The organism is Streptomyces sp. NPDC093089, from assembly GCF_044754405.1.
Lineage (GTDB): Bacteria > Actinomycetota > Actinomycetes > Streptomycetales > Streptomycetaceae > Streptomyces.
The window spans coordinates 56,445-142,359 of the sequence record NZ_JBIVPA010000014.1 but is presented as its reverse complement, the minus strand read 5'-3'; the positions used below and the strand labels follow the sequence as shown (position 1 = coordinate 142,359).

Genomic DNA, 85,915 nt, shown 5'->3' with positions numbered 1-85,915 from the left:
CACCTCCCCCCGCTCCTCCTCGCCGACATCGCCCGCCGCGCCACCGACGTCTGGCTCCCCCCCCCCCCCCCCGCGGGCCGCGCCCCCCCGCCCCCCCCCCCCCCCCCCCCCCCCCCCCCCCCCCCCCCCCCCCGGGGGCCCCCCCCCCCCCCCGCCCCCCCCACCCCCCCCCCCCCCCCGCCCGGGCAGTCGGGCAGTCGGGCAGTCGGGGTCAGCCGAGCCGGACCCGGATCTTCTGGGGGGCGCCGGCGGCGCCGGTGAGGTCGCCGAAGGAGAGCCGCAGGGTGGCGCCCGTCGTGGCGGCGGTGACGGTGGCGGGCTTGGACAGTACGGCCGAGACGCGCTTGGCCCAGACGACCGTGAGGGAGGTCGCCCGGCGGGCCGGGTCGGAGACGACGACGGTCGCGGTGCCGTCGCGGTGCTCGCGGACGAGGACGGACGCGGGGGCGTCGGCGGTGAGGGGTCCCACGGTGCCGGCCGCCCAGAAGTTGACGGCGGTGAGGCCGAGCCGGGGGACGCGGACGCCCTGCTGGGAACCGGAGTTGGCGAGGATCCGGAGGGCGCCCTTGTCGGCGGCCCGCCGCGCGGTGGCGGCGGCGCTCGCGCCGGGCATCAGGACGTACGCGTAGCCGGCGTCGGCGGGGTCGGTGCCGTGGTCGGTGAAGAGGGTGAGGTAGCGGCGGGTGAGCGGTGCGGTGGGGCCGCCGGTGTTGATGTCCCGCCAGGAACCGGTGCGTTCCTCGCGTACGGCGCTCAGGGTCAGCCCCTGGGGGAAGACGTAGCCGGCGTGGCCCGCGACGTGCGCCCAGCCGGCGTCGTCGAAGGTCCGCCGCCAGCCCTGGGCGTCCGGCTGGACCCGTCCGTCGACGGTGAGCGCCGGCGTGCCCGTCGTGCCGAGGGCGCGGTTGTCGACGGTGGTCTCCACGGGGTGGCCGTCGGCGGAGGTGATGCCGGCGCCGAGGCAGACGACGGAGTCGTCCAGCCAGAACCACGACTTCCTCGCGTTCATCGTGGAGGAGAGTCCCACGAGGTGCTGCCCGGTGGCGCCGAACTCGCCGTCGGTGGTGCCGCCGACCCAGGCGGCGTTCGGCATGGGCTGGCCCCAGTTGCCGCCCTCGCCGTCGGCGAGCGGCTTGCGGGAGGCCGTGATGCCGGGCAGGCGGTACGGGTCGACGGTCGGCCAGTACGCGTCCGAGTACTGCTCCAGGCCGAAGTCGTCGCCCCACCAGGAGAGCCAGCCGGCACCGGTGTGGTAGCCGCGGGCGTGCTCGCCGTTGCCGAACTCGTAGTGCGCGATGCGCTTCGACGCCATGGAGACCGAGGCGCACCAGTCGCGGCGGCGGTGCGTGGCCCGGTCCATGTGGTGGAAGAGCCGGTGCTGGACCGGTTCGGGCGCGGGCGTGACCGAGGTGTCGTCGAGCACCGACTGGAGCAGGGCGGCGCGGACCAGGCTCAGCTTCGGGTTTCCCAGCGGCGGGGCGAAGTAGTCGCGCTGCATCCACCCCTTGACCATCGCGCGCCACCGGGCGTTCTCCGCCTCGCTCGCGCCCTGTCCGACGAGCACGATGGTCGCGAGCAGCGCGTGCGCCCTGGTGTGTTCGGAGGTCCCGGCCCTGCTGATGCCGCGCGAGGACACGTTGTCCATGATCAGGCCGTTGTGCACGAACGGCGCGATGGCGTTCTCGACGGTGTCGAGGAACAGCTGCGCGTCCGGCGAGTCCACCGGCCACCGGGACGTGCGCAGCAGCGCCATGAGGCGCCCGACGCCGTCGTGCAGGACGGAGCCGTAGCCGCCGATGTACGGGACGTTCCGGTGCTGGACGAAGGACCCGTCGGCGTAGAAGCCGTCGCCGCCCGTCACGTACGGGAAGACGGGGTTCAGCGCGGCGACGGCCCGCGCGAGGCGGTCGGCGTCCTCCCCCACGATGGAGCGCAGGATCACGCTGCGGCACAGGTCCACGCGGTTGGCCCCGGTGGACGTGCCGGTGTACGAGTCGAAGACCGAGTCGGGCACGAAGTGGTCGACGGCCCGGCAGTACGCCGCGATCCGCTCCGCCGTCAGGTGCTCGTGGACCAGCACGCACGTGTCCATCAGCGCCTGCGGTCCCCCGATCTGCCAGTTCCACCAGTTCCCGTACCGCGTCGTCGTCTCGTTGTAGACCTGCGCGTGTACGTGCTCCAGCCCCGCCAGCACGGCCTCCAGCGCGGCCGGGTCCCCCGTGAGGCCGGTGCCGGGCTGCGCCCACGCCTGCGCGAGCGTGCCGAGCCGGTTCAGGCTCTCGTTCATCATCGCGGAGAACGCGTACGACTCCGCGTCCGTGTCCGGCTCGGGGTCCCGCCACACGGCGTCCGGCCACAGCGACCCCTCGGCCGGCGCCATCGCGGCCAGATGCCCCCGCGCCGTCCTGCCGAGCTCGGCCAGCAGCGACTTGAACGGCTCGGCCGTGGGGCTGAACCCCGTACCGAGGACGAGCCCCCGCCACGTGGCGCGCAACGCGGCGAACTCCTGCGCGTCCGCCTCCACCGCCACGGCCGGCGCGGCGCCGACCCCGACGAGTCCGAGCGTCAGCGCGGTGCCTCCGCTTGCCTGAAGGAACGTACGGCGGCGCAGGGAAGAGCCCATGAGAGACCAGCCTTTACGGGAGGAAGTCGGGGGACGAATGCCTGCCCCGCAGCCTCCGCAAGCGCTTTCTATCCGTCAAGGGACGACGTCGAATCGGGCAGTTTTCGGTCAACGGGAGGGCGGGGCCGCAGGATCCGGAAGACCCTCGCGACCCCGCCCGAACCTCCCACGACACAGGACCTGCCCCGGTCCCGTTGCGGCCGCGCCCTCCGCCACGGCCGCAACGGGACCGGGACGGAGACAGGCGGCGGGAACCGGGCAGGCAACGGGACCCGGACGGAGGCGGGCGGCCCGGCCCTACTTCAGGTGCCGGTCGAAGAACCGGGCCCCGTCCTCCACCTCGAACCACGGGGTGCCGACATGGCCGCCCAGGTTGGCGTGGAGCGTCTTCTCCTCGGTCGCGAAGGCGTCGAACAGGTCCAGCGCACGCTGCCGCGGGTTCCCTTCGTCGTCCCACTGGAGCAGGAACAGCAGGGGGACGGTGAGCCGCCGGGCCTCCTCGCGCTGGGCGCGGGGCACGAATCCCCCGGCGAAGAAGCCGACGGCCGCGATGCGCGGTTCGAGCACCGCGAGGCGGATGCCGAGGGCGGTCCACCCCGAGTACCCGACCGGGCCCCCGATCCCGGGCAGCTCCAGGAGGGCGTCCAGAGCGGTCCGCCATTCCGGCACCGCGCGCTCGACGAGGGGGCCGACCAGGGACTCGAAGATCTCGTCGACCGGCTCACCGGCCCGCACCGCCCGGCGGAGGTCGGCGCGGACCCGCTCGTCGGCGGCGGAGCGGGGCCGGTCGCCGCACCCCACGGCATCGATCGTGGCCACCGCGTAGCCGGCCGCCGCGGTGTGCCGGGCGCGGGCGATCAGCCGGGGGTCGCTCTTGGGCAGGCCGTTGTTGTGGGCCATGAGGACCAGCGGGACAAATACGGCGAACGCGGCGCCCACAGGGTGCCGGGGATCTCGCCGAGGGTGAATGCGCGTTCGAGAACGCCGTCGTCGAGGCGCTGCTCGGACGTGAAGCGAAGGGTCGTGGTCGTGCCTTTCGGGAGAGCTGCGGTACGGCGCTCCCGGACGACCTATCGCCCGACCGTGACCCCGGAGGGGAGCACCCATGTCGATCCTGCGTTCACGGGTACCACCTCCTCGTTCTCTCGCACGGCCTCCGGCAACGTAGCAACGCCCCCGCATGCCGGCCAAAGGGTTCTCCGCGCGGCGGGTCCGCCAGCAAGCTCCACCTGAGCACGGACGGCCGCTGCCGACCGCTGTCCCTGATCGTCACGCCGGGCCGGCAAAGGCTCCCGCGCCGGACGGCCGACCGGCTTCGGTGAAGAGCGGTACAAGAAACGCAACACCGTCGAACGGGCCGTCGACAGGCCCAAGCACGCCAGAGCCGTCGCCACCGGACACGACAAACGTGGCTACGTCTACCTCGGCACCGCAACCGCCGCGGCGCTGGCCATCTGGCTCAGGACGTGAACCACCGCAAGACCAGACAGTAGAGTGACCTGCCGAGATCGCCACTTCGAAAGAAGAGCCGTGCCCCGCAAGACGGCGGCTGCTCTCCGTCTGGACGCTGCCTTCCGGTCCCGTCTTCGGGACTACCGGCGCCGGTCCTCACAGTTCTCACCCCACACGTGTCGCCAGGCAGCCCGGTTCGAGGCCGAACGCGGCCTTCCCGCCCGGGCGCTCGAACACGCCGTCCATTGCTGGCGGGGCTTCGCGCGCCGTCCGGGACGGCCGCTCCACCTGCCCGGGCGCCGGCCGCGTGCTGATGCGCACGGATGATGGTGGAGTCGACCGAGACCGTCCCAGTCGATCTCACCCGCCGCGTAGAAACAGGTGTGTCCCGGCCGACATCGATGAGCCTCGGGGCCATGGCTGTCACCGGCTCGCGCAGCAGCAGGCGACCCGTACCGGTGTGGCCGCGACCGCCGTCCGCCACCTCGGAGCGGTCCACGACTTCGCGTCTCTGAACGCTCTACGCGACAGTCCGCCCACCGAGGCCGCCATCCGCCAAGGCGGTGCCTTCCTCAAAGGCGCTCTCACCAAAGGACGGTGAGAGCGGGGGAGGCGGACCCGCCGCGCGAGCGGCCCGGACCCTCGCCTCCCGCCCACCTCCACCGGCCGGACAAGTCCTAGCGCGTCTCCGGGGCGTGTGGCGTCGGGGTGGCGCCGCAGGAGGCGCGGATCATCAGCCGCGGTAGCCATTCGACGGCGGAGTGGGCGGCGTCGGGGTCTTCGAGGCGGCGGACGAGGAGGCGGACGGCCGCTTCGCCGACCGCGAAGGTGGCGGGGCTGACGGAGGTCAGGGGGATGTCGGCGAGGGCGGCGACCTCGTCGTTGTGGCAGACGAGGGCGAAGTCGCGTGGGACGCGGACCCCGTGGGCCGTGAGCCACTGGAGGAGGTTGAGGGCGTCGATGTCCGTGTGGACGAGCCCGGCGCGCACCTCGCCCGAGGTGATGAGCCGGAGGAGGTGCTCCCTGGCGACGATGTCGTCGGGGTGCCCCCAGGGCACGGTCGGGGCCGGCGAGAGGTCGTCGTCGGGCAGCCCGAGGGCCCGGACCGCGGAGAGGTAGCCGGTGCGCACCGCGGGGCGGGTGTGGGTGTGCCGGGCCAGCAGGGCGACCCTGCCGTGGCCCAGCCGCGCCAGGTGCCGGACGGCCAGGGCCGCCCCGCCGGCGTGGTCCGACACCACGCGGTCGAGGTGGGAGCCGGGCACGCCGAGGGGGATGCGGCGCTCGACGAGGACGGCGGGCACGGCGGGCTCCGCGAAGCGGGCGGCCTCCTCGGCGGTGGGGCCGCCGACGGACCAGCTGGGGGCGAGGAGGAGGCCGTCGACGCCGGCGTCGAGCAGGGTGGCGACGTGCTGGAGGTCGCGGTCGGCCGCGTAGTCGGTGATGCCGACCAGCAGCCGTGCCCCGACGTCGGCCGCGGCCTGGCGGGCGCCCTGGACGACCGCGCGGAAGTAGTAGTCGGACACGGGCACGACCATGCCGAGCACGAGTCCGCTGGGCGCCGGGGGTGCGCTCCGGCGTGCGAGGCGCGCGTCGCGGGCGTTGAGCGGTGCGGTCGGCCACGTGACGGTGCCGTGCAGGCGCCGCACCCGTCCGACGTCGGCCAGGGCGGCCACGTCCCGCCGGGCGGTCTCCACGGACACGCCCAGAACCGCGGCGAGTTCGCCGACCCGCACGCTCTCGCGCTCCCGCACCACCCGCAGGATCCGGCGGTGCCGCTGCTCCACGCTCTCTCGCATCGGTGCCGTCCCTCGCTCCGGTCGGGTTTCGCGGGCGCAGCGTAGCCCACGGAGTGAGGGGAACTGACCGGAAACTGACCGGGAAACGGCTGTGCGGGGGCTGCTGGTCCCCTGCCGCCGACCCCGCCCGGTGGCGCTGCCCGCCCCTCCTTCCCGGCCGCCGTACGGGGGCGGAGCCGTACGGGAGCGAAGCCGTACGGCGTCAGCCGCCGGTGGCGCCCCTGGCGAGCTGGTGGAGGCGGAGGGCGAGGTGGGTCTCCAGGGCGCGGGCGGGGGTGTTCCAGTCGGGGCCGAGGAGTTGGGCGACGCGGTCGAGGCGCTGGACGACGGTGTTGACGTGGACGTGGAGGGCTTCCTTGGCGCGGGAGAGGCTGCCGCCCTGCTCGTGGTAGGCGCGGAGGGTCCGGACCAGTTCGGTGCCGCGCTCGGCGTCGTAGGCGAGGACGGGGCCGAGGACGCGCTCGACGTACGAGCCGACGTCGGACCGGTCGCCGAGGAGGACGCCGATGAAGCCCAGCTCGGCGATGTCGGCGCCCTCTCCGCTGCGGTCGAGGGCGTGCAGGGCCGTCAGGCAGCGCAGCGCCTCGGCGTGGAGGGCGGCGAGGTGCTCCGGTCCGTGTCCGGGGCCGGCGGCGCCGACGGTGACGGGCGTGCCGAGGGTACGGGCGAGGTCGGCCGCGAGGGTGCGGGCGAGGGGCCCGGGGCGGTCCCCGGGGACGAGGAGGACGGCGTGCCCGTGCCGGGTGCCCGCGAGACCGCCGAGGGCCCGGGCCTTGCGGGCGGTCTCGTCGGAGAGCCGGGCGCGCAGGGCGGGCTCGCAGTCGAGGGCGGCGACGGAGTGGGGCCGGGCGAGGTCGACGCCGAGGCGCCGGGCGCGCAGGGCGAGGCTTCCGCCGTCCCGGCGCGGCGACGCAGCGGGGTCGACGAGGAGGTCGTCGAGGAGTTCGCCGCGCACCCGGTCCTCAGTCTCGGCGACCGACCGGCGCATCAGGAGCAGCAGCGCGGTGACCAGCGCGGCACGTTCGAAGAGGCGCCGGTCGGCCTCGGAGAGGTCGGCCCGCCCGGTCAGCACGATGCTGCCGAGGGCCTCGGTTCCGGCCAGGACGGCGCACGTCCACACGGAGTCCGCGTGGACGGCCCTGCCGTCGGTGTGCGAGACGGCCAGGCTTTCGGCGGAGGGGGTGACGGGTCCGGTGCCGGACCGGGACAGTTCGCTGCCGTCGGTGTCGTGGACGGCCACCCCGCCCCCGAGCAGCGCCCCGATCTCGGCGGCCACGTCGTCGATGCCCGCGCCCCTCAGGACCAGTTTGGTGAGGCGGTCGTGGGCGTCGGAGGCCCGGTGCAGTGCCTCGCTGTGCGCGTGGGCGGTGGCGTTCGCGGCTTCGAGCCGGGTGAGGGTGGAGCGGGTCTCGTCCAGGAGCCGGGCGCTGTCGATGGCGACGGCGGCGTGGTCGGCGAGCGAGCCGAGGAGCGCGATGGCGTCGGGCGTGAACTCGCGGGGCGCCCGGTCCGCCGCGAACAGCACCCCGATGATCTCCTGGCCCACGCGCAGCGGTACGCCCAGGATCCCGCCCAGCCCTTCCTCCGCCACCCCGTCGTCGATCGCGCCGGTGTGCCGGAAGCGCCGGTCGGTGCGGTAGTCCGTACTGGCATAGGGGCGGGCGGTCTGCGCGACGAGCCCGCCCAGACCCTCCCCCATGCCCAGCCTGAGCTGCTGGAAGGCCGCGGAGACCGAACCGTCGGTGACCCGCATGAACGTGTCCTGCGCGACCGGGTCGTTGAGCGTCAGGTAGGCGACGTCGGTGCCGAGCAGCGTCCTCGCCCGCCGGACGATGGCGCGGAGCACGGCGTCGAGGTCCCGCAGCCCCGCCAGGTCGCCCGCCGTGTCGAAGAGTGCCACCAGCTCCGCCTCCCTGCGGCGGTACTGGTCGAGCACGCGCCGCACGCCCAGGGCGACCTCGGTGGTCTCCTCGATCCAGGCGGCCTCCGCCGTACCGGCCCCTCCCGCCCGCGACCGGGCCGGCTGGGCGGCGAGCTGCTCAGCGGGGGCTCCCGCGGCCAGCAGGTCCAGCAGGCTCCGCGCGGCGGCCGCCGCGGGCGCCACCACCTCGGGCCGGCCCTGGCCCGCCGCTCCAGCCGCTCCGACCGGTCCGACCGATCCGGCCGATCCGGCCGATCCGGCCGCGTCACGCTCCGGCGCCCGGGCCCCGCTGCTCACCGCCGCCGCCCCGGCCCCGCCGCTCGCCGGCACGCGGCCCTCGCCGGGCGTCGGCGTCCCGGCGTCGGCTCGACGGTCGGCGGTCATGAGGCCTCCTCGCGGGCCGTGTACGGGGTGGGGTGCGGCGGTGCCGGGCGGGTCAGGGGGGACCCGCCCGGGACGCCCCGGGCCTGCTCCGGCAGGGCCTAGGCGCGGTCGCTCGCGGGGACGGGGGCGGAGGGCGCCTGGGCCTGCTGCTCGTCCCGGGTGCGGCTGAGGTCGCGGCCGAGGGTCTCCCTGGTGACGGCCACGGTGATGGTGGTGATCACGGCGGCGGCGCAGAGGTAGACGCTGATGGGCGTGGAGCTGCCGTAGTCCTTGAGGAGCTCGACGGCGATGATCGGGGCGAGGGCGCCGGCGATGATCGAGGCGAGCTGCGAGCCCATGGAGGCGCCGGAGTAGCGGACCTTGGTGTCGAACATCTCGGAGATGAACGCGGCCTGCGGTCCGTACATCGCGCCGTGGAGCAGCAGGCCGGCGGTGACGGCCAGGGCGATGACCACGAAGGACTTGGAGTCGACGAGGCCGAAGAAGACGAACGCCCAGATCGCCATGCCCGCGGAACCGATGAGGGTGACCGGGCGGCGGCCGATGCGGTCGGACAGCGCGCCCCACAGGGGGATGGTGACGAAGTGGACGGCCGAGCCGATCAGGACGGCGTTCAGGGCGGTGCTCTTCGGCAGTCCCAGGTGGGTGGTGACGTACACGAGGAGGAACGAGGTCAGGATGTAGTACGAGATGTTCTCGCCGAAGCGGGTGCCGATCGCGGAGAGGACCTCGCGCCAGCTGCGCCGGAACACCTCGACGACCGGGGCCTCCTCCTTGACGCCCGCCGCTGCGGCGGCCTCGGCCTTGGCCTGGGCTTCCAGGAACACCGGGGACTCGGAGACCGAGACGCGGATCCACAGGCCGATCATGACGAGCAGGCCGGAGAGCAGGAACGGGATGCGCCAGCCCCAGGACTGGAAGGCGGCGTCCGACTGCACGGCGGCGAGCAGCGCGAGGACGCCGGTGGCGAGCAGGTTGCCGCCGGGGGCGCCGGCCTGCGGCCACGAGGCCCAGAAACCGCGGTGCTTGTCGCCGCCGTGCTCGGAGACGATCAGGACCGCCCCGCCCCACTCGCCGCCCAGCGCGAAGCCCTGGACCAGGCGCAGCACCGTCAGCAGGATCGGCGCCCAGACGCCGATCGCGTCGTACGTGGGCAGCAGGCCCATCGCGAAGGTCGCGCCGCCCATCATGAGCAGGCTGAGCACCAGGAGCTTCTTGCGGCCGATCTTGTCTCCGTAGTGGCCGAAGACGATGCCGCCGAGCGGGCGGGCGGCGAACCCGATCGCGTAGGTGATGAACGCGATCAGCGTCCCCACCAGCGGGTCGGCGGTGGGGAAGAACAGCGTGTTGAACACCAGGGCGGCGGCCGAGCCGTACAGGAAGAAGTCGTACCACTCGATGGTGGTGCCGATCAGGCTCGCGCCGACGATGCGGCCGATGCCGCCTCTCGGCGTGGTGGTGTCAGACATGGGTTCACCGGGTTTTCACAAGGGGGGACGGGACGGGATGGTACGGGTGGTACGCGCAGGGGCCGCAGGTCGGCCGGGGTGCTCGGCCGGAGGGTGGGCCGGGGTGCTCGGCCGGAGGGCGGGCCGGGGCTCTCGGCCCACAGGTGGGCCGGGGTTGTCAGCCCGCGGGCCGGCCGGGGTTCTCAGCCGGCGGTCCAGCCGCCGTCGAGGGGCAGGGACGCGCCGGTGAGGTAGCCGGAGTGGGGGCCGCAGAGCCACAGGACGGCGGCGGCCACCTCCTCGGACTCCAGGAGGCGCTTGACGGGAGAGCGGGCCAGCAGGACGTCGGTCAGGACGTCGCCCTCGCTGATGCCGTGGGCGGCGGCCTGGTCCCGGACCTGGCCCTCGACGAGCGGGGTGCGGACGTAGCCGGGGTTGACGCAGTTGCTGGTCACGCCGTGGGGCGCGCCTTCGATCGCGGCGACCTTGCTGAGCCCCTCCAGGGCGTGCTTGGCGGCTACGTAGGCGGACTTGTAGGCGCTGGCCCGGAGTCCGTGGACGCTGGAGACGTTGACGATCCGGCCCCAGCCGCGGGCGTACATGTGCGGCAGGACCCGGCGCATCAGCAGGAACGGTGCGGTGACCATCACCTTCTGGATGAGCTCGAAGCGCTCCGGGGGGAACTCCGTGAGGGGGGCCACGTGCTGGAGGCCGGCGTTGTTGACGAGGATGTCGACCTCGGCCGGGAGGAGGTCGACGGATCCCGCGTCCGCGAGGTCGGCCACGTGCGCCTTCCCGCCGGCGATCTCCGCGACGGCCTTGGCCGCGGCGGCGTCCCGGTCCACCACGTGGACGACGGCCCCCGCCTGTGCCAGGGCGAGCACGCAGGCCCTGCCGATGCCGCTTCCACCGCCGGTCACCAGAGCCGTACGCCCGCTCAGGTCCACCGCCGCGCTGGGTGGCGGCAGAGGAGCCGGGGCGAGAAATGTGTTCGTCATGGCCGGAAACATTAGGGAGCGTCTCGATGCCGTCCCATGTGAGCATCCCCCATAAAACAGTGTCTGGCAGTGGCGCCTGACGCCATAGATTCCGTGGGGTCGGGAGTCACCCTGCCCTCGGACCCCGCAGCAGGCACCAGGTGCCGGTTCCGGCCCCGGACACCGCCCCCACCCAGGTGGTTACCGCTACCTGCACAGGGGTTGATGTGTGGATGACAGACATGGTCCGCCCTTCTGCCGCCTGCCTAGGCTCGCAGCCGTTCGGTAGTACCGGCACCGGCTCTGACCTGCGAGGTCGACCCGGCTCGCCCGAGGGAAGGGGACCGTATGGGTCTGGACAAGACAGTCGCGAGCGCAGCGGAGGCGGTGGCCGACATACCCGACGGCGCCTCCCTCGCGGTGGGGGGCTTCGGGCTGTGCGGGATACCGGGCACGCTGATCGACGCGCTGTGGCAGCGCGAGGTGAACGACCTCGACATCGTGTCCAACAACTGCGGCGTCGACGACTGGGGCCTCGGGCTGCTCCTCGCCGCCGGCCGGATCTCGCGCATGACGAGCTCGTACGTGGGGGAGAACAAGGAGTTCGCCCGGCAGTACCTGAGCGGCGAGCTCGAGGTCGAACTCGTGCCCCAGGGGACGCTGGCGGAGCGGCTGCGGGCCGGCGGAACCGGCATCCCCGCCTTCTACACCCCCGCCGGAACCGGCACCCAGGTCGGCGAGGGGGGGCTGCCCTGGCGTCACGCCGCCGACGGCTCGGTCGCCGTCGCCTCGCCCGCCAAGGAGACCCGCGACTTCGGCGGCCGTCCGCACGTGCTCGAACACGGCATCACCACCGACTTCGCCCTGGTCCGCGCGACCATCGGCGACCGGCACGGGAACCTCGTCTTCCGGTCGTCCGCACGCAACTTCAACCCGCTCGCCGCCATGGCGGGCCGGATCACCGTCGCCGAGGTGGACCACCTCGTCGAGCCGGGCGAACTCGACCCCGACGAGGTCCATCTGCCCGGGATCTTCGTCCAGCGCGTGGTCCGGGTGTCCCCCGGCGATCCCGCGGCCGAGCGGCGCATCGAGCGTCGTACCGTTCGACAGGAAGGCGGTGCCTGACATGGCGCTCACCCGCGAGCAGATGGCGGCCCGCGCCGCCCGGGAACTGACCGACGGCACCTACGTCAACCTCGGCATCGGCCTGCCCACGCTCATCCCGAACCACCTGCCGCCCGGCGTCGAGGTGGTCCTGCAGTCGGAGAACGGCATCCTGGGCGTCGGCCCGTACCCGACCGAGGACGAGCTGGACGCCGACCTGATCAACGCCGGCAAGGAGACCGTCACCACCCTGCCCGGCGCCTCGTTCTTCGACTCCGCCCTGTCCTTCGGCATGATCCGGGGCGGCCACGTCGACGCCGCCGTGCTCGGGGCCATGCAGGTCTCCTCCTCGGGCGACCTCGCCAACTGGATGATCCCCGGCCGGATGGTCAAGGGCATGGGCGGGGCGATGGACCTCGTCCACGGCGCCGGCCGGGTCATCGTCCTCATGGAGCACACCGCGAAGGACGGCAGCCCCAAGCTCGTGGACGCCTGCGACCTGCCGCTCACCGGGCGGTCCGTCGTCGACCGCGTCATCACCGACCTCGCCGTCGTCGACGTCACCGCGAACGGCTTCGCCCTCGTCGAACTCGCCCCCGGCGTCACCCTCGACGAGGTCCGGGCCGCCACGGCCGCCGACCTGACGGTCCCGGCCGGCATCGGGTCCTGAGGAGGCCCCTCCGCCCCGGGCCGTCGGCGGCGGGTTCCGCGGGAGGCCCCTCGCCTCGGACCGTCGGCATCCGGTTCCGAGGGAGGCCCTCACCCCGGGCCGTCGGCGGCGAGTCCCGAGGAAGCCCCCGCCTCAGACCGTCGGCGGCGGCGCGGCCTGGAGGGACGGGGCGGCCTCGGCGGCCTCGTACGAGGAGGCGAAGGTGAAGGCGCGGGGGGACGGACCGTTCTCGCGCAGGTCCGCCAGCCGCTCCATCGCCTCGCCGACGGTCGGGAGGTGACCCGCGGGCACCCACCACAGCACCAGGTGCGCCTCGACGTGCCGCGCGAACCACTCCCTGCGCCGCCGCATCACCTCCAGGTGCCCGCTGCGGTAGGCGAAGTCCCACAGCGCCTCCTGGGTCTCCCACACCGAGAGGTTGACGATGACGTCCTCCCCCGCCGGGCGCAGGCCGGTGGCGTCGGCCGCCCCGTCCTCCACGAGCCGCCACACGAAGCCCGGCGCGCCGTCGGCGGCGGCGTTCACCGGATCGAGCATCTCCACGAACGGCGCCACGCGCGGGTCGTCGAGCGGATGGCGGAGCGTGGCGACGTTGAGCTGGGCGAGGTGGGCGGCGTGCTCGGATGCGGTCATGGCCTCATCCCAGCACGGCCCGCTTTTCTATGTCAATCTTCATTGTTTTTAGAAGTCTCGACCACCACGCAGCACTCCCCGGGCCGCGCGTCCATCCGCGCCCGGAGCGGGCCCCCTTCCCCGATCAGCCCTTCGAGCAGCGCGAGATTCATGCCGCAGACCAGCGGCGGGAAGCGCTCGGCGACCGTGTGGAAAGGGCAGTTGCGCATCCGGACGACACGAGCGACCGGACCGGCCGCCCCACCCTCGCCATCACCATCGCCGTCGTCGCCGCCACCGCCATCCTCGACATGCGGCTCGTACCCCCGCCGGGTCAGCATCTCCACGGCCTCGTCCAGGTCCCCGCAGACCGGCGCCGAGCCCCGCAGGGCCTCGCCCCTGCGCCGCGCGGCCGCGCAGAGCCCGGCGTCGAGACCGGCCTCCTCGGCGGCCTCGGCGAGCAGCTCGGCGGCCGTGCGGTAGTCACGCGCGGGCAGCGACACCGACCGCTCGACCCGCGCCCGCGTGTACACCTTGGCGGGACGCCCCGCCCCCGGCCCCGAACGGCCCGTCAGCCGACGGCTGCCGCTCTCCAGGAGGCCGGCCTCGGTCAGCTTCTCCAGATGGTGCGCGGCGAGCGTCCGCGCCACCCCGGCGGCCTCGGCCGCCTCGTTGCGCCCGACCTCACGACCCTGCGCGGCCACGTACTCGTACAGTCGGCGCCGCACCGGATCCTGCAGCACCGCGATCACATCGATGTCCTCCACGCGACCATTCTAGGAACAACGTGGATTGGAGATAGAAAGCCCGCGACACCCCGTCCGCCCCCTCCCCCTCCACCCCTACCGCACGCCCTCCTCCGCGCCGCCGCCCAGCGCGGCGGCCAGGCGGGCCTGGCTCAGCCGGTTGTACGGGCTGTCCGGGCGCAGTCCGGTCCGCTCGCTGATCAGGACGCGGGCCAGGTCGTGCCGACCGGCCCGCAGGGACGACTCCAGGAGGGTCTTCTGGACTGCGTCACGCTGGGCGTGGCTGCCGCCGAACTCGTGGAAGCGTCGGCGGAGGGGCCAGAGCAGGTCCACCGCGGTCCCGTGGTCGCCGTGCGCGTGCGCGACCAGGGCCCGGCAGACGGGGAGGCCGATCTCCGCCGTCATCGCGTCGTTGGTGACGTCGCCCGCCCCGGTCCGCTCCAGCCACCGCTGCCGGTCGGCGATGAGGCGCTCGGCCTCGGCGGGGCGGCCGGCCCCGACGTAGGACATGACGGCGTGCACGTCGTTGAAGGCGTAGAACGGCGGGTCGGCCCGTGTGGTCCACGAGTCGGCGAGCGCCTCCCAGCGCGGGGCCTGGTCGAGGCCCGCCAGGTGGAACCGCCACAGCAGGGCGGCCGCGTCCAGGAGTTCCATGGCGAGGCCGGCGGACGACTCGTTGTGGAGGTTCGCGTCGTAGACGCGCAGCGCGGTGTCGGTGTCGCCGGCCTCCAGGGCGAACAGCGCGTAGTGCCACCAGGTGTGCACGGCGAGGAAGTTGCCGCCCGACCAGTCCCCGGCACGGGCTTCGAGATAGGCGGCGCCTTCGGCGTACCGGCCCCGCATCTCGTGGGTGTGCGCGACGGCGTGGACGGCCCAGACGTCGTGGGGGTGGCGGGCGACGGCGGCCGCGCCGACCTCCTCGGCGCGGTCGTAGTGCCCGCACTCCTCCAGGCCGAAGGCGTACATGCCGAGCAGCGGCCCCCGGTGCGGGTCGTCCGCGTCCCACGCGGACAGCGCGCCGCCGACACGGTCGCGCAGGCGCACCGCGTCACCGGTGAGGAAGTCGAGCTGGTGCCCGACGAACAGGGCGAGCGCGTCGCGCGGGTACGCCAGGGTCAGGCGCTCCAGGGTTCCGCTCGCCCCCCGCAGGTCGCCGGCGAGCAGGCTCTCGGCGGCCGCCGTGTGCAGGCGCTCGCGCGGCGGCAGGGCCGTGCGGTCGAGGCCCGCGGCGTACGCGGCGAACCGGCCCCGTGCGACGGCGGCGTCGGCCGGCTCCGTTCCCAGCACCCCCAGGTAGGCCGCGAACGCCTGCCCCACGGGCGACACCGGGTCCGCCGCCAGCAGGTCCCCGACGGCCGTCACCACCTCCGGCCTGAAGAACAGCAGCGCCTCCACCGCCCGGTCCAGATGTGCCGCCCCCTCCTCCGTACCCTCGTACAGGAAGTGGCCGTACCGGTCGGTCGCCATCCCAGATCACCTCACGCGACGCCTCGGGAACGCACGAACGACGCCCCGGCCGGGGCGCCAGCCCCATGAAGCCACCTCCGGACCACCGCGCACAGGCCCCGAACAGGTGACACCCGAACACACCCGGGGCGCACCCGGTGCACGCCCGGGGGCACGCGTCCGGCCGGCCCACGATCACGGGGGCGCGACGCCCGTGTCGCCGTGGAGGCGGAACGCGTCCGGCGGCGGGTCCTCGTCGGGAGGGCCGCCGCCCCCGCCGCGCAAAGCGCTGTCCATGTGCGGCGGGGGCGGCGACCCGGCATGCGGCCGCGGTCAGGCGGTGGGTGGTGCTCCCGGCGTGGCGGCGCGGAGGTCGGCGAGCAGTTCGGCCTGGCCGGCGAGCACGCCCGACAGGATCGTCCTGGCCACGGCGAGCAGCTCGGCCACCTGGGGAGTGGTCAGGGAGTAGTAGACACCCGATCCCTCGCGGCGCGCGACGACCAGGTTCGACCTGCGGAGCACCGCGAGCTGCTGCGACAGGTGCGCGGGCTCGACCCCGACCTCGGCGAGCATCTCCGAGACGGCGTGCTCCCGCTCGCTCAGGAGCTCCAGGACGCGGATGCGCACCGGATGTCCCAGGGTCTTGAAGAACTCGGCCTTCAGTTGGTAGAGCGGCGTGCTCACTGCCCCCACCGCCGATCCGAGCAGCCGGCCGCCGTCCCGCCGCACGGCCGCCTGCGCGCCCGCCCTGTCCCTCGCGTCCATCCGGAGTACTTCACCATGGACACCATCTTCGCCCCTCCGGGTCGGCCTCATGGCGTGCGGGTTCTCCGGGGCGGTTCCACGCGTGCGGGTGCGCGGGAGGGGGAGGGCAGGATCCCGGTGCCCCGGAGATGGGCGCGGGCTCCGGCGATGGCCTCGGGGGTGGTCGGGTAATCCCGTCCGCCGGTCCGGAGGAGGTCGAGCGCGCCGACGGAGGCGAGGGCCCGGCGCTGGTCGGGGCGGATGCCGGAGGTCATGACGACGATCCCGCGCCGGTTCAGCCTCTCGACGGCGTCCTTGAGGACCAGGGCGCCGGTGGCGTCGACGGTGGTGACGCGGGACATGCGCAGGATCACGACCCGGACGTCCGCGACCTCGGACAGTTCGAGCAGGAAGCGGTGGGCGGCGGCGAAGAACAGGGGGCCGTCGACGCGGTACGCGACGATGTGCTCGGCGAGCAGGGCGTGCTCCTCCTCGCCGTGCTCCCCCGGCAGTTCGGCCCGCAGGTCGACCTCGTCGAGCCGGGCCTGCCGCGCCACGGCCCGCAGCGCGAGGCCGCCGGCGACGACCAGGCCGATGATCACCGCGTACACGAGGTCGAGGACGAGCGTGGCGACGGCGGTGAGGACGAGGACGACGGCGTCGGAGCGGGTCGCCTTGGCCATGGCCCGCAGTGAGCCGACCTCGACCATGCGGATCGCGGTGGCGAGCAGGACGCCGGCGAGCGCGGCGAGCGGGATCATCGAGACCAGCGGGGCCGCCGCGAAGACGATCACGGCGAGGACCGCGGCGTGGGTGAGGGCGGCGAGCCGCGAGGAGGCGCCGGTGCGGACGTTCACCGCCGTACGGGCGATGGCCGCCGTGGCGGGGACGCCGCCGAAGAGCGGCGCGGCCAGGTTCGCGATGCCCTGTCCGAACAGTTCGCGGTCGGGGTCGTGCCGCTGTCCGACGGTCATGCCGTCGGCGACGGTGGCGGACAGCAGGGACTCCAGGGCGGCGAGGGCGGCGACCGCGAGGGCGGGCGCGAGCAGGGAACCCAGGGCGGAGGGGTCGAGGAAGTCGAGCGAGGGGGCGGGCAGCCCGGCCGGCAGGTCGCCGATGGGGGCCGCGTCGAGGTGGAACACCTGGGCGGCCGCGGTCGCGGCGGCGACGGCCACGACCGAGAAGGGGACGGTGGGCCACCGGCGGGCGCCGAGGAGCATGGCGCACGCCACGCCCGCGGCGAGGGCCGCCGCCGTCCAGTGGGGTGTCCCGGCGAACGCCTCCACCGCGCGCCAGGCGACCGCGAGGACGCGTTCGCCCTCGGGCTCGGGGACGCCGAGGGCGTTCGGCACCTGCTGGAGGAAGATCACGCACGCGATGCCGAGGGTGAAGCCTTCGACGACGGGAGCGGGGATGTACCGCATGGCGCGGCCGGCCCGGGCCAGCGCGAGCGCGATGAGCACGAGTCCGGCCATCAGCCCGACGGTGAGCACGCCGCCGGGGCCGTACCGCGCCACGATCGGGACGAGGACGACGGTCATCGCGCCGGTCGGCCCGGAGACCTGGAGGTTGGAGCCGCCGAAGAGCGCGGCGAGGGCGCCGGCGACCACGGCCGTCGCGAGGCCGGCCTCGGCGCCGAGGCCGGAGGAGACTCCGAAGCCGAGCGCGAGCGGCAGCGCCACGACGGCCACGGTCAGGCCCGCCAGGAGGTCGCGGCGGGGCGCGCGGGCCATGGCGGCGAAGTCGGCGCGGGCGGGGAGCAGGGGGCGCACCCGGTGCCGGGCGGCCGTCAGGGCGTCGCTCAACGGGTTCATCGGGCCGCGCCCTCGGTTTCCCGGAGTTCGTCGAGGAGCTCGTTCCGGCCGGCGAGCATCTCGGTGAGGATGCGCCGTGCGGCCTGCAGGAGGTCGGCGACGTCGCCGCCGGCGAGCCGGTAGACGACGGTGGCGCCGTCGCGTGACGAGGCGACGATGCCGGACCGCCGGAGCACCGCGAGCTGCTGGGAGAGGGCCGGCGGCTCGACCTCGATGGCGGCGAGCAGGTCGCGTACGGCCACGGGGCCGTCCTGCAGCAGTTCGAGCACGCGGATGCGCACCGGGTGCCCGAGCATCCGGAAGAAGTCGGCCTTGGCCTGGCAGAGCGGTACCGGCACGGTCTCGGATCCTCCTCCCGCCCCGGCCGTCGGGGCTTCGCTCGGTGCCGCGCCCGCGGCTACCTACGGGCGCGGCACACCTCACGATGTAGTGAATTGCTAAATTATGCAACTCGTAAAGCCGCGAGGCCGCGGGCGACCCGGGGGCCGCTCAGGCCTTCTTGACCACGCTGGACTTGAGCTGCATGGGCCCGAAGCCGTCGACCTTGCAGTCGATGTCGTGGCCGTCGACGCCGTCCACGAGCCGGATGTTGCGGACCTTGGTCCCGGCCTTGATGCCGGTCGGGCTGCCCTTGACCTTGAGCGTCTTGACGACGGTCACCGTGTCGCCGTCCGCGAGGACGTTGCCCACCGCGTCCTTGATCACCTTCTCGCCGCCGGTACCGGCGCCGTCGGCCACCCCCGCCGCCAGGGACCACTCGTGGCCGCATTCGGGGCAGACGAGCAGCGCGCCCATCTCGTAGGTGTAGGCGCCGGAGCACTCGGGGCAGGGAGGGAGGTTCTCGTTCACGCGGCGAGTCTAGAGCGAAACCATCAATTGCGAAACTTGGCAACTAGTCGTACGGGCCGCCGGGGGCGACGCCCGGGACCACCAGGCCCGACTCGTACGCGACGATGACGAGTTGGGCCCGGTCCCGCACCGTGAGCTTGCCCATGATCCGGCTGACATGGGTCTTCGCCGTGAGCGGCGACAGCCCCAGGGCCTCCGCGATCTCCGTGTTGCTCAGCCCCCGCGCCACCAGCGCGAGCACCTGGCGCTCGCGGTCCGACAGCCCTTCCGGCCCGCCCGTCACGGGAGGGTCGGGCAGCGCCAGTGCCCGCGCGATCAGCCGGGACGTCGGCCCCGGCGACAGGAGCGCCTCGCCCGCCGCCACCGTACGGATCGCGCCGAGGAGCTCGGCCGGCCTGATGTCCTTGACCACGAACCCCGAGGCACCGGCCCGCAGCGCCTCCACGACGTGCTCGTCCGTGTCGTACGTCGTCAGGACCAGCACCTTCACCCCGGCCAGGTCCTCGTCGGCGGCGATCAGCCGGGTGGCCCCGATCCCGTCGAGCTCCGGCATCCGGACGTCCATGACCACCACGTCCGCCCGCGCCGAACGGGCCAGCTCCACCGCCTCCTTGCCGTTGGCCGCCTGCCCCACGACCTCCATGTCGGGCGCCGACTCGACGAGCATCGCGAACGACGCCCGCACCAGCGACTGGTCGTCCGCCAGCAGCACCCGGATCACACCGCCACCTCCCCCACCGCGAGCGGCAGCGCCGCCGTGACCTCGAAACCCCCGCCGTCGCGCGGGCCCGCGCTCAGTGTGCCGCCCACGCTCCTGGCCCGCTCGCGCATTCCGACGATCCCGTACCCCGACCCACCGGATCCACCCGACGCACCCGGTCCCGCGGTTCCGCCGCCCCCGACGGCGCTCCCGACGCCGCTCACGACGACGTTCCCGTCGTGTCCGCCTCCCCCGTCGCCGCCACCGGCCGCCGCGCCGCTGTTGGTCACCCGTACGGTCAACACCTCCTCGGCCAGGCCGACATCGACCCGCACGCGGGCGTCCGGAGCTCCGTGCCGCACGGCGTTGGTCAGGGACTCCTGCACGATGCGGTACGCCGCCGCGCCCACCGCCGCCGGGACCTTCGCCCCACCCGTACGTACCGTCAGGTCGGCACCCGAAGGCCGTACGAGATCGGGCAGCGAGGCCAGGTCGGGCAGCGGGCCCTCGGGGGCGGCCCGTAGGACGTCCAGGGTCGTGCGCACTTCGGCACGGGCGTCCCGGCACGTCTCGGATATCCCCTCCAGCGCCCGGACGAGCGCCTCCCGGTCGAGCCGGTCGGGGTCGGCGACCAGGACGTGCGCCGCGACCGACGCCTGCACGCCGATGAGGGTGATCGAGTGCGCGAGGAGGTCGTGCAGGTCCCTCGCGATGCGCAGCCGCTCCTCGGCGGCCTTCCGCTCCCCCTCGCGCTCCGCCCGCTCCACCACGCCCGCCACCAGCTGCCGGTGGAGCCGGATGCTCGCGCCGAAGACGAGCATGGCGATCACCCAGCCGGAGACCCTCAGCAGCTCGACCATCTCGTGCGGGTTGACGACGAGTTGGATGGTGAGCGTGACGGACGTGACCGCCAGCCCCACGATCAGCGTGCGCTGCGGCCGACCGGTGGCCGCGACCGTGTACAGCGCGGTCATCGAGGCCGGTATCGGCGCCAGGTGCATGAAGTCGAGCGCGTGGTAGGGGGCCACGCAGGCCACCACCGCCAGCAGCACCACCAGCGGTGCCCTGTGCCGCCAGACGAGCGGGACGTGCGCGGCGAGCAGCAGCGCCCACCCCAGCACGTCCGGCCGCCGGCCGTCGTCGACGGTCAGCGCCAGGGCGATCGCGACGAGCGCGAAGCCCGCGGCGAGCGCCACGTCGCACCGCGTCCGGTACGGCGCCGCCCGCGGGTCGCGGATCAAGGCCGCTGCGAAGTCCATGGTGTTCATCCTCCCCGCGGGCAGGGGCCCCCGGTAGCCCCGGGAGCCCCCACCCGCCCCTGATCAGACCCGTACGGGCGTCGGCTCGGCCGCGGCCTCCGAACCGGGGTCCGCCCCGGTCCTCCTGGCCAGCGGACCCGGCCACCACACCTTCCGGCCGAGCAGCACGCTCGCGCTGGTGACGAGGTACGTGCGGACCAGGAAGGTGTCGAGCAGGACGCCGACCGCGATCACGAAGCCGAGCTCCGCGAGCTGCACCATCGGCATGCTGACCAGCACCGCGAACGTGGCGGCCAGGACGAGCCCCGCCGAGGCGATCACCCCGCCGGTGGTCCGCAGCGCGGTCAGGGCCGCCGCGCCCGGCTCCGTCCCCTTCAGGCACTCCTCGCGCATCCGGTGCATCAGGAAGATCCCGTAGTCGACGCCGAGGGCGACGAGGAAGACGAAGGAGAGCAGCCCGAGGCCGGGATCGGTGCCCCCGAACCCGAAGAGGGACTCGAAGACGAGGCCCCCGATGCCCAGGGCCGCGCCCCAGACCGCGACGACCGCGGCGACGAGCACCAGCGGAGCGACCAGGCTGCGCAGCAGCACGATCAGCACGATCGTCACGACGACGAGGACGAGCGGGACGACGATGTTCCGGTCCCCGGCGCTCGTGTCGGCCATGTCCAGCTGCTCGGCGCTCGGTCCGCCGACGTACACGCCGTCGCCCAGCGCGGACCGCAGTTCCTCGATGGTCGCGGTCTCGGCGGCGGACTGCGGCGGGTGCGCGGCGATGACGGAGATCTCCGTCCAGCCGCCGCCGCTCCGGCCGCGCTCGGCCTGTGCGACGCCGCCCGTCGCGCGCACGGTCTCCAGCGCGCCGGCCGCGCCCGCCGTCGGGGCGACGACGGTGATCGGCTGCGTCCCCAGCTCGGGATAGGCGGCGGCCAGCGTCTTCATCGCGGCCACCGCCTCCGGGGTGGTGCTGAAGGAGTCCTCCTGCTTCAGGGCGCCGGGCAGGTTCAGCGCGCCGAGCCCGAGGGCGGCCAGGGCGGCGGCGCCCGCGAGGAGGACGGCGAGCGGCCGTCGGCCCGCCGAGGAGCCCATCGCCGCGAACAGCGACCGCCGGGCGGCCTTCGGCTCGCTCCCGTACTCCGGGATCAGCGGCCAGAACACCCGCCGCCCGAGCACCACGAGCAGGGCGGGCAGCAGCGTCGTCATCGCGACCAGCGCGCACAGCACCCCGACCGCGGCCGTCGGCCCCATGCCCCGGCTGCTGTTCATGTCAGCGGCGAGCAGGCAGAGCATGCCGAGCGCGACGGTCCCCGAGGACGCGAGGACGGCGGGCCCGCAGCCGCGCAGCGCGGCGGCCATGGCGTCGTACGGGCGCGGCACGCGGCGCAGCTCCTCCCGGTAGCGCGAGACGAGCAGCAGCGCGTAGTCCGTGCCCGCGCCGAAGACCAGGATCGTCATGACGCCCGTGCTCTGGCCCGAGACGCTGATGTCGAACCCCTGGTGGAGGGCGTAGGTCACGGCCATCGACAGGAAGTCCGCGACGCCGGCGACGACCAGCGGCACGAGCCACAGGAACGGACTGCGGTAGATGACGATCAGCAGGATCGCGACGACCGCGACGGTCGTGTAGAGGAGCGGGCCGTCGAGCGACTCGTACACCTCGCTCGCGTCCGTGGCGAGCGCGCCGGGGCCGCCCACCTCGCCGCTCACCGTCTCCCGGACGTCGTGCACGAAGGCGTCCCTGGCCTCCTCGTCCGCACCGGGCTCGTTGCTGGACACGGCGTACATCACGGTGGTGCCGTCCGCTGAGGGCACGGGCCTCGGCGTCGACGTCAGCCGGTGCTCGGCGGCGACCTCCGCCACCTCCCGTGCGGCGGTGTCCCGCTCGGCGGCGGTCAGCCCGCCCTCCCGGTGGTAGACCAGCACGAGGTCGGTGGAGTCCCCTCCGGGCAACTGCTCGGTGATCCTGGCCACCTGCGTCGAGTCCGCGCTCGCCGGCAGGTAGTCCACGGCACGGTCGCGCTGTACGTCGCCGAGCTTCCCGGCGAGCGGCGCCGCCAGGGCGATCACCAGTACCCACAGCGCCAGCACCCCCCAGCCGACGATCCTCTTGCGGCCCCCCATCGCGGGCCTCCCTCCGTCGTTCTCCGTCGTGTCCGTCCCAGACTCCCGCCGCCGGGAGGGGGATTCGTCGCGCTGGAGACCGAGTCGGGGGCTACTCCCCGGGGCGTCCCGGGGCCGTGACTACTCCCGGGGGAGTACGGGGGCACCGGGGCCGTGACCGCTCCCTGGAGTACGGGGACCCCGGGAGCGGTCACGGCCCCTGGGGTACGGGGACCCCGGGAGCGGCTACGCGGCGCCGCCCGACGGCAGCAGGCGCTCGACGAACCAGACGAGGCCGACGACGCCAGACGACGAGGACGCGGTGCCGCGATTCTCCGCGCGTGATGTTCTCGACGGCGACGTACACGATGGACAGGGCGATGAGGGGCTCGGCGATCTCGGTGGGGACGTCGACCCACCCGAGCACGGCAAGCGCGAGCGTCACGCTGTGGGCCACGGTGAAGCCGGTGGCGAGGCGGAGGACGCGCGCCATCCTTCCCCGCAGAGCAGGAGGAGCACCAGGAAGAGCACGTGGTCGATGCCGCCCAGGATGTGTTCCAGGCCCAGGGACACGAAGCGGCCCGTCGACGACCAGGAGGCCTCGGAGCCGTCGGAGCGCGCGGCCGCCCGGCCCGGGGCGGCGTGACCGGCCCGCAGTTCGCGGTGGCCGGCGTCGAAGACGTCGCTGCCGCCGGATCCGCCGAGTTCGTAGTCGTCGCCCTCGCCTACGCCCAGCAGCACGACGACGGCACCAAGGACCTCTGGTCCGTCCCCGCCGACGGCACCGGCACCCCCGCCTCCTCCTCCGCAACGCCCACTCCCCCGCGGCGCTCGGCTGACCCGCCGGACCGGATCAGCGCGCCGGACCCCGCCGGCTCCTCCGCGACGCCCACTCCCGCGTGAGCCCGCCCGCGGCCGCGAGCAGACCGAGCAGGGCCGTCAGTGCCAGCAGGGCCGGTCCCGTATGGCTGTCGAGGGCGCGGGCCCGGACGGCGGTGGCCGGGATGCTGCCGGCCTGTGCGGCGAGGGAGAAGCGGGAGTCGTTGGAGTTGGCGCGGTGGTCGCCGAGGAGGAACAGCCGGCCCTCGGGCACCACCACGTCGTAGGCGGGGGCCGTGCCGGACGGATCGCCGTCCTTCACGTACGGCTCGGTCAGCGGCCGGCCGTTCACCGTGACCGGCCCGCCGGGGATCTGGCTGACGTGGTCGCCGCCGGTGCCGATCACCCGACGCAGCAGGGGCCTGCCGTCGGGTGCGCCCTCGGTGCCGTGGAGCACCACGTCGCCCCGCCTGACCTCGGACGCGTCGACGCGCTCGAAGAAGACGCGGTCGCCGCGCGGGTACGTCGGTTCCATGGCCTCGCCGCCGACGACGGCCGAGGTGTACCCGGTGGCGAGGAGCGCGACCGCGCACGCGGCCGCTGCCAGACCCGCCGCGGCCGTCAGCCGTCCGGCGAGCCGGCGCGGGCGGCGGTCGTTCATGACTCCGAGCCGATCGGGACGATCGGGTAGAAGTCCGGTGTCGGCATCAGGTGCGCGACGGAGAAGGGTTCGAACTCCGGGTCCGTCAGGACGCGGTGGACGAACTCGGAGGTGGACACGCCCACCTCCTGCCAGGGGTACGGGTTGCCCCGTGTGACGATCGGCCAGGTCGCCGGGTCCTCGTCCGCGGACGCCAGCCAGAAGTAGCTGCAGTCCATCTCCGCGAAGGCCCACGGGATCAGCCCCCGGCGGCCGGGCCGGTACATCCCGTACGGCGCGAGGACGGGATCGGGTCCTGCCTCGGGGCTGGTGTCGAGGTAGGAGTGCCAGATGTGGGGCAGGTCGAACTGGCCCGTGGCGTCGCTGCCGAGAATCCTGATGAATTTCGAGAGTTCACCCGTGCCGAATGTCTCGAAGAGCTTCTTGTAGTCCTCGGGCAGCGCCGTGCCGAGGTCTTCCTCCATGCGGTCCCAGGGGATTTCCAGCCGAAGCGGCTCCCAGTTGGTGGCCTCGGCGAGGCGCGCGACCCACATTCCTTCCACACTCCGATCGAAGAACTGAAGAATCTCAAGGTGCTGACGCCGCGAAGGAGGGGACCGGGGGGCGCGCCGGATGTCCGACACGCCCCCCGGAATCCCGTTACGGCGTGTTGTAGACGGGCACCGAGTCGCTGGCGCCGCTCGAACTGGTCCAGGATATGTCGATCCGGTCGGGCATCGGATCGGCGGCACTGGGACTGGGAGCGGCCCGCGCCGTCGAGCGGCATGCAGTACAGCTCGCTCTTCCTGCTGTCCTGGCAGCCGGAATCGTCGGGTCGATCGTGACCGGGTACCGCCGCTCCGGCGCGGCCGGCCACTTCGCGTCCGGGGTGACCGTCGGGTCGATGTCCTTCCACGACTTCCCCGCCCGGTAGCCGGACGGAACCGCCGGCACCTCGGCCTGGACCCGCCCGTCGGAGAGCATCCGGTAGCGGGCGTTCTCCGTGTGCTTTCCCGTCAGCTCGGCGACGCGCTTCGCTTTGCCCGCCGGCTTGCCCTTCGGTGATTTCTCGCGGCTCGGCAGCGTCGGAGTTCCGCCGGCGACCTGTTCCCCGGACTTGTCCTCCTCGTCGTACGAGAACCACCCCTTGAAGGCATCGAGGATGCCCGTTCCCTCCCCCTCGGAAACCCTGCGGCATAAGCGGCCTGTGGCAGCATGGTGCTCGCCAGCGCGGTCACCGCGAGGCAGGAGACGAATCTCCCCCTTCTCACTTTCACGCCCGTCCCTTTCGTCGACCCCGCTTCCCCGTACGGGCAAGCGCGGGCACGCCGACATGGCCGGACGGAGATTTCTCCGTTCCGACTCGGCGTTGCGACCGGGATTATCGGCCTCGGAATTGATGGCCTGTCAATCAAGGAGACAGTTCGGTCCGGCCACTTCCGCGGTTCTCGGGAGATCGACGGACCTGCCTGTTTTCCCGCCGCAATGCGGCTCCCGCGTTCAGGCGCCCGTACAAGGCTGCGGGCGCGTAGGCGTGATGCGGCACACGGACCCCGCCGGCGGGTGCGTACGGCGCGCAGAGCCACGGGTGGCGGGTCCGGTCCGGGCTTGGGATCATTTGCCTCGGAGGTCAGCTATGGCTCCTTGTGCGCACACGTCCCCGCCGGACGATCCTCCGGGCCCCGGGGAGGCCGAGGCCGCCGAACCGGCGACCGGCTCCGGGAAGATCCGCCGGTCGCTCCGGTTCACGCTCCCCGGCTGCTGGGGCGCCCTCCTCCTCGCCTGCCTCTCCTTCACGCCGTCGCTGCTGCCTCGCGGCGGGGTGCTCCAGGGGCTGATCGCCGGCATCAGCGGGGCGATCGGCTACGGGCTCGGCCTGGTCGCGGCCTACGTGTGGCGCGCGTTCGCCGACCGGGAGCCGCGCGAGGCCTCGTACGGGTCGTGGCGCGTCTTCGTCATCTGCGCGGTCGTGCTGTTCGGCCTGTCCTTCGGGTTCGGCCAGTACTGGCAGCACGAGATCCGCGAGCTCATGGGGGTCACCGACTACAACGTCGCCACCGCCGTCGCCTGCCCGTTCGTCGCCGCGCTCGTCTTCTGGCTCCTGCTGCTCGCGGGCCGGGGACTGCGACGCCTGTACCGGTGGCTCGCCCGGCTCCTCCGCCGCTGGATCGGGCCGCGCGCGGCCCGGGTGGTCGGCTGGGTCGTGGTGGCGGGCCTGACGTGGTCCGTGATCAGCGGCGTCCTGCTGGCGGGCATCGTGAACGCGGCCAACGAGGCGTTCTCGGTGCGTGACACGACGACGCCGGAAGGCGTGCAGCAGCCCACGTCCGCCCTGCGCTCCGGCGGGCCCGGTTCCCTGGTGCCGTGGGACACGCTGGGCTACCAGGGCCGGGCCTTCACCGGTAGCGGTCCGACGGCGCAGGACATCGGCGCCTTCACCCACCGCCCGGCGCAGGAGCCCGTCCGGGCCTACGCCGGACTCGAGACCGCCGACGACACGGAGGCACGCGCCGAACGGGCCGTCGCCGACCTGCGGCGGGCCGGCGGCTTCGAACGCGCGAACCTGCTCGTCATGACGACCACGGGAAGCGGCTGGGTCGACCCGGCCGCCGTGGACTCGTTCGAGTACCTCGGCAACGGCGACTCCGCCACGGTGGCCCTGCAGTACTCGTACCTGCCGTCGTGGCTCTCGTACCTGGTGGACCAGTCCAAGGCGCGCCAGGCCGGCCGCGAACTCTTCGACGCGGTCTACGACGTCTGGTCCAGGCTGCCCCAGGACCAGCGCCCGCGGCTGTTCGTCGCCGGCGAGAGCCTGGGGTCGTTCGGCGGCGAGGCGGCCTTCAGCGGCGAGTACGACCTGCGCAACCGCACCGCCGGCACCCTGTTCGCCGGCCCGCCCAACTTCAACACCCTGTTCCGCGAGTTCAGTGACCAACGCGAGGCGGGGAGTCCGGAGATCGAGCCCGTCTACCGGCAGGGTCGGACCGTGCGGTTCACCGACGACCCGACCGCCGGGACGATCCCTCCGGTGGGCGAGCCGTGGAACGGCACGCGGGTGCTGTACCTCATGCACCCGTCCGACCCGATCGTCTGGTGGAGCCCGAACCTGGCGCTCTCCGAGCCCGACTGGATCGGCGAGGCGCCCGGCAGCGACGTGCTCGAGGAGATGGTCTGGATCCCCTTCGTGACCTTCTGGCAGGTCACGGCTGACCTCCCGTTCTCCACGGGCGTGCCGGACGGCCACGGTCACACGTACAAGGCCGCGTACGTCGACGGCTGGAACGCCGTCATGCGGCCCTCGGGCTTCACGCCGCAGGACCTGGACCGGCTGCGGGACGTCATCCAGCCGCCGGGGCAATGACCCCCGCCCGCCTCGGGGAGCGCGCTCGGCGCAGCGGGAAGCCGGCGCGAGGAGCCGCACGCGTGGTCAGCACAGCGGGAAGCCGGCGCGAGGAGCCGTGCACGCGTGGTCAACCGCACGTCGTCAACCGCACGTCGCCGGCCGCGCGTCGCCGGCCGCGCGTCGCCGGCCACGCGTCGCTGGCCACGCGTCGTCAGCCACGCGTCGTCAGCGCAGCAGGAAGCCGGCGACGTAGCCGAACGCGTTGACCGCCCAGTGCAGTCCCATGGGTGCCAGCAGGCTGTCGCTGCGTCGTCGCAGTTCGCAGAAGAGGACCCCCGACGCCGCCGTGAACAGCACGGCGCCGAGGACCGCGAGCACGGAAGCGAACGGGGAGTCCCCCAGGACCGAGGTCAGCGCGGGCTTCGCCGCCGCCAGGTGCAGCGACGGCAGGACGTGCCACAGGCCGAACAGCACGCTCGACACGGTGGTCGCCCAGAAGGTCCCGCGGGCCCGGCGCACCAGTCCGTAGAGCACGCCGCGGAACGCGATCTCCTCCACGAGTACGGTGCCGACGGGGACCACCACGAGCACGCGCGCCGCCATCTCCCGCCCCGTCATCCCGTCGTACCGCCGGTCCTCGAACAGCGAGCGGGTGTCGGGCAGCAGGGCTCCCACGGCGTAGACCAGGGCGACGATGCCCATCAGGGCCAGCGCCCACCTCGCGCCGCGGCCGAGCGTCCGGCGTGCCAGGCCCGCGTCGTCCAGGGTGCCTCCCGCCCAGCGGAGCACGCCGAGCAGCAGGGCGCTGACCGCGACGGCCGCCGCCAGGCGGAGCGGGCCGGTCCAGCGGTGGAGCACCAGATTCGCGGCGACGAGGACGACGACGGTGAGGGCTACGGCGGGCCAGGTGCCGATCGGCCCGCGCCACCGGCCGCGCGCGCGTCCGCCGGGCACACCGCCGCCGGGCACACCGCCGTCGGGTACACCTCTGTCGGGCGCGCGGCCGTCAGGCGCGCGGCCGTCCGCGGTTCGGCGTCCTCGGCCCTCGGGCCGCTCGGCGTCGTCCGGATCGCGGTGGGCCACGCTAGGAGTGGTCGCGTTTCAGTGAATCCCTGATGCCTTCGGCTCGGTGCCGAACGCTCGTCATCTTCTGACGGATCTTGACCTTCATCTGATCCGTCTTGCCCTCGGCCTCTAGGCGCTCGTGGCCCGTGATCTTTCCGGTGATCTCCTTGAGCCTACCCTTGGCCTTGTCCATGGCGTCGTGCATGCCGTGGTCCATGCCCTGGTCCCTCCGTCACATGCGTGGTGTCCCTCCACGCTAAGTTCCAGCGGCCCGAGGTGCTCGTCGACACCGGGCCGGACGGCGGGTGCGGCCCGCACCCTTCCCCCCGCCCTCCGTCCTTCCGGCAGGGTCGTACGGGTGTAACGCGTCCGCCGAACGGAGGGTCTGCCGCGTGGATCGGGACTGCCGTCCTATTTTTTCTGGCGCCAGTCTGACCATGTGTTGAATCCGGGGCGCTCATGAGGGCAGTACGTGTGGGGGATCAGCGTCGTGGACGCCTCGGGCGCGGTGGAGCCGCGGCGCAGCAGCGTCCCGGGTCCGCCGAGTGAGCGCGGCCACGGGGGGGCCGCACCGGAGGCATCCGCCCGCGCGGGCGCCGGGGTGCTGACGGCGACGTGCGTCTCCGCCTTCGTCGTCAACGCCAACACCTCCGCAGTCAGCATCCTCCTGCCGGCCATCAGCGAGGACACCGGTGCCTCCCTGGCCACCCTGCAGTGGGCCGTGACCGGCTATTCGCTGGTCGGTGCGGCGGTGATCGTCACCTCGGGCGCCCTGGGCGACATCTTCGGACGCCGGCGCATCTTCCTCTGCGGCCTGCTCCTGGTTCGTGGCCTCGTGCGTGTTCATCGCACCGGGAGGCAGCGGCGCGACCGTGATCGTCGGCCGCGCGATCCAGGGCGCGGCGGGCTCGACGATCCTGGCCTGCGGGCTCAGCCTCCTGTCGGCCGGCGCCTCCGGCGACGCGCAGATGCGCTCGGTGTCCCTGTGGGGAGCGGCCTCCGCCGCCGGTGCCGCCGCCGGGCCGCTGCTCGGCGGCGTGCTGGTCGACATCACCGGCTGGCAGGGACTCTTCTGGATCGACGCGGGGATCGCGGCCCTGTGCGTGCCGCTGACCCTCCGCGCGGTGCCGGAGTCCCGCGACCCTTCGCGTCCCCGTTCCGTCGACCTGGCGGGCACGGCGCTCATCTCCGCCGTCCTCGTCCCGTTCGTCTTCGCGGTGACCGAGGGCGCGGGCTGGGGCTGGCTCAGCGCCCCGACCCTCGGGTGCTTCGCGATCTCGGCGGTGTCCGTTGTCGGTTTCGTCCTGGTGGAGAAGCGGGTGCGCACCCGCTGGTCGAGCTCGCGCTGCTCCGCAACAAGATCCTGGTCGGTTCCAGCGTCGCCATCCTGGTGGTGGCCGGCTGCATCAACGCGATCATGTACATCTGCAGCCTGTACTTCCAGAACGCCGACGGTCTGGGCATGAGCCCGCTGCAGGCGGGCGTGGCCACGCTGCCCGCGGCGGCCGGCATCGTCGTGACCGCCCCGCTGATCACCCGCTTCGTCGACCGGCTCGGAGCCCGTACGGTCATCGCGTCCGGCTTCGCCGTCGCGACCGCCGCCTTCGTCGTCTTCGCCTTCGTCGACTCGTCCTGGAAGTACGCCACCTTCGTCGTCCCGCTGGTCGTCCTCGCCGTCGGGCTCGGGCTCGCCCTCCTCGTCGGCCGCATCCGGCCGATCGGCCCGCCCACGGCCGTCCACTACGCCGCCGCGGCGGCCGCGAGCTCCCACACCGTTCCGACCCGGCCGACGAACGGCGGACCGAAAGGCGACCGGCACGGCGGCTGACGCCGGCCGAGCGGGGGCGTGGCCTAGAGTGCGGTGGTGCCGTCATACAGCATTGGGCAGGCAGCTCGGCTGCTCGGAGTGAGTTCGGAGACCGTTCGCCGGTGGGCGGACGGCGGCAGGCTCGCCATGGAGCGGGACGGGGCCGGCAAGCGGGTGATCGAGGGGACGGCGCTGGCCCGCTTCGCCCAGGAGCGGGGCGCGGGGCTCCACGCCGTTCCGGAGGACGAGGTGTCGACCTCCGTGCGGAACTCCTTCGTGGGGATCGTCACCGGGGTGAAGGTCGACGACGTGGCCGCGCAGGTGGAGGTCCAGTCGGGCCCGCACCGTCTGGTGTCGCTGGTGACGCGGGAGGCCGTGGAGGAGCTGGGGCTGGGCGTCGGGGTCACGGTGACCGCACGGGTGAAGTCGACGAACGTGCACATCGACCTGCCCTGACCGTTTCCGGCGAGCGGTCCGTCAGTGGCAGAGCAGTGCCGCGCGCAGGCCCGCCCTGTGGTCGAGGCGTGAGAGGTCGCGGCCGGTGAGGGTCTCGACGCGTTCGATGCGGTAGTGGACCGTGTTGACGTGGACGTGCAAGGCCTCGGCGGTTCTCGCCCACGAGCAGTCGTGCGCCAGGAAGACCTCCAGAGTGTCGAGGAGCATGGTGCCCGACCCCCGACCTGCGCCGAGGAGCGGTCCCAGGACCGTCTCGCGGTACGCGTTCCGTACGTCGGCGGGGATGCCGGCGATCAGCCTGCCCAGCCCGTCGAGGTCACCGAGGCCGGCGACGCCGGGGGACGCCGGCGCCGCGGCCCGTGCCGCAGGGAGTTCGGCCCGTGCGGCCCCGGTCCGGGCGACCGTGCGACCGCTGCGGGTCAGCAAGTGGCAGGCGGGCGTGCCGAGGTGGGCGAACGCCCGGGCGAGCAGGTCACCGGCAGGCGCGCCGCCCTCCAGCGCGCGGTCGAGGTCCAGGCAGACGTTCTCCGGCAACGCGAAGTGGTCCGCGGGCCGACGGCTGTGCTCACTCCACTGCCGGAGGTAGACGGCTTCGGTGATCGCCCGGAAGGTCGTGCGGGCCGACACGGCGATCAGGGCCACGCGGTGCGCGCGGCACGCCTCGGCCAGTTCTCGCGGCACCTCCCCGTGGGTCTCCTCCCCCGCGAACAACGCCCCCGCTCCCGCCTCGCTCAGGGCGGAGACGAAGCGTTCGGTCTTGCCCGGATCCCCGTCCCTGGTCCACCACACGAGTCCGCTGAGGACGATCTCCCGCGGCTGGAGGAAGCGCGCCGGATCCTCCAGGTCGGTCGCCGTCACACCGCCGATCTCCTGTCCGAGCAGCGCCTCGTCGCCCCAGACGAGGGCGAGATCCAGACGGTCGAGACGGAGGAGATGACCGACGTGCATGTGAGGCTCCTAGCACGGTCACGGGACGGGCCCGAGCTCACATTCACAAGGCGAATACGAGAAGAGACAACGTAGATACCAAAGCCAAGGCCCAGAACAGCTCTCGGTTGATCCTCCAGGACACGGCTCCGGCAGGTGGACGATTTCCGGCTTCCCGTCCAGTCGTTCCGCCGCCCTCCTCCGGCTTCACTGGCCTGAGGACACCGGTCGGAAGGCATGGGCAGGGATGGATCCGAGCACGATCGCGGACGTGCGGGACGCGCGGCGGAGCGGGTCTTGGCGGCCCGGGGACGCGTGGCTCGGCGGCGGCACGTACCTCTTCTCCGAGCCGCAGCCGCAGCTGCGCCGGCTGGTCGATCTGAGCCGGATGGGCTGGGAGCCCCTCAATGGATCACTACCTGGACAACGACGGCAAGCCCCTCGACCTGCCTGTCGACAAGATGACGGCCGACGGCGACGGCTTCAGGAAGCACGTCGACGGGCACGTCAGGACGTACCAGGAGGAATGGCGGGAGATGGCTCTCGCCGAGTTCAAGGCCAATGGCGGCAAACCGGTGTCGATCCCGGTGGAGACGCCCAGCATCAATGACTACAGCTTCACCAAGGAGAACGACCCGAACTGGTTCTACGCGGTCGGTTCCACGAGGGCGAACGTCACCGGCGTCGTCACGGTCGTCCCCGACGCCGACGGCAACCCCAAGGTCGGTCTCGACTATCAAGCCAACGCCTGGGACCGCTACAACTGGGACGAGGACAAGGGCGTGGACATCTTCGGTGCAATGGACCTTCCCGACGGCCAGATGGCACGACTGCACACGACGGGCCTCGCGCAGGAGTTCGACATGTCGGGAAGCAGCTCCGTCAAGCACTACGATCTCGGCTCTTCCACGCCGAACTCCGGTCCCCTGCCGGAACCCGATGAGCCGGGTCGCGAGGGAGGCCGTACGGACAACGGCCGGGAGACGCGCGAGGGACGGGCGGGTACGGGCAGGTGAGTGGTGTGGACAGCGTGCGGCCGGGTGGCGCGCGCCTGAGGCGTCGGCTGCTCGCCGCGGCCGCGGGGCTCGTCGGGGTCGTCGCCGTGGCCGTCGGCGCGTTCTACCTGCTGGCGGACAAGTGGCTGTCCGACTCGGTCGCGAAGGAGAAGGAGTGCTGCTGGGAGGCCGGAGCCACACCCGCGCGGATGAGTGGGCAGATCGGCCTGCGCGTCCCGGAGAACGCCGCGGACCGGCGGGCCGGATACAAGGTCGGCGAGCGGTACGACACGGGGTCGCTGAGCTTCACCCTGCCGACCAGCGAAGCGAAGGCGTACCTGGCCCCGCTGACGCCCCAGGGCGCCCGCATGACCCGCAACCTGGAGCCCGAACCGGCGGACTACCGTCCGGCGGCCGGATTCACGCACCTCGGGCTTCCGGAGCCCGAGACGCTCGTCGACGGAATGCTGACGGGCGGGTTCTGCCCCGACAACGTGGATTCGCCCGACGCCGAGCACCTCGCGTACTGCGTGAGGGTGTTCTCTCACGAGTACACGCCGGGCACGACCCGGATCCACCTCCGCTCGACCATCGAACCGGGGCTCACACCGCCTCGATGACGAGTTGCGGTCGGCGACCGAGCTGCTGCTGCCCAAGGATGAGCGGCAGGTCCGGCACTCGGGGACGGACGCACCATCCGAACCCGCGAACCCGCGCGGCTCGAGCAGCGCGGCTGCGTCGTCGACTCGTTCTGGTCCCGAACCAGCCACGCCATCGGGAGGGGTTGCGAAACCACCCCTCCCGCCGGCGCGCCGACAGTCGGAGGCACGGCCGGGCGCACCTCCTCCGAGCATCGACCAGAAGGAGGAAATCCCAGGTCAGCGCATCCTCCCCCGCGCCTTCAGGTGGGCCGCCGGCACCTCCGGGGCGTCCAGGCGGTCACCGTCGTAGCCCTTGACGTCGCCGAAGCGGGAGCCGGTCATCCAGTCCTCCCTCGCCTGGCGGATCTCGTCGTCGGTGCGGCCGACGAAGTTCCACCACATGACGAGTTCCTCTTCGAAGGGTTCGCCGCCGAGGAGCATGAGGCCGGCGTCGGAGACGGCGCGGAGGGGGAGGTCGGTGCGGCCGCAGCCGAGGTAGAGCATGGAGCCGGGGAGGAGGGGGACGCCGTCGACGTGGGCTTCGCCGGACATGGCGAGGACGGCGTACTCGAAGTCGGGGTCGAGGGGGAGGCGGGTGTCGGCGCCGGCGGTGAGGGCGAGGTCGGCGCCGACGAGCGGGGTGTACGTGGTGCCGGGGGAGGTGGCGCCGTCGAGGGTGCCGAGGATGACGGTGGCGGTGAGGCCGGGGGCGGTGACGTGGGGCAGCTCGGCGTGGTGCTGGAAGTGGGGCTCGACGTGGCGGTGGGCGTCGGGGAGGGCCACCCAGAGCTGGGCACCGTGGAGGAAGCGGGCGTGCGGGCGGGGGCTCTCCTCGGAGTGGGAGATCGCCCGGCCCGAGGTCATGAGGCCCAGCTCGCGGGGGCGGATGGTCTGGAGGCTGCCGGTGGAGTCGCGGTGCAGGACCTCGCCCTCGTGGAGCCAGCTGACGGTCTGCAGCCCCATGTGCGGGTGCGGCGGGACCTGCATGCCCGGCTCGTCGGCGATGTCGTCGGGGCCGTAGTGGTCGACGAAGGCCCAGGCGCCGACCATGCGCCGGCCCAGGTTGGGGAGGAGGCGGCGGACCTCGGTCGACTCGCCGAGCTGGACGCGGCGGGGGCTGAGCAGCTCCCGCACCGGCTCGGCGACGACGAAGCCGCGGCCGCCGCACACGGTGGGCGTGGCCTGACGATCGAGATTGCTCATGTCGCTCAACCTTTTCCTGTCCGGTTCCCGGGTGCCGGGGCGCTCCCGGGGAGGCGAGGCCGACCATGGTGGAATGTTCAACCACCTAGCCGTGTTGACCTGATCGACCACCCCACAGGGTGGCAGATCCGGGACTCTGGAAAGGGACAGCAAGTGAGCGACACGTACTACGAGTTCGGAACAGCCGGAGAGCGCTGGGACCGCGCCCAGCTGTTCTTCGAAGCGAAGGAGTACGGAACCGCCGTCCGCATCCTGCTCGGCCTGGTCGCCGAGCACCCGGAGCAGACGGCCCAGCGGCTCCTGCTCGCCCGGGCCTACTACCACTCCGCCCAGCTCTCCAAGGCCGAGACCGAGCTGCGGGCCGTCCTCGACCGCGACCCGGTCGAGCACTACGCCCGGCTGATGCTCGGCCGCACCCTGGAGCGCCAGGGGCGCACCGCCGAGGCAGCGCCGCACCTGCGGATGGCCGCCGCGATGTCGGGAGAGCTCCCCTCCTGACGTGAATCACATACCCCCGCACGGTATATTCCAGCCAGGAGGTCCTGGCTGTGGCTGCACACCGAGCTGAACGTGGCGGACGAGCAGGAGGTGCCCCGGGGCACCTCCTGCTCGTCGTCGTGCTCGCGCTCGGGGTGTTCCTGATGCACGCGGTCGGCCACCCGGCGGGCTCCGGCGACGGCACGGACACCGCGTCCGCGTCCGCCGCTTCCGCCTCCTCCCACGGGGCACCCGAGCACGCCGCGGGGGCCACCGCGCCGCACGGAGCCTCCGCCCCCCACAGCCTCCACGGCTCCGAGGGCTCCGAGGGCTCCGAGGGCTCCGAGGGGAGCGGCACGCGGCACGATCCCGGTACGGGGATGGACATGACCACCCTGTGCGTGGCCGTCCTCGGTGCCTGGCTGCTCGCCGGGCTCGTACGGGCCGCGCTCGGCCGCCGCCCCGAGTGGCTCGCCCTCCTGCTCGCGCGGCTCACACCCGCGCCGGCGCCGCACGCACCGCCGCGCAGACCCCCCGACCTCGCTCTCCTGTCCGTCCTGCGGATCTAGGCCGTCACGCCGCCGCGGGCGCTTCGCGCTGCCCGTGAACGTCTTCGGCCTGCCTTTTTCCGTCAGTACGACCAGCACACGAGGTGTCACCCCATGCGTTCCTTCACGAACCGCACCGCCAGGAAGTCCGCCCTCGTCGGCGCCGTCGCCGCGGCCGGGCTCCTGCTCTCCGCCTGCGGCACGGACGACCCGATGAGCGGAATGGACCACGGGAGCAAGACCGCCACCGCTCCCGCCGCCCCCTCCGCGCCCGCGTCCGCCACCGCCTCGGGGGCCGCCGCCGAGGCCGGCGCCCCCGGCGCCTTCAACGACGCGGACGTCATGTTCGCGCAGATGATGATCCCCCACCACGAGCAGGCCCTGGAGATGGCGAAGCTCGCCACCGGCCGGGCCGAGGACTCCGAGGTCAAGGAGCTGGTCGCCGCGGTCGAGCGGGCCCAGGACCCGGAGATCACGAAGATGAAGGGCTGGCTCAAGGGGTGGGGCAGGCCCGAGTCCGCCGGCCACGGCTCCGGGCACGGCATGCCCGGGATGATGTCGGAGCAGGACATGAAGGACCTGGCCGCCGCCAAGGGGAAGGCCTTCGACCGCAAGTTCGCCGAGCTGATGATCGCCCACCACGAGGGTGCCGTCGCCATGGCCGAGGACGAGCGGAAGAACGGCGGCAACGCCACCGCCAAGGCGCTCGCCGACGACGTCGTCCGGACCCAGTCCGCGGAGATCGCCGCGCTGCGGAAGATCCTCGACCGCCTCTGATCCCGTCCCCGTGGGCGAGCACGCACGCGTGCCACGGCGGTCCGTCCCGGAGGGGACGGACCGCCCCGCCGCCGTGCCCCGGCACCCACGCCTTCCCGCACCACGGCCCTCCCGCCCGCTCACACCCCCGCACCCGAGGCGAATGAACGATGCAGACGCACTCCTCCGGCCACCGCTCGGCCACCACGACCACCGCCGCCCTCACCGCCGCCGTCGCCCTGGCCCTGACCCTCACCGCCTGTACGTCGTCCCCCGGCCCGGCCGGCACCGGCGACGACTCCGCCGCCTCCCTCAGCCACATCCACGGCCTCGGGGCCCGCGGCGACACGCTCTACGTCGCCACCCACGAGGGGCTGCGCACGGCGGGCGCCGACGGTCGACCGGTACCGGTCGGCGACCGCCGGGACGACTTCATGGGGTTCACGGTCACCGCCTCGGGCACCTTCCTCGCCAGCGGGCACCCGGCCCCCGGCAGCGGCGGCCCCGCCGACCTCGGTCTCATCGCGTCGACGGACTCCGGCCGCTCCTGGCAGGAGAAGTCGCTCGGGGGCGAGGTCGACTTCCACTCCCTCGACTCCGCCCCCGACTCCACGGTCTACGGCTACGACAGCGCGAACGGGCTCCTGCGGGTCAGCCCGGACGGCGTGCGATGGGAGGAACGGGCCGCCCTGCGCGCCCACGACATCGCCGTCTCCCCCGCCACCCCGGGCACCGTCCTCGCCACCACCGAGACCGGCGTGGTGCGCAGCACGGACGGCGGCAGGACCTTCACGCCCGCCTCCGGGCAGGTGCTCGCGTACGTGTCGTGGGCCGCGCCCGACGCCCTCTTCGGCGTCGACCCGAGCGGTGTCCTGTTCCGCGGCGCGGACGGGGGCGGCTCCTGGACCCGCGTCGCCGCGGTGCCGGGTGGCGCTCCGCAGGCGCTCACCGCCGTGGACGCCCGCCGGCTGCTCGTCGCCACGCAGGACGGGGTGTACGAGTCGCGGGACGCGGGCGGTCGCTTCGAGCGGCGGATGGCGGTGACGTCCGGAGAGGGTGGCCACTGACCGCTGACCGCACCGGGACGGGACGGGACGGCGGCGGGGGCCGGTGCGGGGAGGCAGCGCAGCGCTCCCCGCACTCGACACGCCCCTCGGACGCGGCACGCCCCGCACCCGTCCTGATCCTCGCCCGCGGCGTGCTCCCCGCGCCCGTCACTCCGCCGGAGTCCGTACACCCGCGCCCGTCACTCCGCCGGAGTCCGTACACCCGCCCGCGCGAGCCCCGCGACGACCGCTCCGCCCACGACGACGGTCTCCGCCACGGTTCCGGGGATCTCGTCGGGGGCGATGCGGAGGATGTCGCGGGAGAGGACGACGAAGTCGGCGAGCTTGCCGACGGTCAGCGAACCGCGTTCGTGGTCGAGGAAGTTGGCGTACGCCGAGCCCATCGTGTAGCCCTCGACGGCGGTGGCGACGTCGAGGGTCTCGCCGGCCGTCCAGGCCGGTCCGCCGCCGGGCGGGCGTCGGGTGACGGCGGCGTGGATGCCGACCATGGGGTCCATCTCGGCGACGTTCCAGTCGCTGGAGAGGGCGAGGACGGCGCCGGCGGCGTGCAGGCTGCGGAGCGGCCAGGCCTTGTGCCAGCGGTCGGGGCCGACGTTCTCGGCCCAGTCCTGGCCGGGTCCGGCGATGTCCGGGGCGGCGTGCCGGGGCTGCATGCAGGCGACGACGCCGAGTTCGGCGAAGCGCGGGGTGTCGTCGGGGTCGAGGCACTCGACGTGGACGACCTGGTGGCGCGCGTCGCGCGGCCCGTTGACGGTGCGGGCCCGCTCGACGGCGTCGAGGACGGTACGGATGCCCCGGTCGCCGGTGGCGTGGACGAAGCACTGGAAGCCGCGGGCGTCGAGGCGGGTGAGCAGCTCGGCGAACTCCTCAGGGGGGTAGAAGGTGTCGCCCCGGTGGTGGGAGCAGCCCGCGTACGGCTCCAGGAGCGCGGCGGTGCGCGGTTCCACGACGTCGTCGATGTACAGCTTGAGCGGGCCGACCCGCAGCCTGTCGTCGGCGAACTCCCTTGCCGCTTGCTCGAATTCGTCGAGGTCCCGGTCGGTCGTGCCGCGCGGGTGGAAGAGTGCGGCGACGATCCGGGAGCGGAGCCTGCCCTCGGCCCGGGCGCGCTGGAAGAGGGCCAGGTCGTCGAGGGAGTTCTGGGGTTCGACGACGGTGGTGATCCCGTAGCCGATGGCGTCGTCCAGGCTCTTGGCGAGTCGGCCGTACTGACGGTCCGGGGAGGCCCAGGGGAGGCCGAGCTCACGGAGGGCGCGGTGACCGTCGCGGGAGAGGCCCTTGACGGCGAAGTCCTTGACGAATCCGGTGGGTTCGCCGGTTTCGGGGTCGGTGACGGCCCGGCCGAAGGGGAGGTCGGTGTGGTCGCGGTCGACGCCGAGCCGCTTCAGCGCCGCGGTGTTGAGCCAGGCGGTGTGGACGTCGTAGCTGAGGACGAGGGCGGGGGTGTCGCCGGTGGCCGGGTCGAGGTCGGCGGCGGTGGGCATGCGCCCGTCGGGGACGGCGGAGTAGTCGAAGGCCTCGGCCTCGATCCACTCGGCGTCGGGGTGGGCCGCGTGCCAGTCCCGGATGCGCGCGTGGACGGCGTCGAGGGTGCGGGCGCCGGCGAGTTGGACGCAGGCGTCGTCGGAGCCGAGCCGGACGTGGTTGTGGGCGTCGACGAATCCGGGCAGGACGAGCCGCCCGCGGGCATCGAGGACTTCGGTATCGGGGCCGGTCCAGGCGCCCGCCCCGGAGTCGGAGCCGATCCACACGATGCGGCCGTCGCGGACGGCGAGCGCCTGAGCTTCGGGGAGCGCCGGGTCGACGGTGTGGATGCGGGCCCCGACGAGGACGAGGTCGGCGGGGGTGGGGGTGGACGTGGGGGGCGCGCTGTTCATGCGGGGTGACTCCGTGACGTGCGTTGCGTGCGTACGGGGAAGGGGCGGGGGGTGCGGGAAGGCCTGGGGGGGTCGGGGAAGGCCTGGGGGTCGGGGAAGGCGCGGGGGTTCGGGAAAGGGTCGGGTTGCGGGCCTCAGGGCCGGATCGGTGTGACGTGGCCGCGGGCGAGGAGCACGTACACGAGGGCGGAGACGGCGGCGCCGAGCAGGGTGAGGTCCGCGCCGCCGAGGGGGGCGACGAGGGGGCCGGTCCAGAGCTCGGAGTCGCAGGTGAGGGCGGAGAACAGGAGGCCGGAGAGGAGGGCGGTGAGACCGGCCGGGTGCCAGCCCGCGCGGTACCAGTAGGCGCCGCCGGCGCCCGTGTGCAGGCCGGCGGAGTCGTAGGTGCAGCGGCGGAGCACCATGTCGGCGAGGAAGACCCCGCCCCAGGGGGCGAAGACGATGATCAGGAGGGAGAGGAAGGAGAGGAGCGAGGTGGTGAAGTCGGTGAGGAAGAGGGCGCCGAGGGAGCCTGCGGCGGTGACGGCGGCGCTGATGACGATGGCGCGGGCCCGGCTCCACGGGATGCCGAGGACCTGGAGGTTCAGGCTGGACGAGTAGAGGGTGATGATCGAGTTGGTGACGGAGCCGCCGAGGACCAGGGCGAGGAAGAGGGGCTGGAACCAGCCGGGGAGGAGGCTCTCGGTGCCGGCGACGGCGTCGGTCATGTCCGCCTGGGTGGCGGCGGCCACTCCGGCGACGCCGAGGGCGACGGAGGAGAGGAAGCCGCCCAGGGCTCCGCTCCAGGTGACGGCCTTGAGGGTGGTCGCGCGGGGCAGGTAGCGGGTGTAGTCGGCGGGCATGGGGAGGTACGAGAAGGGGCCCGCGAGCATGACGACGAAGGCGAGGCTCCAGCCGGAGGCGCCGGGCGCGGAGGCGGGTGCGGAGGTGTCGGCGCCGGGCAGGACGAGGACGAGCAGGACCGCGAAGCCGACGGCGAGGACGTACGCCATCCAGCGTTCGGCGAACTGGACGGTGGCGTGGCCCCAGAGGGCGACGGCGAAGGTCAGCGCGAGGGTGACGCCGAGGGCGAGGGCGCGGGAGGCGTGTCCGCCGTGCCGGCCGAGGTCGGCGAAGAAGGCTTCGAGGGCGAGGGTGCCCACGACGGTGTTGACGATGGTGTAGCCGATGCTGACGATCCAGTTGAGGAGCCCGGCGGGCCAGTTCCCCCGGGTGCCGAAGGCGGCCCGGGAGATCACGAGGGTCGCGGTGCCGGTGCGCACGCCGCTCAGGCCGGCCGCGCCGATGGCGAGGAAGGAGAGGCCGCCGATCACGACGACGGCGGTGGCCTGCCAGAAGGAGAGGCCGAAGGCGACGGCGAGGGCGCCGTTGATCACGTAGGTGAAGGTGAGGTTCGAGCCGAACCAGAGCCAGAAGACGTCCTTGGCTCCGCCGTGCCGTTCGGCGTCGGGGATGGGGTCGATGCCGTGTTCCTCGACCCGGAAGACCTCGTCGGTCGCCGTCCGGCCCGTGGTCACGGGCTCCGTCTCGTGTCCGAGCACACCGCGCTCCTGTCTTGAATGCCGTTCTAAGTCTTAGAACGGCATTCAAGATGTGCGATGAGTTCCGGCCGCGTCAAGACCTCCGGAGGTTGCGGTTAAGGTCGGTCTCGCGGACAGCGGACGCACAGGGACACGGAACGGCAGGACGGGGACGGCTGCGGTGGCAGGGGCGGCACGACGACGGGACGGACACGTCACCCAGGAGCGGATGCTCGAGGAGGCCATGACCGCGATCGCCGAGGACGGCCTCGCCTCGCTCACCATGTCCGCGCTGGCGGAGCGGCTCGGCACGAGCGGCGGCCACATCCTGTACTACTTCGGGAGCAAGAACCTGCTCCTGCTCGCCGCGCTCCGGTGGAGCGAGGCCGCGCTCGCCGAGGAGCGGCGCGCGCTCCTCGCCCGCCGGATCACGGCCGAGCGCAAGCTCGACCTCTTCCTGCGGCTCTACCTGCCGCGCGGCACCCGCGACCCGCGCTGGACGCTGTGGATCGAACTCTGGGCCCGCACCCCCGGCGACAGCGCGCTCCGCGAGGCCCAGGAGGAGCTCGACCGGGGCTGGCAGGAGGACCTGGAGGCCCTGCTGGCGGCGGGCGTCGCACGCCGTCGCTTCGCACCCCTGGACGCCACCGCCCGCGCCTCCGAACTCCTGGCCCTGCTGGACGGTTTGAGCACCCGCGTCGTCCTGGGGCAGGAGTCCCGGCGCGATCCGCGCCCCGCCCTGGAGACCGCGCGCTCGGCGGCGCGGCGGCTCGTCGCTCCGTACGCTTCCGAGGGCGGCGGACTCCCGACGCGGTAGGCCAAGTGCCGCAGAGACCAAGTGACACAGGAAGCAAGGTGACGCAGAGTCAGCCTTGTTACGGTCGCCGCGAAGTGACGAGAAGTCAGCCCCTGTAGGCCTCCAGGAGGCGCAGCCAGGCCTCGCTCAGGGTGGGGTAGGACGGGACGGCGTGCCAGAGGCGGGCGATGGGGACCTCGCCGGCGACGGCGACCGTCGCCGAGTGGAGCAGCTCCCCGATGCCGGGGCCCACGAAGGACGCGCCGAGGAGGACCTCCCGGTCGAGGTCGACGACGATCCGGGCCTGTCCCCGGTAGCCCTGGGCGTACAGGCCGGCCCCGGCGACCTGCCGCATGTCGACGTCGACGGCCCTGACCCGGTGGCCGGCGCGCTCGGCCTCGGCGAGACCGAGGCCGACGGCGGCCGCCTCGGGGTCGCTGAACACGACCTGCGGGACGGCCGCGTGGTCGGCGGTGGCGGCGTGCGCGCCCCAGCGGCCGGTGTCCAGGGCCGGGTCGCCCAGGGCGCGGGCGGCGATGGCGGCTCCGGCGATGCGCGCCTGGTACTTGCCCTGGTGGGTCATGAGCGCGCGGTGGTTGACGTCCCCGACGGCGTAGAGCCAGTCGCTGCCGGTGACCAGGAGGCTGTCGTCGACGTCGAGCCAGGACCCCGGGGTCAGACCGACCTTCTCCAGGCCGATGTCGTCGGTGCGCGGGGCGCGGCCGGTCGCGAACAGCACTTCGTCCCCCTCGACGTGGTCGCCGCCCTCCAGGACCACGGTGACCGGACCCGTGCCCCCGTCGCGTACCACCGCGGTGACGACGGCCCCGGTACGGACGTCCGCGCCGCGCGTCGTGAGGGCCGCGGCCACGTGCTCGCCGACGAACGGCTCCATGCGCGGCAGCAGGCCCCCGCCCCGTACGAGCAGGGTCACCTTCGCGCCGAGGGCCTGCCAGGCGGTGGCCATCTCCACGCCCACCACTCCCCCGCCGACCACGACGAGCCGCTCGGGCACGCGGTCGGAGCTGGTCGCCTCGCGGCTGGTCCAGGGGTGCGCCGCGGGCAGTCCGGGCAGGTCGGGGAGGACGGCGCGGGTGCCGGTGCAGACGGCGACCGCGTGCCGGGCGGTGAGCAGGTGGCGCTCGCCCTCCGGGCCCGCGACCTCCACCGTGCGCGGCCCGGTGAGCCGGCCGTGGCCGCGGAAGAGCCGGGCGCCGATGGAGTCGAGCCAGTCCACCTGGCCGTCGTCCTTCCAGTGGCCGACGACCGTGTCCCGGTGGGCGAACACCTCCATCGCGTCCAGCGGGCCGTAGACCGACTCGCGGAGTCCGGCGACCTTCCGGGCGTCGGAGCGGGCGAGCGCGGGGCGGAGCAGCGCCTTGCTGGGCATGCAGGCCCAGTACGAGCACTCGCCCCCGATCAGCTCGCTCTCGACGATCGCGGTGCTCAGGCCGGCCGCCCGCACCCGGTCGGCGACGTTCTCGCCGACCGGTCCCGCGCCCAGGACCACCACGTCGTACGCGTGCTCGGCATCCACCGCATCCACCGTTCGTGTCATGGGTCCCAGTCTGCTGGCAGCGGTCCGGAATAGCGCGGCTCGATACGCCGTTGTGCGGGGCGAGTCCCCAGGGGACCGTCAGGACACCGCCAGGAGACCACCGAAAGGCAGGAAGCATGAGCACCGTAGAGCTCACCAAGGACAACTTCGACGAGGTCGTCAGCGGCAACGACTTCGTCCTGATCGACTTCTGGGCTTCCTGGTGCGGTCCCTGCCGTCAGTTCGCCCCCGTCTTCGAGGCCGCCTCCGAGCGCCACGAGGACCTGGTCTTCGCGAAGGTGGACACCGAGGCGCAGCAGGAACTGGCCGCCGCCTTCGAGATCCGCTCGATCCCGACGCTGATGATCGTCCGCGACAACGTGGCCGTGTTCGCGCAGCCGGGTGCGCTGCCCGAGGCCGCCCTGGAGGACGTCATCGGCCAGGCGCGGAAGCTGGACATGGACGAGGTCCGGAAGTCCGTCGAGGCCGCGCAGCAGAAGTGACCCGCGGGGCGTGACGCGCGGGGAACCACCCCGGGCCGACCGGGTACGGGAGACCGCCTTCCCGTACCCGCCCCGCGCGAGAGGGGTACGGGAGGCCTTCCGTACCCCTCTCGCGTGAGAGGGGTACGGACCGCCCGCGTGAGAGGGGTACGGAGGGGAGCCCTTCCCTCCCCGAACCCGCCGACGCGAGAGGGGTACGGGAGAGCCTCCCGTACCCCTCTCGCGTGCGTCCGCGCCCGCCCGGTGCGGGCGGGGCGGGTTCAGCGCTCCAGTACCAGGGCGAGTCCCTGGCCGACGCCGATGCAGAGCGCGGCGAGGCCCGTGCCGGAGCCGGCGGCGGCGAGCTGGTGCGCCACCGAGCCGGCGAGGCGGGCGCCGGAGGCTCCCAGCGGGTGGCCGAGGGCGATGGCGCCGCCGCGCGGGTTCACGATCTCGGGGTCGAGTTCCGGCCATTCGGCGAGGCAGCCGAGGGCCTGGGCCGCGAAGGCCTCGTTGAGCTCGAAGGTGCGCAGGTCGGCGAAGGAGCGGCCGGACTTCTCCAGGGCCCGGCGGACCGCCGCGACCGGGCCGAGGCCGAAGAGCTGGGGTTCGATGCCGGTGACCGCGGACGTGCGGATGCGGGCGAGCGGCTCGCGGCCGGTTTCGCGCAGCCCCTCCTCGTCGACGAGGAGCAGGGCGGCGGCGCCGTCGTTGAGCGGCGAGGAGTTGCCCGGGGTGACGGTGCCGCCCTCGGTGCGGAAGGCGGGCTTGAGCTTGGCGAGCGCCTCCATGGAGGTGGCGTCGCGGATGCACTCGTCGCGGGCGAGGTCCACTCCCGGGTAGGGGACGACCTCGTCGTCGTACAGGCCCTTCGCCCAGGCCTCGGCCGCCTTGCGGTGGCTCGCGAGGGCGAAGGCGTCCTGCTGCTCGCGGGTGAGGCCGTGCCGGTCCGCGACGAGCTCGGCGCCCTCGCCGAGCGCGACCGTCCACTCGGCGGGCATCCTCGGGTTGGTCATGCGCCAGCCGAGGGTCGTCGAGTGGAGCTGCTGGTGACCGGCGGGGAAGGCCCGCTCGGGCTTCTGCAGGACCCAGGGCGCGCGGGACATCGACTCGACGCCGCCGGCGATGGCCACGGAGGCGTCGCCGAGCGCGATGGCGCGGGCTGCCTGGATCACGGCCTCCAGGCCGGAGCCGCAGAGGCGGTTGACGGTGACGCCGGGGACGGAGACGGGCAGTCCGGCGAGCAGGACGGCCATCCGCGCCACGTCCCGGTTGTCCTCGCCCGCGCCGTTGGCGTCGCCGAAGTACACGTCGTCGACGCGGGCCGGGTCGAGCGCGGGCGTGCGGTCGACGAGGGCCTTCACCACATGGGCGGCGAGGTCGTCGGGGCGCGCCTGGGCGAGGGCGCCGCCGAACTTCCCGATCGGGGTGCGGACGGCGTCGACGATGTAGACGTCGCGGATGCTCATCGGTTCTCTCCCACGTGACCTGCGTGCCTGCGTGACCTTCGGAACGACGCTGTTCGCCTGGTGAAGAAACCTTCGCCGGCGTGCGCGCGCAGAGTCTGCGTCGGTCGGCCCGCCCTGTCAACGGGCCGATTCGGGACGTCCGCGGTGGAGGGGCCGCACGTCAGCCGCGGTCGGCGAGGCGGACCAGCGCCGTCAGGCCGTAGTCGAGCTCGCGCCCGTCGACGAGGAGGGCCTCGACGGTGAGCGTCTCCGGGTCGATGTCGGCCCTGATGCCGTGCCCCTCGTAGATCGGGTAACCCGACTCGCCGCGCCGACCGGTGGCCTCGACGACGGCCGAGCGGACGGCGCTGTCCGTCACGGAGGCGCCGCCCCGGTCCTCCACGTGCTCGGCCACCAGCAGGATCTCGAAACGCTTCGGAACTGTGCTCATGCACCGACGCTAAGCGCTCGACGGGACTCCCGCCGGACGACACGGGACCGCACCACCGGACCGCACCGCACCGGACCTAACCGCACCGGACCGGACCGCACCGGATCCCCTGACCGCCGATCCACGCCGGACCGCCCGACGACACCGCGCCACCGGACGGATTCCCGCCGGTACGCACCGAGCGCCCCGTCCGGGCCCCGTCGTGGCGCGGGCGGGCGCGTCAGCTGGACTCGCGCCGGACGACCCGCGAGTCGAGCAGGGAGCGGGTGACGGGCTCCGCCTCGGGTTCGCGGACGGCCCGGTCGACGAGTTCGGCGAGTTCGCGGCCGAGGACCATGTCGATGCGGACGGTGCTGAGCCGCGGGCGGAGCAGGCGGCCGAGGAGCAGGTCGTCGGAGCCGATCACGGCGGTCTCGCCGGGTACGGAGATCCCCTCGTCCTGGAGCGCCCGCATCAGGAGCATCGCGTACTCGTCGTTGTACGCGAAGACGCCGTCGAGGCCCTCCTCCCGCCACCGCGCTGCGAGCGCCCGGGCCGACTCCTCGTCGTACCGCAGCGGGAGGGGTACGACGGTGGCGCCGGTGCCCTCGGCCGCGCGGCGGGCGCCTTCGAGGCGGGGTGCCGAGAACATGTCGAGGCCCGGTTCCTCCGGGATGACGACGCCGATGCGGCGGCGGCCGGTCTCCACCAGGTGGGCGGTGGCCACCTCGCCGACCCGGCTCTGCTCCATGACCAGGGCGTGGGTGCCCGCCACGCGCTGGGTGCCGAGGGTGATCACGGCCCGGGCGCCGGAGCGCTTGAGGATCTCGACGCCCTGCGCGGTGACCTCGGCCTCGCCGAGCGAGACCACGGCGACCGGCCGCAGCTCGGCCCAGGCGCGGGCGGCCTCCTCGGGCCGCATGCCGACGCTGCCGTACTGGACGACCGTGTAGTCGAGGCGCCGCAGGGCCCACTGGAAGTCGTTGAAGAACTGGCTGTACAGCGGTCCGACCGGGACGTGGGCGGTCGGCAGGAGCACCATCCGGCTGTGGCCGGCGCGGAGGCTGCGGGCGGCGGCGTGCGGCACGTACCCCAGTTCCTCGGCCGCCTCCCTGACCCGGCGGCGGGTGGGTTCGCTGATGCGGACGGCGGAGGTGTTGTTCAGGACGTACGAGACGGTGGCCCGGGAGACGCCCGCGAGGCGCGCGACGTCGGCGCTCGTCGGGACCGCGCGCCCGGCGGGGCGTTCGGGGGGCTGTTCGGTTGGCTGGCTCATCGCCTCGGCATCTTTCCAGAACAATCCGGCACAGGGTCTGGCGGATGGCCGGAATTGAATGCTACACAATGCTCACACGTGTCACTGACACGTGTAAACGATCTGTTCAATCCGCTCCTCGCCCCCTCGTCGGGCGATCTCCCCAGGAGGGCACCGTGGCCCTTTCCTCCCCCGGCACCGGCTCCGGCACCGCTGACCCCGGCCCCGCCGCCGACACGGCCGGCTCCCCCGCCGACCCCCGGCCGACGCGCGGCCTGCTGCCCCTGCTCCTCGCCGGGAACACCGCGATGTACGCCCTGTACATCGGCGTCCCCGGCATGCTGCTCGCGCTCCAGATCGAGGCCATCGACCCGGCGGACAAGGTGGCGAACTTCGGCCTCGTCTCCGGCATATCCGCGATCTTCGCCACCGTCTTCAACCCGGTCGCCGGCGCCCTCTCGGACCGCTCGGGACGGCGCAACCCGTGGATCCTGGCCGGCGGCCTGCTGGCCCTTCCGGTGATGCTGCTGCTCGGCAGCGTCCACACGATCCTGCTGGTCACCATCGCCTGGTGCCTGGGGCAGGCCGTCATGAACATCTACCAGGCGGCCATCACCTCCGTGGTGCCCGACCGGGTGCCCCTCGCCTCGCGGGGCAAGGCGTCCGCGGCCGTCGGCCTGGGCCTGCCCATCGGCTCGACGATCGGCGCCCTCGTCGGCGCCGCCTTCTCCGAGGACTACCGGACCGGCTACCTGGTCTTCGGCGCGATCGTCGCCGCCACCGCCGTGCTGTTCACGGCCTGCGCCCGCGAGGAGCGCATGCCCCCCAAGGCCGCGCTGCCGGTCAAGGAGCAGATCGCGGCCTTCGGCAGCGCGCTCAGGGACCACGACTTCCGCTGGGCGTTCATCGGCCGCGCCCTCCTGGTCCTCGGCTACTTCGCGGTGGCCGGATTCCAGCTGTACATCCTGAAGGACCACACCGACCTGCCCGCCGGGCTGTCGCCCGAGGAGGCGGTGGCGATCCTCATGCCGCTCAACTCGGTCGCCATGGTGGTGTCCACGGTGCTCGGCGGCTGGCTGTCGGACCGCTACGACCGGCGCAAGCTCTTCGTGGGCGCCTCCGCCGCGCTCGCCGCCGTGGCCCTGCTCATCCCGGCCGTCTCCACCAGCTGGACGGCGATGCTCGCCTTCTCCGTCGTCAACGGCCTGGGCTTCGGCTGCTACATGGCCGTCGACACCGCCCTGGTGACGATGGTGCTGCCGAAGGCCGAGGACGCGGCCCGCGACATGGGCGTCCTCAACGTCGCCAACGCGGGACCGCAGATCGTCGCCCCGTTCGTGGCCTCGCTCGTCGTCTCGCTCAGTGGCGGATACACGGCCCTCTTCCTGATCGCGGCCGTACTGTCGGTGCTCGGCGCGCTCGCCGTGCGCCCCATCCGCAGCGTGCGCTGACCCCGGTCGGCGCCCGCAGCACACCATCGGCACGAGGGAAGGGCGGCACCGTGCGCCTGCACACCACCACCTGGGGGTCCGGCGACCGGACCGCCCTGCTCGTCCACGGCCTCATGGCCGACCACCGCACCTGGCGGCGGGTCGGTCCGGCGCTCGCGGAGCGCGGCTACCGGGTGATCGCGGTGGACCTGCGGGGGCACGGGGCCAGCGGGCGGGCGTCCGACGTGGAGCGGTACCGGCCGGACGACTACGCCGACGACCTCGTCGAATCCCTGCCCGCCGGGGCGGAGTTGGCCGTGGGCCACTCGCTCGGGGCGCTCGCCCTGGCCCGTGCGGCGGAGCGGCTGAAGCCGTCCCGGGCCGTCTACTCCGACCCCGCCTGGCACCTGGGGGACGGGCCCTGCGGCTACCGGGCCGGCCTCTTCGTCCGGGGCAAGACGATGACCCGGGAGCAGATCAAGGGGTTCAACCCGCACTGGCCCGACGAGGACGTCGACGTCGAGATGGCGTCGGTACGGGCCTGGGACGAGCGGACGGCGTATGCGCTGGAGGAGTTCAGGGGCGCCGACATGTGGCCCGCCGGCGCCGCCGTCCCCTCCCTCGTCACGCTCGCCGACCCGAGCCTGCTGGTCCCGCCCGGCGCCGTCCGGATGCTGGCGGACCGCGGCTTCGTCCTCCGTACGGTGACCGGGGCCGGGCACACCGTCCACCGGGACGACTTCGACGGGTTCATGTCCGCGCTGGACGGGTGGATCTGACGTACCGTTCAGACATGGACGACGCGTCGATGGACTCCGCGATGGTGGGACTGCTCGGCCGGGTGACCGGCACCGTCGGCCCCGGTCTCGTCGGCGAGGTGATCGTCCGGATCCGGGGCGGGGCCGAGCACTTCCTCGCCTACCCGGCGACGCCGAAGGAGCGGATCGAGACCGGAACGGTCGTGATGGTCATGGAACATCTCCCTCCACGCACCGTCTATGTCACAGCCGCGTACGACAGTTGACCGAACCGTTGAGTGTGCGCCCGTCACGGGCGCACACTCCCTTCACCGGGTCCGCTCGGCTCCGGTGAAGGGGGATCCTGCCCATGGGCATCGGCATTCTGGCGGGCGTCGTCGGCGGCGCCATCGTCGTCGTGATCACCGTGTTCAAGATGATGTGGCGCGTCGCGGAACCCAACGAGGCTCTGATCATCTCCGGTTCCAACCACAAGAACGAAGGCCTGGGCGCGGGAATGGGGTTCCGCATCGTCACCGGCCGCGGCACCCTCGTACTGCCCGGCGTCCAGGCGGTGCGCAAGCTGTCGCTCGACCTCAACGAGACGCAGTTGTCCGTCGAGTGCGTCACGCACCAGGGCATTCCGCTCAAGGTCCGCGGCGTGGTCATCTTCAAGGTCGGTGACGACTTCGTGTCGATCGCCAACGCCGCCCGCCGCTTCCTCGACCAGCAGAAGCTCATGTCCGAACGGGTGCACATCGTCTTCGCCGGTCATCTCCGCGCCATCGTCGGCGGGTTGACCGTGGAGGACATGATCCGTGACCGGGAGAAGCTGACCGGGCAGGCCCGTTCGGCCTGTGGCACGGAGATGGAGAAGCTCGGTCTGATCGTCGACTCGCTGCAGATCCACGAGATCGAGGACCCGACCGGCTACATCAAGAACCTCGCCGCCCCGCACGCCGCCGCCGTCCAGCGGGACGCGCGGATCGCGCAGGCCGAGGCGAACCGGCGGGCCACCGAGGCGGAGCAGCAGGCCGCGGCCCGCATGTCCGAGGCGACCCGCGACAGCGAGATCCTCCAGGCGGGCTACCAGGCCGAGCGCGACCAGGCCTCGGCCCGGGCCCGGCAGGCAGGCCCGCTGGCCGAGGCCGCCTCCCGTCAGGAGGTCGTCGTCCAGGAGACCCGGGTCGCCGAGCTGGAGGGACACCGCAAGGAGCAGCAGCTCCAGGCGGAGGTCCGCAAGCCCGCCGACGCCATGGCCTACGAGACCCGGACGCTCGCCGCGGCCGAACGCGACGCCCGTATCTCCGCCGCCGAGGCCGAGGCGAAGGAGACCGAGCTCGCGAGCGCGGCGAAGGCCACGGCCACGCGTCTCACGGGTGAGGCCGAGGCGGCGGCCCAGCACGCCAAGGGCCTCGCGGTGGCCGAGGCCACGCGGGCGAAGGGTCTGGCCGAGGCCGAGGCGATCAAGGCGCGTGCGGCGGCTCTCGCGGAGAACCAGGAGGCCGTCGTCGCCCAGCAGCTCGCCGAGCAGTGGCCGGAGATCGTCTCCGCCGGTGCCTCCGCGTTCGGGAACGTCGACCAGATGGTGCTGCTCAACGGCGCCGACGGCATGGCGGACGTGTTCGCGAAGGCGCTCACGATGGGCGGCACCGGGCTCGGTCTGGCCCGGCAGCTGCTCGCGACGATGAACCCGGCGGGGACGGCCGGGACGGCCGTGCCGGCTCAGCCGGCCGCCCCGGCGGAGGAGGGCGTGCAGATCGCCATCGGCGACGCGGAGTGACCGCGCGCCACGCGGGGTGAGGGATCGGGGCCCGGCGCCTGCACGGCGCCGGGCCCCGGTCACGTACCCCGTCGGCTCCCCGCCTCGGTCCGCGTCAGTTGTGGCCGAACTTTCGTTCCTTGCGGTGGGACGCGTGCTCCACCAGCGGCATCGTGGTCTCCCGCTTCGGAGCCGCCGCGGTCTGCTCCTTCGCCGCCGCCTCGGTGCGGTGCTCGTGACCGCCGGTACGGGCGCCCCGGTTCGTCCGGGTCTGCTTCTTGCCCACGATCGTGCCTCCCGTGAGGGGTGTCGGACTCTGGTCCGTATCCCCTCAGCCTGGCACGGGGGTGGGAAAGCCGCATGTCAGGGCGTGCGACTCAGGTCAGGGCGTGCGACCGAGGACCCGGGTGAAGGCGGCGAGGGTCCTGGTGCCCGCGGAGCGGTCGAGGACGGCGAAGACGACCTCCTCGAAGTGGCCGGCGAAGCGTCCGCCGCCGGTGAGGAGGGCCTTGAAGGCGCCGGCGACCTCCGCCGGGTCGTTCATGAAGACGCCGCAGCCCCAGGCGCCGAGGACGAGCCGGCGGTAGCCGGCCGCGGCCGCCGTCTCCAGGACCCGCTCGGCGCGGGAGGCCAGGGCCGCGGGCAGCTCGTGGGCGCGGTCGGGGGTGGTGCGGCGGACGACGCCCGCGTTGGGCGCCGGCGAGGTGAGGAAGCCGACCGTGAAGGGGTCGGCGAGCAGGGCTCCGCGGTCGTCACGGAAGACGGGGACGCGCGGGGAGTGGATGACGCGGTCGGTGTAGAAGGCGTCCCGCTCGGCACGGTGGTGGGCGTAGTAGGCGGGGGCGCGGAGCAGGGTGGCGTGGAGGGCGGAGGACCGGCACAGGGCCTCTTCCTGAGCCTGGGCGCCGTTGAGGTAGCCGCCGCCGGGGTTGCGGGCCGAGGCGAAGTTGAGGACGGCCACGGGGCGGGAGGCGTCGGCCCGGGTCATCCTGCGGGCCGCCTCCAGGCTGCTCTCGCCGGTGACGTCGAGGGTGGGCGTGCGGTCGGTGTCGGGGGTGACGGCGACGGGGCCGGGGCCGTGGAGGCGGGTTCCCGACAGGGCCGCGGCCAGGTCTTCGGCGAGGGAGACGGTTCGTCCGTCCGGGGCCCGGTAGTGGCCCGCGGCCACGATCTCCTCGGTCTGCCGCGCGATCGCGCGCAGTCGTGCGCTCATGCCGTCAGGATGATCGTTTCGTCGGCCGTGGGGCAACGGGATTTCGTCGGCTGTGGGGCAACGGGATTTCGCCGGGTGCGGGACGGGGGCGGGCTCGGGCGGGGCGGGCCGGGGCGGAGGGAAGGGGTTTCTGACGAACAGGGGCACAGGGGGAGCACGCGGGGCCTTTGGGGCGCTCTTGCATGCCGGTCGGAGGTGGCTTTAGGTGGAAGCAACGACTTCCCGGGGCGTGTCCCCATGACCTGGAGGTGCACGGATGGACCCGAGCGGCATACCGCGCGGTGGGCCCCCTCTCACCGAGGGAGAGGCGGAGGACCTGCTGCGATGTATCTGCTTCAAGACCGGCCCGCCCCGCACGGTGGGGGCGGAGCTCGAGTGGCTGGTGCACGACCTGCGGGACCCGCGGACGCCCGTACGGCCGCCGAGGCTCGCGGCGGCGGTCGACGCCGTGCGGTCGTTGCCACTGGTGTCGCTCCTGACCTTCGAACCCGGTGGGCAGCTGGAGCTCAGCTCGCGCCCGGCCGGTTCCCTCATGGAATGCCTCGACTCCCTCGCGGCCGACCTGCGGGCGGTGCGGGGCGCGCTGGGGCCGCTCGGTCTCACGCTCAGCGGGTACGGGGTGGATCCGTGGCTCGCGCCGCGCGAGAGGGTGCTGCACGAGCCCCGTTACGACGCGATGGAGACGGCGCTCGGCCGCACCGGCTCGGCCGGGCGGGCCATGATGTGCGACTCGGCCTCGGTGCAGATCTGTCTCGACGCGGGTGTCGAGGAGCCGGGGCCGCTGGGCTACGAGCGGCGCTGGCGGCTGGCCCATCTGCTGGGCGCGGTGCTGGTGGCGGCGTTCGCCAACTCGGCCGTGCACGGCGGCCGCCGGACCGGCTGGCGTTCGACGCGGCAGGCGCTGTGGGCGGAGCTCGACCCCGTACGGACGCTGGCGCCCCCGCCCGACGGCGAGCCGCGCACGGAGTGGACGGCTCACGTGCTCGACACCCCGGTGCTGTGCGTGCGGGCCGACGAGGGTCCGTGGGCGGTGCCGGAGGGGCTGACGTTCCGGGAGTGGTTGCGGACGGGTCTGCCCCGGCCGGCCGACGCGGACGATCTGCGCTACCACGTGACGACGCTGTTCCCGCCGGTGCGGCCCCGTGGCCATCTGGAGCTGCGGATGGTCGACGCGCAGCGGGGCGCCGACGGGTGGATGGTCCCGGTGGCCGTGACGACGGCCGTGTTCGAGGACGCGGCGGCGGCGGAGACCGTCTACCGGGCGCTCGAACCGCTCGGGAAGCGGGCCGGTTCGGGGCCCGCTCCGCGCAATCCGCTCTGGTCCGCGGCGGCCCGTGACGGTCTGACCGATCCCGAGCTGCACGCCGCCGCGCGGACCGTGTTCGCGGTCGCGCTCGACGCGCTGCCGCGGGTCGGGGCGAGTGGGACGGTGCGGCGCGCGGTCGCCGCCTTCCAGGAACGGTACGTGATCCCCGGGAGCTGCCCGGCCGACGAGCTCCAGGCGGTGACGTCATGACCGAAGGAACGGATCCGGAGGCCCTGCGCGAACGTGCCCTCGACGCGCTGACCGTGGCGCGGGCACGGACGGCGCTCCTCACGAACTGCGTGGAGGACGGCGAACTGACGGCGCAGCACTCTCCGTTGATGTCGCCGCTGGTCTGGGACCTGGCGCACATCGGCAACCAGGAGGAGCAGTGGCTGTGGCGGGCCGTCGCCGGGCGGGAGGCGCTGCGGCCCGAGATCGACTCGCTCTACGACGCGTTCGAGCATCCGCGGGCCACCCGCCCGTCCCTTCCGCTGCTCCCTCCCCGCGAGGCCCGCGCGTACGCGGCGGACGTGCGGATCCGGGTGCTCGACGTGCTGGAGAGCACTCCCCTGGAGGGGCGGCCGCTCCTCGACGCCGGTTTCGCCTTCGGGATGATCGCCCAGCACGAGCAGCAGCACGACGAGACGATGCTGATCACCCACCAGCTGCGGAAGGGACCTGCGGCGCTGTCCGCTCCCCCGCCGCCGGTGCGGCGCTCCGGGCCGCTGCCGGCCGAAGTGCTGGTGCCGGGGGGCCCGTTCACGATGGGGACCTCGGACGAGCCGTGGGCGCTGGACAACGAACGCCCGGCGCATCCCCGCCTGGTGCCCGCGTTCCACATCGACACCGTGCCGGTGACGAACGGCGCCTATCTGGCGTTCATCGCCGACGGCGGCTACACGGAGCGGCGCTGGTGGCGGCCGGAGGGCTGGGCGCAGATCCGGGAGCACTCCATCGGTGCGCCGCTGTTCTGGCGCCGGGAGGGCGGGCAGTGGCTGCGCCGCAGGTTCGGCGTGACGGAGCCGGTGCCGGAGGACGAGCCGGTGCTGCACGTGAGCTGGTACGAGGCGGACGCCTACGCGCGCTGGGCGGGCCGGCGGCTGCCGACGGAGGCCGAGTGGGAGAAGGCCGCGCGGTTCGACCCGGTGTCCGGGCGTTCGCGGCGCTATCCGTGGGGCGACGCCGATCCGGGTCCCGAGCACGCGAACCTCGGCCAGCGGCACCTGCGGCCGGCCCCCGCGGGGAGCTACCCGGAGGGCGCTTCGCCGCTGGGCGTGCGGCAGTTGGTCGGCGACGTGTGGGAGTGGACGGCGAGCGACTTCCTGCCGTACCCGGGGTTCACGGCCTTCCCGTACAAGGAGTACTCGGAGGTGTTCTTCGGCCCCGAGCACAAGGTGCTGCGCGGTGGTTCGTTCGCGGTGGACCCGGTCGCCTGCCGGGGCACGTTCCGCAACTGGGACCTGCCGGTGCGGCGCCAGATCTTCTCGGGCTTCCGGACGGCGCGCAGCGCGGAGCTCGACTGATGTGCCGTCACATCGCCTTCGTGGGCGATCCGGTGGCGCTCGGCGAGCTGGTCCTTCGGCCGGAGCACGCGCTGCTGCGGCAGTCGTGGGAGCCCCGTACGCAGGCCAGCGGCGTGGTGAACGCCGACGGCTTCGGTGTGGGCTGGTACGCGGAGGGCGATCCGGTGCCCGCGCGGTACCGGCGGGCCGGGCCGATCTGGGGCGACCTGTCGTTCGCGGACCTCGCCCGCGTGGTGCGCTCGGGGGCGGTGCTCGCCGCCGTACGGAGTGCCACGCTGCCGGGCGCGGACGGGGAGGCCGCGGCGGCGCCGTTCGCCGGCGGGCCCTGGCTGTTCAGCCACAACGGGGCGGTCGCCGGCTGGCCCGGCTCCATGGCCCCCCTGGCGGCCGCACTCCCGGCCGGGGAGCTCCTCTCCCTGGAGGCGCGGACCGACTCGGCGCTGTTGTGGGCCCTCGTGCTGCACCGGCTGCGGGCCGGGGACGCGCCCGGCCGGGCGCTCGCGGACACCGTGCGGGAGGCCGCCGCCGCGGCGCCCGGGTCCCGGCTGAACCTGCTGCTGACCGACGGCAGCACGATCGCCGCGACGACCTGGGGGGACAGCCTCTGGTACCTGACGGGTCCCGACCGGGTGGTCGTGGCCTCCGAACCGTACGACGTCGATCCGCGCTGGCGGGAGGTGCCCGGTCACACGCTCGTGACCGCCACCCGCACCGACGTCACCCTCACCCCGCTCAAGGAGCCGTCCGCGTGAGCACGTTCCAGCTGACCCGCACCCTCGCCCACGACGCCGCCGGCGCCGATCTGCGCGCCGACGTCCTGCACGGGCTGACGCGCTCCCCCAAGGAGCTGCCGCCGAAGTGGTTCTACGACGCCCGGGGCAGCAAGCTGTTCGAGGAGATCACCCGGCTGCCCGAGTACTACCCGACGCGGGCGGAGCGGGAGATCCTGGCGGAGCGGGCCCCGGAGATCGCCGCCGCCACCGGCGCGAGGACGCTGGTGGAGCTGGGCTCCGGCTCCTCGGAGAAGACCCGGTTCCTGATCGACGCGCTGCTTCCCGGTCTGGACAGCTACGTCCCCGTGGACGTGAGCGAGTCCGCGCTGACCGGGGCGGCCGAGTCGCTGCTGGCCGAGCGGCCGGGGCTGCGGGTGCACGCGCTGGTCGCCGACTTCACCCGGGGGCTCGGGCTGCCCGGGACGCCGGGGCCGCGTCTGGTCGCCTTCCTCGGCGGCACGATCGGCAACCTGCTGCCCGAGGAGCGGCGGACGTTCCTCCGCTCGGTGCGGGCGATGCTCTCGCCGGGTGACGCGCTGCTCCTGGGCACGGACCTGGTGAAGGACGAGGCGACGCTCGTCGCCGCCTACGACGACGCGGCCGGGGTGACGGCCGCTTTCAACAAGAACGTGCTGTCCGTGATCGACCGGGAGCTGGGCGCGGACGCCGACCCGGAGGCGTTCGACCACGTGGCGGTGTGGGACGCCGACCGGGAGTGGATCGAGATGCGGCTGCGCGCCCGCCACGCTCTCACCGTGAAGATCCCGGAGCTGGACCTCGTGGTGCCGTTCGCGGCGGGCGAGGAGATCCGTACGGAGGTGTCGGCGAAGTTCCGTCAGGCGGGTGTCCGGGCCGAGCTGGCGGAGGCGGACCTCGACCTGGACCGCTGGTGGACGGACGGTGCGGGCAGGTTCGCGCTGTCGCTCGCGATGGCGCGCTGAGCCGCGGCGGCGAGGGACTTCCGGTCCGGGTGCCGGGCGGCGGGTATCCGCTCCGGCAGCCGGACCTCCGCGGTGAGGCGGCGGGTGGTGACGACCCGCCACAGCGAGGCGCCGAGCGGGTCGTCGCCGACGTAGGCCGCCGCCCCGGCGGGCCGGTAGTCGATCCGTACGGGCTGGATGTCCGCCCCGGCGTCGAGCGCCGCCTGGAACGCGGCAGGCCGGAAGCGTCCGCCGGCCCGGCCGCACCAGGTCGACCCCTCGGGGAAGACGACGACCCGGCCGCCCGCCCCGAGCACCCCGGCGATCGCGCGTACGGCGCCGGGCAGGGCCCGGAGCCCGTCCCGGTCGAGGAACAGGGTCCCGCCGAGGGCGGCGAGCACTCCGAGGACCGGCCAGCCCCGCACCTCCGCCTTGGCGACCATCCGGCCGGGCAGCACGGCGGCCACCAGGGGGATGTCCAGCCAGGAGACGTGGTTGGCGACGATCAGGAGCGGGCCTTCGGCCGGGGCGGCGCCCGCGTACCGGACGCGTACGCCGAAGGCGCGGACCACGGCCCGTACCCAGGAGCGGACGAGGGCGAGCCGGGCGGCGGGCGGGAGCAGCACGGTGCCGGGTGCGAGGAGCAGGCCGAGGAGGACGGTGCCGGTGCCGGCGGCCAGCCGCAGGACGGCGAGGACGGCGCCGACGGCCCGGTGGTCGCCGCCGGTGTGCGGGTGGGCGGTGCAGCGGCCCGGGGTGCAGGGTGCCGTGGGGAGCCACGGCGAGGGTGCCGTGGGCCCGTTCACCGCGCCGGGGCGAGCGACAGGAAGTGCTGGAGGTAGCGCGGGTTGGTGCGGCGGAGCGAGAGCAGGACGTAGAGGTCGGCGACGCCGAAGTCGGGGTCGTGCGCGGGGGCGCCGCAGACCTGGGCGCCGAGGCGGAGGTAGCCGCGGAGCAGCGGCGGGAGCTCGGTGCGGCCTTCGGGGCGGGCGATGCCGTCGGGGCTCCACAGTTTGTGCGGGGTGACCCAGTACTCCTCGGGTGCGAGGTGCTTGGCCTTGACGGTGTCCCAGGTGGCGGCGGCGAGGGTGCCGCCGTCGGCGAGGGGCAGGGAGCAGCAGCCGGCGAGCCAGTCGTGTCCGGTGTCGGTCATGTAGCGGGCGAGGCCGGCCCAGATGAGGGCGATGACGGCGCCGTTGCGGTGGGCGGGGTGGACGCAGGAGCGTCCGACCTCCACGAGGTCGTGCCGGATGGGCGCGAGCCGGGTGAGGTCGAACTCGGACTCGGAGTAGAGGCGGCCCGCGACGGCGGCCCGCTCGGGCGGCAGGATGCGGTAGGTGCCGACGACCTCGCCGGTGGTCTCCTCCCGGACGAGGAGGTGGTCGCAGTACGCGTCGAAGGCGTCGCTGTCGAGGCCGGGCTCGGGCCCGTCGAGCCGGGCGCCCATCTCGCCGGCGAAGATCAGGTGGCGCAGCCGCTGGGCGGCCCGCACGTCCTCCTGGTGGCGGGCGAGGCCGACGACGTACCGGGGGGCGGGTTCCCGCTCGCCGGCGGGGACCGCGGGCTGCGCGGGGACGGCGAGCAGGGGCGTCGGCGCGGGGACGGCGAGCAGGGGCGTCGGCGCGGGGACGGCGGGCGGGGATGTCGGTGCGGGGACGGCGAGCGTGGGCGTCGGTGCGGTCATGGCGAACTCCTCCGGCGGACGGAAGCGGACGGGGCGGGCCGGGGCCGCTTGCGCGGTGGCCCGGCTCCCTACTTCTTCCGTGACCGGCTGGATTCGAGTTGACCGTCCGGGGGATCGCCGGTGTGCGAACGCTGAATGCTATTCGGCGAGCGTGTCCGTGATGGCGCCCGAGGCCTCCTCGGCGGCCTTCAGGGGGTCCTCGCCCATGAGGACGGCCGTCATGTACGGCTTGATGGGGTTGTCGCCCTCGACGCTGGCCCACTGAGGGGAGTTGGGGGTGGCCCGGCCACGTACGGCGCCCTTGGCCATGACGGCGGTGGCCTCCTGGTTGGCGACGACGGAGGCGAGGCTCTTCTTGTTGGGCACGTACCCCATGGTGCGGGCGAGCTCGGACTGCCACTTCTCGCCGGCGAGCGCCTTGACGACGTCGATGGCGGCGGTGCGCTGGGGGGCGTTCTCCGGGATGATCAGGTCGGAGCCGCCGGTGAAGACGGCGCAGGGCTGACCGGCCTTGGCGCCGGGTATCGGGAAGTAGCCGAGCTTGTCCTTGAGCGCCGGGTTGGCCTTGAGGATGGCGGCGACGGCGCTGGGGGTGGCGATGAGCTGGGCCACGTCGCCCCTGGCGAAGACGTCGGCCTGCGGCGGGTTCTGCTCGTCGGCGTTCTTGGGCCCCGAGCCGAGGGACTGGAGCTCCTTGTAGTAGGCCATGCCGCGCCGGGCGGCCGGCGACTCGAGCGCGCCGGTCCATTCGCCGCCCTTGTCGACGGCGAGCTCGCCGCCCTCGTCCCAGATGAAGCCGGCGAGGGTGTACCAGTCCTGTCCGGCCAGGTAGATGCCCTGGTTGCCGTCCTGGTTGAGCTTCTCGGTGTCGGTGAGCCACTCGGCGCGGGTGGCCGGCGGCTCGTCGATGCCGGCGTCCTGGAAGAGGTCCTTGTTGTAGATGACGATGCGGTTGGCGGCGTACCAGGGGATGCCGTACTGGGAGCCGCCGATGCTGCCGGGTTCGGCGAGGCCGGGCACCCAGTCCTCGCTGCCGAGGTCGCGCACCGACTCCAGGGTGAGGTCGAAGAGCTTCTCGGTGTCGGCGTACTGGGCGACCTGGGTGTTGCCGACCTCGATGACGTCCGGCCCGCCGGAGCCCTCGATGGCCTCGGTGACCTTCTTCCCGATGCCGGTCCAGTCCTGGATGGTGACCTCGAGTTCGACGTCGTCGTGCTCGTCCTCGTACGCCTCCGTGAAGCGCTTGAGGAAGTCCTCGCTGACGCTGTCCCTCATCAGCCAGATGCTGACGGTCTTCGTCTGGCCGCCTCCGCCCGGCAGCATCCCGCAGCCGGCGAGGGCGAGCGCGGTGACGGCTGCCAGGGGGCAGGCGAGATGGCGGTTCTTCACGTGGGTCACCTTCTGCGGTTCAGCACAGGGGCGTGCGGCATGGGGGGCTGACCCGACATGGGGGGACCGAACGGGGTGTTCGCGCGGGTATGTGGCCTGGATTCTGGTCTGGACCAACGGGATGGTCAAGTCCTGGACCATCCCGTTTCCGACCCGAGATCGGGCAGGCGGAACCCTTACCTTCGGTAGCCCCCGTGCGCCGCCCGGCCCCCGTCGTGTCGCGGGCCGACGCGCCCTGGGGCACCGTGGAGGGAACGCACCGAGAGGAGCTCCGCCCCCATGTCGAACCACACCTACCGCGTCACCGAGATCGTCGGCACCTCCACGGAGGGCGTCGACGAGGCCATCCGCAACGGCATCAACCGCGCCTCGCAGACCCTGCGGGGCCTCGACTGGTTCGAGGTCACCCAGGTGCGCGGCCACATCGTCGACGGCGCGATCGAGCACTACCAGGTCGGCCTGAAGGTCGGCTTCCGCCTGGAGGACGAGGTGGCCTGAGAAGCCCTCCCGTCCCCACCCTCCCCCGACCGGCCGTCCGACCGACCATCCGTCCGACCGCCGGCGGCAGCGGCCCCGCTCAGGTACGGCCCTCCTTCTCCTGGGCCTCCCGCAGCGCCTCGGAGGGCTCCGCCCACCGGGCGCGCACGACCCGGAAGCCGGCCGCCTCCGCCGCGTCGCACACCGCCGTGTCGTCGTCGACCAGCATCCTCACCGCGCGGTCGGCGGCGAGCCGGCGCAGGATCTCCACCTTGGTCACCCGGGCCGGCCGGAAGTCGCGGTTGCGCCGCATGTGGATCGCCCCCTCGGGCAGACCCTGCTCGGCGAGCCACACCGCGGTCGCCCGTCGGCACCGCTCCGGCCGCCCGGTCAGGTAGACCACCTCGCACTCCTCCGCCGCCTCGCGGCACAGCGCGACGCCCTCGTCGAGCGGCGGATCGTCCGGCGCCGCCGCGAAGAACGCCTCCCAGTCCTTGGGCCTGCGCTCCAGGAAGTGCTGGCGGTGCGCGGTGGCCGCCAGGGTGTTGTCGAGGTCGAAGACGGCCAGCGGCCTGTTGTCCGATGTCACGGGCCCCAGCGTAGGAGCCGCGGGGCCCCCGGGTCAGCGGGCGCGGGGCGGCGTGCGGACCGGCCGGGCCCAGCGGCCGGCCCGGGCGGGAGAATCATCTAAAATTGCCGCGGGCTGCGGCCGACCTCGATCAGGGAATCCCGGGGAATCGCGTGACCACCGCGTGTCACAGGGGTGTGCGGGACACCGTCTCCCCCGCCCACGAACAGAAGAACCCCGGGGAGAAGCGAGGTATGCCGGTGATCTGCGTCGGAGGCATGATCGGGATCGGCAAGACGAGCGTGGCCGAGCTGCTGGCCAAGGAGCTGGGCAGCGAGGTCTTCTACGAGAGCGTCGACGACAATCCGATCCTTCCGCTCTTCTACTCGGCGAGCCCCGAGGAGATCCAGGCGAACCGCTACCCCTTCCTGCTCCAGCTCTACTTCCTCCAGACGCGGTTCGCCGCCATCAAGGAGGCGTACAAGCAGGGCGACAACGTGCTCGACCGGTCCATCTACGAGGACTGGTACTTCGCCAAGGTCAACCACGAGCTGGGCCGGATCAGCTCCCTCGAGATGCGGGTGTACGAGGGGCTGCTCGAGGAGATGATGCGCGAGATCGACGGCCTGCCGTACCGCAAGGCACCCGATCTCATGGTCTACCTCAAGGCGGACTTCGAGACGGTCATGCACCGCATCGGGCTGCGGGGGCGCGACTTCGAGCAGGACGAGAGCCTCGTCGAGTACTACCGGACGCTGTGGTCCGGTTACGACGACTGGGTGCACGAGCACTACTCGGCCAGCGACGTCCTCGTCGTCGACATGAACAACACGGACGTCGTGCACAACCCGGAGGACGCGGCCCGTGTGGCGCGCGAGGTCAGGGAGGCCCTGGCGGAGGGCGGACGCCGCGTGCTCTGACCGGCGCCCGCCCGCTTGACGTCGGCTGTGCCGGGGCGGCGCCAGGAGGAGCGGCGAGCTCGGCCGGGCGTCCGGGTGCCCCCGCAGGAGCTGGTGGACCACCGAGGAACTCCGCGCCGGCGCAGGCCCGTTCGCCGTCCGCGGGCGGCGGTCCCGTCCTCAGCGATCGGAGCCGTGCGCGCGCTCCGTCCCACCGGGTCCGGTGCCGAGGTAGGCCTCGCGCACGGCGGGGTCGGCGTGGATCTCGGCGGGGGTGCCTTCGGCGAGGACGCGGCCGAGGTCGAGTACGACGACGCGGGAGCAGAGGTCCATCACGAAGGCCACGTTGTGCTCGACGAGGAGCACCGCGCAGTTCTTCTCGGAGGCCGTGCGGCGGATGAGTGCGGCGAGCCGCCGGCGCTCGTCGGGGGTGGTGCCGGAGGCGGGCTCGTCCAGGAGGAGGACGCGGGGCGGGTCGGCGAGGGCGCGGGCCAGCTCGACCGTCCGGGCCTGGCCGACGGGCAGGCCGCCCGCGTACGCGTCGGCGAGTGCGTCGATCCCGCAGTCCTGGAGCACGGCGGCGGCGCGCTGCCGGTGGCGGCGCGCGGCGGGGCGCACGCCGCCGCGCCAGTCCTGCGCGACGACGAGGTTGTCCGTGACGGTCAACTGACCGAAGAGCTGCTGGCGTTGGAAGGTGCGGCGGATGCCGTGCCGGGCGCGCCAGGACGGCGAGCGGCGGGTGATGTCCGTGCCGTCGTACGCGATGGCCCCGGCGTCCGGTCGCCGGATGCCCGACAGCACGTCGAAGAGCGTCGTCTTGCCCGCGCCGTTCGGGCCGATGAGACCGCAGATCTCGCCGGGGCGCACGGAGACGGTCACGCCGCGCAGGGCGCGGACGCCGCCGAAGCGGACGTCGATCCCGCTCGCGTGCAGCAGGGGGTAGTTCATCGGCGGGCTCCCGTCCCCAGGTAGGCCTCGGCGAGCCGGTCCCGGTCCACCGCGGACCGCGGGCCGGACCAGGCGATCTCGCCCTGGGCGAGGTACGCGACGGTGTCGGCGACGTCGAGCGCCTCGGCGGCCTTCTCCTCGACGAGGACGAGCGCGGTGCCGCGGGCGCGGAGTTCGGTCAGGAGGTGGAAGACCTCTTCCACGACGCGCGGGGCGAGGCCGAGGGAGGGCTCGTCGGCGACGAGGACGGCCGGCGGCCGCTGGAGGAGCGGGGCGAGGGCGAGGAGTTGCTGCTCGCCGCCGGACAGGGACCCGGCGACGACGGTACGGCGGGCGGCGAGCGCGGGGAAGCGCGCGAACACGGCGTCCCGGTCCTCGGCCTCCGTCAGCTGCAGGGCCAGGTTCTCCTCGATCGAGAGGCCGGCGAACACGCCCCGGCCCTCGGGGGCCAGCCGCACCCCGCGGCGGGCCCGGGCGACGGCCGCGTCGCGGGTGGCGTCCTCGCCCCCGACCCGTACGGCGCCGCCGGTGGGCCGGAGCAGTCCCGCCGCCACCCGGCAGAGGGTGGACTTCCCGGCCCCGTTGGGCCCGAGCAGCACCAGCACCTCGCCGGGGCGCACCGCAAGATCCACGCCGTGCAGCACGGGCGCGCCGCCGTACCCGGCGCGCACGCCGCTCAGCCGGAGCGCGCTCGGCGTCCCGGCGGGGTCGCCGCCCGTTCGCGGGGCGGTGTTCCCGGGGCCGGCGTCCGTTCCCGGGGCGGCGCTCCCGGGGTCGGCGGCGACCGGCTCGGGCGTACGCGCGAGGGGTGTACGCGCGAGGGGCGGTGCGGAGGGGCGGTCGTCCGCCCGCGTCGCGGCGCGCCGCGCCGCTCGTCTCGACGGGAGCGCGGCGCAGTACCCGTCCGGGTCGTTCGCCAGCGCGAGCCCCGCCAGGCCGAAGAGGATCACGGGGAGGTGGGCGGACTCCGTCACGTACGTCGTCATCAGGTGCGGGACCACGGCGAAGACCAGCCCCGCCACCACCGCGAACTGCGGCCTGCGCACGCCGGCGGCGACCACCACCGCCAGCCACACCAGCCCCGTCATCGCGGTGAAGTCCGTCGCCGTGATCCGGGTGTTGTACGAGGCGTAGAGCACCCCTCCGAGGCCCGCTAGGCCCGCGGACGCGGTGAACAGCAGGAGCTTCGTCCGCACCACCGACACCCCCGAGGCCGCGGCGGCCTCGGGGGCCGAGCGGACCGCGAGCACGGCCCGGCCCCAGCGGGAGCCGCGCAACCGGGTCAGCAGTGCGACGAGCACGGCGACGAGCAGCAGGAGGGCGAGCCCCATCGCCCGGTCGTCGGCCAGGTCCACGGGGCCGGCGACCGGCCGGGGTATCTCCCATCCGGTGTCGCCGTTGCGCAGCGGGCCGAGTTGGAAGAGCACCTGGTCCGCGAGGAAGGCGAGCGCGAGGGTGGCGAGGGCGAGTGATCTGCCGCCGAGCCGCAGGGCGGGCAGCGCGACGACCGCGCCGAGCAGCGCCGCCACCGCCGTGCCGACCGCGGCCGCGGCGACGAAGGGCCAGCCGTGGCTGAGCAGCAGTCCCGCGACGAGGGCGGCGGCGGTGACGAACGTGGCCTGGGCCAGGGACACCATCGCGCCGAGGCCGGTGACGACCGTGAACGACATGAACACGATCCCGATCGCGAGCCCTTGGGCGAGGATCCCGCTCCAGAAGGGGGTGGTGACGGTGTAGAACGCCGTGCCGAGCAGCACACCGGCGACGACCCAGGCGCCCCAGCGGCGGCCCCACCCCTTCCCCGCGAGGTAGTCGACCGGCGGCGGGTCCGCGGCGGCGGTGCCCGCCGCGCGCTGCCGCCGCACCAGGACGACGAGCCCGGCGAAGAGGATGAGGAACGGCACGGCCGTGCGGAGGCCGGTGATGTCGTCGGTGAACGACGCGTACCCCGCGACCAGGTTCTGGAGGACGCCGAGCCCGAGGCCGCCCGCGAAGGCGAGCGGCACCGACGTGAAGCGCCCGAGGACCGCCGCGGTGGCCGAGACGAACAGGAACAGCGTGTAGTCGTGTGCGGAGAGGCCGAGGAGCGGGGTCGCGAGGACGCCGGCGAGGCCCGCGAGACCGGAGGACAGCATCCACGCGATCGAGGACAGCCGGTCCGCGCTGATGCCCCGCAGCTCGGTCAGCGTGCGGTCGTCGACCGCCGCCCGCAGCCGCAGGCCGAGCCGGGTGTGCCGCATGAGGACCCACAGGGCGGCGGCCGCGAGGGCCGTGGTGATCCAGGTGATCAGCTGGTCGGAGTCGACGCCCACGCCGTCGACCGGCTGCCAGGACACGGCGGGGCTCGGCCCGACGCCCGGCAGCCCGAACTGGTTCTCGGCGGGCAGGACGGGGGCGCCGGCCCGCTCCAGGAGTTCGACCGCCCACCGCCCTGCCGCCGGCAGCGCGACCAGCAGACCGATCGTGGCCACGATCTGCGCCGTCTGCCCGACCCCGGCCAGCTTTCTGAACATGAGCCGGTCCAGGAGTCCGCCGAGGCCGGGCGCCACCACGCACACCAGCAGCAGCGCGGTGGGCACGGCCGGCCAGCCGAGGCCGGAGTGGAGCTCGTAGAACGCCAGCGCGCACAGGTAGGCGGTGGAGCCGTGCGCGAAGTTGAACACCCCGGAGGCGGAGTACGAGAGCACGAGGCCGGTCGCGAGCAGCGCGTACAGCGCGCCGGAGACCAGTCCGCTCAGGACGAAGCCCAGCAGGTCACCCACGTGGCGCGCCCCTCAGCCGAAGGGGATCGGCGGGTAGCACGTGAAGGGCACCGCCACCTCGTACCGCCCCTTGGACAGTCGGACGAGCGCCCCGCAGCCGAAGCTCTCCTTCTGCCCCTTGGGCTCGGCGCGGTCGCCCACGAGCGTGCCGCTGTCGGAGAAGCCGTCGGCGGCCTTCTGGAAGGACTCCGCGGTGAGGTCCTTGCCCGCCTTCCGGGCGATCGCGAGGAAGAGGTCGGCGCTCATGTACCCCGTCATCATGTGCATGTTCAGGGGGACGTCCTTGCCGCCGGCGGCCTTCCTGATGTCGTCCTTGAACTGCCGCATCGCGGGGCTGTCCGACTCGAAGGGCTGGAACTGCAGGAGCACGTGGACCCCGTCGAGGGCCTGCTTCGTGGCGTCCTTGGCGAGCAGCCCCGGGTCGTAGTCCGTGGGGTCGGTGAGGAGCCCCTTGTAGCCGGACCGCTTGAGCGCGGTGAACAGGCCGATGTTGTACGGCGTCTGCATCACGGAGACCACGGCGTCGGGCGCGCCGCCGCCGGGGCCGGAGCGGAGGATCTCCTTGGTGTACGCGGACCAGTCGCTGGGCATCGAGGTCGCCGGGACCACGGCCTTGGCGTACGGGACCTGGAAGCCGGCCGCCTTGAAGCCCTGGGTGAAGGTGCGGATGCCGAACCTGCCGGCGTCGTTGTCGCCGGCGATCAGCGCGACCGACTTTCCGCGCGCGCCGCCGAGGACGGCCGCGAGGCTCTCGGGCCAGGTCTGGTTGAGCGTGCCGCCGGGGGTCGGGACGAGGCAGCCGTTGAAGCCGTAGAGGTACGCCGGCCCGCAGAACGAGGGGAGCGTCCCCCAGCCCACGGTCGGGACCTTCCGGCCGTCGAGGAAGTCCGCACCGGCGAAGGTGACCGAGCTCATGGGGGCGACCGCGAAGACCTCGTCCTGCTGGACGAGCTTGCGGGCCGCCGCCAGGTTCCTGGCCGGGTCCTGGCCGTCGTCCTCGGCCCCCAGGTACCGGATCTTCCGCCCGTTGACGCCGCCCTCGGCGTTGGCCCGGTCGTAGCGGGCCCGGGCGCCGAGATCGGTGTCCTTCTTGGAGTAGCCGCTGGCGGTCGTCATGGAGACGATGCCACCGACCTTGATCGTGTCGGCGGTCACTCCGCGTACGGACGAGGGCGTACTGCCGCCGCTGGAGGCGGAGTTGCAGGCGGTGACAAGGAGCAGGGCGAACGCGGCGGCGATGACGCGCAACGGTCGAGGCACGGGCGATCCCTCCGTCGGGTGACCGCATTCTGTGAGCGAACCGATGAACCGTCAATGACTGATGCAGCATCATTTGATGATCTGTCAGAAATGCCGGAGCGCTGCCCGGGAATCCCTCCCGGCCCCGCGCGGTTCACCCTGCGTGAGCACTTTCCCCGACGGCATCCGCTTCTCCGTCCTCGACCGCTCCCGCACCCGGGAGGGCGAGGACGCCCCCCGCGCGCTGCGCGCCACCGTGGACCTCGCCCGGGAGGTGGAGGCCCTCGGCTACCACCGGTTCTGGGTGTCGGAGCACCACGGCGTGCCCGGGGTGGCCGGTTCGGCGCCGACGGTCCTCGCCGCCGCCGTGGCGGCCGCCACGTCCGCCGTCCGGGTGGGCACCGGCGGGGTGATGCTCCCGAACCACCGGCCGCTGGTCGTGGCCGAGCAGTTCGGCGTCCTGGAGTCGCTGTTCCCGGGCCGGATCGACATGGGCGTCGGGCGTTCGGTGGGCTTCACGGACGGCGTGCGGCGGGCCCTCGGGCGGGACAAGGACGAGGTCGACCGGTTCGGGGAGCAGCTCGCGGAGCTCCTCGGCTGGTTCACCGGCGAGCGGACGGCGCACCCGCAGGTGCACGCCCGGCCGGCGGAGGGGCTGCGGGTGCCGCCGTTCGTCCTCGCCACGGGCGAGGGCGCGGCCATCGCCGCCTCCGCGGGCCTGCCGCTGGTCATCGGGGACCTGCGGAGCCGGGACCGGCTGCTGGCCGCCGTGGACACCTACCGCTCCGGCTTCCGGCCCTCCCCGTGGGCCGCCGAGCCGTACGTCGTCGTGGCCGGCACGGTCGCGGTGGCGGCGACGGAGGCCGAGGCCCGGCGGCTGCTCGTGCCCGAGGCCTGGTCCCTGGCGTACTCGCGCACCCGCGGCGTCTTCCCGCCGCTCGACGCGCCCGAGCGGATCGAGGCCCTGCCCATGACGGAGAAGCAGCGCGGCTTCTACGAGGCGGGGCTGCGCGGCCATGTGCACGGCACGGAGGAGCAGGTGGCCGCGGCCCTCGCGGAGGCCGTGGCGGAGACCGGGGCGCAGGAGGTGCTGGTCACCACGAGCACGTACGACCGGGCGGCCCTGAGCGCCTCGTACCGGGGGCTCGCCCGCGCCGTCGGCCTGACGCCGCGACCGTGACACCGAGACCCCGCCCACCAGGGCAAACGGTCGCCAGTGGCTAAAATCGGACCATGCACGACAACCCCCACGATCCGTACGTCCGCGTCCGCGGCGCCCGTGAGCACAACCTCGCCGGGGTGGACGTCGACATCCCCCGGGACGCGCTCGTGGCGTTCACCGGCGTGTCCGGCTCCGGCAAGTCCTCCCTGGCCTTCGGCACGATCTACGCGGAGGCGCAGCGGCGGTACTTCGAGTCGGTGGCGCCGTACGCGCGGCGGCTGATCCACCAGGTGGGGGCGCCCGCGGTCGGCGAGATCACCGGGCTGCCGCCGGCGGTCTCGCTGGAGCAGCGGCGCTCCTCGCCGAACGCCCGCTCCTCGGTCGGTACGGTGACCACCCTGTCGAACTCCCTGCGGATGCTGTTCTCCCGGGCCGGGCGCTACCCGGAGGGCGCGGAGCGGCTCGACTCGGACGCCTTCTCGCCCAACACGGCAGCGGGCGCCTGCCCTTCGTGCCACGGCCTGGGGCTGGTCCACGAGACCAGCGAGGAACTCCTCGTCCCCGACCCTGACCTGTCGATCCGTCAGGGTGCCGTCGCGGCTTGGCCCGGTGCCTGGCAGGGGAAGAACCTGCGGGACGTGCTCGACACGCTCGGCCACGACGTGGACCGGCCGTGGCGGGAGCTCGACGCGAAGGACCGGGAGTGGATCCTCTTCACGGAGGAGCAGCCGGTCGTCACGGTGCATCCGGTACGGGAGGCGGGCCGGATCCAGCGGCCGTACCAGGGCACGTACATGAGCGCACGCCGCTATGTGATGCGGACCTTCTCCGACTCGAAGAGCCCGTCCCTGCGGGCGAAGGCCGAGCGGTTCCTGACCAGCGCGCCCTGCCCGGTGTGCGGCGGCGGCCGGCTGCGGCCGGAGGCGCTCGCGGTCACCTTCGGGGGCCGGAGCATCGCGGAGCTCGCGGCGCTGCCGCTGACGGCCCTGGCCGCGCTGCTGTCGGCGAAGGCGGACAGCAGGACGGCCGACACGCCCGATGGCACGGCAGGCGGCACGGCAGACGGAACGACCGGCGGCACGACGGTGGACGACGGGGAGACCGCGCGGGTGCTCACCGGCGACCTCGTCGCCCGGATCGCCACCGTCACCGAACTCGGCCTCGGCTACCTGAGCCTGGACCGGGCCACCCCCACCCTGTCGAGCGGGGAGCTCCAGCGGCTGCGGCTCGCCACCCAGCTCCGCTCCGGGCTCTTCGGCGTGGTGTACGTGCTCGACGAACCGTCCGCCGGTCTGCACCCCGCCGACACGGAGGCGCTGCTCGTGGTCCTCGACCGGCTCAAGGCGGCCGGCAACTCCGTCTTCGTCGTCGAGCACCACCTCGACGTCGTCCGGCACGCCGACTGGCTCGTGGACGTCGGACCGCGCGCCGGAGTGCACGGCGGGCGGGTGCTGCACAGCGGTCCGCCGAGCGGACTCGCGGACGTCGAGGCGTCCGCGACCCGGCGGTTCCTCTTCGACCGGGCGCCCGCGCCCGCGCGGGAGGTCCGCTCCCCCGCCGGCTGGCTGCGGACCGGTCCGGTCACCCGGCACAACCTCCGGGCGGTGGACGCGGCCTTCCCGGTCGGCGTCCTCACGGCCGTCACCGGGGTCTCGGGGTCCGGCAAGTCGACCCTGGTCGGCGCGCTGACCGAAGGGGTCTCCGGCGCGGGCCGGCTCGTGACGGTGGACCAGCGGCCGATCGGCCGCACCCCGCGCTCGAACCTGGCCACGTACACGGGACTGTTCGACGTGGTGCGGAAGCTGTTCACGGAGACGGAGGAGGCGAAGGCCCGCGGTTACAAGGCGGGGCGGTTCTCCTTCAACGTGTCCGGAGGTCGCTGCGAGACCTGCCAGGGCGAGGGCTTCGTCTCGGTGGAGCTCCTCTTCCTGCCGAGCACGTACGCGCCCTGCCCGGACTGCCGCGGCGCCCGCTACAACCCGGAGACGCTCCAGGTGCGGCTGCGGGGGCTGACGATCGCCGAAGTCCTCGACCTGACCGTCGAGTCGGCCGCCGCGTTCTTCGCCGACACGCCCGCGGCCGCCCGGAGCCTGACGACGCTGCTCGACGTGGGCCTCGGCTATCTGCGGCTCGGGCAGCCGGCCACCGAGCTGTCCGGGGGCGAGGCCCAGCGCATCAAGCTGGCCTCCGAGCTCCAGCGGCCGCACCGCTCCCCCACGCTGTACGTCCTCGACGAGCCGACGACCGGACTGCACCCGGCCGACGTCGAGGTCCTGATGCGCCAGCTCCACGGCCTCGTGGACGCCGGCCACTCGGTGGTCGTCGTCGAGCACGACATGGACGTCGTCGCCACCGCGGACTGGGTCGTCGACCTCGGCCCCGGTGGCGGCGACGAGGGCGGCCTGGTGGTGGCCGCGGGTCCCCCGGACCAGGTGGCGCGGGCGGCGGGCAGCCGCACCGCGCCGTACCTGGCCCGGGCCCTGGGCCTCGACGGACGGTCGTGAGACAGCTGCTACGGGGTCAGGCCGCCGTGTCGAAGGTGTAGTGGCGGGTGTGGTCCAGCATGTCCGCCGGGGTCACGTCGTTCCACGGGCGCATGGTGTCGCCGAGGTCGACGACGTTCGGGGTGCCGGCCGCCGGCAGGTACGTCGACCGGGGGTGGCAGGCCTGCCAGTCGGCCCACAGCTTGTCGACGAACGCGTGGTGCATCCAGAACACCGGGTCGTTGGGCGAGACCCCGGTGCCCATCTGGCCGCCGACCCAGACGTGGACGCGGTTGTGGAGGTTCACTCCGCGCCACCCCTCCAGGTGGTTGCGGAAGCCGTCCGACGAGCTGTTCCAGGGCGCCGTGTCGTAGGTCTCCATGGCGAGGACGGAGTCCACCTCGGCGCGGGTGGGCAGCTGGCGGCCGCCCGCGCCGAGGTCGCGCCGGAGGAAGTCGCGCCCGTCCACCCGGACGTTGATCGTCCAGCGGTTGCCGGAGCGGGCGAACGGGCCGTCCGTCACCCGGCCGTCGCGGGCCCGCCCGGTGCCGCCGAGGAAGTCGGGCGCCCAGAGGGACGAGCGGGAGGTGCGGTCGGCCGTCCAGTCCCAGTAGGGGAGGGTGACGGCCGGGTCGACGGACCTCAGTGCCTCCTCGAACTCTATGAGGAAGCGCCGGTGCCACGGCAGGAACGAGGGCGACCGGTGGCCGACGCGGTCGCCGCTGTCGGTGTCGCCCATGATGAAGGCGTTGTGCGTGGTGACGAAGGTGTCGTACCGCCCGGAGCGCTTGAGCTCCAGGAGCGCGTCGACGAAGCGCCGCTTCTCGTCGGCGGTGAGGGTGGCCTGGTTCTTGCGTACGGTCATGGTGGTGCCGCTCCGGATCGGATCAGGTGAGGGTGAGGGGTACGAGCGGGGCGCCCTGGAGTTCCCGGACGGCCGCGCGGGCCAGCGCCTTGGGCGTGGCGACGGGCTCGTAGTGGTTGATCACGCTGATCCAGGTGCCGTCCGCGTTCCGCATGACGTGCAGTTCCCGGCCGTCGATCGTCACGGAGTAGCCGCCTCCGTGGTGTCCCCCGTGGTGGCCGCCGCCGTGCGAGGGCCCGCCCCGGATGCGGCGGCCCTGGTAGACCTCGTCGAAGGAGGCGGGGTCGGGGCCGGCCGCGGGAGCGGCGGCCCGGGGTGCGGCGGCGGCGTGGCCGGCCAGGGCGAGGCCCGCGGCGGCGCCTGCCGCGCCGGCCGCGACGCCGAGGGCCCGGCGGCGGGTGATGCTGGACATGAAACCCCCAAATGGTCTGTGCGACCGGGGGGTCTGGTCGTGTACCCCCCGGTGGTCCTCATCAGTACCCGGGGGTGTCGGCGCGGCGGAAATCCCGTACGACCGGTTGGCCGTGAAGCGGACAACATGCCACGGTAAGTACAGGTTTGAACGGAGTTGATCTTGCTGTCGCACGCGACAGGAGCACCCCGGAGCGAAGATCTTACGGAGAAGATGATCTTTCTCTGGACGATCTTCGGTTCCGGGGTGCGCGGTGTGGGCCGGCCCACGCGGCCAGACTGTCCTGAAACGGCCTCAGCCCCGGGGAGCCTTCCGTCGCGCCCGCAGCCACTCCCTGTTCATCGCCGCGATCGACGGCAGGGGGATCCCCTTCGGGCACGCGGTCGCGCACTCCCCCGTCAGCGTGCAGCCGCCGAAGCCCTCGGCGTCCATCTGGGCGACCATGTCGAGGACGCGGGTCTCCCGCTCGGGCGAGCCCTGCGGCAGGACGTTGAGGTGGTTGACCTTCGCCGAGGTGAAGAGCATGGCCGAGCCGTTGGGGCAGGCCGCCACGCAGGCGCCGCAGCCGATGCACTCGGCGTGCTCGAAGGCGGAGTCCGCGTCGGCCTTGGGCACGGGGGTGGCGTGCGCCTCGGGGGCGGCCCCGGTGGGGGCGGTGACGTAGCCGCCGGCCTGGATCACGCGGTCGAAGGCACTGCGGTCGACGACGAGGTCCTTGACCACCGGGAAGGCGGACGCGCGCCAGGGCTCGACGTCGATCGTGTCGCCGTCGCGGAAGGAGCGCATGTGGAGCTGGCAGGTCGTGGTGCGCTCGGGGCCGTGGGCGTCGCCGTTGATGACGAGGCTGCACGCCCCGCAGATGCCCTCGCGGCAGTCGTGGTCGAAGGCCACGGGGTCCTCGCCGCGCAGGATGAGGTCCTCGTTGAGGGTGTCGAGCATCTCCAGGAAGGACATGTCGGCGGAGATCCCGTCCACCTCGTAGGTGGCCATGGCGCCCTCGGCGCCGCCGTTCTTCTGGCGCCAGACGCGCAGGTTGAGCCTCATGCGTAGCTCCGCTGGGTGGGGTGGACGTACTCGAACGCGAGGTCTTCCCGGTGGAGGACGGGAGCGCCGGCGCCGCCGAACTCCCAGGCCGCCACATAGGCGAACTCCTCGTCGTCGCGGGCGGCTTCGCCGTCGGGGGTCTGGGACTCCTCGCGGAAGTGGCCGCCGCAGGACTCGGCCCGGTGGAGCGCGTCGAGGCACATGAGCTCGGCGAGTTCCAGGTAGTCGACGATCCGGTTGGCCTTCTCCAGGGACTGGTTGAACTCCTGTCCCGTGCCGGGGACCTTGATCCGGCTCCAGAACTCCTCCCGGATCTTCGGGATCCGGTCGAGGGCGGTGCGCAGGCCCGCCTCGGTGCGGGCCATGCCGCAGAACTCCCACATGAGTTCGCCGAGTTCGCGGTGGAAGGAGTCGGGGGTGCGGTCCCCGTCGACGGCGAGGAGGAGGTTCAGCCGGTCCTCGGTCTCGGCGAGCACCTCCCGCACGGCCGGGTGCTCGTCGGTGACGGGCTCGGCGTGGGGGTGGCGGGCGAGGTAGTCGTTGATGGTCGCCGGGAGGACGAAGTAGCCGTCGGCGAGGCCCTGCATGAGGGCGGAGGCGCCGAGCCGGTTGGCCCCGTGGTCGGAGAAGTTGGCCTCGCCGATGGCGAAGAGGCCGGGCACGGTCGTCTGGAGGTCGTAGTCCACCCAGAGTCCGCCCATCGTGTAGTGCACGGCCGGATAGATCCGCATGGGGACCTCGTACGGGTTCTCGGCGGTGATCCGCTCGTACATGTCGAAGAGGTTGCCGTACTTCTCCTCGACCGCTCCCCGGCCCATGCGCCGGATGGCGTCGGCGAAGTCCAGGTAGACGCCCTGGCCGCCGGGGCCCACCCCCCGGCCCTCGTCGCAGACGTTCTTCGCGGCGCGGGAGGCGATGTCACGGGGGACGAGGTTGCCGAAGGAGGGGTAGATCCGCTCCAGGTAGTAGTCGCGCTCGTCCTCGGGGATGTCGGCGGCGGGGCGGGTGTCGCCCTTGGCCTTGGGGACCCAGATGCGGCCGTCGTTGCGCAGCGACTCGCTCATCAGGGTCAGCTTGGACTGGTGGTCGCCGGTGCGCGGGATGCAGGTGGGGTGGATCTGGGTGAAGCAGGGGTTGGCGAAGTACGCGCCGCGCCGGTGGGCCCGCCAGACGGCGGTGGCGTTGGAGTTCATGGCGTTCGTCGACAGGTAGAAGACGTTGCCGTAGCCGCCGCTGGCGAGGACGACCGCGTCCGCGTAGTGCGTGGAGATCTCGCCCGTGACCAGGTCGCGGGCGACGATGCCGCGGGCCCGCCCGTCGACGACGACCAGGTCGAGCATCTCCGTACGGGCGTGCATCTCGACGTTCCCGGCGGCGATCTGCCGGGACAGCGCCTGATAGGCGCCGAGCAGCAGCTGCTGGCCGGTCTGGCCGCGGGCGTAGAAGGTGCGGGAGACCTGGACGCCGCCGAAGGAACGGGTGTCGAGGAGTCCGCCGTACTCACGGGCGAAGGGCACGCCCTGGGCGACGCACTGGTCGATGATCTCGACGGAGATCTGGGCGAGGCGGTGGACGTTGGACTCGCGGGCGCGGAAGTCGCCGCCCTTGACGGTGTCGTAGAAGAGCCGGTGGATGGAGTCGCCGTCGTTGCGGTAGTTCTTGGCGGCGTTGATGCCGCCCTGGGCGGCGATGGAGTGGGCCCGGCGCGGGGAGTCCTGGAAGCAGAACTGGACGACCTGGTAGCCCTGTTCGGCGAGGGTGGCGCCGGCGGAGCCGCCCGCGAGGCCGGTGCCGACGACGATGATCCGGTGCTTGCGGCGGTTGGCGGGGTTGACCAGCTTCGCCTGGAAGCGGCGGGTGTCCCAGCGCTCGGCGACGGGTCCTTCGGGTGCCTTGGTGTCGGTGATCGGCTCGCCGGTCACGTAGTCGAGGTAGCTCATGGTCAGCTCACCACTCCGGTCATGACGGCGACGGGGACGGAGACGAAACCCGCGGTCAGGACGAGCGCGAGGGTGTTCGCGAGGGCCCGCAGCAGGCGCTCGCGGCGGGCGTTGCCGACGCCGAGGGTCTGGGCGGCGCTCCAGAAGCCGTGGCGGACGTGCAGGCCGACGGCGAGCATGGCGACGATGTAGACGACGTTGCCGTACCAGGTGGAGAAGGTGTCGACCACGTTCTGGTAGGGCTTGCCCTCCTCGAAGCCGCCGGGGTGGACGGTGCCGGTGGTCAGGTCGAGGACGTGCCAGACGATGAAGAGGGCGAGGACGATCCCGCCCCAGCGCATGGTGCGGGTGGCGTACGAGGCGCGCCTGCGGCGGTGGACGTACGCCGTGGGGCGGGCCTTCAGGTCGCGCCGGCTGAGCTGGTACGCGGAGACGGCGTGCGCCACGACGGCGGCGACCAGCACGATCCGGACGAGCCAGAGGGCCCACTCGTGGTGCAGGACGGGGGCGCCCATGACCCGCAGCCAGTGGCCGTAGGCGTTGAACTCCTCGGGGCCGAAGAAGACCTTCAGGTTGCCGGCGACATGGGCGACGAGATAGCCGAGCATGATCAGCCCGCTGACGGCCATGACCGTCTTCTTGCCGAGGGTCGACGACCAGAATCCGCGTGACGGTGTGGGGGACGGCGGGCGGCCCGCCGTGCGGTCCCTCGTGGGTGCCAGAGCCATGCGTACGACGCTAGGGCCGAAGGACCCGAGAGGTCCAAGACATGGTCCGGCTGATCTCGATAGGTCGCGCCTATCCATATCGCCTACGCTGGGACCATGCAGTTCCAGCAGCTCCTCTACTTCGTCGCCGTCGCCGAGACCCGCCACTTCACCCGGGCCGCCGAGCGCGTCCACGTCTCGCAGCCCTCGCTCTCCCAGCAGATCAAGGCGCTGGAGCAGGAGTTGGGCGCGGAACTCTTCAGCCGGGCCCGCGGGAACATCACGCTCACCGACGCCGGCGAGGCGCTGCTGCCGCTCGCGCGCCGCATCCTCGCCGACACCGAGACGGCCCGCCTCGAAGTGCAGGAGCTGGCCCAGCTCAAGCGGGGCCGGGTGAGGCTCGGTGCGACGCCCAGCCTGTGCACGGGCCTGCTGCCGGACGTCCTGCGCACCTTCCACGACCTGCACCCGGGGATCGAGCTGCTCATCGAGGAGGGCGGTTCGCACGACCTCGTACGGGAGCTGGCGCGCGGAGCGCTCGACCTGGCGCTCGTCGTGCTTCCGCTGCCCTCCCCGTCACCGGCGCTGACCACGGTCGAGCTGCTCCGGGAGGACCTCGTGGTGGTCTCCAGCGCCTCGGCCCCGCCGCCGCGCCGGCCGGTGCGCATCACGGACCTGCGCGACCAGCCACTCGTCATGTTCCGCCACGGCTACGACCTGCGGGAACTCACCGTCGGGGCCTGCCGGGCGGCCGGCTTCGAGCCCACCTTCACCGTGGAGGGCGGCGAGCTGGACGCGGTCCTCGGTTTCGTACGGGCCGGCCTCGGGCTGGCGGTGGTGCCGACGATGGTCGCGGCGCGCGCCGGCCGCGACCTGCGGGTGACGGCCCTGGCCCGGCCCGGCCTGCGCCGCACCATCGCCCTGGCCCACCGCAGCGACGTGGCGCCGCCGAGGGCGGCGCGTGAGCTCCAGCGGCTGCTCATGGCCTCCCGCCGGGGCGCCTGACGCCCCCGGCCGTCACCGGCCCGGGGCCTCTCCGGCGGATCCGGGGCGGACGGCGCGGACGAGGGCGACGGCCTCGTCCGTACGGCCCGCGCCGCAGACACGGAGGATCTCGGCGAGTCCGGGGTGGTCCGCGTCGAGGAGTCGGGCCGCGTCGAGGATGTCGAGGGCGCTCGCGCGACCGGTGAGGAGCTCGCGCAGGCGCAGGGCGAAGCGCAGGTCGGAGTCGGGGTCCGCCGGAGGGGTCTCGCCCGCCTGGTGCGGGGTCACGGCGGCACCGAGGGAGTCCTGGCCCGGCGTCCTGCTGGCACGGATCTCGACGAGGGCCCGGGGTGCGTCCCCGGCCGGCACCCCTCCGGCGCGGACGCCCTGGGCGAGGTGGAGGACGGCGGAGAGCCGGGCGGCGGCGTCGGGGTTGGCGATCCTCGCGCGCTGCCCGCGCATGACGAGGCTCAGCATGGCGGGGGAGATTCCCAGGGTCTCGGCGAGTCCGGACTGGGTCAGGCCGAACAGGCCGCACACGTCCCGGCAGAGGTCGCCGAGCGGAGCTCCGTACCACTGGCGCTGGAGCTCCTGGTTGCGGGCGACGGTGGTCTCGTCCATGCACAGGACGCTAGGGCGGCAATTGACACTTGTCAAAGGGAGTTTTCATATGTCAATCTCCTCGCCGGAAGGCACGACCTCACCCACCCTCACTGATGGGACGTCACCATGACCTGGAAGCGCACCACTTCGCTCGCCGCCGTCGCCGCCCTCGCCGTCCTCGGACTCACCGCCTGCCAGTCGGAGGGCGGCGACGCCAAGGGCGGCGCCACCGCCACCGCGACCACCCAGGCCCCGGCCGACGGCTCCGGCGGCGCCGGCACCGCGACCCCGGACGCGCCCGCCGACGGCGTGAAGAAGCCGGACGACCTGCCCGCCGACCTGCCGCTGCCGTCCGGGGAGCTGACGTCCGTGACCGGCGACACCGGCGGCTACGTCATGACGTACGCCGCCACGGACCCGAAGGGCGTCCTCGCCGAGTACCGCAAGGCCCTGGAAGGCGCCCAGTACACGGTGGTGGACATCGCGGGCGTCTTCACCGCCACCTCGGACAAGACCTCCGTCTCGGTCGTCACCACCGCCGACACCGTCGTCCTCACGCTGGCCACCCTCTGACCCGCCGCGCCGCGGAGGTACTCTGCGGCGCATGGAAGCAGGGGGGATGCTCGCCGGGCGGTACCGGCTCGTGGCGCCGGTGGCACGCGGAGCGCAGGGCGCGGTGTGGCGGGCCGTCGACACGCACGGCGGCACGGAAGTGGCCGTGAAGGTGTCAGGGAGCGCGGACCTGGAGTCGTTGCTGCGGCTCGTCTGCGAGCAGTCGGTCCGTCTCGGCCACCCCCATGTCCTCACCCCCGTCGACTGGTTCGTCCGCGAGGGCGAGGCCTGGCTGGTGCTGCCGCTGGTACGCGGCGGCACCCTCGCCGGACTCCTCGCCGACTACGGCGAACTCCCCATCGAGGCAGGGCTTTTGATCGCCCAGCAGCTGATGGAGGCACTGGTCGCCGTGCACGGGGCGGGGCTCGTGCACCGTGACGTGAAGCCCTCCAACCTGCTGCTCGCGGCGAGCGGACCCGGCCGCCCGTTCCTGTACCTGAGCGACTTCGGCCTGGCCCGGGTGCTGCCCCATCTGCGGCTCACCTCGACGAGGTTCGTCGCGGGCACCCCGGACTACCTGGCCCCGGAGGTCCGCGCCGGGTCGGGCGGCGGTCCCGAACAGGACGTCTACGCGGCGGGGCTCGTACTCCGCGAACTCGGGGCGCCCGAAGCCCTCGTGGCCGCGATGACCGCCGACGCCCCCGGCGACCGTCCGACGGCTCGCGAGGCCCGCGACGAACTGGCCCGCCGCCGGGCCGCCTCGGGACCCGTGCGGTGGCCCGTCCTGTGGGACGGCGAACCCTTCCTGATTCCGGACCAGTTCACGGACGAACCACTGCCCCGGGTGGAGCCGCCCCGGCCCGCCGCGCCGGCCTCCACCCCGTCCGTGCCCGCCGCGCCCGCGTTCGCGCAGGCGGCAACGCCCCCGGCGGTGCGCCGTCGCCGGGGGCGGGTGGCGCTCGGGGCGGCCGTCCTGGGGGCCGTGGCCCTCACCGCCGCCGCGATGACGGCCTTCGCCGCGCTCACCTCTGAGGCAGGGGCCGGAGGCGCTCCGGCCGGCTCCTCGCCGGCCCCGGTCCGCACGGTGCCGCCCCACGCCGAGGAGGGGCCTCCCGACCCCGCGGGACCCGCCGTGTTCGCCCCGTGCGCCCCGGAGGAGGCGCTCGCCGTCTCCTTCAGCCCCGAGGGGTACCTCCTGGTCTGCGACCACGTCCCGGCCACCGCCCGCTACGAGTGGACCCCGCAGCTCTCCGAGGAGTACTAGGCCCTGTCCGGGTCGGGGGCCGCCGGGTTCAGACCGCGTCCGCCAGGAGGAGGGAGTGGATGCGGTCCGGGGCGCCGGGGCGGGCGTAGTACCAGCCCTGGGCGGTGTCGCAGCCGAGGTCTCGGAGCTGGCGGGCCTGGGCCCCCGTCTCCACGCCCTCGACCGTGACGGCGAGCTCCAGGCTGTGGGCCAGGGAGACGATCCCTTCGACGATCTTCAGGTCGACCGGGTCCACGGGGTGCTGCTGCATGCCCCGGGTGAAGGAGCGGTCGAGCTTGAGGACGCTCACCGGAAGCCGGCGGAGGTTGGCGAGGTTCGAGTAGCCGGTGCCGAAGTCGTCGAGCGCGATGTCGACGCCCATCTCGGCCAGCTGCCGCAGCGGCTTCAGGAGGTCCTCGTCGGCGCCGATCAGGGCGGACTCGGTGACTTCGAGGCAGAGCGCGCCGGGTTCGAGTCCCGAGCGCTCCAGGACGTCGACGGTGTCGGCGACCAGACGCGGATGGTGCAGCTGGGTCGGCGAGAGGTTCACGTTGATCCGCAGCGGGCCGCCGTCGGCGTGCCGGGTCTGCCAGAAGCGGGCCTGGCGCACGGCCTCCTGGAGCACCCAGCGGCCGAGGGGCACGATGAGGCCGGTGTCCTCGGCGAGCGGGATGAAGCGGTCGGGGCCGAGCACCCCGTGCTGCGGGTGGCACCAGCGGACGAGGGCCTCGGCGCCGTGCACGCTGCCGTCGTCGAGGTGGACGAGCGGCTGGTACTCGATGAAGAACTCGCCGCGCTCCAGGGCAGTGGGGAGGGCCGTGGTGAGTCCGTGCCGGGTGATGGCGCGGGCGTCGGCCTCGGGGTCGGCGAGCTCGAAGCGGTTGCCGCCCGCGGACTTGGCCCGGTACATGGTGATGTCGGCGCTGCGCAGCACTTCGGCGGGGGTCCGCTCCCCCGCCGGTCCCTCCACGACGCCGAGGCTGCCGCGGACGGTCAGTTCGCGGCCGTCGATGCGGAGGGGGGTGGCGAGGGCGGCGAGGATGCGGTCGGCGAGTTCGGTGACGTCCCGTTCGCCGCCGGGGGCGGTGGTGAGGGCGACGAACTCGTCGCCGCCGAGCCGGGCGACCATCTCGCCCGCGCCGGTGACGCAGCTCTGCAGCCGGTCGGCGACCTCGACGAGCAGCCGGTCGCCGGCGGAGTGGCCGAGGCTGTCGTTGATGACCTTGAAGCCGTCGAGGTCGAGGTAGCAGAGGCCGAAGCGGGCGTTGTCGCCGGGCACGAGCGCCTTCTCCAGGCGCTCGAAGAACAGGGTCCGGTTGGGCAGGCCGGTGAGCGCGTCGTGGGTGGCCTCGTACCGCAGGCGCAGGTGGAGCAGGCGCCGCTCGGTGGTGTCCTCCAGGAGGGCCAGCTGGTACTGGGGCCGGCCTTCGGCGTCGCGGAGGAGCGAGACGGTGAGGTTGGTCCAGAGAACCGTTCCGTCGCCCCGGTAGTACGGCTTCTCCACGCGGTAGTGCTCGCGCTCGCCCCGGACCAGTTCCTCGTACAGCTTCCAGACGTGCGGACCGTCCTCGGGGTGGACCCACTCGCTGACGTTCCGGCTGCGCATCTGGCCCTCCATCCCGCCGAACATGCGGGTGAGGGTCTCGTTGATCTCCAGGATGTTGCCGTCGAGGTCGGCGATGCCGATGCCGATCGCCGCCCCGTCGAAGACCGCGCGGAAGCGGCTCTCGGTGGCGTGCAGGGCGATCTCGGCGGCGCTGCGGGCGGCGAGCGCGGAGCGGGCGATCGCCTCCTGCTCGGCACGGGTCCGCTCGCGCAGGGCCTGCGCGTAGCCGGTGGCCATGGCGTGCTGGAGCCGGGCGCAGCGGGCGCGGAGCTCCTCGGCCGGCAGGTCCGACTCCGTACCGCAGTAGAGCACCAGGTACGAGTCGACGACGCCGAGGCTGCGGCCGAGCGCGTCCGGGTCGGTGCAGTGGGCCTCGATCAGGGCCGCTCCGGTGCGCTGGGCCGGGACCGTGTCGAAGGGCCGGGCGTGCAGCGCGTCGCACAGGGTGCGGGCCAGCGGCAGCAGGTGCCCCTCGAATTCGGCGCGGGTCAGCGAGGTGGCCGTCACCGGGAAGATCGCGCGGCTCCAGATGGTGACGAAGCGCCTGAGCCTGTCCTCCGGGCCGTCGGCCTCCGCGAGTGCGCCGGTCGGCTGCGACGGGACCTTCACGCTTTGCGCCCCACCCCTGCGAAACCGGAGAAGGCGTAGGGATCCTCCTCCTCGACCGGGCTCTCCGGTCGCCAGAGGGGCATCGGGACGAGGCCGGGCTCGACCAGTTCGGTGCCCTCGAAGAAGCGGGCGATCTCGCCGCTGGAGCGCATCACCAGGGGGTTGCGGATGTTCCGGTAGACCCCCACGGTGCCGTCCGCCTCCTCCTCGAGGAGCGGGATGCCCTCGTAGGAGGCGTGGGTGACGACGACGAGGCTGCCGGGGGCGAGGGCTTCGAGCAGTTCGGCGACGGCCTCGTACGGGCGGTCCTCGTCCTCCAGGAAGTGGAGGACGGCGACGAGGAGCAGCGCCACCGGCCGGTCCAGGTCGAGGAGCCGGGACACCTCGGGGCTGTAGAGGATCTCGGCGGGCTTGCGCAGGTCGGCGGCGGCGACGGCGGCGGCCTCGTCACCCTCCAGGACGGCGCGGCTGTGGGCGACGGCGACCGGGTCGTGGTCGACGTAGACGACGCGCGAGGCGGGGTCGGCGGCCCGGGCGACCTCGTGCACGTTGCCGAAGGTGGGTATGCCGGAGCCGATGTCCAGGAACTGGGTGACGTCGTTGTCAACGGCGTGGCGGACGGCGCGCCGCATGAAGGCACGGTTCGCCTGCATGATCTTGGGCAGGCCAGGCATGAACTCCATGGCCTTGCGGGCCGCTTCCCGGTCCACTTCGAAATTGTGCGAGCCGCCCAGATAGAAGTCGTACATACGGGACACGCTCGGCACCGAAATGTCGATACCAGGCGGAGCCCAGGCGGGACGCTCCATCAATGTCTCCAACAAGTCGCCATGGGGGACGCGGCCATGTGTTCGCGGCCGGTGTTCGAGGTGAGGCTACTGATCGCCCGCCGGGAGAGCGAGTGGAAACGGAAATTAGCGATCCGTTCTTGGTCACACGCCATTGGCACGTGCTCCTGGAACGCAGAGTTCACGCCTTCAGGCTGTGCAAATTCACGTGCATATGATCGTGCGTCGGCTACTCCGGCGACGCCTCTCACCACCCGACGGTGGCCCAGGTCCCTTCCGTACCTCGGGCGTTGCCGCCGTCGGGACCCGGTCGCCGGTGCAGGATGCCCCGTCGACCGCCCGGTCCGACAGGGCGACAACCGGACACTTCTCGTCGCGGAGGCCGGAAGGGCCCTTCTCGGCCCTCCGTCCGGAATCACGGGGGACACCGATACCGGGCATTGTGCCGAATCCGTCTACGACACACGGCGAAACGTCAAGTCCCCACAACCGGAGATCCCCTCCATCCGGCGAATCCCCGGCGTTTCCGCCACGGCGCGCCGCTCCTGTGATCAAGCTCGACGGCGTGCCTCAGTACGGATCACTCCTCGCGCGGCCGCTGGCGGCCCTGGGACTGGTGTGGCTGCTCGCCTCACCCGTGCCGGCCGCCGCCGACGCCTGCGCCCATGCCACCACCGACCAGGGCGGCTCGACCATCGCGGTGGCCGTCGCCGGCGACGGCCCCGACGACGGCGGACGGGCCGACCGCCGGGACCGGGGCCGGGGGAACGGCCGCGGCCACGACGGCAGCGGCGGCGACGACGGTCGCGGCAAGGGCCACGACAAGGGCAAGGGCAAGGGCCACCAGCACCACCACCCGAAGCCCTGCCACCCCGAGCCGCCCCCGCCGTGCCCGACGCCCACGCCCACGCCCACCCCTACGCCGACGCCCAAGCCGCCGAAGCCCTCCCCGTCCCCGACGCCCACACCGAAGCCGGAGCCGCCCCCGCCGCCCACCCCCGAGCCCCTCCCGCCCCGGCCCGTCCCGAAGCCGCCGGCCACCAGGCCCGCACCCCCACCGGTGCCGCCGAAGCCCGCGCCGCCGACCACGAGGCCCCCCGAGCCGGCTCCGGCGCCGCCGCCTCCGCCGTCCGCGCGCCCCAAGCCCCCGGCGCCCACCCCGGTGGCGCTGCCCCACTACCGCCCCGTCACGCAGACCAAGCGGGAGGGAGGCACGTCCATCGTCACCGCGACGCTGATGATCACCGCCCCGGCCGTGCTCGCGACGGCGATCCTGCGCCCCCGGTCCAAGTGACCCGACGCACCGCCGATCCGCCGTCCCACCGGGCCGCCGTCCCGCCGCCCGTCCGTCCGCCGAGTCCCGTCCACCCGCTGAGTCCCGCCGGAGAATCCCCATGTCCGAATGGCTTGTTCTGACCCTTGCGATGGCGGCCGCCTGCGCCGTCGTCCTCACCATCGTCGTCATCAACAACCGCCGGATCCCCGAGGACGACGACCCCAGCGAGACCCCCGACGTCATCGAGTACATGACGATGATGATCGGCGTGATCTACGCGATCGTCCTCGGTCTCGCCATCGCCGGCGTCTGGGAGGCCCGCGGGGCCGCCCAGGAGACCGTCCGGCAGGAGGCGCAGGCCATGCACGAGATCTCGGCCCGCGCCGAGGTGTACCCGCAGGCCGTCCGGGACGGCATCCGCGCCGACGTCGACGCGTACGTCTCGTACGTGGTCGACGAGGAGTGGACGCACATGTCCGAGCACGGCGAGCTGAGCGACGAGGGCACCGCGCTCCTGGAGCGGGTCCGGCGCAGCGTCACCGACTACCAGCCCGCCAACGACTTCGAGGGGCAGGCCTACCAGCCGCTGGTCGACCAGGTGGCGGCGGCCGACGACGCCCGGGGGGCCCGCGGGCAGAACGCGGGGGCGACCATGCCGGGGGTGGTGTGGTTCGGCCTCATCATCGGCGCCCTGGTCACCGTCGGCCTGATCTTCACGCTCCAGATCCGCAGGACCGGGCGCGAGTTGCTGCTCGCCGGGCTCTTCAGCGCGCTGATCGCGTTCCTGCTCTTCCTCATCTGGGACTTCGACGCGCCGTTCGGCCGGGGCATCTCGGCGACCGCCACGCCGTTCACCGATCTGTTCCCGCAGCTCACAGGGTGATCCGGCACTCCCGAATGGGCCGCACGGGGGACACCGGTGCCCCATTCGCACGTCTGGGATCGCGGTTGTGGTAGTGCGCTCCTAGCGTGTCGGACATCGAGGTGTACGCAAGGTCTTCGGCGGAAACCCCCTTCCGCGGCTGCCCCTCGGGACCCGGAGGATTCACCATGCGCGCGATACGTGCCGCGTCCACTGCCCTGCTGGGGGCGGCCGCCCTCGCCCTGGCCGCCCCCACCGCCGTCGCGTCCGACGGCACCCCCGCCAACGGACCGCGGGCGCCGAAGGCCAGGGCCACGGGCGATTTCGTCGTGTCGCCCTCGCTCGTCGCCCCGGGCGGCCGGGTGACGCTGAGCGCGCCCGGGTGCGCCAGTACGGCGACGGCCTCGGCCGGCATCTTCGACACCGTCGTCATCGCCCCGGGCTCGGCGGCCACCGCCACCGTGGACATCGACGCCAAGGCCGGTGCCGTCTACACGGTGTCGTTCAACTGCACGGGCGGGATCCAGGACACCGTCGACCTGACGATCACCGGGACCCCCACCGCGAGCCCGACCATCAGCGCCACGATCCTCACTCCCCCGCGCGGGGTGCAGGGCGGTCTCGGCGGCTCGATGGAGGACGGCGTCGAGCCCTTCGAGCTGGCGGTCGGCGGTGCGCTGGTCGTGGCCGCGGCCACCGGCCTCGTGTTCGTGGTGCGGCGCCGCTCCGGCTCCGCCAGCCGCCACTGAGCGGGCACCGCGGCCGGACCGGAGCGGTGTGCGGCGGCCCGGACGCCCGCCGCCCCCGGGTCCCGGAAGGGACTCGGGGGCGGCGGGCGGAGCGGGCCGACCGGGAGGTTCGACCGGTCAGACTCCCGCGCCGGTCATACGGCGACGGCGGGCGATGAACAGTCCGCCGCCGAGCGCGGCGGCCGCGACGAGGCTGCCGCCGACGGCCATCTCGGTGGAGCTGGGGGCGAGCGAGCCGCCGAGACCGCCCTGGGCGCCCTGGCCGGCCAGGACCCGGAACGGCTGGGTCAGGGTGCGGCCGTTGCACTGGACGGCCAGGTTGTACTGGCCGGGCGTGGCGTTGTTGAAGATGCGGGGGGTGGCGGTCGACACCCCGTTGACGGCGGCGGGGAGCGTGGTCGTCGAGAAGGCGTTCGACGTGACCGTGCCACCCGCGCAGCCGCGGACGGTGATCGTGAGGATCGCGCCCTGGTGGACCGCGAAGGGGGACACGGTGACGCCGTTGGAACCGTCTCCGCCCCGCTCGGTCTGGAGAGGGACCGTCACGTTGCTGGGCCCGTTGGTTGCGGTGGCGAGGGGGGCCGCGAGTCCGAGCGCCGCGAACGCGGTCGCCGTCACCGCCAGAGTGCGTGCAGCACGCATGGTTGAACCTCCTGTGGAAGACGCCCCAAAGCGGTGCTCCGGGAGATTCGACGAGTACGCCTTCCATGACGAACCATCACAAGTCGGTGCGAGCCGTGCACGTCGGCACTGGGCCACCCCGGTGAGGCGACACGCCGAGGGAAGAGCCCCCTGCGGCAACGGAGCCGCAGGTCAGAGGCGGTCGGGATGCTTATCTGACGATTACTCGGATGGGTCAGCCCCGACGTCACCCGGCTGCGCCCCGGCCGCGCTTCGGCACGGGCTGCCGCGCCCGCCCCGCACTCGCTCCACCGCCACCACCGCAGCCCCAGCCGCAGCCGCCTCCACGCACGCCCCCGCACCGCCTCCGACCCGCGCCTCGGCCGGGCCGTCCGCGCCCGTCCCGTACGCCTCCGACGGCGCCGACACCCGTCCGGCAGCGGGCCCCCACCCGTTCGCGCCGTCCGGCGCGACGGCGCGCGTGACCGGCTTTACCGTTCTGACGACGCCGAGAAGGGAGAACCATGCCCCCGAAGGACTTCCGCGTCTTCGAACGCAGGAGACGCCGACCCTGGGGCGTCCTGGCCCTCGCCATGCTGTCCGGACTCGCGATGATGCGCAACGGGGTGGACATCTCCGACGGGCCGCCTCAACCCGCCGCCGCCGCGCGGCCGGTGGCGAATCCGGTCGCCCCGCCACCGCCCGCCGCGACCACCGGTCTGGAGCCGCTGCCCTTCGCACCGGCCTCCCGGATCAAGATCCCGGCGATCCGGGTGGCGGCCCCCATCATGGACGTGGGCCTGGACGCGGACGACTGGGTGGCGGCCCCGCCGCCCGAGGACGCCAACCTCGCCGGCTGGTACCAGAACGGCATCGCCCCCGGTCAGCGCGGCACCTCCGTCATCGTCGGCCACGTCGACAACGCGAAGGGACCGGCGGTCTTCTACGGCCTGGGCTCGCTCCAGAAGGGCCAGCACGTCGAGGTCGAGCGGTACGACGGCCGGGTCGCGGTCTTCGAGATCTACGGCGTCGAGGTGTACGCCAA

At 73.4% G+C, this 85,915-nt stretch carries 81 protein-coding genes and 4 pseudogenes (1 of these 85 running past the window's edge); 35 read left to right on the top strand and 50 right to left on the bottom strand.

Going from position 1 to position 85,915, the window contains the following annotated elements; all coding sequences use genetic code 11:
• Positions 1-211: 211 nt before the first annotated feature.
• From ACIQFX_RS29915 to ACIQFX_RS29885, 7 genes and pseudogenes are all read right to left on the bottom strand, one after another.
• A complete protein-coding gene (locus ACIQFX_RS29915) occupies positions 212-2,623 on the bottom strand; it encodes a polysaccharide lyase 8 family protein (RefSeq protein WP_402469668.1) in 2,412 nt (803 codons plus the stop codon).
• 297 nt (positions 2,624-2,920) lie between these two features.
• A pseudogene (locus ACIQFX_RS29910) lies at positions 2,921-3,642 on the bottom strand (dienelactone hydrolase family protein); the annotation flags it as partial.
• A 713-nt stretch (positions 3,643-4,355) separates the two neighbouring features.
• Positions 4,356-4,446 (bottom strand): annotated as a pseudogene (locus ACIQFX_RS29905) (IS5/IS1182 family transposase); the annotation flags it as partial.
• Positions 4,447-4,752: 306 nt separating this feature from the next.
• A complete protein-coding gene (locus tag ACIQFX_RS29900) occupies positions 4,753-5,871 on the bottom strand; it encodes a substrate-binding domain-containing protein (RefSeq protein WP_402469666.1) in 1,119 nt (372 codons plus the stop codon).
• A 202-nt stretch (positions 5,872-6,073) separates the two neighbouring features.
• Positions 6,074-8,176, bottom strand: a complete 2,103-nt coding sequence (locus tag ACIQFX_RS29895; RefSeq protein WP_402469664.1) for a helix-turn-helix domain-containing protein — start codon at positions 8,174-8,176, stop codon at positions 6,074-6,076.
• 98 nt (positions 8,177-8,274) lie between these two features.
• Positions 8,275-9,645, bottom strand: a complete 1,371-nt coding sequence (locus ACIQFX_RS29890) for an MFS transporter (RefSeq protein WP_402469661.1) — start codon at positions 9,643-9,645, stop codon at positions 8,275-8,277.
• Between the two features lie 182 nt (positions 9,646-9,827).
• On the bottom strand, positions 9,828-10,622 hold the full coding sequence (locus tag ACIQFX_RS29885) for a 3-hydroxybutyrate dehydrogenase (RefSeq protein WP_402469658.1): 795 nt from the start codon (positions 10,620-10,622) through the stop codon (positions 9,828-9,830).
• Between the two features lie 327 nt (positions 10,623-10,949).
• Between ACIQFX_RS29885 and ACIQFX_RS29880 the strand changes: the two genes are divergently transcribed.
• Positions 10,950-11,726 carry a CoA transferase subunit A gene (locus tag ACIQFX_RS29880; protein WP_402469656.1) on the top strand — a complete coding sequence of 259 codons (777 nt, stop codon included), beginning with the start codon at positions 10,950-10,952 and terminating at the stop codon, positions 11,724-11,726.
• A gap of 1 nt (position 11,727) precedes the next feature.
• A complete protein-coding gene (locus tag ACIQFX_RS29875; RefSeq protein WP_402469654.1) occupies positions 11,728-12,375 on the top strand; it encodes a CoA transferase subunit B in 648 nt (215 codons plus the stop codon).
• A 132-nt stretch (positions 12,376-12,507) separates the two neighbouring features.
• Here the strand turns inward: ACIQFX_RS29875 and ACIQFX_RS29870 are convergent, their stop codons facing one another.
• From ACIQFX_RS29870 to ACIQFX_RS29800, 15 genes are all read right to left on the bottom strand, one after another.
• Complete coding sequence (locus ACIQFX_RS29870; RefSeq protein ID WP_402469652.1) at positions 12,508-13,008, bottom strand: DUF3291 domain-containing protein; 501 nt, start codon at positions 13,006-13,008, stop codon at positions 12,508-12,510.
• A gap of 32 nt (positions 13,009-13,040) precedes the next feature.
• Positions 13,041-13,754, bottom strand: coding sequence for a helix-turn-helix transcriptional regulator (locus ACIQFX_RS29865; protein WP_402469649.1), 714 nt, complete (start codon positions 13,752-13,754; stop codon positions 13,041-13,043).
• 75 nt (positions 13,755-13,829) lie between these two features.
• Positions 13,830-15,200 carry a tetratricopeptide repeat protein gene (locus ACIQFX_RS29860; RefSeq protein ID WP_402469646.1) on the bottom strand — a complete coding sequence of 457 codons (1,371 nt, stop codon included), beginning with the start codon at positions 15,198-15,200 and terminating at the stop codon, positions 13,830-13,832.
• A 312-nt stretch (positions 15,201-15,512) separates the two neighbouring features.
• Entirely contained in the window at positions 15,513-15,863 is a 351-nt protein-coding gene (locus ACIQFX_RS29855) for an ArsR/SmtB family transcription factor (RefSeq protein ID WP_402469971.1), read from the bottom strand.
• Between the two features lie 128 nt (positions 15,864-15,991).
• Positions 15,992-17,737, bottom strand: a complete 1,746-nt coding sequence (locus tag ACIQFX_RS29850; RefSeq protein ID WP_402469643.1) for a SulP family inorganic anion transporter — start codon at positions 17,735-17,737, stop codon at positions 15,992-15,994.
• Positions 17,734-18,075 (bottom strand): ArsR/SmtB family transcription factor, encoded by a 342-nt coding sequence (locus tag ACIQFX_RS29845; RefSeq protein WP_402469639.1) that lies wholly within the window; start codon positions 18,073-18,075, stop codon positions 17,734-17,736. Before ACIQFX_RS29845 ends, ACIQFX_RS29850 begins: the two co-directional genes overlap by 4 nt.
• Positions 18,076-18,226: 151 nt before the next feature.
• Positions 18,227-18,586, bottom strand: coding sequence for a zinc ribbon domain-containing protein YjdM (locus ACIQFX_RS29840; RefSeq protein WP_402469637.1), 360 nt, complete (start codon positions 18,584-18,586; stop codon positions 18,227-18,229).
• 43 nt (positions 18,587-18,629) lie between these two features.
• A complete protein-coding gene (locus ACIQFX_RS29835) occupies positions 18,630-19,307 on the bottom strand; it encodes a response regulator (RefSeq protein ID WP_402469635.1) in 678 nt (225 codons plus the stop codon).
• Complete coding sequence (locus ACIQFX_RS29830; protein WP_402469633.1) at positions 19,304-20,545, bottom strand: sensor histidine kinase; 1,242 nt, start codon at positions 20,543-20,545, stop codon at positions 19,304-19,306. The genes ACIQFX_RS29835 and ACIQFX_RS29830 overlap by 4 nt, the downstream gene beginning before the upstream one ends.
• Before the next feature lie 63 nt (positions 20,546-20,608).
• Positions 20,609-22,666 carry an MMPL family transporter gene (locus ACIQFX_RS29825; protein WP_402469631.1) on the bottom strand — a complete coding sequence of 686 codons (2,058 nt, stop codon included), beginning with the start codon at positions 22,664-22,666 and terminating at the stop codon, positions 20,609-20,611.
• A gap of 190 nt (positions 22,667-22,856) precedes the next feature.
• Entirely contained in the window at positions 22,857-23,090 is a 234-nt protein-coding gene (locus ACIQFX_RS29820) for a HupE/UreJ family protein (protein WP_402469628.1), read from the bottom strand.
• Complete coding sequence (locus ACIQFX_RS29815) at positions 23,087-23,386, bottom strand: HupE/UreJ family protein (RefSeq protein WP_402469626.1); 300 nt, start codon at positions 23,384-23,386, stop codon at positions 23,087-23,089. Before ACIQFX_RS29815 ends, ACIQFX_RS29820 begins: the two co-directional genes overlap by 4 nt.
• Positions 23,387-23,498: 112 nt before the next feature.
• Positions 23,499-24,125: a signal peptidase I gene (gene lepB, locus ACIQFX_RS29810; protein ID WP_402469623.1), complete on the bottom strand. Its 627-nt coding sequence runs from the start codon at positions 24,123-24,125 to the stop codon at positions 23,499-23,501.
• Entirely contained in the window at positions 24,122-24,667 is a 546-nt protein-coding gene (locus ACIQFX_RS29805) for a hypothetical protein (protein ID WP_402469621.1), read from the bottom strand. The genes lepB and ACIQFX_RS29805 overlap by 4 nt, the downstream gene beginning before the upstream one ends.
• A gap of 97 nt (positions 24,668-24,764) precedes the next feature.
• Positions 24,765-25,439, bottom strand: coding sequence for a hypothetical protein (locus ACIQFX_RS29800; RefSeq protein WP_402469618.1), 675 nt, complete (start codon positions 25,437-25,439; stop codon positions 24,765-24,767).
• Between the two features lie 301 nt (positions 25,440-25,740).
• On the opposite strand from ACIQFX_RS29800, the gene ACIQFX_RS29795 reads away from it, so the two are divergent.
• The gene (locus ACIQFX_RS29795; protein WP_402469616.1) at positions 25,741-27,465 is read left to right on the top strand and encodes an alpha/beta hydrolase; all 1,725 of its coding nucleotides are present in this window, start codon (positions 25,741-25,743) and stop codon (positions 27,463-27,465) included.
• A gap of 207 nt (positions 27,466-27,672) precedes the next feature.
• Here the strand turns inward: ACIQFX_RS29795 and ACIQFX_RS29790 are convergent, their stop codons facing one another.
• Both ACIQFX_RS29790 and ACIQFX_RS29785 read right to left on the bottom strand, forming a co-directional pair.
• Complete coding sequence (locus ACIQFX_RS29790; protein WP_402469614.1) at positions 27,673-28,416, bottom strand: lysostaphin resistance A-like protein; 744 nt, start codon at positions 28,414-28,416, stop codon at positions 27,673-27,675.
• A gap of 115 nt (positions 28,417-28,531) precedes the next feature.
• Positions 28,532-28,729 (bottom strand): CsbD family protein, encoded by a 198-nt coding sequence (locus ACIQFX_RS29785; protein ID WP_402469611.1) that lies wholly within the window; start codon positions 28,727-28,729, stop codon positions 28,532-28,534.
• A 255-nt stretch (positions 28,730-28,984) separates the two neighbouring features.
• Here ACIQFX_RS29785 and ACIQFX_RS29780 point away from each other — a divergent pair.
• The 4 genes and pseudogenes from ACIQFX_RS29780 to ACIQFX_RS29765 form a co-directional block, all read left to right on the top strand.
• Positions 28,985-29,323, top strand: a pseudogene (locus ACIQFX_RS29780) (MFS transporter); the annotation flags it as partial.
• 28 nt (positions 29,324-29,351) lie between these two features.
• A complete protein-coding gene (locus ACIQFX_RS29775; protein ID WP_402469609.1) occupies positions 29,352-29,978 on the top strand; it encodes an MFS transporter in 627 nt (208 codons plus the stop codon).
• Positions 29,975-30,340: a hypothetical protein gene (locus ACIQFX_RS29770; protein ID WP_402469968.1), complete on the top strand. Its 366-nt coding sequence runs from the start codon at positions 29,975-29,977 to the stop codon at positions 30,338-30,340. The genes ACIQFX_RS29775 and ACIQFX_RS29770 overlap by 4 nt, the downstream gene beginning before the upstream one ends.
• Positions 30,341-30,376: 36 nt before the next feature.
• Positions 30,377-30,775 (top strand): molybdopterin-binding protein, encoded by a 399-nt coding sequence (locus ACIQFX_RS29765; protein WP_402469606.1) that lies wholly within the window; start codon positions 30,377-30,379, stop codon positions 30,773-30,775.
• Positions 30,776-30,796: 21 nt separating this feature from the next.
• Here ACIQFX_RS29765 and ACIQFX_RS29760 read toward each other — a convergent pair whose 3' ends face one another.
• Positions 30,797-31,723, bottom strand: a complete 927-nt coding sequence (locus ACIQFX_RS29760; protein ID WP_402469604.1) for a PucR family transcriptional regulator — start codon at positions 31,721-31,723, stop codon at positions 30,797-30,799.
• A gap of 226 nt (positions 31,724-31,949) precedes the next feature.
• Here ACIQFX_RS29760 and ACIQFX_RS29755 point away from each other — a divergent pair.
• The 3 genes and pseudogenes from ACIQFX_RS29755 to ACIQFX_RS29745 form a co-directional block, all read left to right on the top strand.
• Positions 31,950-32,108: pseudogene (locus tag ACIQFX_RS29755) on the top strand (FAD-binding molybdopterin dehydrogenase); the annotation flags it as partial.
• 1 nt (position 32,109) lies between these two features.
• The gene (locus tag ACIQFX_RS29750) at positions 32,110-32,718 is read left to right on the top strand and encodes a hypothetical protein (RefSeq protein ID WP_402469989.1); all 609 of its coding nucleotides are present in this window, start codon (positions 32,110-32,112) and stop codon (positions 32,716-32,718) included.
• A 5-nt stretch (positions 32,719-32,723) separates the two neighbouring features.
• Complete coding sequence (locus tag ACIQFX_RS29745; RefSeq protein WP_402469602.1) at positions 32,724-33,317, top strand: hypothetical protein; 594 nt, start codon at positions 32,724-32,726, stop codon at positions 33,315-33,317.
• 258 nt (positions 33,318-33,575) lie between these two features.
• Here the strand turns inward: ACIQFX_RS29745 and ACIQFX_RS29740 are convergent, their stop codons facing one another.
• Complete coding sequence (locus tag ACIQFX_RS29740; RefSeq protein ID WP_402469600.1) at positions 33,576-34,541, bottom strand: pirin family protein; 966 nt, start codon at positions 34,539-34,541, stop codon at positions 33,576-33,578.
• A 153-nt stretch (positions 34,542-34,694) separates the two neighbouring features.
• On the opposite strand from ACIQFX_RS29740, the gene ACIQFX_RS29735 reads away from it, so the two are divergent.
• The 4 genes from ACIQFX_RS29735 to ACIQFX_RS29720 all read left to right on the top strand — a co-directional run bounded on the left by ACIQFX_RS29735 (position 34,695) and on the right by ACIQFX_RS29720 (position 37,389).
• Positions 34,695-35,039, top strand: a complete 345-nt coding sequence (locus ACIQFX_RS29735; RefSeq protein WP_402469598.1) for a tetratricopeptide repeat protein — start codon at positions 34,695-34,697, stop codon at positions 35,037-35,039.
• Between the two features lie 50 nt (positions 35,040-35,089).
• Positions 35,090-35,587: a hypothetical protein gene (locus ACIQFX_RS29730; RefSeq protein ID WP_402469595.1), complete on the top strand. Its 498-nt coding sequence runs from the start codon at positions 35,090-35,092 to the stop codon at positions 35,585-35,587.
• A 93-nt stretch (positions 35,588-35,680) separates the two neighbouring features.
• The gene (locus ACIQFX_RS29725) at positions 35,681-36,343 is read left to right on the top strand and encodes a DUF305 domain-containing protein (RefSeq protein WP_402469592.1); all 663 of its coding nucleotides are present in this window, start codon (positions 35,681-35,683) and stop codon (positions 36,341-36,343) included.
• Positions 36,344-36,492: 149 nt separating this feature from the next.
• Positions 36,493-37,389: a F510_1955 family glycosylhydrolase gene (locus ACIQFX_RS29720; RefSeq protein WP_402469589.1), complete on the top strand. Its 897-nt coding sequence runs from the start codon at positions 36,493-36,495 to the stop codon at positions 37,387-37,389.
• 179 nt (positions 37,390-37,568) lie between these two features.
• Here ACIQFX_RS29720 and ACIQFX_RS29715 read toward each other — a convergent pair whose 3' ends face one another.
• Positions 37,569-39,266, bottom strand: coding sequence for an amidohydrolase (locus ACIQFX_RS29715; RefSeq protein ID WP_402469586.1), 1,698 nt, complete (start codon positions 39,264-39,266; stop codon positions 37,569-37,571).
• Between the two features lie 134 nt (positions 39,267-39,400).
• A complete protein-coding gene (locus ACIQFX_RS29710) occupies positions 39,401-40,807 on the bottom strand; it encodes a purine-cytosine permease family protein (RefSeq protein ID WP_402469584.1) in 1,407 nt (468 codons plus the stop codon).
• 160 nt (positions 40,808-40,967) lie between these two features.
• Between ACIQFX_RS29710 and ACIQFX_RS29705 the strand changes: the two genes are divergently transcribed.
• Entirely contained in the window at positions 40,968-41,603 is a 636-nt protein-coding gene (locus ACIQFX_RS29705; protein ID WP_402469582.1) for a TetR/AcrR family transcriptional regulator, read from the top strand.
• Positions 41,604-41,688: 85 nt separating this feature from the next.
• Here the strand turns inward: ACIQFX_RS29705 and ACIQFX_RS29700 are convergent, their stop codons facing one another.
• On the bottom strand, positions 41,689-43,140 hold the full coding sequence (locus tag ACIQFX_RS29700) for a dihydrolipoyl dehydrogenase family protein (protein WP_402469580.1): 1,452 nt from the start codon (positions 43,138-43,140) through the stop codon (positions 41,689-41,691).
• Positions 43,141-43,256: 116 nt separating this feature from the next.
• On the opposite strand from ACIQFX_RS29700, the gene trxA reads away from it, so the two are divergent.
• The gene (trxA, locus tag ACIQFX_RS29695) at positions 43,257-43,622 is read left to right on the top strand and encodes a thioredoxin (protein ID WP_402469578.1); all 366 of its coding nucleotides are present in this window, start codon (positions 43,257-43,259) and stop codon (positions 43,620-43,622) included.
• Between the two features lie 260 nt (positions 43,623-43,882).
• Here the strand turns inward: trxA and ACIQFX_RS29690 are convergent, their stop codons facing one another.
• The 3 genes from ACIQFX_RS29690 to ACIQFX_RS29680 all read right to left on the bottom strand — a co-directional run bounded on the left by ACIQFX_RS29690 (position 43,883) and on the right by ACIQFX_RS29680 (position 46,755).
• Positions 43,883-45,070: a thiolase family protein gene (locus ACIQFX_RS29690; RefSeq protein ID WP_402469575.1), complete on the bottom strand. Its 1,188-nt coding sequence runs from the start codon at positions 45,068-45,070 to the stop codon at positions 43,883-43,885.
• A 160-nt stretch (positions 45,071-45,230) separates the two neighbouring features.
• Positions 45,231-45,500, bottom strand: a complete 270-nt coding sequence (locus ACIQFX_RS29685) for a hypothetical protein (protein WP_402469572.1) — start codon at positions 45,498-45,500, stop codon at positions 45,231-45,233.
• A 220-nt stretch (positions 45,501-45,720) separates the two neighbouring features.
• On the bottom strand, positions 45,721-46,755 hold the full coding sequence (locus tag ACIQFX_RS29680; RefSeq protein WP_402469570.1) for a LacI family DNA-binding transcriptional regulator: 1,035 nt from the start codon (positions 46,753-46,755) through the stop codon (positions 45,721-45,723).
• A gap of 155 nt (positions 46,756-46,910) precedes the next feature.
• On the opposite strand from ACIQFX_RS29680, the gene ACIQFX_RS29675 reads away from it, so the two are divergent.
• The 4 genes from ACIQFX_RS29675 to ACIQFX_RS29660 all read left to right on the top strand — a co-directional run bounded on the left by ACIQFX_RS29675 (position 46,911) and on the right by ACIQFX_RS29660 (position 50,684).
• Positions 46,911-48,185 carry an MFS transporter gene (locus ACIQFX_RS29675; RefSeq protein ID WP_402469568.1) on the top strand — a complete coding sequence of 425 codons (1,275 nt, stop codon included), beginning with the start codon at positions 46,911-46,913 and terminating at the stop codon, positions 48,183-48,185.
• A 50-nt stretch (positions 48,186-48,235) separates the two neighbouring features.
• Positions 48,236-48,943 (top strand): alpha/beta fold hydrolase, encoded by a 708-nt coding sequence (locus tag ACIQFX_RS29670; protein ID WP_402469566.1) that lies wholly within the window; start codon positions 48,236-48,238, stop codon positions 48,941-48,943.
• A gap of 14 nt (positions 48,944-48,957) precedes the next feature.
• Positions 48,958-49,188: a hypothetical protein gene (locus tag ACIQFX_RS29665; RefSeq protein ID WP_366306345.1), complete on the top strand. Its 231-nt coding sequence runs from the start codon at positions 48,958-48,960 to the stop codon at positions 49,186-49,188.
• Positions 49,189-49,271: 83 nt separating this feature from the next.
• On the top strand, positions 49,272-50,684 hold the full coding sequence (locus tag ACIQFX_RS29660; protein WP_402469562.1) for an SPFH domain-containing protein: 1,413 nt from the start codon (positions 49,272-49,274) through the stop codon (positions 50,682-50,684).
• A gap of 94 nt (positions 50,685-50,778) precedes the next feature.
• Here ACIQFX_RS29660 and ACIQFX_RS29655 read toward each other — a convergent pair whose 3' ends face one another.
• The gene (locus ACIQFX_RS29655; protein WP_367827039.1) at positions 50,779-50,949 is read right to left on the bottom strand and encodes a hypothetical protein; all 171 of its coding nucleotides are present in this window, start codon (positions 50,947-50,949) and stop codon (positions 50,779-50,781) included.
• Between the two features lie 96 nt (positions 50,950-51,045).
• Positions 51,046-51,876 (bottom strand): TIGR02452 family protein, encoded by an 831-nt coding sequence (locus ACIQFX_RS29650; protein ID WP_402469559.1) that lies wholly within the window; start codon positions 51,874-51,876, stop codon positions 51,046-51,048.
• A gap of 256 nt (positions 51,877-52,132) precedes the next feature.
• Between ACIQFX_RS29650 and egtA the strand changes: the two genes are divergently transcribed.
• The 4 genes from egtA to egtD are packed head-to-tail and all read left to right on the top strand — an operon-like array spanning position 52,133 to position 56,419.
• Complete coding sequence (gene egtA, locus ACIQFX_RS29645; RefSeq protein WP_402469557.1) at positions 52,133-53,392, top strand: ergothioneine biosynthesis glutamate--cysteine ligase EgtA; 1,260 nt, start codon at positions 52,133-52,135, stop codon at positions 53,390-53,392.
• A complete protein-coding gene (egtB, locus tag ACIQFX_RS29640; RefSeq protein ID WP_402469555.1) occupies positions 53,389-54,705 on the top strand; it encodes an ergothioneine biosynthesis protein EgtB in 1,317 nt (438 codons plus the stop codon). The genes egtA and egtB overlap by 4 nt, the downstream gene beginning before the upstream one ends.
• On the top strand, positions 54,705-55,457 hold the full coding sequence (gene egtC, locus ACIQFX_RS29635; RefSeq protein WP_402469552.1) for an ergothioneine biosynthesis protein EgtC: 753 nt from the start codon (positions 54,705-54,707) through the stop codon (positions 55,455-55,457). Before egtB ends, egtC begins: the two co-directional genes overlap by 1 nt.
• Positions 55,454-56,419, top strand: a complete 966-nt coding sequence (gene egtD, locus ACIQFX_RS29630; RefSeq protein WP_402469550.1) for an L-histidine N(alpha)-methyltransferase — start codon at positions 55,454-55,456, stop codon at positions 56,417-56,419. Before egtC ends, egtD begins: the two co-directional genes overlap by 4 nt.
• On the opposite strand, the gene ACIQFX_RS29625 is transcribed toward egtD, so the two are convergent.
• The 3 genes from ACIQFX_RS29625 to ACIQFX_RS29615 all read right to left on the bottom strand — a co-directional run bounded on the left by ACIQFX_RS29625 (position 56,314) and on the right by ACIQFX_RS29615 (position 59,471).
• The gene (locus ACIQFX_RS29625; protein WP_402469547.1) at positions 56,314-57,204 is read right to left on the bottom strand and encodes a lysophospholipid acyltransferase family protein; all 891 of its coding nucleotides are present in this window, start codon (positions 57,202-57,204) and stop codon (positions 56,314-56,316) included. The genes egtD and ACIQFX_RS29625 overlap by 106 nt on opposite strands.
• Complete coding sequence (locus tag ACIQFX_RS29620) at positions 57,201-58,082, bottom strand: GNAT family N-acyltransferase (RefSeq protein WP_402469544.1); 882 nt, start codon at positions 58,080-58,082, stop codon at positions 57,201-57,203. The genes ACIQFX_RS29625 and ACIQFX_RS29620 overlap by 4 nt, the downstream gene beginning before the upstream one ends.
• A gap of 138 nt (positions 58,083-58,220) precedes the next feature.
• Positions 58,221-59,471 (bottom strand): extracellular solute-binding protein, encoded by a 1,251-nt coding sequence (locus ACIQFX_RS29615; protein ID WP_402469541.1) that lies wholly within the window; start codon positions 59,469-59,471, stop codon positions 58,221-58,223.
• 279 nt (positions 59,472-59,750) lie between these two features.
• Between ACIQFX_RS29615 and ACIQFX_RS29610 the strand changes: the two genes are divergently transcribed.
• Complete coding sequence (locus ACIQFX_RS29610; protein ID WP_402469538.1) at positions 59,751-59,969, top strand: dodecin; 219 nt, start codon at positions 59,751-59,753, stop codon at positions 59,967-59,969.
• Positions 59,970-60,048: 79 nt separating this feature from the next.
• Here ACIQFX_RS29610 and ACIQFX_RS29605 read toward each other — a convergent pair whose 3' ends face one another.
• On the bottom strand, positions 60,049-60,537 hold the full coding sequence (locus tag ACIQFX_RS29605) for a hypothetical protein (RefSeq protein WP_402469535.1): 489 nt from the start codon (positions 60,535-60,537) through the stop codon (positions 60,049-60,051).
• Positions 60,538-60,770: 233 nt separating this feature from the next.
• Here ACIQFX_RS29605 and ACIQFX_RS29600 point away from each other — a divergent pair, with 233 nt between their 5' ends.
• A complete protein-coding gene (locus ACIQFX_RS29600) occupies positions 60,771-61,436 on the top strand; it encodes a deoxynucleoside kinase (protein WP_402469533.1) in 666 nt (221 codons plus the stop codon).
• 159 nt (positions 61,437-61,595) lie between these two features.
• Here ACIQFX_RS29600 and ACIQFX_RS29595 read toward each other — a convergent pair whose 3' ends face one another.
• From ACIQFX_RS29595 to ACIQFX_RS29585, 3 genes are read right to left on the bottom strand one after another with little or no spacing between them, the layout of a single operon-like run.
• Positions 61,596-62,363 (bottom strand): ABC transporter ATP-binding protein, encoded by a 768-nt coding sequence (locus ACIQFX_RS29595; RefSeq protein ID WP_402469529.1) that lies wholly within the window; start codon positions 62,361-62,363, stop codon positions 61,596-61,598.
• Entirely contained in the window at positions 62,360-65,125 is a 2,766-nt protein-coding gene (locus ACIQFX_RS29590; RefSeq protein WP_402469527.1) for an ATP-binding cassette domain-containing protein, read from the bottom strand. The genes ACIQFX_RS29595 and ACIQFX_RS29590 overlap by 4 nt, the downstream gene beginning before the upstream one ends.
• 12 nt (positions 65,126-65,137) lie before the next feature.
• Complete coding sequence (locus tag ACIQFX_RS29585) at positions 65,138-66,385, bottom strand: ABC transporter substrate-binding protein (RefSeq protein WP_402469524.1); 1,248 nt, start codon at positions 66,383-66,385, stop codon at positions 65,138-65,140.
• A gap of 142 nt (positions 66,386-66,527) precedes the next feature.
• On the opposite strand from ACIQFX_RS29585, the gene ACIQFX_RS29580 reads away from it, so the two are divergent.
• Both ACIQFX_RS29580 and ACIQFX_RS29575 read left to right on the top strand, forming a co-directional pair.
• Complete coding sequence (locus ACIQFX_RS29580) at positions 66,528-67,544, top strand: MsnO8 family LLM class oxidoreductase (RefSeq protein WP_402469522.1); 1,017 nt, start codon at positions 66,528-66,530, stop codon at positions 67,542-67,544.
• Positions 67,545-67,597: 53 nt separating this feature from the next.
• Complete coding sequence (locus tag ACIQFX_RS29575; RefSeq protein WP_402469519.1) at positions 67,598-70,030, top strand: ATP-binding cassette domain-containing protein; 2,433 nt, start codon at positions 67,598-67,600, stop codon at positions 70,028-70,030.
• A gap of 16 nt (positions 70,031-70,046) precedes the next feature.
• Here ACIQFX_RS29575 and ACIQFX_RS29570 read toward each other — a convergent pair whose 3' ends face one another.
• The 5 genes from ACIQFX_RS29570 to ACIQFX_RS29550 all read right to left on the bottom strand — a co-directional run bounded on the left by ACIQFX_RS29570 (position 70,047) and on the right by ACIQFX_RS29550 (position 74,998).
• Entirely contained in the window at positions 70,047-70,874 is an 828-nt protein-coding gene (locus ACIQFX_RS29570; protein ID WP_402469516.1) for a tyrosinase family protein, read from the bottom strand.
• Between the two features lie 22 nt (positions 70,875-70,896).
• The gene (locus tag ACIQFX_RS29565) at positions 70,897-71,286 is read right to left on the bottom strand and encodes a tyrosinase cofactor (RefSeq protein WP_402469514.1); all 390 of its coding nucleotides are present in this window, start codon (positions 71,284-71,286) and stop codon (positions 70,897-70,899) included.
• A 294-nt stretch (positions 71,287-71,580) separates the two neighbouring features.
• Positions 71,581-72,330, bottom strand: coding sequence for a succinate dehydrogenase/fumarate reductase iron-sulfur subunit (locus tag ACIQFX_RS29560; protein ID WP_402469512.1), 750 nt, complete (start codon positions 72,328-72,330; stop codon positions 71,581-71,583).
• Positions 72,327-74,270: a fumarate reductase/succinate dehydrogenase flavoprotein subunit gene (locus tag ACIQFX_RS29555; protein WP_402469509.1), complete on the bottom strand. Its 1,944-nt coding sequence runs from the start codon at positions 74,268-74,270 to the stop codon at positions 72,327-72,329. Before ACIQFX_RS29555 ends, ACIQFX_RS29560 begins: the two co-directional genes overlap by 4 nt.
• Before the next feature lie 2 nt (positions 74,271-74,272).
• Positions 74,273-74,998 carry a succinate dehydrogenase gene (locus tag ACIQFX_RS29550; RefSeq protein WP_402469507.1) on the bottom strand — a complete coding sequence of 242 codons (726 nt, stop codon included), beginning with the start codon at positions 74,996-74,998 and terminating at the stop codon, positions 74,273-74,275.
• A gap of 96 nt (positions 74,999-75,094) precedes the next feature.
• Between ACIQFX_RS29550 and ACIQFX_RS29545 the strand changes: the two genes are divergently transcribed.
• A complete protein-coding gene (locus ACIQFX_RS29545; RefSeq protein ID WP_026058460.1) occupies positions 75,095-75,982 on the top strand; it encodes a LysR family transcriptional regulator in 888 nt (295 codons plus the stop codon).
• Positions 75,983-75,994: 12 nt separating this feature from the next.
• Here the strand turns inward: ACIQFX_RS29545 and ACIQFX_RS29540 are convergent, their stop codons facing one another.
• A complete protein-coding gene (locus ACIQFX_RS29540) occupies positions 75,995-76,582 on the bottom strand; it encodes a DNA-binding protein (RefSeq protein ID WP_402469504.1) in 588 nt (195 codons plus the stop codon).
• Between the two features lie 108 nt (positions 76,583-76,690).
• Between ACIQFX_RS29540 and ACIQFX_RS29535 the strand changes: the two genes are divergently transcribed.
• Together ACIQFX_RS29535 and ACIQFX_RS29530 are read left to right on the top strand one after the other, a co-directional pair.
• Positions 76,691-77,137 carry a hypothetical protein gene (locus tag ACIQFX_RS29535; protein WP_402469502.1) on the top strand — a complete coding sequence of 149 codons (447 nt, stop codon included), beginning with the start codon at positions 76,691-76,693 and terminating at the stop codon, positions 77,135-77,137.
• Positions 77,138-77,168: 31 nt separating this feature from the next.
• Positions 77,169-78,380 carry a serine/threonine-protein kinase gene (locus ACIQFX_RS29530; protein ID WP_402469500.1) on the top strand — a complete coding sequence of 404 codons (1,212 nt, stop codon included), beginning with the start codon at positions 77,169-77,171 and terminating at the stop codon, positions 78,378-78,380.
• Between the two features lie 28 nt (positions 78,381-78,408).
• On the opposite strand, the gene ACIQFX_RS29525 is transcribed toward ACIQFX_RS29530, so the two are convergent.
• On the bottom strand, positions 78,409-80,574 hold the full coding sequence (locus ACIQFX_RS29525; protein WP_402469498.1) for a putative bifunctional diguanylate cyclase/phosphodiesterase: 2,166 nt from the start codon (positions 80,572-80,574) through the stop codon (positions 78,409-78,411).
• Positions 80,571-81,383, bottom strand: coding sequence for an SAM-dependent methyltransferase (locus ACIQFX_RS29520; RefSeq protein ID WP_402469495.1), 813 nt, complete (start codon positions 81,381-81,383; stop codon positions 80,571-80,573). Before ACIQFX_RS29520 ends, ACIQFX_RS29525 begins: the two co-directional genes overlap by 4 nt.
• Before the next feature lie 544 nt (positions 81,384-81,927).
• Here ACIQFX_RS29520 and ACIQFX_RS29515 point away from each other — a divergent pair.
• The 3 genes from ACIQFX_RS29515 (at position 81,928) to ACIQFX_RS29505 (ending at position 84,249) form a co-directional block, all read left to right on the top strand.
• Positions 81,928-82,656, top strand: coding sequence for a hypothetical protein (locus ACIQFX_RS29515; RefSeq protein ID WP_402469493.1), 729 nt, complete (start codon positions 81,928-81,930; stop codon positions 82,654-82,656).
• 100 nt (positions 82,657-82,756) lie between these two features.
• Positions 82,757-83,521 carry a hypothetical protein gene (locus tag ACIQFX_RS29510; RefSeq protein ID WP_402469490.1) on the top strand — a complete coding sequence of 255 codons (765 nt, stop codon included), beginning with the start codon at positions 82,757-82,759 and terminating at the stop codon, positions 83,519-83,521.
• A gap of 167 nt (positions 83,522-83,688) precedes the next feature.
• Entirely contained in the window at positions 83,689-84,249 is a 561-nt protein-coding gene (locus ACIQFX_RS29505; RefSeq protein WP_402469487.1) for a hypothetical protein, read from the top strand.
• A gap of 117 nt (positions 84,250-84,366) precedes the next feature.
• On the opposite strand, the gene ACIQFX_RS29500 is transcribed toward ACIQFX_RS29505, so the two are convergent.
• Positions 84,367-84,891 (bottom strand): hypothetical protein, encoded by a 525-nt coding sequence (locus ACIQFX_RS29500; RefSeq protein ID WP_402469485.1) that lies wholly within the window; start codon positions 84,889-84,891, stop codon positions 84,367-84,369.
• Between the two features lie 503 nt (positions 84,892-85,394).
• Between ACIQFX_RS29500 and ACIQFX_RS29495 the strand changes: the two genes are divergently transcribed.
• Positions 85,395-85,915: the 5' portion of a class F sortase gene (locus tag ACIQFX_RS29495; RefSeq protein WP_402469482.1), read on the top strand. Its footprint extends 142 nt past the window's final position; the window shows 521 of its 663 coding nt (coding positions 1-521); the start codon lies at positions 85,395-85,397; its stop codon lies off the right edge, out of view.

What these genes read in the sequence shown, in the direction of transcription:
- ACIQFX_RS29915 (WP_402469668.1), bottom strand. Translation starts at nt 2,623, where the DNA reads ATGGGCTCTTCCCTGCGCCGCCGTACGTTCCTTCAGGCAAGCGGAGGC.
- ACIQFX_RS29900 (WP_402469666.1), bottom strand. Translation starts at nt 5,871, where the DNA reads ATGCGAGAGAGCGTGGAGCAGCGGCACCGCCGGATCCTGCGGGTGGTG.
- ACIQFX_RS29895 (WP_402469664.1), bottom strand. Translation starts at nt 8,176, where the DNA reads ATGACCGCCGACCGTCGAGCCGACGCCGGGACGCCGACGCCCGGCGAG.
- ACIQFX_RS29890 (WP_402469661.1), bottom strand. Translation starts at nt 9,645, where the DNA reads ATGTCTGACACCACCACGCCGAGAGGCGGCATCGGCCGCATCGTCGGC.
- ACIQFX_RS29885 (WP_402469658.1), bottom strand. Translation starts at nt 10,622, where the DNA reads ATGACGAACACATTTCTCGCCCCGGCTCCTCTGCCGCCACCCAGCGCG.
- ACIQFX_RS29880 (WP_402469656.1), top strand. Translation starts at nt 10,950, where the DNA reads ATGGGTCTGGACAAGACAGTCGCGAGCGCAGCGGAGGCGGTGGCCGAC.
- ACIQFX_RS29875 (WP_402469654.1), top strand. Translation starts at nt 11,728, where the DNA reads ATGGCGCTCACCCGCGAGCAGATGGCGGCCCGCGCCGCCCGGGAACTG.
- ACIQFX_RS29870 (WP_402469652.1), bottom strand. Translation starts at nt 13,008, where the DNA reads ATGACCGCATCCGAGCACGCCGCCCACCTCGCCCAGCTCAACGTCGCC.
- ACIQFX_RS29860 (WP_402469646.1), bottom strand. Translation starts at nt 15,200, where the DNA reads ATGGCGACCGACCGGTACGGCCACTTCCTGTACGAGGGTACGGAGGAG.
- ACIQFX_RS29850 (WP_402469643.1), bottom strand. Translation starts at nt 17,737, where the DNA reads ATGAACCCGTTGAGCGACGCCCTGACGGCCGCCCGGCACCGGGTGCGC.
- ACIQFX_RS29830 (WP_402469633.1), bottom strand. Translation starts at nt 20,545, where the DNA reads ATGGACTTCGCAGCGGCCTTGATCCGCGACCCGCGGGCGGCGCCGTAC.
- ACIQFX_RS29825 (WP_402469631.1), bottom strand. Translation starts at nt 22,666, where the DNA reads ATGGGGGGCCGCAAGAGGATCGTCGGCTGGGGGGTGCTGGCGCTGTGG.
- lepB (WP_402469623.1), bottom strand. Translation starts at nt 24,125, where the DNA reads ATGAACGACCGCCGCCCGCGCCGGCTCGCCGGACGGCTGACGGCCGCG.
- ACIQFX_RS29800 (WP_402469618.1), bottom strand. Translation starts at nt 25,439, where the DNA reads ATGTCGGCGTGCCCGCGCTTGCCCGTACGGGGAAGCGGGGTCGACGAA.
- ACIQFX_RS29795 (WP_402469616.1), top strand. Translation starts at nt 25,741, where the DNA reads ATGGCTCCTTGTGCGCACACGTCCCCGCCGGACGATCCTCCGGGCCCC.
- ACIQFX_RS29785 (WP_402469611.1), bottom strand. Translation starts at nt 28,729, where the DNA reads ATGGACCACGGCATGCACGACGCCATGGACAAGGCCAAGGGTAGGCTC.
- ACIQFX_RS29770 (WP_402469968.1), top strand. Translation starts at nt 29,975, where the DNA reads ATGAGCCCGCTGCAGGCGGGCGTGGCCACGCTGCCCGCGGCGGCCGGC.
- ACIQFX_RS29760 (WP_402469604.1), bottom strand. Translation starts at nt 31,723, where the DNA reads ATGCACGTCGGTCATCTCCTCCGTCTCGACCGTCTGGATCTCGCCCTC.
- ACIQFX_RS29750 (WP_402469989.1), top strand. Translation starts at nt 32,110, where the DNA reads ATGGATCACTACCTGGACAACGACGGCAAGCCCCTCGACCTGCCTGTC.
- ACIQFX_RS29740 (WP_402469600.1), bottom strand. Translation starts at nt 34,541, where the DNA reads ATGAGCAATCTCGATCGTCAGGCCACGCCCACCGTGTGCGGCGGCCGC.
- ACIQFX_RS29725 (WP_402469592.1), top strand. Translation starts at nt 35,681, where the DNA reads ATGCGTTCCTTCACGAACCGCACCGCCAGGAAGTCCGCCCTCGTCGGC.
- ACIQFX_RS29720 (WP_402469589.1), top strand. Translation starts at nt 36,493, where the DNA reads ATGCAGACGCACTCCTCCGGCCACCGCTCGGCCACCACGACCACCGCC.
- ACIQFX_RS29715 (WP_402469586.1), bottom strand. Translation starts at nt 39,266, where the DNA reads ATGAACAGCGCGCCCCCCACGTCCACCCCCACCCCCGCCGACCTCGTC.
- ACIQFX_RS29700 (WP_402469580.1), bottom strand. Translation starts at nt 43,140, where the DNA reads ATGACACGAACGGTGGATGCGGTGGATGCCGAGCACGCGTACGACGTG.
- trxA (WP_402469578.1), top strand. Translation starts at nt 43,257, where the DNA reads ATGAGCACCGTAGAGCTCACCAAGGACAACTTCGACGAGGTCGTCAGC.
- ACIQFX_RS29690 (WP_402469575.1), bottom strand. Translation starts at nt 45,070, where the DNA reads ATGAGCATCCGCGACGTCTACATCGTCGACGCCGTCCGCACCCCGATC.
- ACIQFX_RS29685 (WP_402469572.1), bottom strand. Translation starts at nt 45,500, where the DNA reads ATGAGCACAGTTCCGAAGCGTTTCGAGATCCTGCTGGTGGCCGAGCAC.
- ACIQFX_RS29680 (WP_402469570.1), bottom strand. Translation starts at nt 46,755, where the DNA reads ATGAGCCAGCCAACCGAACAGCCCCCCGAACGCCCCGCCGGGCGCGCG.
- ACIQFX_RS29665 (WP_366306345.1), top strand. Translation starts at nt 48,958, where the DNA reads ATGGACGACGCGTCGATGGACTCCGCGATGGTGGGACTGCTCGGCCGG.
- ACIQFX_RS29660 (WP_402469562.1), top strand. Translation starts at nt 49,272, where the DNA reads ATGGGCATCGGCATTCTGGCGGGCGTCGTCGGCGGCGCCATCGTCGTC.
- ACIQFX_RS29650 (WP_402469559.1), bottom strand. Translation starts at nt 51,876, where the DNA reads ATGAGCGCACGACTGCGCGCGATCGCGCGGCAGACCGAGGAGATCGTG.
- egtA (WP_402469557.1), top strand. Translation starts at nt 52,133, where the DNA reads ATGGACCCGAGCGGCATACCGCGCGGTGGGCCCCCTCTCACCGAGGGA.
- egtB (WP_402469555.1), top strand. Translation starts at nt 53,389, where the DNA reads ATGACCGAAGGAACGGATCCGGAGGCCCTGCGCGAACGTGCCCTCGAC.
- egtC (WP_402469552.1), top strand. Translation starts at nt 54,705, where the DNA reads ATGTGCCGTCACATCGCCTTCGTGGGCGATCCGGTGGCGCTCGGCGAG.
- ACIQFX_RS29620 (WP_402469544.1), bottom strand. Translation starts at nt 58,082, where the DNA reads ATGACCGCACCGACGCCCACGCTCGCCGTCCCCGCACCGACATCCCCG.
- ACIQFX_RS29610 (WP_402469538.1), top strand. Translation starts at nt 59,751, where the DNA reads ATGTCGAACCACACCTACCGCGTCACCGAGATCGTCGGCACCTCCACG.
- ACIQFX_RS29600 (WP_402469533.1), top strand. Translation starts at nt 60,771, where the DNA reads ATGCCGGTGATCTGCGTCGGAGGCATGATCGGGATCGGCAAGACGAGC.
- ACIQFX_RS29595 (WP_402469529.1), bottom strand. Translation starts at nt 62,363, where the DNA reads ATGAACTACCCCCTGCTGCACGCGAGCGGGATCGACGTCCGCTTCGGC.
- ACIQFX_RS29575 (WP_402469519.1), top strand. Translation starts at nt 67,598, where the DNA reads ATGCACGACAACCCCCACGATCCGTACGTCCGCGTCCGCGGCGCCCGT.
- ACIQFX_RS29570 (WP_402469516.1), bottom strand. Translation starts at nt 70,874, where the DNA reads ATGACCGTACGCAAGAACCAGGCCACCCTCACCGCCGACGAGAAGCGG.
- ACIQFX_RS29565 (WP_402469514.1), bottom strand. Translation starts at nt 71,286, where the DNA reads ATGTCCAGCATCACCCGCCGCCGGGCCCTCGGCGTCGCGGCCGGCGCG.
- ACIQFX_RS29560 (WP_402469512.1), bottom strand. Translation starts at nt 72,330, where the DNA reads ATGAGGCTCAACCTGCGCGTCTGGCGCCAGAAGAACGGCGGCGCCGAG.
- ACIQFX_RS29555 (WP_402469509.1), bottom strand. Translation starts at nt 74,270, where the DNA reads ATGAGCTACCTCGACTACGTGACCGGCGAGCCGATCACCGACACCAAG.
- ACIQFX_RS29550 (WP_402469507.1), bottom strand. Translation starts at nt 74,998, where the DNA reads ATGGCTCTGGCACCCACGAGGGACCGCACGGCGGGCCGCCCGCCGTCC.
- ACIQFX_RS29545 (WP_026058460.1), top strand. Translation starts at nt 75,095, where the DNA reads ATGCAGTTCCAGCAGCTCCTCTACTTCGTCGCCGTCGCCGAGACCCGC.
- ACIQFX_RS29540 (WP_402469504.1), bottom strand. Translation starts at nt 76,582, where the DNA reads ATGGACGAGACCACCGTCGCCCGCAACCAGGAGCTCCAGCGCCAGTGG.
- ACIQFX_RS29535 (WP_402469502.1), top strand. Translation starts at nt 76,691, where the DNA reads ATGACCTGGAAGCGCACCACTTCGCTCGCCGCCGTCGCCGCCCTCGCC.
- ACIQFX_RS29530 (WP_402469500.1), top strand. Translation starts at nt 77,169, where the DNA reads ATGGAAGCAGGGGGGATGCTCGCCGGGCGGTACCGGCTCGTGGCGCCG.
- ACIQFX_RS29520 (WP_402469495.1), bottom strand. Translation starts at nt 81,383, where the DNA reads ATGGAGCGTCCCGCCTGGGCTCCGCCTGGTATCGACATTTCGGTGCCG.
- ACIQFX_RS29510 (WP_402469490.1), top strand. Translation starts at nt 82,757, where the DNA reads ATGTCCGAATGGCTTGTTCTGACCCTTGCGATGGCGGCCGCCTGCGCC.
- ACIQFX_RS29505 (WP_402469487.1), top strand. Translation starts at nt 83,689, where the DNA reads ATGCGCGCGATACGTGCCGCGTCCACTGCCCTGCTGGGGGCGGCCGCC.
- ACIQFX_RS29500 (WP_402469485.1), bottom strand. Translation starts at nt 84,891, where the DNA reads ATGCGTGCTGCACGCACTCTGGCGGTGACGGCGACCGCGTTCGCGGCG.